Below are 115,343 nucleotides of genomic sequence, written 5' to 3' on the forward strand. Positions count from 1 at the left end.
TCCCATGGTGTGCCTGACACCCCGACGCCGGAACCCGGCACCCCGGAAACGTGCAGCCCCGATGCTTGTAGATCAACACCAGGCGCTGATCCGGACTCGCGCAACGGCGGGTCCGCCCAAAATGCAACGGCTGACCCGATACGTCGTCGAACACARCCAGACACCACCAGGCGTGCGACGCCATCCGGATCACATCACGCATCGGGACGCGTGCCCCGCCCGCGGTGACCGCGTGCCCGRCCACCGCCGCCATCTCGGCCACCGTCGMCCCGAGCACCACCGTCACCGGCAACCCGTTGTGCTGGCCCAACTCCCCGSAGGCCAGCGCGTTGCGGGCCACCGTGATCAGCGCATCGTGCTGGCGCTGTCCCAGCGTGCGACCGTCATTGTCGATGGCTACTTGGGATGGTGTGCCTTTCGTGCACGCAGCCTCATCCTCGGGRTTGCACATCCCCGGGCCGGCGAGTYTGCCGAATATCGGTTCCAGATACGCCCGCCCCTCCGGGGTGAGCGTGCCGTGGAAATCGCTCATCCCCTCCTCATCCTGGGGACCCAGCACAATCTTGCGCCGCTCCTCACGACGAGCCGCGACCTCGTCGTCATTGGGTTCTGGTCCGTCCGGATCGAGGACCTCCAGCAGATGCTTGGCCAAGCGGCGCAGGGTGGCCGGGTCATGCACCGCGGCCAGACCCGCCAGCCGTGCTTCGGCGTCGGCGCGGGTCGGCTCATCCACCCCGAACGGGATYTTGCCCATCGTGGCCGTGATGATCCGGACATGCTCACCGGTGATCTCACCCCGGGCTTGGGCGGCCGAGGTCACCGGATACACCGGCTGCAGAGCTTCACCGGTCAGGCCGCGCCGCGGCGCGAGCACCTCACCCTCGCTCAACCGCCGACCCGCCTCACCCTCCGACAGCCGCAACCGGATGCCCAATGCGTCGCGCCACGTACGCGCCCCCARATCAGCCGGGCCGGCTTGGGCTTTCACCGCGGCCATCACCCGATGCTGCACCGCCGGGATCTGSCGRTACACCCGCTCCAACGCGGTCTGCACATCCAACAACACAGCCACCGAGGCGTCCTCGAACCCGGCGGTAGACAACGTGTCCATCACCGCGACCAGATCGACAACACCCTCCATGCTCCGAACACTAGTACGAACCACCGACAACAACCCGAGTTATCCACAGTCCCGACACGACATCCACCCATCGCTCTGGATGCGTGCACCAGAAGTTGTGCGCGACACCGTCAACCTCGCGAAAGTGCCCGCCCGGAACAAGGGCCGCGAGTTGCCGCAGCGGCCAGTCGGGACGGATATCCAGGGCGGCCGCCAGGAATGTCATCGGTACGTCCGTGTCGGCCAATTGCCGGAACAGGGCCGGTTCGTGGATCCACTCTGCGAAGGACGAATTGAGCGCTTCGTGCACCGCAGGTTCCCATTCGATGTCGAATTCGTCTTCGGTGTGACGGGCCGCGGAGTAGATCGCCGACCACGTACGGTCCTTGTGCAATCCGTGGCCGGCAATACCGACCACGGCCCGAACCCGGCCGGGATGGTCCAGTGCGTAGCGGATCGCCAAATCCGATCCGAAGGAATGGCCTAATACGATCCAGGATTCCACGCCCACCGCCGCCCTGATCGTTTCGAGGTCGGCGACGGCCTGCGCGAGATCATGAGGTCCGCCCTCCGAGCGGCCCACGCCGCGCGGTTCGGGAAACCAGGCACGCACGCCACGAGGCGCCAACGCGTCCGCCGCCAGATAGTTCACACAACCGGGCCCACCGGACAACACGACGACGTCGGGCCCCTCTCCCGTCACGCCGACATGCAGGAGAACGCCTTTCGACCGGACGCCGATCGCCCGCACAAGTCAGCCCAGCCGATCGACGATGTCCTTGGCTTCCTTCAAAGTCAGACCGGTCTCTTCCCGCAGTACCTTGATGGCTTGGATCTTCTTGCCCTGGAACGCAAGATCGCGCACCGTCGCGCTGGCCCAGGTTTCATTGGCGGTGCCTACCGGCCGCGGCGGGACGGCGTGGCCCACCACCCGTTCCAGTGCCGCCACCCGGCGTTCGAGTTCCTCGACCCGCCGCTGGAGATCGCCTTCGCTTCCGCCACCGAACAAACCCATGGGTCAAGTGTGCACCGGAGGCCGTCGATGCGCCCACGGCCTGGCCGCCTCGATCTGCCCGCCCAGCGACAACAGCGTCGCCTCATCGTGTGGGCGGCCGATCAACTGGATCGACGTAGGCACCCCGTCGGCGTCGAGCCCCCACGGCACCACAGCGGCGGGTTGTCCGGTGACGTTGCACATCGCCTGGAACGGCACCCGGGAAGCCACCCGCGCCAGCGTCGAGATCGCACCGCGGCGCTGATAATGCGCCGATCCGGGACGGACCGGTGGCCGCACCGGGGGTGATGACCACGTCGACATCGTCGAAGATCGACAGAATCCGCGCGGCGATGGCCGGCTCGGCGGCCCGGATCGCCACCATCCGGCGCTCGGAGAACAAGCCACCGATACGCGCGAAAGCCTTTGTCCGGGAATCCAGCCGGTCGGGGTGGGGCAACGTCCGGACGTCCTCGTAGACACCACGGAAATAGCGCGGCAGCGCGTGCCCGTAACCCACAGAAGCCGGGTAGTCCGGATCACGATCGATGACGTCGTGGCCCAATTCTCGAAGCAGCACAACGGCTTCGGCCACCGCCGCACGCTGCGCAGCCCCGACTCGCGCGGTCACGCCGGGCGGCACCTTGACGCTCACCGCGATCCGCAACCGGCCCGGCCTGCGCGCCGCCGCGGCCACGAAATCTGAACCCGGCGCGGTGACGTCGAGAAATAATGCCGCGTCCTCCACGGTGCGGGCGATGGGACCGTTGACCACCAGCCCGCACCAGGAGTTCTCGTGCGGTGCCGTCGGAACCCGGTCCCGTTGGGGTTTGATCCCGAACAGCCCGCACCACGTGGACGGCACCCGGATCGAACCCATCCCGTCGGACCCCAGCGCGAGGGAAGCCAGGCCCGCGGCCATCGCCGCGCCACTGCCCCCGCTGCTGCCGCCGGGGGCGAAGTCGGGATTCCACGGATTGCGCGTCGCCCCGTAGGTGAGCGTCTCGGTGAAAGACCAGATCATCATCTCGGGCACCGACGTCTTCCCGAGGATGATCGCGCCTGCGGCCCGCAGCCGCCGTACGACTTCGGCATCGGCGGTGCGCGCCGGGCCGTGCGCACTGCTGCCGTAGGTGGTCACCTCTCCCGCGACGTCGGTGTCATCCTTGATCGCCATCGGCACACCGAGCAGCGGCAGCCGCTCCCCCGCATCCAGCCGGGCCTGCGCCGTAGCCGCCTCCGCCCGCGCAGAATCGGCGAGAACGACGCGGTACGAACGGATTTCCGGATCGATCCGGGCGATCCGGTCCAGGAACAGCTCCAGCAGTGCGGGCGCGGTGAGGGTTCCGGCGGCCAGCATCCGGGCATGTTCGGCCGCGCCGGCGAACGCGATGTCGCTCATTGCCGCAACGGTAGCGCTCACACATCGTGCGCAGGGGCGTACTACCGTGACCAGATGCCTTGCGTGTTCTGCTCCATCGTCGCCGATGACGCCCCCGCCATCCGGATCCATGAGGACGACGACTACCTCGCGTTCCTCGACATCCGGCCGTTCACCCGCGGCCACACCCTGGTGATCCCGAAACGGCACACCGTGGATCTGACCGACACTCCACCCGACACCGTGGCCGGTCTGGCTGCCCTCGGGCAACGCATCGCGAAGGCTGCGCGGGTGTCAGGCCTGCACGCCGACGGCAACAACATCGCCATCAACGACGGCAAGGCCGCCTTCCAGAGCGTCTTCCACATCCACCTGCATGTGCTGCCCCGGCACACCGGCGACAAATTGTCGTTCGCGAAAGGCCTACTGGTGCGCCGCGATCCGGATCGGGAGGAGTCCGCACGCCTGCTACGTGCGGGGTTGGCGCGCCTGGACGAAACCGCGCAGGATTGACCCATGAAACATCTGTCCCCGATCGAGCAGGCCGGTCTGCGCGTACTGCACCTGCACGACCTGCTGTATCAGAAGACCAACGGCCTGATCGGCCACCGGGTCCCCGGCTTACCGAACAGTCTGTTGCTGCACACCGTCGGCGCGAAAACCGGGCAGGCGCGCATCAACACCCTCAGTTATGCGCGCGACGGTAAGGACTACCTGGTGGTCGCGTCCATGGGCGGCGCACCCCGCTCGCCGGGCTGGTACCACAATCTCAAGGCCAAGCCTGCCGTCGAAATCAACGTGGGCACAAAGCGACTCGCGGTCACCGCGCGTCCCATCCTGCCCGACGATCCGGACTACGCGCGGCTGTGGCAGCTGGTGAACAAGAACAACGCCAATCGCTATGAGGCGTACCAGAAGAAGACCAGCCGGTCCATCCCGATCGTCGCGCTGACGCCCTAGAGGAGCTCTTTCGCCAGCAGCTCCAGCGTCGTCTCCCTGGCCGGCGCTGCGGCGGCGTAGCTGCCCCGGTATGCCGAGCCGACCGGGCTGACCATCACCTCATCCACATCGAATTCGGCTGCCAGGGACCGGATTTGATCAGCGGCCTCGGCCGGGTCCCCGACCACCGTGCGGGCCCGGCCCGAGTCGATGATCAGCTGCTCCTGCGCCGACACGGTCGCGGCGAGAGCATCTTCCACCAGGTCCAGCGGCCCCAGCGGACGGCCGGTGCGCAGCCGCCCCATCATCTGCAGGTTCGGCAGCAGTAGATCCTCGGCCTCGGCGCGGGTCGCGGCCACCGACGCGTTGACGGTCAGGAAGGTCAGCGGCGCGGATAGTTCTGCACTTGGCCGGAATTCGGCACGATAGGTGGCCAGCGCCTCGGCGGTGCCCTGCCCGCTGAAGTGGTTGGCGAACACGTACGGCAGCCCCTTGGCGGCGGCCAGGTGCGCCGAATACATCGACGAGCCCAGCAGCCACAGCTTCGGCTCACTGGCCGCATTCGGCGTCGCCTTCAGCACATAGTCCTGCTGTTGCAGCAGGCCGCCGCGGGATAATTCGACCCGCACGCCACGCGCGCCCATCAGTGCCGCGACGTCGTCGAGATACTGGGGGAACCGCTCGATATCGGTATCGTCACGCCCGGCGGCGCCGCGCAGCGCCACCGATGTCACCGGATCCGACCCGGGTGCCCGGCCGATCCCCAGATCGATCCGGCCCGGCGCGGCCGCCTCCAGCAGCGCGAACTGCTCGGCCACCGCCAGTGGCGCATGGTTGGGCAGCATCACCCCACCCGAGCCCAACCGGATGGTCGACGTCTGGGCCGCCAGATAGGCGATCAGCACCGGCGGGCTGGTGGCCGCCACCGCGGCCATGTTGTGGTGCTCTGCCAGCCAAAACCGGCTGTAACCCAGCCTGTCGGCGGTCTTGGCCAGGGCCGCCGTGGCTGCCAGCGCATCAGCGGTGGACTGGTCGGACCGAACCGGGACAAGGTCGAGCACAGAAAGACGCACGTTGGCGTCAACGCCGCGAGATACCGGAACGTTCCCGAGCGGTCTGGAAAACGTCGTCCAGCATCGCCGGGGTGAGCCTGCCGGTGAACATGTTCTGCTGGCTGGGGTGGTAGCACCCCAGCAACACCCGGCCCGTGGACAGCGTCGCCATCGCGCCGTGGCCGAAGACGGGTTTGGGCGCTCCGGCCAGCTCGTCGGCGAGCAAACCCTGCGCGACCTGCCAGGCGAACCCGCCCAGCGCCACCACCACCCGCACCGACGGCGCCACCAGGCGCCATTCGGCGAGCAGCCACGGCGCACATGCCAGCCGCTCGGCGGGAGTGGGTTTGTTCTCCGGCGGGGCGCACCGCACCGGCGCCACGATCCGCACCCGATTCGCCCGCATCCCGTCGGCCGCGTCGACGCTGAGATCGGAACTGACCAGCCCGGCCCGGTGCATCGCCGCGAACAATTGATCGCCGGAGCGGTCCCCGGTGAACACCCGTCCGGTGCGGTTTGCCCCGTGCGCGGCCGGTGCCAGGCCGACCACCAGCACGCGGGGGCGCGCCGAACCCCAGCCGGCGACCGGCCTGCCCCAGTACGGCTCGTCGGCGTAGGCGCGTCGTTTGGTGACGGCGACCTCTTCCCGCCAGGTGACCAGCCGCGGGCACGCCGCGCACACCGTGCAGGCGGCATCCAGCCGCGCCACCGTCTCCGCGCCGGCGGCCAACGCCGCGACGGCCGCAGGATCGCCGGCCACCGGGGTGGTGGATTTCGCCCGATCCCCGGGCCAGCCCGTGCCGGGCGGTACCGGGGAGGCGAACAACCGGCCGGTGCGCGGATGCGGAAGCCTGCGGGACATGTAGCCATCTTGTCCGAAATTCGATGGCCGGGTACCACGGAGCGCTGTTAGATTCTGCGGCGAGACCCCATGAACACACGCCGTCGCGGCCCCGCGCTGCTCATCCTTTTCGCTGCCCTCATGGCGGGTTCTGGCAACGGCATCTCGATGATCGCCTTCCCGTGGCTTGTGTTGCAGCGCAATGGATCTGCATCGGACGCCTCGATCGTGGCGATGGCCGGGACGCTGCCGCTGCTGGCCTCAACGGTGATCGCCGGGACCGCCGTGGACTACATCGGCCGCCGCCGGGTGTCCATGATCGCCGACGGACTGTCCGCGCTGTCCGTGATCGGGGTGCCGGTCGTCGCGCTCGCCTTCGGCGTGGAATCCATCGACGTCGCGGTGCTGGCAGGCTTGGCAGCCCTGGGCGCCGCATTCGATCCGGCCGGCATGACGGCGCGGGAGTCGATGCTGCCCGAGGCCGCCCAGCGGGCGGGTTGGACGCTGGATCACGCCAACAGCGTGTACGAGGCGGTGTTCAACCTCGCTTACATCGTCGGGCCCGGCATCGGCGGCCTGTTGATCACCACTCTCGGCGGCATCAACACGATGTGGGTCACCGCGGGCACCTTCGGCTTCTCCATCGTGGCGATCGGGCTGCTGCGGCTGGAAGGTGCGGGCAGGCCCGACCGCGATGCCCTGCCCGAACGGGTGTGGGCCGGCGTCGTCGAAGGCTTGTCGTTCGTGTGGAACACGAAAGTGCTGCGCACGCTGGCGATCATCGATCTGACGGCCACGGGGCTCTACATGCCGATGGAGAGCGTGCTGTTCCCGAAGTACTTCACCGATCGCAACGAGCCGGCACAGCTGGGCTGGGTGCTGATGGCGCTGTCGGTGGGCGGCCTGGTCGGTGCGCTCGGGTACGCGGTGCTGTCGAAATATCTGAAGCGGCGCACCACCATGCTGATCGCCGTGATCACCCTCGGGGTGGCCATGACGGTCGTCGCGTTCCTGCCGCCGCTGCCGGTGATCCTGGTGCTGTGCGGCATCGTCGGTTTCGTCTACGGGCCCATCGCGCCGATCTACAACTACGTCATGCAGACCCGGGCACCGCAACACCTGCGCGGCCGCGTGGTCGGGGTGATGGGTTCGCTGGCCTACGCGGCGGGTCCACTGGGACTGCTGATCGCCGGGCCGCTGGCCGATTCCGCGGGTTTGCACGCCACGTTTCTCGCGTTGTCCCTGCCGATGCTGGCGATCGGCGTGGTCGCCGTCGCGCTCCCGTCGCTGCGTGAGCTCGACCGCCCGGCGGGCCCCCACACCGAGTAATCGGGCTGACCAAAAAACCAATATTGCTAGGAATTTCCTGTGCGATCCTCTTAGTCTGCCTATGTGCGTCTGACGTGGCCGTTAACTGGTCGCTCCGAGGAGATCCGGGCGGTCCGTGCTGGGGTGTCGGCCCCCGACTCAGCCGGGATCGTGGTGTGCGGCCCCGCAGGCATCGGCAAGAGCCGCATCGTGCGCGACGCGCTGCAGGGTGCCGAGTACCGCTGGATCATCGGCACCACGTCGGCCCGCGACATTCCGTTGGGCGCCTTCACCGCCTGGACGACATCGGCCGACGACGACCGACTCAAGCTGGTGCGCAGCGTGATCGAGGCGGTGACCGCCTCGCCCGGCGGGCGCCCCGTCATCGTCGCGGTCGACGACGCGCATCTGCTCGACGACCTGTCGGTGTTCGTGCTGCACCAGATCGCCCAGCGCGGCGCCGCCAAGCTGGTGCTCACCGTGCGCGACGGGCGCGACGGGTCCGGAATCCCCGACAGCGTGCGGGAGATCTGGAAGGACCATCCCTTCGATCGCCTCGACGTGCAGCCGCTGGCACCACAGGAATCGGCGGACCTGTTGGCCGCCACCCTGAATGGGCCCGTTGATCCCGAAGCGGCGACTCGGCTGTGGAAGCTGACCCGCGGCAACGCGCTGTACCTGCGCAACATCGTGGAGCAGGAACTCGCCGACGGTCGGTTGGGGGAGCACAACGGGTGCTGGCAGTGGGGCGGTAAACCCGTGCTGCCCAACAGCCTCGTCGAACTCATCGACGCCCGGTTCGGCGACCTGCCGCCCGCGGTCGGCAACGTCATCGATGCACTTGCCGTCGGCGAACCCATCGAACTGGCTGTGCTGCAGCGGATCACCGACCGGGAGTCGGTCGAGGACGCCAACGTCCGCGGACTGATCACCCTGGACCACAGCGATGCCGGCGTGCAGGTTCGGGTGTCGCACCCGCTGTACGGCGAGATGCGCCGGATGCGGTCACCGTCGACGACGCTGCGCCGGCTGCGCGGCCTGGTGGCGACCGAACTGGCGGCCGGGCCCGACGGTGACGATATGGCGGTGGTGGTGCGCCGCGCCAGCCTCAGCCTGGATTCCGACCTGCCCCCCGATGTCGACCTGCTGGTGCATGCGGCGCGGGGTGCGATCTGGCTGGCCGATCTGGCGCTGGCCGATCGGTTGTCCCGGGCCGCCATCGCCGGTGGAGCCGGCCCGGACGCGCACTTCCTGCACACCCACGCGCTCTCCTGGTCCTTCCAGGGCGGTGAGGCCGAAACCGCCCTCGCCGCACTGACCGAACTGGACTGGGATGACGGCAACCGCGCCCGGTTCGCGTACCTGCGGGCCACCAATCTGCTGTTCGCGCTGTCGCGCCCGGAGGACGCCAAGGCGCACATCGACAGCGTGTCGGTCGGGCCAGAGGGCCGCGGTTGGATCGACGCGTTCCTGACGATCTACTGGTACGCCACCGACCAGCCCGAGGCCGCGCTGGAAGCCGCCAAAGCGGTCTCGCTGGCCGACCTGCCCGGCGTGGTGGGCGCCGAAACCGCCTTCGCGCTGACCGTCATCACCGCGGACGCCGGGCGCACCTCCGAGGCGCTCAAGACCGCGGAGACCGGGTACGCCGCCGCGGTCCGCGCCCACGACGCGCCGCCGATGCGGTTCAACATCGCCGACGCGGAACTCAGTGCCCTTCTTCTGGCCGGCCGGCTCGCCGATGTTCAGCCGCTGTCCGACCGTGTCCGCGGACAGTCCGCGGAACTACCCGGTGCCGCCCACGCACTCGGCGCGGCCATCGCCGGCCGTGCGGCGCTGGGCACCGGACGCTTGCGTGAGGCCTGCAGCCTGCTCGAGCGAGCCGCCGCGGCCTTCGCCGCCAACCACTCCACCGGGTGGGGCTACCGGTACAACGTCGTGCGCGCCACGGCACTCGCGATGCACGGCCGGGGTGAACAGGCTGCGAAGATCCTGGACGACATCGACGCCCAGCAACGGCCGTTCCGGTCGCTGGACTACGAACGCAGCATCGCCCGGGCCTGGGTGGCCGCGGGCCAGGGTGTGGCGAGCGAGGCCGCCGGGATCCTGGCGGAGGCAGCCCGAACCGCCGCGGGCAAGGGCCAGTTCGCCGCCGAGGTGATGTGTCTGCAGCTGGCCACCCAGTTCGGCGAGCCCGCCCATGCGGACCGGCTGGCCGAGCTGGCCGCCGTGACCGAAGGTCCGCGCGCCGGCCTGGCCGCCCGCCTCGCCGCCGCCCTGCGTGACGACGATGCCACCGGATTGAGTGCGGTCTCAGACGATTTCGAGGCGATGGGTGATCTTGCGGCGGCCATGGACGCCGCCGCCCACGCCGCGATCGCGCACCGCAACCACGATCGGCGTGGTTCGGCGCTGAGCTGTTCGGTGCGCGCCGAGGCGCTGGGCGAGCAGAGCGGGGTGATCACACCGGCGCTGTTGGACGCCGCCGACCCGTTCCCCTTGACCGAACGCGAATGCGAGATCGTGGCCCTGGTCGCCTTGCCGCTGCCCACCAAGTCGATCGCCGAACGGCTGCACCTGTCCGCGCGCACCGTCGAAGGCCACGTGTACCGGGCCATGGCCAAAACCGGCACCGCCACCCGCGAGGAGCTGGCCGAACTGTGGCGCAAGAGGCGCAGGCCCCCACCGACCTAGACTGGCCCGGTGAGCCTGGACAGCCTGATCGCTGCACTGCCTGAGGGCACCGTGGTCACCGACCCCGACATCGTCGCCTCCTACCGCCAGGACCGTGCCGCCGATCCCGACGCCGGGACCGCGTTGGCCGTGGTCCGGCCGACCCGCACCGAAGAAGTTCAGGCCACGCTCCGCTGGGCCAGCGGGCACGGGATCGCGGTGGTGCCCCGCGGCGCCGGAACCGGACTTTCCGGCGGTGCGACCGCGCTCGACGGGGCCATCGTGTTGTCCACCGAGCGGATGCGCGACATCACCGTCGACACCGCCACCCGGACCGCCGTCGCCCAGCCCGGTCTGCTCAACGCGGAGGTGAAGAAGGCGGTCGCAGCCCACGGGCTGTGGTACCCACCGGATCCGTCGTCGTTCGAGATCTGCAGCATCGGCGGCAACATCGCCACCAATGCCGGCGGGTTGTGCTGTGTGAAGTACGGCGTCACCACCGATTACGTGCTCGGCCTGCAGGTGGTGCTGGCCGACGGCACCGCGGTGCGTCTCGGCGGCCCGCGGCTCAAGGACGTCGCGGGGCTGAGCCTCACCAAACTGTTCGTGGGTAGCGAGGGCACCCTCGGCGTCATCACCGAGGTGACGCTGAAACTCCTTCCCGCCCAGCACAGCCCGTGCACGGTGGTGGCGTCTTTCGACTCGGTAGAGGCGGCGGCGCGAGCGGTGGTGACCATCACGGGCAAGATCCGCCCGTCGATGCTGGAGTTCATGGACTCCGTCGCCATCAATGCCGTCGAGGACAAACTGAAGATGGGACTGGACCGCAACGCCGCGGCGATGATGGTGGCCGCCTCCGACGAGAAGGGTCCGGCGGGCCACGGCGATGCCGAGTTCATGGCCCGCGTCTTCACCGAAAACGGTGCCACCGAAGTCTTTTCGACCTCCGACCCCGACGAGGGCGAGGCGTTCGTGGCGGCCCGCCGGTTCGCGATCCCCGCGGTTGAAGCCAAGGGCTCGCTTCTCCTGGAGGACGTCGGTGTCCCGCTGCCCGCACTGGCCGACCTGGTCGCCGGCATCGAGAAGATCGCGGCACAGCGCGACGTGTTGATCTCGGTGATCGCGCACGCCGGCGACGGCAACACCCACCCCCTGATCGTGTTCGACCCCGCCGACGCCGACATGGCGCAGCGCGCCGCGCTCGCGTTCGGCGAAATCATGGATCTGGCTGTCACCTTGGGCGGCACCATCACCGGCGAGCACGGCGTCGGCCGGCTCAAACGGCCCTGGCTGGCAGGGCAGATCGGACCAGAGGCAATGGAACTCAATCGGCGGATCAAGGACGCACTGGACCCGGCAGGCATCCTCAACCCGGGCGCGGGGATCTAGCCATGCCCTTCGACGGAGTGGTCACCACCGACATCCGGGACTCCACCCCGGACTGGACGCCGTACCGCGGGGCGCAGGCACCCGAAGGTGCGCCGAACGTGCTGTACCTGTTGTGGGACGACACCGGGATCGCCACCTGGGACTGCTATGGCGGCCTGGTGGAGATGCCCAACATCGGCAGAATCGCCGACCGCGGGCTCCGGCTCACCCAATTCCACACCACCGCACTGTGTTCCCCCACCCGCGCCGCGCTACTGACCGGACGCAACCCGACCAGCGTCGGGGTGGCCTCGGTGCTCAACCTCGCCGAAGGATTCCCCGGGCACCACGGCCGGATCCCGGCCGAATCGGCACTGCTCTCGGAGGTGCTCTCCGAGCGTGGATGGTCGACCTACGCTGTCGGCAAATGGCACCTGGCGCCGATCGAAGACTGCCAGGCCGCCGGCTCGCGCAAGTACTGGCCGCTGCGGCGCGGATTCGACCGCTTCTACGGCTTTCTCGACGGCATGACCGATCAGTGGTATCCCACGCTGGTCCGGGACAATGATCCGATCGACCCGCCGGCCAGCCCCGAGCAGGGCTATCACCTGTCGAAAGACCTGGCCGACAACGCCATCGACTTCCTGCGCGACCATCGCGCGGCCGCACCGGACAAGCCCTGGTTCATGTACCTGTGCCCCGGCGCGGGGCACTCCCCGCATCAGGTCGCAGGCGAGTGGGCGGATCGTTACTCCGGCAGATTTGATATGGGCTACGAGCGCTACCGCGAGATCGCCCTGGCCAACCAGAAGGCACTGGGCCTGCTCCCGCCGGAAACCGAACTGTCCCCGATGAATCCGTACGCCGATGCCATCAGCCCGGACGGTATTGCGTGGCCGGCCGATGAGAACGTCCGGCCGTGGGACACCTTGTCCGACGACGACAAGCGGGTGTCCGCGCGGATGGCTGAGGTGTTCGCCGGATTCCTGTCCTACACCGACGCGCAGATCGGCCGGATCCTGGATCACCTGGAGGACACCGGCCAGCTCGACAACACCATCGTCGTCATCATGTCCGACAACGGCGCCAGCGGCGAAGGCGGCCCGAACGGCACCCTGGACGAATCGGTTCCGATGATGGGTGGATCCAACACCACGCAGGACGGCCTGCGGATGTTCGGTGAACTCGGCGGTCCCGCCACGGCGATGAACTACTCAAACGGCTGGGCCATGGCGTTCAACACGCCATACAAACTGTTCAAGCGGTACGCCTCGCACGAGGGCGGGATCGCCGACCCGTGCATCGTGTCCTGGCCTGCCGGGTTGTCCGCACGCGGCGCCGTCCGCGGGCATTACACCCACGTGAGCGACGTGACCCCGACGGTGTACGACCTGCTCGGCATCGGCGACATCACCACCGTCAACGGGATCGTGCAGACACCACTGGAAGGAACGAGCTTCGCTGCGGCGCTTCATGATTCGGCCGGTGCGACGAACAAGCACACGCAGTTCTACTCGATGCTGGGCACCCGGGGCATCTGGCACGACGGCTGGTTCGCCAACACCGTGCACCCCCCGACCGCCACCGGCCCGCGCGGCTGGGGAGCCTTCGACCGGGACCGCTGGGAACTGTTCCACATCGAGTCCGACCGCAGCCAGATCCACGACCTGGCCGCCGAGCGCCCCGACAAGCTTGCCGAACTACAGGCGCTGTGGCATGAACAGGCCCTGGAATTCACGGCTTACCCGCTGGCCGACTTGAGCGTGCAGGAGATCGTGCAGCGCGCCACATCCAGGGTCGGCGAGCCCGTCTCACGCGCGGTGTTCCACCCCGGGGCACCTGCCGGGCACACGGCCTTCCGCGGGCTGGTGCGGGGCCGGTCGTTCAGCTTGCGCACGACGGTGTCGATCGAGCATCCCGACGCCGAGGGGCTGCTGTTCTCGCAGGGCAGCCGCACCGGTGGGCAGGCCCTGTTCGTGGCCGACGGCCGCCTGCGCTACGTGTGCACCACCGCCGGGCAGGAGCAGGGCGTCACCTCCGATGAGACGATCACGTTGGGATCCCACGCTTTCGAGGTGCGCTACACGCGCACCGGCGGCGTCGAGGGCACCCTGGACATGGTCGGGGCAGTCGCACTGCTGGTGGATGGGCGCGTGGTGGGCACCGCGGAGCAGGTGCGGATGACGGGGCTGGACATCATGCAGACCGTCTCGGCCGGCCGCGGCGTCACCTACTCCGTCTCGCCCGCCTACACGTCACCGTTCCATTTCACCGGTGGCGTGCTCGGCGAGATCATCCTCGATTTCACCGGAGAATCCGGATCGGCCGATCAAGCCGTAGTCGACACGGCGTTCCGGCGGGACTGAGCGCCGGTGACCTCACACGCCCTCATCTCGGGCGCCGGCATCGCCGGACCCGCGCTGGCCCACCAACTCAATGCCCGTGGCTGGCGGACCACCGTGCTGGAACGGTATCCGCAACGCCGCGACGAGGGGCAGAACGTCGACATCCGCGGTGCCGCCCGCGAGGTCATCCGCCGCTTCGGCATCGACGAGGCCGTGCGGGCCGCCCACACCACCGAGATCGGCACCCGCTTCGTCCGCGCCGACGGTTCGGTGGCCGCGTCGTTCCCGGTCGGCCCGGGAGGTGAATCGAGTGGTCCCACAGCGGAACTGGAGATCCTTCGGGGCGAGCTTTCCCGCATACTGATCGAACGCACCCATCAGCGGACGGACTACCGGTTCGGCACCCAACTCGCCGATATCGTCGATCACGGCGATCACGTCACCGCTGAACTGCAGGACGGCGAGACAGTGGATGCCGACATCGTGGTCATCGCCGAGGGACTGCACTCGCGTTCCCGGCGGTTCGTCACCGACACCCAGGTCCAGCCGCTGGGAATGTACGTCTGCTACGCCACGCTGACCCGCCGGGATGACGACGACCGGTGGTGGAAGTGGCAGCACGTCAGCAGGTCTCGCAGTGTGCACCTGCGCCCCGACAATCTGGGCACCGTACGCGCGATGCTGACCTTCGTCTCCGACGTGCGTGGCATCGACGATCTCGATCCTGCCGACCAGATCGCGCTTCTGCGAAGCACTTTCGCCGATGCCGGCGGCGCAGCACCGCGCATCCTCGATGAGCTCGAGGCGGGTGCGCCGATGTACTTCTCGGCCGTCGGCCAGGCGCACACCCCGACGTGGAGCAAGGGCCGCATCACGTTGCTGGGCGATGCGGCGTTCTGCAATGCCACCTTCGGCGGTGCGGGTACCAGCCTGGCCATCATCGGCGGCTACATCCTGGCCGGTGAACTCGCCGGCACCGACGACCACCGGGCAGCCCTGGCTGCCTATCAGCGCCTGATGCAGCCGTTCGTGGGGACCGCACCTACCGTGCGCGCCCGCGGTCTGCGGATGATGAACCCGCAGACCGACAACGGGATTCGGGTGATCCACGCGGGCGCGCGGATCGCCGCGGGCCCGATCGGCACCGCCATCGGCAAGGTGGTGGGGCGGAATTTTGCCGGCGACCGGTTACCGCTGCCGGACTACCCGGCGGCGTAACCTACGGCGCGTACCCCAGCGCGGCCTTGACCTCGAGATACTCGTCGAAACCGGAATCGCCCCACTCGCGTCCGTTGCCGCTGCGCTTGTAACCGCCGAACGGCGCGGAGATGTCGAAGGCGTGGTTGATGGCAACCGAACCGGCGCGGATCCGGCGCGCCACGGCGCGAGCCTGGTCGATGTCGGCGGCCGAAACATAGCCCGCCAAACCGTAATCCGTGTCGTTGGCGATCTCGACCGCCTGGTCCACATCGTCGTAACCGAGGATGCACAGCACCGGGCCGAAGATCTCCTCACGGGCGATCACCATGTCGTTGGTGACGTCGGCGAAGACCGTGGGTTTGACGAAGTAGCCCGCGTCGAGCCCCTCGGGCCGCCCGGTGCCGCCGACGACGAGCGTCGCGCCGCCGTCGATACCGTTCTGGATCAAGCCCTGGATCTTGTCGTACTGCGCCTTGGACGCGACCGGGCCGATGGCCTTTTTGTTCTCCAGGTCTCCGACTGCGACACCGGACCCGACCTGCTCGGCGACGGCGATGGCCTCGTCCATCCGGGAGTTCGGAACGAGCATGCGCGACGGCGCATTACAGCTCTGACCGCTGTTCACCATCATCACCGAGACACCCGCGGCCACACTCTTGGCGAAGTCCGCGTCGTCGAGCACGATGTTGGGGCTCTTGCCGCCGAGTTCCTGGCTGACGCGTTTCACCGTCGGTGCGGCGTTGCGGGCGATCTCGATACCCGCGCGGGTGGATCCAGTGAAGGACACCATGTCGATGTCGGGGTGGCCGGAGATGGCCGCGCCGACGCCCTGACCGTCGCCGAACACCATATTGAACACGCCTGTGGGAACTCCCGCGGCGGCAATGATTTCCGCGAAGATCTGCGCCGAGTACGGCGCGACCTCCGACGGTTTGAGCACCATGGTGCAGCCGGTCGCCAGTGCCGGGTACACCTTGACGGCGATCTGGTTCAGCGGCCAGTTCCACGGGGTGATCAGCCCACATACCCCGACCGGCTCCTTGATCAGCAGGGTGGAGCCGCGCTGCTCGTCGAACTCGAACTTGGTGAGCACGTCGATGGCGGTGGCGAGGTGGCCCAGGCCCAGGTTCACCTGCGGGCCGGCGGCCAGTCCGGGCGGGGCGCCCATCTCTTCAGTGACCGCGTCGGCAAGGTCGCCCGCGCGGTTCTGGTATTCGGCGAGGATGGCGCCGAGCACGGCGAGGCGGTCCTCCTTGGTGCTCTGCGACCACGACGCGAACGCCCGGCGGGCTGCCCCCACCGCGAGGTCGACGTCGTCGGCCGATCCGTTGGAGATCCGGCCCGACACTTCTTCGGTCCGCGGGTTGTCGACGTCGAGGGTGCCGGGACGGACCGGGTCGACCCACTGACCGTCGATGTAGAACTTGAGGTATTCGCGCATGGGCACAAGCCTTCCTTAGTCAGCGTCGGTTCGGCGTGGTTTCACGGCAGCCGGTAGGCATACGACTTCTCTTGCCGCGCCTTCATTTTCTCGATGCACTGGTGGTGTTTGCGAGCGTGGTAGGCCAGCGGGAAGTAGGTGAGCCTGTCGGGCAGGATCCGATAGGCCGTCCGGATCACCGTGTAGATCCGGACGAGCTGGCGCTGTTCGCTCTCGCTCCAGCTGACACCGAGTTTCGCCCGCAGCCGCGGATCGAGCAGCCCGACCACGGACAGGTAGTTGAACCGCAGGGCCGGCCGCAGCGCCCGGCGGACCAGCGGCCGCAGCGGGGCGGGCACGGTCGGCAGGTCGACATTGCCGGTGCGCATCTCCTCGATCAGCTGGATGGCCTGGGGCGTGCCTTCCAGCTCGAGTACCTTCGCTTCGAAATAGTCGGCGAATTCGGCGTGGGTCTGCGGGTAGCCGCGCATGGGCACGTGCAGCAGCCGGGCCAACCGGATGTTGTCGCGCAGCAGCTCCTGCTTCTCGGTGTCGGTGAACTCCCGCCCGATCAGCAGCGGGCCGGACTGGGCGTTGACGATGTAGGCGGTCGCGATGACCCATTGGTACGCGTCGGTGTGCAGCGCGCTGATCTGTTTGCCGGTGCGCTCGCTGCGCATCGTGATGGGCTGGTGCAGCGCGCGCACCCGGTTGCCCTCGGCGACGGCCTCGGCTCCGCCGTAGGTCCACCGCAGCACCGAATCCACCGAGCGGATCGCACGGCCTGCGGGATCGCCGTTGAAGGCCGCCGAATAGCGGCCGGTGACCTCGGCGATGACGGGATGCATCGCCTGCATCATGAACGCCGCCCCGTCGAGGATCAGGAAGGTCCAGCGGCCGACATGCTCACCGGTCAACGAGTCGATGGGCACCAGCTCGGGTTGAGCCGGTTCGGAATGGACCGGGGCGTCGTCCACGACATTGTGGGTAGTCATGCGGCGACGATAATGTGACCGCGAAGTCGCATTCAAGTCGCATTAGGAGTACTTCGAGTGGCAGAAAGAACCAGCTCAGCAGGTAGAAAGTCGCCCAAGCAGCAGAGGTCTCGCGAAATGGTCGCAAAAATCGTGGATGCAACCGCGGCACTGCTGCACTCCGTGGGCCCCGAGCAGGTGTCGACGAACGCGATCGCGGACCGCGCCGATGTGAGCAAGGGTTCGATCTATCAGTACTTCGCCAACAAGGACGAGATCATCGCGGCCGCCATCGAACAGATCGCCGCCAAGCAGGCGCCGGCCATCGAGAACATGCTGCGCACCGTCACCCTGGAACAACCCGAAGCCGCGATGGACGCCTCGATCGACATGCTGATCGACTTCACCATCGCCAATCGGCGGCTGATCCGCTATATCGCCCAGCGACCGGATCACGGCCGCGCCCTCGATGACGCCTCGGGCCTGTCGGCCACCCTGTTGGCGATGTCGACCCTGCACATGAGCGCTTTTCGCGATCAGTACCGTCGCGAACTCTCCCCGCGAGCCCTGGCCTGGCTGTTCTACAACATGGCGGTGGCCACCACGACCCGCTACATCGAGGCCGACGATCCGATCCCGCTCGAGGAACTGCGCAGCGGACTGAAGTTCGCGTCCGCGGGTCTACTCGTCGGCCCGGCTAGCTGATCGGGACCAACGGACTGAGCACGTCGTGCACGAACTGCACGATGTTGGTCTGCGGTGATCCGTCCGGAAAGCTCACCGTCGCAAGCAGATTGCCTCCCGCGTCGGCGAAGTTGCCGTCGGCGCGGTCCTGATGGGTGGACGACGTCACCAGGATGATGCCGGACGTGCCGGCCTGCTTGGCCAACGGCACCGAGAACTGCGCGTTCTGAACGGTGCTGTTGGCGCGGTCCTCCTTGATGATCCGGTCGGCAGGCAAGCCGAGCGACTTCAGAAAGAAGCTCATCGTCCCGGCTTCGGTCTTTCCATTCTGCGGGTTGCCGCCGGTGACAATCACCGGTGACTGCGGGAACATCTGGGCCACCGCCAGACCGGCGAGGACGCGGCGCCGCAGGATCGGGCGCATGTCGCCCTGCGGGGTGAGGCCGTAGCCGAGGATCACGATGGCCGGTTTGGAGAAATCCTTCCCGCCCGGCACCGGTGCCGCCTGGGCCGCGGGTGCCATCCCGCCGCACAGCGCGGCCAGCACCAGCAGCACCGCCACGATCCGGCTACGCATCACCGCAGTCCCCCCTCGACACTATTTGACGTTAGCGCCACTAAGGGGTTGGTCGCGGTGGGGACGGCTCTCGTTACAGGCATTTGACCGTGCACCGCCCCGAACCGTTATAGTCGGCAGCGTGAACATCCGCGTGCGTCGCTATTGGCGCTTTATCCAGGCTCCGGGTGGAGCCACGGATAGAGCGCGCTGACGCCAGCGCCCGCAACACCACCCGGAGCCCAGCAGTGACCGATCGGTCGCTGCTTTTGTCATTTCAGGGCACCGGTTGCGGCGGATCGCCCTGAGCACACCGCACAGGAGACCCGCAGGCCATGAGCATTCTCGACGAAGGCATCGACACCACCTCCGACCGGCGCGTCACGCGCTTCAGGCCGGTGCCCAGCCCGCTGGAGATCCGGTCCGAACTACCCCTCTCGCCTCGCTCTGCCACGTCCGTGGCGCGGCATCGTGACGAGATCGCGGATATCCTCGCGGGTCGCGATGACCGGCTGCTGCTCATCGTCGGGCCGTGCTCGATCCATGACCCCGTCGCCGCACTCGACTACGCACGCAGGCTCGCCCCGCTGGCCGACACCTATTCCGACCGGCTGAAGATCGTCATGCGGGTGTACTTCGAGAAGCCGCGGACCACCGTGGGCTGGAAGGGCCTGATCAACGATCCGGGGATGGACGGCAGCTTCGACGTTGCACGCGGATTACGCACCGCGCGTTCGCTTCTCATCGAGATCACCCGGATGGGACTGGCCATCGGCTGCGAATTCCTGGAACCGACCAGTCCGCAGTACATCGCCGATGTCGTGTCCTGGGGTGCGATCGGCGCCCGCACCACCGAGTCCCAGATCCACCGTCAGCTGGCCTCCGGGCTGTCGATGCCCATCGGTTTCAAGAACGGCACCGACGGCAACATCCAGGTCGCGGTCGATGGGGTCAACGCCGCAGCGGCACAGCATGTCTTCTTCGGCATCGACGATCTGGGCCGTGGTGCGCTCGTGGAGACCGCAGGTAATTCCGACTGCCACGTCATTCTCCGGGGCGGATCCAGCGGCCCCAATCACGACGCCGAAACGGTCGCTTCGGCCACGGCTCAGCTCGCCGCGTCCGGTCTGCCGGCGCGCGTCATGATCGACTGCTCGCATGCGAACTCGGGCAAGGACCACGTGCGCCAGGCCCAGGTCGCCCACGAGATCGCCGACCGGATCGCGGCCGGGGAACGCGGGATCAGCGGACTGATGCTGGAGAGCTTCCTGGTCGGCGGGGCGCAATCCCTCGGCGGGGAGCTGGTCTACGGCCAGTCGGTGACCGACAAGTGCATGGACTTCGACACCACCGCCGATGTGTTGGCGCACCTGCACCGGGCCATGCGGTAGGGCACTTCCACCGATCGGGGGACACCGGGTTCCGCCGGGTGCTCCCCCGATCGTTCGATGGGCTCCATTCACGCGCGTCGATAGTTTTTCCTCAACACGTTCAAGCACCCCCGAGCAGAGGAAAAACAATGACCGAAACCATCAATCGCAGCAGCCGATTTCGCACGACCGCGTCGCGACTGACGATGTGCGCCCTGAGCGCTGCCGCGGTGCTGGCGCTGGCCGGCACCCCGATGGCCAACGCCGCCCAGCAGCCGTTCGGCCCGCCCTGCGGCGACGTCGACAGCAGCGACTACCTGTGGCAGAAGGTGAAAGATCCCAAGCACGACAAGGATCAGGTCGATGTCGTCATTCCGAACAACGACCGCACTCGCGGCTACGTGGTGCACGACGGCGATGCCGAGCATAAGTCGAAGACCGACTTCTTGTTGATCCCGACCCTCCGGATCTCGGGAATCGAGTGCCACAACTTGTTGACCGATCCGCCGAACTACATCAAGGCCGCCGCCGATGAGGCGGAGAAACTGATGCCTGGCAAGAACTGGGCGCTGGGCATCAATTCGGCATACTCCCGCGGCCAGAACCAACTGCACATCCACATCACCCAGCTCGACGATGCCGCGCAGTTCAACCTCAGCACCGAGGCCGGCGCCCACAACATCACCACCGACGAAACCCAATGGCGGGATTCGAAGATCTTCGTGAAGAACATCCAGTTCCGCGCATGGAACGCCAAGTCACTAGACCACAACTTCTTCGCCCACCTCAGCGACAACGTCGTGATCCCGCTGCAGAAGCAGGGCGTGCAGACCGGAATGCCGTACCAGACACTCGTCGTGACGAAGAACCACATGCCCGACGGCGGTTACATCATCCTCAACAGCGACACCGAGTCCGGACTGAAGAACGGCACCGGCAACATCGAGGTGCTCCTCAACAAGAAGTAGTCGAGCACGAGCCGCCCGGATTGGCCAAGACCAGTCCGGGCGGCTCGGCCGTTTGCGCTCAGACGCAATACGACTCTCGGTTCAGCATGCAGTTCACCGGCGGGGAATAGGTGCCGCTCAGCACGCCCCGCAGACCTCCCGTGGCCGAGCCACCCGGCGGGATGATGCGGTTCCAATTCGCGGGCGTCAGAATGTAATGCGTGCCGTATCGAGTGAAGGCGCTGCTCCACGTGTGCGAGATGGACTCTCCTACCGGCAGGTCGAATTCCAGCTTCCAGTCGGTCATGGGCGCTGCGGTGAGATTGGTGATGGTGAAGCGCGCGATGAAGCCGGTCTGCCACGTCGAGGTCACTGACAAGGAGGCAACACCGGCGGCCGCGTGCGCCGTCGGGGCGACGGGAAGGCTCAGCGCTGCGGCGAGCACTGCCGCCGCAACGACGTGAAGCGCTGCGCCCCAGCGCTTCACACGAGATTCCGAGCCGGCCACGGTTGTCCACCCTAGGGTTTCGGCGGTGGAATCGACGCTCTCGACTCGGCCCGCTGCCGCACCTTTGCCCAACCGCAACCTCGGCGAGACGTTCGGGGAGGTCTGGGCACGGAGGCCGAGCAGCATCGCGCACCTCGCCAAGAAAGGAAGTCTGACGGACTTGCCAGGTCAAGGCGCAGGCTCCAGCGAAAATCGCAGAACTACAGCAAAATTTGCGGTCTTGAGTTCTACCGGCCTCATCTGCGGTGCTCCGACTGGAGACACATCAAGCAGGTCTACGTCGACGAACTTGCTGCCGAGATTCAGGTTGAGTTCGCCGCCCAACCTGAGAAACTGCGTTCCTGGGCCGCAAAACTTGACGCTCTCGTCCATTCGAATCGGCAAGGTCTGCCCCTCGCTGATCGTGAGCGGTCCCGATGGAAACGGAAAGATGTCGTTCGTCGATACTTGGAGGCCTGTTTGCTTCTCGAAAGTTGCCCCGAATATGCGGCCGTGCAGCGACGCACTCCCGCCGAATCCGTTCGACTCGCACACTATGCTCACGAGCTTTACCGCTACGCAGCGTATCGGCGGCGGAGGCGTGTGGGCCGCCACGCACACATCTAGTTGCTTCACCAGAAACGCTTTTCGCCCCTTGAGCTGGCCGATTGCTTCCTTGATCTTCGGTATCAGGTCGTGCGGAGCATCTGTCAAACTCTCCTCGGCTTCCCGTATTTCACCTGAAATACGCCCAACTGCATCCCGTTCTGCCTGGCACGGCTCGGACATTTGCAATCTCCAATCAGAAGTCATACGCACTGGAGTTTTAGGTTGGCAGTCCGGCACAGCGCGGACATAGGTAGTCAAATACCTGATATTCGATTCGGATCGGACGTGGCATTACGCCGAGTGATGTCAATTCAAGGTGGAAGTCCGCGCGGGCGTCCTAGCGACACCGTCGCCCGATCTACTGGCGACTGCGTCCAGTAAGCCCCAAATGTCGGTGGCTCCAGGCAGAATATGCGCCCGTGTCCGTATGCATTGAGTTCCGCAACGACGATGGCGGATACCTGGCCTGGCTCGCTAACCACGCCGATGGATACGTCATCAACATCGCGAGCAGCCACAGCGTGGCCGAGGCGCGGGTGCATCGCGCGCGTTGCCACACAATCGGTGGTCGGAATCCTCGTGGTGGCGTATGGACCGGGCCGTACGTGAAGTTGTGCGGCGACGGCCTCGACGATTTGCAGAACTGGGCGATCGACAATGTGGGACAACCCATTTCGCCGTGCGGCAGATGCCGCCCGAGTACTGAAGACCCACACTCTAGACAGCTGCGGCAGAACGCGACCGCCACTGTCACTGCGTCTTCGAACTCGTCCACGAAAGTCATAGACGCGTCACCGACCGAAGGACGTTGCGCAATCCGTGTGCCATCCACGAATAGTCCTGCGGTCGAGGCCTGGGCGGATGATTACATTCGCTTCGAACGTCGCCCAGCCTGGCAGGAACAATTGCGCAGCGAAATCCGTGAAGGTTGCAACAGTCTTGAGCCAACGCCTCAACAGATTCTGCATGCCACGTTCTTCGGCGACAAACTCGCCAACGCCGATGTAGAGAATTTGGTGCTCTACAACATCGGCACGTCGTTTCGGAGCCCAGGGCGCAACGGGATTCGCTTCGAGCACGGCGCAGCGGTGCCGGTAGGCCCGGACGGTGCTGGGTATGCGTTCGGCTACCGATACGAACTATCAGCCAGATCGGCGCCCTTCGCTCACTGGCAACTCGGCCGAACACTGGCAGCGTTCGACTGGACTGACTTCCAACTGACCTCAGATTCGAAGCTGGCACAAATCTGGCTGGCTCTCGCGCGGGCGCGAGACCGTGTCGAGACGGTCGAACTAGGCTCGGTGGTCAACGCCCCATCCGCTGTGCGGGTCAAGGTCAGACCGCCCCAAGAGCGACAAACCGCGTGGGGAGATCTGGTGAAGCCAATCTTCGACGGGGTGATCAGCGCGTTTCAGGCTCATACTGACGTATCGATTCTACCGACAGTCACTGAACGCTTGGCGCGGGTTCTTCCCGCAGAGCCTGCCGAGATCGAGCGACATCTGCTTGAGCAGCGCTGGGCGGCGTTGGGTGCCGTATCGCGACTCGTCTCGCCGTACCGCGAGGGCGTGAAGTGGGACCCCGCCGACCATTGGTGCGTTGCCGGTGAACTGCTCGCTTCGGATCCGGACGGTCCGCGGTGGAGCATTAGGGGCGAGATAGTCGAGGTTGCTCGCTGACAGTTGCCACTTCACAGTCGTTGTATCGCTGAAGCTTTGGAGCGACGGGACGGTGCTAACGGGCTGCCTAGTCTCGTCGTGGCGCCCCGTAGCTCGCTTCCCACTTCGCTGTCCGATTGGACAGCCATCTAGGATTAAGACAAATCTTCTCCCCGATGGTTTCCATCAATGGAAGACGCCGCCCGACAGGTAGATCACACTCCCGTTGAGGGTTGACTCGGCGACGTAGCGACGAACTCCCGAGTAGCTCACGTAGGAGACCCAGTAGAAGCCGTTCCCGATCACCCAACTGTCGTAGTTGAACGTTTGGCCCGGGCTGTACTGCGCAACAACGGGCCCATTCGTGCTGGGATCGTTTCGAACGTTCACCTGAACGACGACTGTGGCCGTGCCACTCTTCGTTCCGCTCGTGGCACCCGTCCCGCCGCCCCCAGGGGAACTCGTCACCTTCTCGACGATCTGGCGGCCATCAACCCACGTCGACCAGCCGAGATATTTGATGTTCGACTTGCTGAACCAGGACAAGACCTGGCCGATGTTGGTGTAAACCGCGCGGGCACCGGGCTGTGTCTCAGAGTCACGCACCTCGATGTAACCGCCGCCATGATTGAACGCCCACGCCACGTGGCCCTGGCCCGCATTGGCTCCACTCCCGATCGAGAAGAAGATCGGGGCCCACACCCCGATCGGCGGATCGCCAGCCGTGATGTTCCCGTTGGCACTCTCGCGATTGAAGGACAACTGGGCCGTCGCGCTGCGGGACGGCGCGTTCACCGTGTCATCGACGAACTTCAGGCACCAACCCCGTTGCGCCGAGACTGCGAAGTTGGGTGTCGTGACCTGTCGGTAAGTGGTGACAACGGGATTGGTAGTAGTGAGGCCCAACACGCTCACCGTGACCGCAATACTGGCGCTTCCTCCGTGGTCATCAATGACCGCAACCGTGAAGCTGTCCTGCTTATCGGCGGCACTGCCGACTGCGGCTTGGCGCCGCGCAGCCTCGGTGGGGGTGTACGTGAAGCTGCCTCCGGCAGTCACACTGATGCTGCCCTTGGATGTTGACGACGGACCGCTGTAGGTAAGGACGTCGTTCTCGGCGTCTGACGCGTTGAAACTGCCTCTGACGATTCCCGAACTGTCCGGCGCACCGACGATTGGAATCTGGGCCACTGGCGCCGCGTTGGTGGGCAAGATCGAGACGGTTACGGTCTTGATCAGCGTCGCGCCTTTGCCGTCAGTGATGGTCACGTTGAAGCTGTCCCCGGTGACTGCTCCGTTGGTGAGGCTGGCAGCATGTCGGGCCGCAGATGTGGGTGTATATGTGAACGCGCCAGTCGTGGCGTTGATGTTCACAGTGCCCCTGCCTGTGCTGGCAGGCCCATTGTAGGTCAGCTTGTCACCATCCAGGTCGGTCGCGGAGACCGTACCGTTGACAACTCCGGTGCTGGAATTCGGTTGACCAATTGTGACTTTCGCGTTAGTCGGCGGGGTGTTCGGTGATACTGCCACCGTCACCGCGATCGGTGTCACGCCGCCGTGCCCGTCGTTGGTGATCACGGTGAAGTTGAACTGCTTGTCCGCGGCCGTGGCGTCCGCGGCCGCTGCTTTCGCGCGAGCAGCGGCTGTCGGGGTGAAAGTGAAGGTGCCGTTGGCGTTGACGATCACGCTGCCCTGGCCAGTGGCCGAGGATCCGCTGTAGGTGAGTACGTCCTTGTCCGCATCGCCGACGGAGATGGTTCCCGTGACGGTTCCCGTCAAGTTGTCAGTCTGTGCGACTTTGGTTTTCACTCCGCCAGGCGCTGCGTTCTTGGCCGGGATGTTCACGGTGATGGAAACGGGGGTGGCGGCGCCGTACTTGTCTACAACGTTTACGACGAACGTGTCGCGCTTGGCCGCCGGACTTGCGTTGTCAGCGCTGGCGTCGTGGCGCGCAGCCGCTGTCGGAGTGTAGGTGAACGTGCCGTCTCGGGATACTGTCACCTTGCCTTTGGTGGTTGTCGTCGATCCGGTGTAGGTGAGTGCATCACCCTCGTTGTCGCTGGCGGTCACAACACCCTTGATTGTGCCCGTGGTGGAGTTAAGGGAACCGATCGTCGAGACGACGTTGACCGGGGCTGTATCCGACGGCGCAATGGTGACGGTGACAGGCACGGTTTTTTGCGACCCGTGGCCGTCATCGATAGTCACGGTGAATTTGTCGGCATCTGTCTTGGCCGTGCTCCGTGCAGTGGCACGCGCCTGTGGGGAGGGTGTGTAGCTGAAGGAACCATCAGGCCGGACGGAGACCACACCGTTGGCAGGCCCAGCGCTGACTGTAAAGGCGGGCGTGTCAGCGTCCTTATCGGCGACGGTGATGCGACCGGTCACCACGCCGCTGACCGGGTTGACCGCGGTAACTGTCGATTTCGCCGACGGAGCGGTATTGGCCGGCGTGATCGTCACGGTCAACGGCACCGACGCGAGGCCGCCGTGGCCGTCGCTGACGACGATGTTGAACGTATCGGTCTGCGCTGCGAACGGGGCGTTAATCGCCGAGGCGGCGTGGCGAGCGGCGGCGGTGGGGGTGTAAGTGAAGGCGCCTTTGGCGGTGACTGTCACCGTCCCCCGCGCGGTGGTGATGGGAGAGGCGTACGAGAGCTTGTCTCCGTCGGGGTCACTGGCGGTGACCTTGCCGGTGACTTTGCCCGTCTTCGTGCTCGGCGCGCTTTGTTTGGTCAGCGACGCCGTCGGCCCAGTGTTTGCAGTAATCGCTTCCGATGCTGCTGTCGTGCTTGCCAATGCAGCGCCTGCCTGCTGGCCGAGATCTCGTCGGGCCGCTGCGGCCAACACCCACACCGCCGGCGACGGGACAGGGGCGTCACCACTCGGGGTTGAGGTAGGCACGTCCGCTGTAGCCAGGACACGCGCGCTCAGTTTCCCGGCGGTCGAGGGTGTTGGATGCGGAGCGACGAAGTGGCTACCTGCACCTGACTGCCCGTTCGCAACAGCGGTGGAGGTTTCGACTTTCGCGACTTCCACACGACCAACCCGGCCTGCCCGTTCCGAGCGTTGTGTTGTTTTACCTGCTCTCGACGTCCCTATCGAAGTTGCCGTATCTGTTGCGCTGTTCAAGCTTTTCGGCAGCACCGCGGACGGTTCGGTACTGCGGGAATGCTTCAGCGGCACCGATCGTGAAGTGGTCACGGGCCGGTTGGTGACCGGTGTCGAATCCGGTTCGGTGCTCGACGAACCACCGGCCGAGCCGGGAGCTGAGTTCACGGCTGCGCTTTTACTGGAGGCAGACGAACCACCACCGGAGGCCTCAGAGTGCTTGTTTGCGCCCGAGCGTGCACGAGGACCTCCCTCCGTCGCGCCGCCGCCGTAGTTGGTGCTCGATGCTTCTGACGGCGAGTCGTCTGCATGAGCTACGCCGGGTGTACTCGCCATAGCCAAACCCAGCCCGAGCGTGACCGCGCCGGCGCCCAACCATCGGTACGGTTCCCGCTGCCTACGACCTTTCCGAGATGCGGGATCGACGTGCGATGACGATCGGTCGGCGCGCTGATCTGACCGGTGCTTGCCCAATTTGGTGCCCCTACCTAGGACTTCTACGTGAGAGAGCTGTGAATCGCTGAAAGTGTTATAGCAAGCTATTGACGACTGCGTCAGTAGTCCGGGGCGATGGTCGCCCGGTTCATACGAACGGCGCACACGACAGATGCAAGAACCTGCGCTTCACCACTTCGGTGGTGACAGGGGCCGCACGGATGGCCGCAGCCACATACCTCAGTCGCCGTGGCATTGCGCGCCGACTCGCCGCTCCCCCAACGCTTGTCTCCACATTGCGTCTGAATCAGCGGACCAGCGCAAGGATGACCAATACCCGTGCATTGAGTCGCGACTGGCGAACGACGCCAAATCGCCAGACTCGATGTCGCACCCACAAGATGACAACCCACGTGGGATTACGACAAATCTACTGAGACCCCGTACCCCCATTGACACCTACACCCATCTGTCGTAGACATAAGACATGTCACTCGATGTGTCTCACGAGCCCCGATTCGAACTCGCCGGAGCCGACACCTGGACCGACCCGTTTCCGATGTACTCCGCGCTGCGCGATCACGACCCGGTACACCACGTCGTCCCGGACAATCGCGAGCACGACTACTACGTGCTGTCCCGGCATGGCGACATCTTCACCGCAGCCCGCGACCACGGGACGTTCTCCTCGGCCCAGGGACTGACCGTCAACTACGGCGAGCTGGAAATGATTGGCCTGCAGGACAATCCGCCGATGGTCATGCAGGACCCGCCGGTGCACACCGAGTTTCGCAAGCTGGTGTCCCGCGGCTTCACCCCACGGCAGGTCGAGGCCGTGGAACCCAAGGTCCGCCAGTTCGTCGTCGAGCGCATCGAGGGGTTGCGTTCGAACGGCGGCGGCGACATCGTCGCTGAACTGTTCAAACCGTTGCCGTCGATGGTGGTCGCGCACTACCTCGGTGTGCCGGAAGAGGATCGCGACCAGTTCGACGGCTGGACCGAGGCCATCGTCGCTGCCAACACCGCCGAAGGCGGCCTCGGTGGCGCGCTGGAAACACTCGGTGACGCACTCGGTTCGATGATGGCGTACTTCACCACGCTCATCGAACGGCGCCGCGCCGAACCTGAGGACGACACGGTCTCGCACCTGGTGGCCGCCGGGATCGGCGCCGACGGGGATATCGCCGGCGTGCTGTCGATCCTCGCGTTCACCTTCACCATGGTGACCGGCGGTAACGACACCACCACCGGAATGCTCGGCGGCTCAGTGCAATTGCTGCACGGCCATCCCGATCAACGACGGCTGCTGGTCCAGCAACCCGACCTGATCCCCGATGCCGTCGACGAGTTCCTGCGACTGACGTCCCCCGTCCAGATGCTCGGACGAACCGTCACCCGCGACGTCACGATCGAGGGAATCACCATCCCCGAGGGCCGCCGGGTGATGTTCCTCTACGGCTCCGGCAACCGTGACGAACGCCAGTACGGGCCAAACGCCGCCGAGCTGGACGTCACCCGCCGGCCCCGCAACATCCTGACCTTCAGCCACGGTGCGCACCACTGCCTGGGCGCCGCCGCGGCACGGATGCAGTCCCGGGTCGCGTTGGAGGAATTGCTCACCCGGATACCGGAATTCAGCGTCGCCGAGGATGACATCGTGTGGGCCGGCGGCAGTTATGTCCGACGCCCACTGTCGGTTCCGTTCACAGTAGGCTGAGAACATGCCCGATTGGCTCGCCGAACGACGCACCGAGGTGGCGGCCGAACGAATCCTGGATGCCGCCGACGAACTGTTCACCCGCCACGACGCGGCGTCGGTGGGGATGAACGACATCGCCACGGCCGCAGGGTGTTCCCGCGCGACGCTGTACCGCTACTTCGAGAACCGCGAGGTGCTCTACACGGCGTATGTCCACCGCGAGACCCACCGGGTGTTCGGCGAGATCTCCGAACAGCTTGCCGGCGTGACCGATCCGGATGAACGGCTGATCTCGGGCATGCTCATAGCCGTGCAGCGGGTCCGGGAAACGCCCGCCCTGGCATCGTGGTTCGCCAACACCGACCGCGCCATCGGCGGCGACATGGCCCAGCAATCGGACGTCATCGCCGCCCTGGCTCAGGGCTTTCTCGCCACCCTCGGGGATACCTCAGACGTCGAGGCGAGAGCGCGCTGGGTCATCCGGATCCTGGTGTCGCTCATGCTGTTTCCCGGCCGCGACGCCGCCGACGAGCGCGCCATGCTGGAATCCTTCGTCGTACCCGTGGTGGGAGTCAGGCAGCCCAGTAGGCGCGCGCCTTGAGCGAGCGCTTCGGGATCTTGTAGTCCTCGCGCAGCACCTTGGCCACCGCGCGGGTGGTGCGGTTGTCGCAGGCGACCCAACCGAAGTGTTCGGAGCCGTCGAACGCCGCCGCGGCCACCGCTTCGACGAGGGCCTCCCCTGCATTTTTGCGGTCCACCCAGATGACGCCGGGGCGCGCCACCGGCAGCTCGCGGTCGTCCTCGTACGCCGCTTCCAGGAACACCTGGGCGGGGGCGTCGCCGATGGCCTCCAGCAGGGAGTTGATCGCCGGCAGCGAGGCGGTGTCACCGACGATCACGTAGCCCTCCGGCGCCGGCGCGGGCAGCACGAAATCGCTTCCCAGGACCGTCACCTCCAGGACATCGCCCGGCGCGGCGTCCGTCGCCCACCGGGTGGCCAGCCCGTCGTGCAGGGCGAAGTCGATGTCGACGGTGCCTGCCGCGGGGTCCGGATTGACCAGGGTGTAGCCGCGCTGGTGGGACTTCGCGCCGTCGGGAAACCAGCCGCGGATCCACATGGTCGGGTGGATCGGCCGGTCGGCGAGCAGATCCGCAGCGGTGAAGTGCAGGCGGAGGAAGTGCGGCGTGATCTCGGTGCGGCCGGTGACCGTGAGTTGGTAATCGCCACCGCGCCACAGCTTGACGAGCGCTCCGGAAAGACCGCGAGACGGCTTCTGCTCGGACAATGCATCCCCCTCGATCGCTGCCAGTGCTTAGGTAAGGGTACCCTATCTACGCACTCGGGTGGCGCGGTGCAACAGCCACGCCAGCGGGATCGTCGCGGCCATCGTCCCGAAGAACAGCCCCCACATGGGACCGGTGTAGACCGGGTAGCCCAGCACCTCCACCATCACCAGTTCCATCACGACGAGGTGGATGAGGAAGATCTCGTAGGAGATCTCGCCGAGAAACACCATCGGCCGGCTGCCCAGCAGACGCGAATACCAACCGCGATTGCCCAGTGCCAGCGGCGCGACGATCAACGTGGCGATGACGGCGTAGAACGCGGTCTTGATGAGGGCTTCGGACACCTGGGCCGGTGAGGTGGTGGGTGCGCCGGCGATGGGCGTGGCGGCGATGACGTAGCTGACCACGGCCAGCGGGATGCACACCATGGCATAGGCCCGCACCTCGATGGCCTGCAACACGGCCAGCAGCATGCCGCCGAGGAACCAGACCAGGTAAGTGGGCAGCCAGAGTGGGGCGGCGTCGGGCAGCCCATGTGTGGTGTGCACCAGCACCAGCCACGCCGGGCTGATGGTGGCCAGCCCGGCCAACCCGGCGATCAGCAGACCCGGCCGCCAGCGCCGCCGGCACAGCACCACCAGCAGCAGCCAGGCGAGCGCCGGCAGCGCGACGTAGAAAGCGGCCTCGACCGCCAGGCTCCACATCTGGGTCAGCCCCTGGTGCAGATAGGAGAACAGATAGTTGTCGGTGTATATCTGCGTCAGCGTCAGGTTGCGGAGCAGGCCGGTCCAGCTGTGTCCGGGATTCGGGCCGGCCGCCCGGAAGTGATAGACGGCGTAGGCGGCCAGCACCGTGACCACATAGGCGGGCATGATGCGCCGCACCCGATGCCAGGCGTACCGGCGCACCGACGGCGCCGTCGCGCCGGCTGCAGCCCTGTCGACCCACGGCTTGAACAGCAGGTAACCCGACAGCACGAAGAAGATCGGCACGCCGATCTCGGCGCGCGACAACAACAAACCGACATAGCCGTGGTTGTACTTACCCGTGGTGTAGGCCGCGTGGGTGAGCACCACCAGCAGCGCCGCGACGGCGCGGACCCCGGTGAGCGACGAGACCCGGTGGGCGGCGGTGACCGATTCCAGACCGCCCTGCTCGCGAACCCCCGGTTTCAGCGTCACGAATCCTTGCGGTGGGATTTCTGCGGGCGGTCAGGCTGCAGGTTGATCAGCACGCCTTGAATGCGGGTGTTCTCCAAGGCCTTGAACACCTTGCCGGGCAGCTTGGCCGGCAGCTCCACCAGCGAGTGGTCCACCCGGATGGAGATGTGGCCGAAGTCGCTGCGGTGCAGGCCGCCTTCGTTGGCGATGGCACCCACGATGGCACCCGGAGCGACCTTGTGCCGCTTGCCGACCGAGATCCGGTACGTCGCCAGATCGGTGCGGGTGCTGGGCTTCTTGCGCCCCGGCCCGTCCTCACGCGGTCCCCGGTCTTCACGCTCGCGGCGCTTCTCCGGCGGCGGCTCGGTCATCAGGAAGGCCTCGCCGTCGCGCGACTCGAGCGCCAGCGCGGCGGCGATATCAGCGATCGGCACGTCGTGGTCGCGCTCGTAGTCCTCGATGAGCCTGCGGAACAACTCGATACCCGGCGCATTGAGCGCGTCGCTGATCGAATCGTTGAACTTCGCGACCCGCTGGGCGTTCACGTCATCGACGCTGGGCAGCTCGATCTCGATGAGCTTCTGCCGGCTGATCCGCTCGATCGACTTGAGTAAATGCCGCTCGCGCGGAGAGACGAACAGCAGCGCCGTGCCCGAACGGCCCGCCCGGCCGGTGCGCCCGATGCGGTGCACATAGGACTCGGGGTCATGCGGGATGTCGTAGTTGAGCACGTAGGTGATGCGGTCCACGTCCAGACCACGCGCGGCCACATCGGTGGCGACCAGGATGTCGATGCCCTTGGCGCCGCCGGCTTTGAGGTTGGTGATGGTCCGCTCGCGCTGCGCCTGGGCGATGTCACCGTTGATGGCCGCAGCCGAGAACCCGCGGGCGCGCAGTTTCTCGGCGACCTCTTCGGTGGCCTGCTTGGTGCGGACGAAGATGATCATCGCGTCGAACTCTTCGACTTCGAGGACCCTGGTCAGCGCGTCCATCTTGCGACGGCCGTCGACCTGGATGAACCGCTGCGTGATGTTCTCCGCGGTCGCGGTTTTCGTCTTGACCGCCACCTCGACGGCATCCTGCAGGTACCGGCTGGTGATCTTGCGGATGGCCGGCGGCATGGTCGCCGAGAACAACGCGACCTGCTTGTACTCCGGGGTATCGGACAGGATGCGCTCGACATCCTCGGCGAAGCCCATCTGCAGCATCTCGTCGGCCTCGTCGAGCACCAGGTAGTCCAGGTGCGAGAGGTTCAGATGGCCCTTCTCCAGATGGTCGATGACACGCCCGGGCGTGCCGACGACGATCTGTGCACCACGCCTGAGACCGGCCAGCTGCGGGCCGTAGGACGAGCCGCCGTAGATCGGCAGCACGTTGACACCGGGCAGATGCGCGCCATAGCGACCGAACGCCTCGGCCACCTGCAGGGCCAGCTCGCGCGTCGGCGCCAACACAAGTGCCTGCGTGTTGCGGCTGGAGGGGTCGATCTTGGACAGGATCGGGATCGCGAAGGCCGCGGTTTTCCCGGTTCCGGTCTGGGCCAGACCGACCACGTCGTTGCCGGCCAGCATGGGCGGAATGGTCGCCGCCTGAATCGCCGAGGGCGACTCGTAGCCGACTTCGGTGACGGCCTGCAGCACCGCCGGGTGAATTTGCAGGTCAGCGAAGGTCGTTTCGGCGCCGGTTGCGCCGTCGTCAGGGGAAGTCATGTCACGAGCAGTCTAGAGTGTGCGCGCCGCCCTGCCTGGCATAGTCCAAACCCCGTCGCTTCGCTCGCCCCCACGTGCGGGATCACAGGTACGGTTCGGTGTTGTGCGGAGGGTGGCGCTCGGAGCGATGCTGGCGGTAATGATCACTTCGGGGCCCGTTCTGGCGGGCTGCGGATCGAGCGATTCGACGGTGTCCAAGACACCGGATGCCAGCACCGGGCAGGCCCCGGTTCCGTCGGTCGCGGCGCCCGCGCCCATCGTCACGCCGACGACGGCCGCACCTGCCCCCGATCCGTGCGAGGTGAACCTCACCGCGCCCGAGATCGCGAAGGCCGTCTCCACCCTGCCCCGCGACCCGCGCAGCAACCAGGCATGGAGCCCGGAACCGTTGGCGGGCAACTACAACGAGTGCGCACCGCTGTCGGTGGTGATCATCAAGGCCAACACCAACGCATCCAACGCCAACACCCGCGCGGTGATGTTCCACCTCGGCAAGTTCATCCCGACCGGGGTGCCCGACACGTACGGATTCAACGGGATCGACGAGACCTCTAGTACCGGTGACACCGTCGCGCTGAAGTTCAGCAACGGCACACCCGGGCTGGACAGCGTGGTGCGGTTCCGGTGGAACGGCAACGGCGTCGAGCTGATCGGCAACACCGGGCACTGAGCCGTTGGGGACCTGAGCACTGGGCCGTGGGGCTTGTCACACGACTGCCTTAGCCTGGACGCGTGTTCGTCGCCGAGGATCGTGTGATCTACAGCGCTTCCGACCTCGCAGCGGCTGCCCGGTGTGAGTACGCGCTGCTGCGGTCGTTCGACGCGCAGCTGGGCCGGGGCCCGAAGGTGTCGGCCGCCGACGAACTCCTGGCCCGCACCGCCGCGCTCGGCCACGACCATGAGCAGCGTCACCTCGAGGAACTGCGCGCCGAGGACACCGTCACCGTGATCGGCCGGCCCCCGTACACCGTCGCGGGCCTCACCGCCGCCGCCGAGCAGACCATGGCCGCGGTGACGCGGCGCGCGCCCGCCATCTACCAGGCGGCGATGTTCGACGGCCGCTTCGCCGGGTTCGCCGACTTCCTCCATTTCGAGTCTGGTCCGGCTGGGCAGCGGTACCGGCTGCGGGATACCAAACTGTCCCGGTCGGTGAAGGTTGAGGCGCTGCTGCAGCTGGCCGCCTACGCCGACACCTTGACCACCGCCGGCGTCCCGGTGGCCGCTGAGGTGGAGCTGGTGCTCGGCGACGGCGCCGTCTCCCGGTACCGGGTCGACGAACTGCTGCCGGTGTACCTCCCGCGCCGGGCCGCGTTGCAGCGGTTGCTCGACGAGCACCTGGCCGGCGACGCACCGGTGTCCTGGACGAACCCCGGGGTGCGGGCCTGCTTCCGCTGCCCGGAGTGCAGCGCCCAGGTCAAAGAGACCGATGACCTTCTGCTGGTTGCCGGGATGCGCACCAGCCAGCGCGCCCGGATGCTCGACGCCGGCATCAACACCGTGCACCAACTGGCCGCGCACGACGGCGCCGTGCCCGAATTGTCCAAGCGCACGGTCACCGCGCTCACCGCGCAGGCGCGGCTGCAGGTGGCCGAGCGGATCGACGGTAAGCCGCCGTTCGAGGTCGTCGACGCGCAGCCGCTGATGGTGCTGCCCGACGCCGACAAGGGCGATCTGTTCTTCGATTTCGAGGGCGATCCGCTGTGGACGGTCAACGGCCGCGACTGGGGCCTGGAATACCTGTGGGGCGTCCTGACCGTCGCGGACGAGTTCACTCCCTTCTGGGCGCACGACCGCGCGGCCGAGCGCCAGGCGCTGGTCGACTTTCTCACGATGGTGCGAAAGCGGTTGAAGCGCTACCCGAAGATGCACATCTACCACTACGCGGCGTATGAGAAGAGCACGCTGTTGCGGCTGGCCGGCCGGTACGGCGTCGGCGAGGACGAAGTCGACGACCTGCTGCGCAACGGCATCCTGGTCGACATCTACCCGTTGGTGCGCAAGAGTATTCGAGTCGGCACCGAGAGCTACAGCATCAAGTATCTGGAGCCGCTGTACATGGGCGGCGAACTGCGCGACGGTGAGGTCACCAACGCCGCCGACTCCATCACCCAGTACGCCAGGTTCTGTGCACTGCGCGACGACGGGCACGCCGACGAAGCGGCCAACGTGCTCAAGGAGATCGAGGACTACAACCGCTACGACTGCCGCTCGACGCGCCGACTGCGGGACTGGCTGGTGGCCAGGGCCATCGAATCGGAGGTCCCACCGCGAGGCCCACAACCGGTGCGCGACAAGGACGCAGGCGCGCCCGTCGAGGTGTCCGACGACCTGGACCGCACGCTCATGAAGTTCGCCGGCGACGGCATCGAGGAGCGCACCGCCGAGCAGACCGCCGTCGCGATGGTGGCCGCCGCGCGCGGCTTCCACAAACGCGAGGACAAGCCGTTCTGGTGGGCGCACTTCGACCGCGTCAACAATCCCGTCGACGAATGGTCGGACAACAGCGACGTTTTCGTCGCCGAACGGGCCGAGGTCGTCAACGACTGGCACCAGCCACCGAAGGCGCGCAAGCCCCAGCGCCACGTCCGGTTGACCGGCGAGCTGGCCAACGGTGATCTGGGCGGTGACATGTACGCGCTCTACGACCCACCCGCACCCGCGGGTCTGGCCGACGATCCGGACCGCCGTGCGTTCGGATCGGTGACGGTGCTCGACTGCGATGACCCCGAGGTGCCGACGCAGGTGGTGATCTGTGAGCGAGAACCCAAGGGCGGCGAGACCTTTGACCAGCTGCCCTTCGCGCTGACACCCGGTCCGCCGATCACCACCAAACCACTGCAGGAGTCCATCGCCGACACCGCGGCGACGGTCGCCGCGGGGCTGCCCGAGCTGCCCCCCGACGCCGTCACCGACATCCTGCTGCGCCGCGCCCCACGCCTTCTCGGCGGCGGACCGCTCCCCCGCACCGGCGACATCGCCGCCGACATGACCGCCGCGTTGCTGAAGCTGGACTGTTCCTATCTCGCGGTGCACGGGCCCCCAGGGACCGGCAAGACCTTCACCTCGGCGAAGGTCATCGAGCGGTTGGTCAACGGGCACGGTTGGCGCATCGGCGTGGTGGCCCAGTCACATGCCGTGGTGGAGAACCTGTTCCGCGACGTGATCGCCGCCGGTGTCGACGGCGCGCGGGTCGGCAAGAAGGTCAACACCGTTAACGGTGGCTGGACCGCGCTGACCAACCCCGGGTTCGCCGGGTTCATCGCCGACAACGACGGCTGCGTGGTGGGCGGTACAGGCTGGGACTTCGCCAATGCCAACAAGATTCCGCGGCTGGCACTCGATCTGCTGGTGGTCGAGGAAGCCGGCCAGTACAGCCTGGCGAACACCATCGCGGTCGCGCCGTCCGCGCGCAACCTGATACTGCTGGGCGATCCGCAGCAACTGCCGCAGGTCAGTCAGGGCACCCACCCCGAACCGGTCGACGGATCCGCGCTCGGCTGGCTCGTCGACGGGCATCACACACTGCCCGAAGAGCGCGGTTATTTCCTGGACTGCTCGTACCGGATGCATCCCGCGGTGTGCGGACCCGTCTCACGACTGTCCTACGACGGGCGGCTCAAAGCGCGCGAAGATGTCAGTGGCGCACGCCATCTCGCGGGAGTGACACCCGGCGTGCGGGTGCTGACCGTCGACCACGACGGCAACTCGACCGACAGCCCCGAGGAAGCCCAGGCGATCGTCACCGAGATCTCCACGCTGCTGGGCACCGCGTGGACCGACGAGCACGGCACCGTCGCACTGGCCCAGCAGCACGTACTGGTGGTCACGCCCTACAACGCCCAGGTGGTGACGCTGCGTCGTGCGCTGGATGCCGCGGGCCTCGGCGAGGTCGAGGTGGGCACCGTCGACAAGTTCCAGGGGCGGCAGGCGCCGGTGGTTTTCGTCTCCATGGCGACCTCATCTGCCGAGGAGGCGCCGCGCGGAGTGTCGTTCCTGTTCAACAGGAATCGGCTCAACGTGGCGGTCAGCCGAGCGAAGTATGTTGCCTTCGTGGTGCGGTCGGCACATCTGACCGACTATCTGCCCGCGACTCCTGACCGGCTGATCGAGCTGGGCGCGTTCCTGGCAGTCACCTCGTAAGTTGTCGTACCCCGGTCAGTCGTCGCGGGAATGCCTGCCGCGGCTGGGTCGGGAGTGCCTGCCACCGGAGTCGGAATCGCCCTGGTCTTCGGCGGGCTCGGACTGCAGTGGCAACGGCTGAAACCAACTCTGCTGATCGGTGTGAAAGCCGTTGTGGGCATGGCCGATCGGCTCGACTGGATGGTCGTCGAACAATCCGTCGAGGGCACTGCGCCACGCCGGTTCGGGCTCCGGATCTACGTGAAAGCCGTTGTGCAGGTGGACGATCGGCTCGGCCGGGCGGTTGTCGAGCGGACCGTCGAGGGCACTGTGCCACACCGGCTCAGGCTCGGGCTCCGGTTCTACGTGTTGCCACGTCTCGACAGGTCCGGCATGCCAGGTGTCGGCGGGTGCGGGCAACGGATGTTCGACGTGGGCGTAGAGCGGCTCGGTCAGCGACTCATCCGGCACGGGGCCCTCGATGACCGCAGGCAGCAGGTCGGTCGGGTAGTCGGTGACAGGAACCTGCGGCGCCGACCAGTCCACCGTGTACTCGACGTAGTCGTCCTCGTCGTGCCAGTGCTCGTCCACGGAATGCTGCGGCGCCACCGGCCCCGGCAGCCGAGGTGCGGGCAGCCCCGTGACCAGCCGCGGGGACCCGACGTTGCCGCGCAGGAACAGCGCGGCCACCACACCGAACAGTGCGACGAACGCCGGTAGCAACAACGACTGGGACAGCGCCGCCGAGAACGGTTCCCGCAGGAACTCCGGCAGCGCGGTGGCCTGCCCCTCGGTGCCGGCGGGCGCGCCGCCGCCGGGCAACTCGGCGCCGATCCGCGAGGTCATGAACGCCGCCATGCCCGCACTGCCGAGCACCGAGCCGACCTGGCGGGTGGTGTTGTAGACACCCGACCCCGCGCCGGCCAGGTGCGGCGGCAGGTTGCGCGTCGCGGTGGCCGCCAGCGGAGACCAGATGAAGGCCATCCCGGCACCCATCACCGTCAGCGGCACCAGCAGTCGCCAGATGGCGGTGGTCGGCGTCAACTCGATCGACAGCCAGGTCAGCCCGACAGCCATGGCCGCGAAGCCGAATCCGATGATCGGCGCGGGATGAGCCCGGTCGACGACGCGCCCGACGAACGGCGCCAGCACGCCGGTGGCGATTGCCATCGGGGCGGTCAGCAGCGCCGACCGCGTGTAGGACAACCCGCACACCGCGGGGGCGTAGAACATGACGGGCAGGATCATCGCGGTGACGGTGAAACCGATGACCGCGATACCGACGTTCGACAGGGTGAAATCGCGGTCCCGGAAGATCGTCAACGGGATCAGCGGTTCGCGCGGGTTCACAGCCTGCCAGTAGACAAACGCCACCATGAAGCCCACGCCCGCGACGATCGTGGCCCAGATCCACGGCGCCCAGTCGTGCGACTGGCCCTCCTGCAGCCCGAAGACGACCAGGAACATCGCGATACCGGACAGTGCGACGCCGAGCAGGTCGAAGCTGTGCTTCTCGGTGGGCAGCACCGGCACCAGCCACACCGCCAGCGCCAGGCCGATCACCCCGATCGGCACGTTGACGAAGAAGATCCACTGCCAGCCCAGCCCGTCGACCAGGACACCGCCGGCAAGCGGACCGACCAGGGTGGCCACCCCCGCGGTGGCGCCCCACACGCTCATCGCCACACCGCGCCGTTCCGGCGGGAAGATCCGGGTGATGGTCGACAAAGTCTGCGGCGTCAGCAGCGCCGCCCCGATGCCTTGCACCACGCGAGCGGCAATCAGCATCTCGATGGACCCGGACAGGCCGCACCACAGCGACGCGAGGGTGAACACCGTCAGCCCGAGCAGGTAGAGGTTCTTCGGACCGAACCGGTCACCGAGCCGACCTGCCACCAGCAGCGGCACGGCGTAGGCGAGCAGGTAGGCGCTGGTCACCCAGATGACGCCGTCGTAGTCGGTGTTCAGCGCCTCCATGAGGCGTTTGTTGGCGACGGCGACGATCGTCGAGTCGACCAGGATCATGAAGAACCCGACCAGCAGCGCCCACAGCGCATGCCAGGGGTTGGCCTGGCTAGCCGCAGGCACGCGTCGATCAGTCAGGTTTTCGGGCATCTACTCGGGTATCGGAGAGGCGGCGCGACCGACGCGCCGTATGCCCGACAACTTACGCCGCGTCGGGGATGCGCTCGCCGTCCGCCACGTCGTCCGCCACGGCCGTGCCGCCGCCGACCGCGAGCAGTGCGAACAGCGCGATGGTCGAACCGACGACCATCACCAGAGCCAGCGCGAACTCGTTGTTCCCGAGCACGCCGACCAGGGGCGCCACCAAGGCACCCAAACCGAATTGCGCCGCGCCCAGTAAGGCGGCGGCCGTTCCCGCTGCGTCGGAATGACGGGACAGCGCCACAGCCGGCGCGTTCGGGATGACCAGACCCATGGCCCCGAGGATCACCCAGACCGGCACGAGGAAGCCCCACAACCCGCCGACGTGGAAGCCCGCCAGGGCGACGAACACCGCCGCGGCCAGCGCGGACACTCCCAGTGCGGACACGGTGATGGTTTGGGGCGAGAACCGCTTGAGCAGCAGCACGTTGGCCTGGGTGGCACCGATCAGGGCGATGGCCCCGGCCGCGAACACCAGCGCGAAGGTCTGCTGGTCCAGCCCGTAGCGCCCCTGCAGCACGAACGGCGCGGCGGCGATGTACGCGAACAGCCCGGACATCCCCAGCGCCGCGACCAGGACCAGGATGACGAACCGCGCGTCGCGCAGCAGCTCTCCGTAGGTGGCGACGATGCTGCGGAAGTGCAACGGCCGCCGATGCGAGACGGGCAACGTCTCGGGCAACGCCATCGCCGCCAGCAGCAGCAGCCCACCGGCGAGCACCACCAGCGCGGCGAACACCCAGTGCCACGACGCCTTCAACAGCACCGCGGCGCCCAGCGACGGCGCGACAACCGGGGCCACGCCGAGGACGAGCATGAGCCGCGACATCACGGTGGCGGCCAGGGTGCCGGTGTAGAGGTCGCCGACCACCGCGACCGCGACGACGGCCGCCGCGGCGGCACCGAAGCCCTGCAGACCGCGGCCGAGCCCCAGCACCAGGATGTTCGGTGCAAACAGGCACACCAGTGACGCGATCATGTGCAGGGCGATCCCGACCATCAGCGGCCGGCGCCGGCCCAGTGAATCCGACAGCGACCCGATGATCAGCTGCCCGACGGCCAGTCCGGCCAGCGTGCCGGTCAGCGTCAGCTGCACCACCGATGAGGACACCGACAGATCGTCGGCAATGCGGGGCAGCGCCGGCAGATACATGTCGATGGTCAGGGGGCCGAGCGCGATCAGGAGGCCCAGCACCATGATGATCCGGAGGCGGCTCGGGGTCGGGGTCGCTTCCACGCTGAGGGATGTTGCCACGGTCAGAGGCAGCACCGCACATCGGTTTTTTCTTCCGCGCAGGGCGAACAGTGACTGCCGTCACGTTCGGGCACCGGGGGTCCGCCACCCGTCGTTGAAGGGTGGTTAGCCTTGTTGTACAAGCAGGGCACGGGATCTTCTCAGGAGATGCAGCGATGAACGCTCGGTCCAACAGCACCAGCCGGCTTCCGGCCACCCGTGACGGCGACGACGAGGATCCCAGCGCGGCCGCCAAGGTCCTGTCCCAACTGCTGGAGCGCAGCACTCGGGTGCAAGCACCCGCGGTCACCGCGTATGTCCGCCGGTTGCGCGACAAGAGGCCCGACGCCACCCCGGCCGAGATCATCGCCAGCCTGGAGAAGCACTACCTGGCCGCCGTGATGGCCAGCGGCGCAGCGGTCGGATCGGCCGCCGCGTTCCCCGGTATCGGCACACTGGCCGCGATGTCCGCCGTCGCTGGCGAGACCGTGGTGTTCCTGGAAGCCACCGCCGTGTTCGTACTGGCCGTGGCCGAGGTGCACGGGATTCCCGCCGAGCACCGTGAGCGGCGCCGCACCCTGGTGCTCGCGGTGCTGGTCGGCGACGACAGCAAGCACGCGGTGGCCGACCTGCTCGGCACCAGGCGCACCAGCGGCGCCTGGCTGTCCGACGGGGCCGCGACGCTGCCCCTGCCCGCGGTCTCGCAGTTGAACAACAGGCTGCTGCGCTTCTTCGTGAAGAAGTACACCCTCAAGCGCGGCGCGATCGCGTTCGGCAAGCTGCTTCCGGTCGGCATCGGCGCCGTCGTCGGCGGGGTGGGCAACCGGCTGATGGGCAAGAAGATCGTCGGAAATGCCCGCAGGGCGTTCGGCAATCCGCCGCCCCGATGGCCGGCGACGTTGCTCGTGCTGCGCCCGTGACACCGGACATACCGGCCGCCTTGTCACTGACATGACGGACGGTATGTCAGCACGAGCCACCGGCCTGGTACGTCAGGCCGATGTGCCTGGTCGCGCCGCAACCGAAAGGGATAGCCTTTATGCGGCCGAGCGCGGATATCCGCACACACGTGGTGGGCTCATCACACACGCCCGCTGTGACAGATGGAATCGAGGCGAAGAACTGCCGTGACCAGTTCCCCATCCCCCTTCGGACAGAACGAGTGGCTGGTCGAGGAGATGTATCGCAAATTCCGCGAAGACCCCTCCTCGGTGGACCCCAGTTGGCATGAGTTCCTCGTCGACTACTCGCCCGAACCGGTGACCGATTCGGCCACCACCAACGGTGCCGCCAAGGCCGCGCCCGCCGCCGCTCCGGCCCCGGCTCCGGCTGCTGAGGCCGCACCCGCGAAGGCCGAGGCACCCGCGAAAGCCGCGCCCGCACCGGCCAAGGCGGAAGCCCCCGCCAAGCCGGCCTCTCCCCCCGCCCCCAAGCCCGCGGACGACGCCGAGGTGTCGGTGCTGCGTGGCGCCGCCGCGGCGGTGGTCAAGAACATGAACTTCTCGCTGGAGGTTCCGACCGCCACCAGCGTGCGTGCCATCCCGGCCAAGCTGATGATCGACAACCGCATCGTCATCAACAACCACCTCAAGCGCACCCGCGGCGGCAAGATCAGCTTCACCCACCTGCTGGGGTACGCGATCGTCCAGGCGGTCAAGAAGTTCCCGAACATGAACCGGCACTTCGCCGAGGTGGACGGCAAGCCCACCGCGGTCACGCCGGCGCACACCAACCTGGGTCTGGCCATCGACCTGCAGGGCAAGGACGGCGCCCGCCAGCTCGTGGTGGCGGCCATCAAGCGTTGCGACACGATGGAATTCGGCCAGTTCATCGCCGCCTACGAGGACATCGTGCGGCGCGCCCGCGACGGCAAGCTGACCGCCGAGGACTTCGCCGGGGTGACCATCTCGCTGACCAACCCCGGCACCATCGGCACCGTGCACTCGGTGCCGCGGCTGATGCGCGGCCAGGGTGCCATCGTCGGCGCCGGTGCCATGGAGTACCCGGCCGAATTCCAGGGCGCCAGCCCCGAGCGGATCGCCGACCTCGGCATCGGCAAGCTGATCACGCTGACGTCGACGTACGACCACCGCATCATTCAGGGCGCGGAGTCCGGCGACTTCCTGCGGACCATCCATCAGCTGCTGCTCGACGACGACTTCTTCGACGAGATCTTCCGCGAGCTGGGCATCCCGTACGAGCCGGTGCGCTGGCGCATCGACAACCCGGATTCGATCAGCCACAAGAACGCCCGCATCATCGAGCTGATCGCCGCCTACCGCAACCGCGGCCACCTGATGGCCGACATCGATCCGCTGCGCCTGGACAAGACCCGGTTCCGCAGCCATCCCGACCTCGACGTGCTGACCCACGGGCTGACCCTGTGGGACCTGGACCGCGAGTTCAAGGTCGACGGTTTCGCCGGGGCCGAATACAAGAAGCTGCGTGACGTGCTGTCGGTGCTGCGCGACGCCTACTGCCGCCACGTCGGTGTCGAGTACACCCACATCCTGGAGCCCGAGCAGCAGAAGTGGCTGCAGGAGCGCATCGAGGTCAAGCACGAGAAGCCGACCGTCGCCGAGCAGAAGTACATCCTGTCCAAGCTCAACGCGGCCGAAGCTTTCGAGACCTTCCTGCAGACCAAATATGTTGGGCAGAAGCGTTTCTCGCTGGAGGGCGCGGAGACCGTCATCCCGATGATGGACGCCGCCATCGACGTGGCCGCCGAGCACGGCCTCGACGAGGTCGTCATCGGCATGCCGCACCGCGGCCGGCTCAACGTGCTGGCCAACATCGTCGGCAAGCCCTACGGGCAGATCTTCAGCGAGTTCGAGGGCAACCTGAACCCGAGCCAGGCCCACGGCTCCGGTGACGTGAAATACCACCTCGGTGCCAGCGGCACCTACCTGCAGATGTTCGGGGACAACGACATCGAGGTCTCCCTGGTCGCCAACCCCAGCCACCTCGAGGCCGTCGACCCGGTGCTCGAAGGCCTGGTCCGCGCCAAGCAGGACCTGCTGGACAAGGGCAACGGGCCCGGCGGTTTCACCGTCGTGCCGATGATGATGCACGGCGACGCCGCCTTCGCAGGACAGGGCGTGGTGGCCGAGACGCTGAACCTCGCGCTGCTGCGCGGGTACCGCACCGGCGGCACCATCCACATCATCGTCAACAACCAGATCGGCTTCACCACCTCACCGGTGGACTCGCGATCCAGCGAGTACTGCACCGACGTCGCGAAGATGGTGGGCGCTCCGATCTTCCACGTCAACGGCGACGACCCGGAAGCCTGCGTGTGGGTGGCCCAGCTGGCCATGGAATTCCGTCAGGCGTTCAAGAAGGACGTCATCATCGACATGCTGTGCTACCGCCGCCGCGGGCACAACGAGGGCGACGATCCGTCGATGACGCAGCCCGAGATGTACGACGTGATCGACCACAAGCGCGGCGTCCGCAAGACCTACACCGAGGCGCTGATCGGTCGTGGCGACATCTCGATCAAAGAGGCCGAGGACGCGCTGCGCGACTACCAGGGCCAGCTGGAGCGGGTCTTCAACGAGGTGCGCGAGCTGGAGAAGCACACCATCGAGCCGAGCGAGTCGGTCGAATCCGATCAGCTCACCCCGAAGGGGCTGACCACCGCGGTCGACAAGTCCCTGCTGGCGCGCATCGGTGACGCGCATCTTTCGGCACCCGAGGGCTTCAGCGTGCACCCGCGCGTGCAGCCGGTGCTCGACAAGCGCCGGGAGATGGCCTACGAGGGCAAGGTCGACTGGGCGTTCGGCGAGCTGCTGGCACTGGGAACCCTTGTCGCAGAGGGCAAGACGGTGCGGCTCACCGGCCAAGATGTCCAGCGTGGCACGTTCACGCAGCGGCACGCGGTGATCGTGGATCGCAAGACGGGCACCGAGTTCACCCCGCTGGATCTGCTGACGGCGGACGTCGACGGCAACCCGACCGGCGGCAAGTTCCTGGTGTACAACTCGGCGCTGTCCGAATTCGCCGCCGTCGGTTTCGAATACGGCTACTCGGTGGGCGACCCGGACGCAATCGTGTTGTGGGAAGCGCAGTTCGGTGACTTCGTCAACGGTGCGCAGTCCATCATCGACGAGTTCATCTCCTCGGGTGAAGCCAAGTGGGGCCAGCTCTCCGACGTCGTGCTGCTGCTGCCGCACGGCCATGAGGGCCAGGGTCCCGACCACACGTCGGGCCGCATCGAGCGGTTCCTGCAGGTGTGCGCCGAGGGTTCGATGACGGTCGCCATGCCGTCCACCCCGGCCAACTACTTCCACCTGCTGCGCCGGCACGCGCTGGACGGGATCCACCGGCCACTCATCGTCTTCACCCCGAAGTCGATGCTGCGCAACAAGGCCGCCGTCAGCGACGTCAAGGACTTCACCGAGATCAAGTTCCGCTCGGTGCTGGAGGAGCCCACCTACGAGGAGGGCGTCGGCGACCGGACGAAGGTCAAGCGGGTGCTGCTGACCAGCGGCAAGGTCTACTACGAGCTGGTCGCGCGCAAGGCCAAGGAGCAGCGCGACGATGTCGCGATCGTGCGGGTGGAGCAGCTCTACCCGCTGCCCAAACGCCGGCTGAATGCCACGCTGGATCAGTACCCGAATGTGGACCAGTACTTCTGGGTCCAGGAGGAGCCGGCGAACCAGGGTGCGTGGCCGACGTTCGGGCTGTCCCTGCCGGAGTTGTTGCCGGAGAAGCTGACCGGGATCAAGCGGATCTCGCGGCGGGCCATGAGCGCGCCGTCGTCGGGCAGCTCCAAGGTGCACGCCGTCGAGCAGCAGGAGATCATCGACCAGTCGTTCGCCCCGTAAGACCGCACGACGCAGAAATGCGCGAGATCCTTTCGGATCTCGCGCATTTCTGTTTGGTCTAGAAGCCGGGCAGGCCGAACGGCAGGGGCGAGTCACCATTGGCCAGCGCGGTCACCGCGCCCGGGCAGAACGCCTGGATCGCGATACCGGTGAACATGGTGGCCGGGCCCAGGGACTGACCCAGGGTGTCGGCGACGTGTGCGGCGGCGTCGGCGGCCTGCTGGCCGGGCTCGGCCAGCATAGGGCAGACCTGCTGGCCCACCTCGGTCGCCGTGCCGGGGTCGATGTTCCCCAGACCGGCCGAACCGAGATCCGACACGAAGGAATCGATGTCGGGAGCGGGGTCGGCTTGGGCGGGAGCGGCCAGGGACAGCGCGAACGCTGCCGCGAGGGGTGCCGTCAGAGCGGCGATCCGGATTCGGGTCATGGTCTGAGTATCGCTGCTCAACCTGTGCGCGTTACCCGATACCTGCGGTACCGGCGGCGGCAGCTAAGCTCGACGCGAGTCGAACCGCATACGCGAGGAGTGTTCATGGAGGGCTTTGCCGGAAAGGTCGCCGTCGTCACCGGTGCCGGGTCGGGGATCGGTCAGGCACTGGCCATCGAGCTGGGACGGTCCGGCGCCAAGCTGGCCATCAGCGATGTCGACCTGGAGGGCCTGGCGGTCACCGAGGAGCGCCTCAAGGCCATCGGCGCCCCGGTGAAGGCCGATCGGCTCGACGTCACCGAGCGGGAGGCGTTCGAGCTGTACGCCTCGTCGGTGAAGGAGCACTTCGGCAAGGTCAACCAGATCTACAACAACGCCGGTATCGCGTTCACCGGTGACGTCGAGGCCAGCTCGTACAAAGACATCGAGCGCGTCATGGACGTCGACTTCTGGGGCGTGGTGAATGGGACCAAGGCGTTCCTGCCGCACCTGATCGAATCCGGCGACGGCCATGTGATCAACGTCTCCAGCCTGTTCGGCATCTTCTCGGTGCCCGGCCAGGCCGCCTACAACTCGGCGAAGTTCGCGGTGCGCGGCTTCACCGAGGCGCTGCGCCAGGAGATGGTCCTGGCCAAGCGCCCCGTGAAGGTCACCGCGGTGCACCCCGGCGGCATCAAGACCGCCATCGCCCGCAATGCCGGCGCCGTGGAAGGGCTGGATGCCGAGAATCTGGCCAAGGTGTTCGACAAGAAGCTGGCGAAGACCACGCCCGAGAAAGCCGCCCGGATCATCCTGGAAGCGGTCCGCAAGAACCACGCACGCGTCCTCGTCGGCGCCGACGCCAAGGTGCTGGACGTGATCGTCCGTCTCACCGGGTCGGGCTACCAGAAGCTCTTCGCCGGCGTCGTCGGGAAGATGCTGCCCCGCTAACGGCCCAGCGGGTGGACGTCGAGATATGCGGCGGCCACCGCGCCCGGGTCCTGCCCGGCAGCGACCTCGGCGCGCATCTGCGCCAGTGCGTCGGTGTCGAGCACCCCGGCCAGTTCGTTGATGGACCGCACCTGCGGCTCGCTCAGGGTGTTGCGCCGGTACACCGGCACCACGTTCTCCGCGCGGACCAGCGCGGTGCGGTCCGACAGCACGGTCACCTGCGCGGGGATGTCCGGCGCGGCGGCCGACGTCCAGGCCACGTCGATCTTGCCGGCCTGCAGCGCCGCGAAAAGTGCTGGGTCATCGGCGAATTCACGCGCCTTCGGGAGCACGCAACCGGCCAGCGCGTTGGGCGCCGGGCGCGCGGTCACCTGACCGATTCGCAGGGTGGCGCACCGCTTGAGCAGCGCCAGCGTGTCGGTGGAACCCCAGTCGTGGGCGGTGCGATCGGTCACCGCGGGCAGCGGTTTGTCCGAGGTGGTGTCCGCGTAGTCGCCGGCCGTCAGCCCCTCCGGCAGCGCGGCCACCATCGAGCGGTAGACCTGGGCCGCCGACCGCGCCGGGGCGTCGGGCTCGAACCGGGTGAGCAGCACGCCCGTCAGGCCGGGGACGACGTCGACGTCACCGGAGTCCAGGTCCCCCACCGGATCAGGGGCCACCTCGACGTGCGCGGCACTCCCGTAGAAGCGCAGTGCCGCGGCGTACAGATGCGCCAGCAGTGCCGACTCGGCGTCCTGCTGGGCACCGACGGCCACCGACGGCGGTGGCGGGGGCGCCGAACATCCGGCGACGACCCCCACCGCCACCAGCACAGTGGCCAGCCGGCGCATCAGACGCGCGATGCCTCACCCACGGCCGCGGCGACGGCCGGGCCGACCCGCGGGTCCAGCGCGCTGGGCACGATGTGGTCGACCGCGAGATCGTCGCCGACGACCGAGAAGATGGCATGCGCCGCAGCCACTTTCATCTCCTCGGTGATGCGGCGGGCGCCAGCGTCCAGCGCACCCCGGAACACACCCGGGAAGGCCAGCACGTTGTTGATCTGGTTGGGGAAGTCGCTGCGGCCGGTCGCCACGACGGCCGCGTATTTGCGCGCCGCGTCCGGGTGGATCTCGGGGTCCGGGTTGGACAGCGCGAACACGATGCCGCCGGGCGCCATCGTCGCGATGAGCTCCTCGGGCACCAGGCCCGCCGACACACCGAGGAAGACGTCGGCGCCGTTGAGGGCCTCGGCCACCCCACCGGCGAGCCCGCGCGGGTTGGTCCGCCCGGCCAGTTCGGCCTTGAAGGAGTTGAGGTCCGTGCGCTTGGTCTGCACGATGCCCTTGCTGTCCAGCACGACGATGTCCTTGATGCCGCTGTTGAGCAGGATGTTCGTGCAGGCGACACCGGCGGCACCGGCGCCGGAGACGACGACCTTGAGGTCGTGGATGTCGCGGTCGAGGACCTTGACCGCCCCGAGCAGCGCCGCGAGCACCACGATGGCGGTGCCGTGCTGGTCGTCGTGCATGACGGGGCAGTCCAACGCCTCGATGACCCGGCGCTCGATCTCGAAGCAGCGCGGGGCGGAGATGTCCTCCAGGTTGACCGCGCCGAAGGTGGGGCGCAGCCGGATCAGCGTCTCGACGATCTCGTCGGGGTCCTTGGTGTCCAGCACGATCGGGATGGAGTCCAGCCCACCGAACGTCTTGAACAGCGCGCTCTTGCCCTCCATGACGGGCAGCGACGCGGCAGGTCCGATGTCACCGAGGCCCAGCACCGCACTGCCGTCGCTGACGACGGCGACGAGGCGGTTGGCCCAGGTGTACTTCTTGGCCAGGGTCGCGTCGGCGGCGATCGCACGACTGACTTGCGCCACGCCCGGGGTGTAGGCGATGGACAGGGCGCGCTGGGTGTCCAGCGGCTCGTTCAACGCGACCGAGAGTTTCCCGCCCTCATGGGCGGCGAAGATCTCGGCATCCGAGACAACTACTTGCGGGGTACGCACCAATTCGGCCACGGCGACCACGGTAACTCACGCCCGGAACTCACAGGGACCGGTTCCCCCCTCGTGAGAAGACCGAAAAGTGCGCTTTACGTCGGACGATAGGCTACCCGCGGGTAGGTTCCCAGCGAGTAGCCAGGTTCTGATGACGTTCTTTCGACCCCTGCGCCGCGTAGCATTCCAGAGGTTCCAACCAGGACCACGCGCTCTGACCCGGAGGTTTGCGATGCCCTCATTCCGCGCATTGCCGCCGTCGCTGCTCCGTCCGGGGACGCGCAAGTCGGTCGTCGTTCCCGACGCCCGCAGCATCCACGTACCGGTCGCGCGCGCCATGGTCGACTGCGGTGTCTACATCGACGGTGTCCGACTGCCGGGCAAGTACACCCACGCGGCCGCGCTGACGAAGGTCCGCGAGACCGAAGCCCTGGGCAACGGCCAGGCCGCCTTCGTCTGGATCGGCCTGCACGAGCCCGACGAACATCAGATGCAGGCCGTGGCCGATGTGTTCGGCCTGCACGAACTGGCCGTCGAGGACGCCGTGCACGCGCACCAGCGGCCCAAGCTGGAGCGTTACGACGACACCTTGTTCCTGGTGCTGAAAACCGTGAAGTACGTCGAGCACGAGTCCGTGGCCAACGCCCGCGAGATCGTCGAGACCGGCGAGATCATGATCTTCGTGGGGCCCGACTTCGTGGTGACGGTGCGCCACGGTGACCACGGCGGCCTGGCCGGTGTGCGCCGGCAGATGGACACCTCCCCCGCCAACTGCGCGCTGGGGCCGTACGCGGTGATGCACGCCATCGCCGACCACGTCGTGGACTCCTACCTCGGTGTCACCGATCTGGTCGAGACCGACATCGACGCGATGGAGGAGAACGTCTTCTCCGCCTCCAGCACCACCGACATCGAGCACATCTACCTGTTGAAGCGGGAGATCGTCGAGATGCGCCGGGCCGTCGCCCCGTTGACGCTGGCCCTGCAGCGGCTCGGCAGCGACCACAACGACCTGATCTCCAAAGAGGTCCGCCGGTACATGCGCGACGTCCTGGACCACAACATCCTGGCCGCCGACCGCATCGCCAGCTACGACGAGGTGCTCAGCTCACTGGTGCAGGCCGCGCTCGGCAAGGTGGGCATGCAGCAGAACACCGACATGCGCAAGATCTCGGCCTGGGTGGCCATCGCCGCCGTCCCCACCGCGATGGCCGGCATCTACGGGATGAACTTCGACAACATGCCCGAACTGCACTGGACGTTCGGCTATCCGATGGTGCTGTTCGTGATGGCGACGGTGTGCCTGCTGCTGCACCGCACCTTCCGCCGCAACAACTGGCTCTAACTTTTCCCCGGTGACGACGCCCGGCGGCCCGCGTCGAGCACGTCGACCCCGTCTGCCAGCCAGGCTTCGCGCATCGCCTCGGCGCCCTTGAGCCGCACCCACGCGGCCTCGGTAGGGGTGATCGGGGTGGCGGTGAAGAACCGCACCGGCGCCTTCGGCTCCGGCAATTCCAGATCACTGATTGCGCTGTGCCCCAACAGGAATGCGGTGAACGGTGCGTTCTCGAACAGCGGAGCGCTCAGGTCCACCAACGCGTCGGGCTCCAGGATCAGCCCCTCGACGGCGGGCGCCGCGGCCAGCACGGCAACGGATTTCGCCAGCCCCGGCGGCGTGGGCGAACGCAGCGACACCACCACCTCGGCCCGGGGGCCGACCTCGGTGTCGGCCAGGAAATCCGTCGGATCGGCCATGGCCTGCTTGGAGCAGCCCAGCGAGACATAGTGATTCACCCGGTCGGCATCGGGGCCGAACCGCAGCACATCGATGCGGTCCGCGCCGAGGAACGTGATGCTCGCCTCGCCGGGTTCGCCGAGCACGCCGGCACCGGAGAAGTACGCACCCAGGTGGGCACGCACGTCGTCGAGGATCACGTGATCGACAGGTTGGCGCCGGTGGCGGCGTCGAAGATCACCAACTTGGAGACGTCCAACGCCAGTTCCGCCTGCTGCCCCGCGGTGACCGCGGATGCGGCGGAAACCCTTGCCACGAATTCGTTTTCACCGACCCCGGAGTCCGCGGCCAGCTGCGCCAACTGTGCAGCCTGGGCGCCCGCGCCGTCGGTACGGAAATGCAGGTACTTCTCCGCCCCCAGCGACTCGACCAGGTCGACGGTGACCTCGAACACGTGGGCGCGGATGCGGGCGTAGGAATCGATCTGCGCGGCGTCGTCGAAGTGTTCGGGACGGACCCCGACGATGAGGTCGTCGACCTTCTTCTCGGCGATCGCGGTATGCATTTCGGCGGGCAGATGCACCTCACCGAACGGCAACCGCAGCCCCACATCGGTGAGCGTGGCCGGGAAGAAGTTCATCGCAGGGGAACCGATGAAGCCGGCCACGAACAGGTTCACCGGGCGGTTGTAGAGCTCTTCGGGTGTGCCGACCTGCTGCACGACGCCGGCCAGCATCACCACCACCCGGTCGCCGAGCGTCATCGCCTCGGTCTGGTCGTGGGTGACGTAGACGGTGGTGGTGCCCAGTCTGCTCTGCAGGCGGGCGATCTCGGTACGCATCTGCACCCGCAGCTTGGCGTCCAGGTTGCTCAGCGGCTCGTCCATCAGGAAGGCCTTGGGGCTGCGCACGATCGCGCGGCCCATCGCCACCCGCTGCCGCTGACCGCCGGACAGTTGCCCCGGGCGGCGATCCAGAAGTGCGGTCAGGTCAAGGATTTTCGCGGTCTCCTCGACCTTGGCCGCGATCTCCGCCTTCGGCAGCTTGGCCAGGGTCAGCGGGAACGCGATGTTCTGCCGCACGGTCATATGCGGGTAGAGCGCATAGGACTGGAACACCATGGCGATGTCGCGGTCCTTGGGCTGCTTGTCGTTGACGCGCTCGCCCCCGATGCGCAGTTCACCGGAGCTGATGTCCTCCAGGCCCGCGATCATGTTGAGCGTGGTCGACTTCCCGCACCCCGACGGTCCCACCAGGATCAGGAACTCGCCGTCGTTGATGGTGAGGGACAGATCCTGCACTGCCACAGCACCGTTGGCGTAACTCTTGGTGACGTTGTCCAAAACGATCTCGGCCATGAGCTACCCCTTCACCGCACCGGAGGTCAATCCGGCCACGATCCGTCGCTGGAAAATCAGAACAAAGATGATGATGGGCACAGTGATGACCATCGCCCCGGCGGCGATGGATCCCGTGGGCTCCTCGAATTGCGAACTGCCGGTGAAGTTCGCGATCGCCACCGGCGCGGTGATCGCCCGCTGGGTGGCGGTCAGCGACAGCGCCAGCAGCAGGTCGTTCCAGGCGAAGATGAATACCAGGATGGCGGCGGTGACGATGCCCGGTGCAGCCAGTGGGGCGATGACCTTGCGGAATGCCTCACCCGGGGTGGCGCCGTCCATCTTCGCGGCCTTCTCCAGATCCCACGGGATCTCCTTGAAGAACGCGCTCATGGTGTAGATCGCCAGCGGCAGCGCGAAGGTGATGTAAGGAATGATCAGGCCGGGCCACGTGTCGAACAACCCGATCCGGCGTTCGATGTTGAAGATCGGTGTCACCAGCGAGATCTGGGGGAACATGGCGATCAGCAGTGCCACCCCGACCAGCACCCGCTTACCCGGGAAGGCCAGCCGGGCGATGGCGTAGGCGGCCATGCCGCCGATCGTCACCGCGATGACCGTGGTGATCAGGCCGATGCCGAGCGAGTTGATCAGCGCCGAGCTGAAGATGTCGCCGGTGAAGATGCCCTTGTAGTTGTCGAAGGTGATGTCGGACGGAATGAAGTTGCCGTCCTTGACCGTTGACGTCGGCTTCAACGACAGCGACAGGATCCACAGCACCGGTATCAGTGCGTAGAGCACCACCAGGATGTTGACGACGGTCCAGCCGGCGGCCCGGCCGGGAGCGACCCGCTCGCTCATCTGGCTGCCTCCTCATCGGCGCCCGGCGCCGCCGCACCGAAGATCTTGATGTAGATGAACGCGATGACCGCCACCGACAGGAAGATCAGCACGCTGATCGCCGAACCGAGACCCAGGTTGAAGGCCTTGAACAGGTTGTCGTAACCCAGGATCGACACCGACCCGGTGTCATTCGCTCCGCCCGTCAGCACGTAGATGTTGTCGAAGATGCGGAACGCGTCCAGCGTGCGGAACAGCAGCGCCACCAGGATGGCCGGTTTGATCAGCGGGATGATCACCTTCGTCAGCCGCTTCCAGCCGCCGGCGCCATCCACCTGCGCGGCGTTGAGCAGGTCCTGGGGCACCAGGGCCAGGCCGGCCAGCAGCAGCAGCGCCATGAACGGCGTCGTCTTCCACACCTCGGCCAGCACCACCACGGCCAGGGACGGGATCTGCTCTGTGAGCGGCGCGGACCCGGTGGGCAGCAGGTTGGCCAGGTAGCCGGTGCCCGGCGTCCATGCGTAATACCAGCTGTAGGACGCCGCGACGGTCACGATGCCGTAGGGCACCAGGATCGCGGTGCGCACGATGCCCTTACCGAAGATGGTCCGGTGCATCACCAGCGCGAGCGCCATGCCGAGCACGAATTCGATGGCCACCGAGACCACCGTGATGACCAGCGTGACGACGAAGGCCGTCCACCAGTACCGGTCGGTGAGGATGGTGACGTAGTTGTCGATGCCCACGAACTTCGTGTCGTCGGGGGCGGCGAGGTTGTAGCGCTGCAGGCTCAGCCACACCGCATACGCGATCGGGTAGGCCGTCACCGCCAGCATCAGCACGACGGCGGGACTGATCAGCCAGTAGGCGAGCCGGCGCTGCGAGGCGCGGTCGTCGATCTGGGTGCTCAAGGAATCAGCCCCTTACCGTCGATGGCCTGCTGCACCTGATGGGTCAGCTCGTCGGCGGTGCGCTCCGGATCGATGGCATTGATCGGCGCCAGCGTCGCGGAGATCCGCGTCGACACCGACTGGTACACCGGCGTGGCCGGCCGCACCGCGGCATTCGTGAGCTGCTGGCGGATGATCTCCCACTGCGGGTACTTCTTCTGGAAATCCGGATCGTCGTACAGCGAGGTGCGCACTGCGGGCAGGCCGCCCTCGACCGAGGTGTAGCGCTGGTTCTCCACGCTGCGCAGGCAGCGGATGGCCTCGAACGCCTCGGCCTTGTGCTGGGTGTTGCGCCCGACCGCGAGATTCAGGCCACCGAGGGTCACCCGGGCCTGCTCGCCCGGGGTCACCGCGGGGTACGGCGCGAAACCGAACACCTTCTTGCTGGCGTCGTAGGCGATGTCGAACTGCTGGTCCGACGGCGAGAAGGTGCCGACATCGTTGATGGCACCCTTCATCGCCGGGTCGTCCCCCAGCGGCAGGAAGCTCACCCCGCCCTTGGTGGCGTTCTCCAGCATGGAGGGCAGCACGAACGGCCAGTTGACTTCCAGTGCCGCTTTGCCCTGTTCGAGCGCGAGACGTGCGGTGCCCTCGTCGGTCTGGGTGATCGACGGGTCCGCACCGGGCGCGGTGGCAACCGATTTGATGATGGACAACGCCTTGATGGTGGCGGCGCGGTGCTCCGGGGTGTCGGTGAGCGTGACGGTCTTGCCGTCATCGGAGAGCACCTGCCCGCCCGCACTCTGCAGCAACGTGTTGAACCACACCACCAAGCCCTCGTACTGCTTGGCCTGCACCGCGATCCAGCTCGGGCCGCCCTCGTTGTGCAGGCGGGTGGCCTCGGCCACCATGCCGTCCCAGGTGGCCGGCGGCTCGCTCATCAAATCTGCGCGGTACCAAAGCAATTGGGTGTTCGTCGTGATCGGCGCGGCGTAAAGCTGGTCCTGCCAACGCGATGTGGCCAGCGGGCCAGGCAGCGTGTTGCTCTCCGCATCAACCACGGCCTGGCCGGCAGGATCCTCCGACAGCGGCAACACCCAACCGGCTTCGGCGAATTCGGCGGTCCACACCACGTCGAGCGCCATCACGTCGAGCGATTTGTCATTTCCGGTGAGCCGGCGCGCCAACTGCAGTCGCTGGTCGTCTGCGCCTTTGGGCAAGGACACCTGCTTGATGGTGAAGCGCCCACCGAGCTGTTCGTTGCACCGTTTGGAGACGGCCGTGAACGTAGCCATCTCGCTTGCCGGTGTGTAGTAGCTGATGACGATTCCGTCGTCCTTGGCTCCACACGCCGAGACCACCGATCCCGCCGTGAGCGCGGCCAACACCGCAGCGCAGAGCCGTCGTGTCCGCACCAGCCGGCCTCCGTCCGTCGGGGAACCTCCCGCGGGCAAACCGTAGAGCTATTGCGACGTCATATGCAACCGTATCCGCGGCGCGTTGCCCACTCAGATCGTCAAGCGCGCCAGCAGATCCCGGCCCTGCTCGGCACCCGCGGGCTCACACAGCACGTCGTAACGGCCCGCCACCAACTGCATGGTCGAGCTGAAATCCCTTGTGCCGCGGGCCATTGCGTACGGAACCGCCGACGTGATGAGACCGAAGAACACGCCCGCGATCAGGCCGGTGACCAGCGCACCCCACGGGCTGGGACTGAAGAACCCGAGGATCAAGCCGATGAACAGGCCCAGCCAGGCGCCGGAGAGCACCCCGCCGCCGATCACCTTGGGCCACGTCAGCCTGCCCGTCACGCGCTCGACCTGCATGAGGTCCACGCCGACGATGGTGACCTGCTGCACCGGAAACTCTTGATCGGACAGGTAATCCACCGCGCGCTGGGCTTCGGCGTAGGTGGGATAGGACCCGATGGGCCAACCCTTGGGCGGGGTGGGCAGCGGCGCGGGGCCCCGGCCGCCGGGGGTGGCACCCGGTGTCTGGCCGGGCTGTAGAGGACTGCTCATCGTGAGTTCTCCTTCATGCGCGAAAAGGTGCCGCCCACCAACCTATCGGTATTCGCGGGTGCGCACCGATGCGCGGTGGGTCTGGACGCGCATGAAACACCGGCACCGCGAGGACCAGCACATACGCTACGTTGTGGGGCATGACAGAACCGGGCCAGGACACGGGCGCGACATCATCGTCGGGGTCGTCTGAGGCATCATCGGATTCGGGTTCCGCAGCCGAACCGCAGTCGGGCGCCTACGAGGCACCGCCCATCGAGCAGACACCCGACGCCGGACAGCCACCATCGGCACCGGACTACCCGGGTTACGGGCCGCCGCAGGGGTACGACGCGCCGCCCAGTTATCAACCGCCGAGCTATCAGCCGCCCGGTTACGACCAGCAGAGCTATGGACAGCCCAGCTACCCGCCGCCGGGTTATGACGTGCCGCCCACCTATCAGCCGGGCGGTTACCCGCCCCCGCCGCCGCCGAACTTCGGCGCGCCCTACCCCGATCCCTCCGGTTATGGCGCTCCCGGGTACGGGACTGCGCCATACGGGACCCCGCCGCCACCGCCGTACGGCGCCGCGCCGGGTTACCCGCCCGCCGGGTACGGCGGCGCACCGTATGGCGCACCGGCCGCCGGAACCAATCCGCTGGCCATCGGCTCGCTCGTCGCCTCGGCGATCGGTGTGCTGTGCGGCATCGGCTCGATCATCGGGATCGTGCTCGGCATCGTGGCGCTCAACCAGATCAAGCAGACCCGCCAGGGCGGGCACGGACTGGCCATCGCCGGCATCGCGGTAGGCGCGGTGTCGCTGGTGCTCAGCATGGTTCTCGCCGCCACCGTGTTGTGAGCGCGCCGGCATGACCCAACCCCCGCCGCCCGGGCCGTACCCACCGCCGGATCCGTTCGCGCCGGTGGACTACCCGACCGACCCCGGGCTGCCGCCGGCGGTCTACCCGGGTCCCTACCCGGCGCCGGGCTATCCGCCGTACGCATATCCCGGGTACGACCCGTACCGGCAGAAGCCACTCGGCACCAACGGCAAGGCAATCGCGGCCCTGGTCGTCGCGCTCGGCGGGCTGGTGTTCTGCGGGTTCCCGTCGGTGGTCGGGCTGGTCCTGGGCGTGATCGCGATGCGGGAGACCCGGCGCACCGGCCAGGACGGCTGGGGCCTGGCGCTGGCCGGCACCATCATCGGCGGCCTGGCCACCGCCGGCCTGGTGCTCTACATACTGCTGTGGGTCGGGATCATCGCCAGCGGCTTCTCCCTCGTCTAGCGGGGCTGGAACGGCTCGACCGTCCGCGCCATCCCCGCCGCCCGCCCCTTGCCCGCGATCACCAGCGCCATCTTGCGGCTGGCCTCGTCGATCATCTCGTCGCCGAGCATCACCGCGCCGCGCGCGCCGCCGGCCCGCGAGGTGTGCCATTCATAGGCCTCCAGGATCAACTCGGCGTGGTCGTAGTCGTCCTGGCGGGGGCTGAAAACCTCATTGCCGGCCGCGATCTGATCCGGGTGCAGCACCCACTTGCCGTCGTAGCCGAGTGCGGCGACGCGGCCCGCGATCCGGCGGAACGCGTCGGTGTCGCGCACCTTCAGATACGGGCCGTCCACGGCGTTGATGCCGTGCGTGCGGGCGGCGACCAGGATGGTCATCAACACGTGGTGGTAGGCGTCGCCGACGTCGTAGCCCTCGGGCTGTTCCCCGACCACCAGGGTGCGCATGTTGAGGCTGGCCATCATGTCGGCAGGCCCGAGCACCAGTGCCTGCACCCGCGGCGCCGCGGCGATCTCGTTCACATGCGTCAGCCCGGCCGCATTCTCGATCTGCGCTTCGATGCCGATGCGCCCCACCGGAAGTCCGTGGGTGAGTTCCAGTTGGGTCAGCAGCAGGTCCAGTGCCCGCACGTGCGCGGCGTCGGTCACCTTGGGCAGCACCACGATGTCGAGGCTTGCGCCCGCGGCGGCAACGACCTCGATGATGTCGGCGTGCGTCCAGGGCGTGGTCCAGTCGTTGACCCGAACCCCACGCAACTGTCCGGCCCAGCCGGGCTCGGCGAGCGCGGCGGCGACGCGGGTGCGGGCGGCGGCCTTGGCGTCGGCGGCCACCGCATCCTCGAGGTCGAGGAACACCTGGTCGGCGGGCAGAGACTTGGCCTTCTGAATCATCTTGTCGCTGCTACCCGGAACCGAAAGGCAGGTTCGGCGGGGGCGATACAGGTTGTCCACACTGTCAGTCTCTACGCTTGCCCTCATGGTTGCGGTCAACCGGGTCTATGCGGCCCGACTTGCGGGGATGGTGGTGCTCGGCCCGGACGGCGAGTCCATCGGCCGCGTCCGCGACGTGGTGGTGAGCATCAGCGTCGTCCGTCAGCAACCCCGAGTTCTCGGACTCGTCGTCGAATTGCTCACACGCAGAAGGATTTTCGTACCAATCCTGCGAGTCACTGCCATCGAACCGAATGCGGTGACCCTCAGCACCGGAAACGTGTCGCTGCGCCGGTTCGCCCAACGCCCCGGCGAGGTGCTGGTGTTGGGCCAGGTGCTCGACACCCGGGTCCGGGTGGATGATCCCGAGCTCGAGATGCTCAGCGGCACCGACGTCGTCGTGGTCGATCTCGGTGTCGAGCAGGTGCGCTCGCGGGACTGGCTGGTGACCAAGGTCGCGGTGCGCAACCACCGCAGGCTCGGCCGCCGCACCTCCATGCACATCGTCGACTGGCAGAACGTGACGGGCCTGACCCCGTCGGCGCTGAACCTGCCCGGCCAAGGCGTGGCGCAGCTGCTGGCCCAGTTCGAGGGCAAGCGTCCCATCGAGGTCGCCGACGCCATCCGCGACCTACCCGCCAAGCGTCGCTTCGAGGTGGTCAGCGCCCTCGGCGACGAGCGGCTGGCCGACATCCTGCAGGAGCTGCCCGAAAGCGAGCAGGCCGAACTTCTGGAGCAGCTCGACACCGAACGAGCCGCCGACGTGCTCGAGGAGATGGACCCCGACGACGCGGCCGACCTGCTGGCCGAGCTCGACGCGACCCGCGCCGAACTCCTGCTGGCGCGGATGGACCCGGAGGATTCCGAGCCGGTGCGCCGGCTGCTCAAGCACTCCCCCGACACCGCGGGCGGCCTGATGACCTCCGATCCGGTGGTGCTGGCACCGGACACCACCGTGGCCGAGGCGCTGGCCCGGATCCGTGACCCCGACCGGACCCCCGCGCTCGCCTCGCTGGCGTTCGTCGTCCGCCCGCCGACAGCCACCCCGACGGGCCGTTATCTGGGCTGCGTGCACCTGCAGCGCCTGTTGCGGGAACCGCCGGCATCACTGGTCAGCGGCATCGTCGACAAGAACCTGCCCAGCCTGACCCCGGAGTCGTCGCTGGCCGCGGTGACGCGGTACTTCGCTGCCTACAACCTGGTGTGCGGACCCGTGGTTGACGCACAGAATCACCTGCTGGGCGCGGTGTCGGTGGACGACGTGCTCGACCATCTGCTGCCGCACGACTGGCGGGTGAGCGCCGAGGAACCGGAACTGGGGGCGGCCACATGAGCGACCGCATCGACACCCCGCGGCTGTCCCGCCGGCGACTGACCCCGCAGTTCGACGTGGAGGCCGCCGGCCGTTTCGGCGAATCGTTCGCCAGGTTCCTCGGGACCGGCCGCTACCTGGCGATCCAGACCGTCTTCGTCATCGTGTGGATCCTGCTGAACCTGTTCGCGGTGGGATTGCAGTGGGATCCGTACCCGTTCATCCTGCTCAACCTGGCCTTCTCGACGCAGGCCGCCTACGCCGCACCCCTGATCCTGCTGGCCCAGAATCGGCAGGAGAACCGGGACCGGGTGGCCCTGGAAGAGGACCGTCGTCGCGCCGAACAGACAAAGGCCGACACCGAGTTCCTGGCCCGCGAGTTGGCCGCGCTGCGCCTGGCGGTCGGCGAGGTCGCCACCCGCGACTACCTGCGCCACGAGTTGGAGGACCTGCGCGACATGCTCATCGAACTGGTGCCGCCGAAGAACAAGAAGAAGAGCAAACACGCCCCGGCTCCGGTCGAGGCCGAGAGCACCGAGCCCGACGAGACCGTTTCGGACAGCTTTAGCTGACCATTGCCCCACCACAGCGATCACCCAATGGGTATGGTGACTTGGTTCACAACCAGTCGGGCACCGCACAACTAGGACGGTTGAGTGTTCAAAGGGGGAGGCGCCGCCCTTGAGGCAGCGCGGCGCCGAGCAGGCCGAGCGGTCAGCAAGCCCGTCTTCGGTATCGCGGTGCTCACGCCTATCGTCCTGGCCATGAGCGTGGGGGCCTCGGCCCCGTCGATCAAACCTGTGCGTGACACCACCGTCACCCCGCTGGCGGCCGTCGGCCCCGTCGTGCCCGACGATTCGGGTACCTCCATCGTCGCCGCCTTCAAGACGCCCCGCCCATTCCGCATCGGCGGCGGCGCCCTGTCCGCTCCCCCGCCCGCCGTGGTGGTCAATTCGCCTGGCAGCCTTCGCATTCCGTCGATCACGCTGAACGCGTACCGCAATGCCGAACGCATGATGGCGGCGGCCGTACCGGGCTGCGGGATGAGCTGGAACATTCTGGCCGGTATCGGCCGGATCGAGTCGATGCATGCCAACGGCGGCTCCACCGACGTCAACGGCACCGCGGTGCGGCCGATCTACGGCCCCGCGCTGGACGGCACCCTGCCCGGCAACGAGGTCATCGTCCAGAGCCGCAGCAACGACCGCGTCAACTACGCGCGGGCCATGGGACCGATGCAGTTCCTGCCCGGCACGTGGTCGCGCTACGCCGCCGACGGCAACGGCGACGGCAAGGCCGACGTGCAGAACGTGTTCGACGCGACCCTCGCCGCCGCCCGCTACCTGTGCAGCGGTGGTTTGAACCTGCGTGACCCGAACCAGGTCATGACGGCGATCCTGCGCTACAACAACTCCGTCGCCTACGCCCAGAACGTGCTCGGCTGGGCGCGCGCGTACGCGACCGGCGTGGTGCCGGTGAACCTCCCTGCCATCACCGGACCGGTGCCACCACTGGGCGACGCCCACCTGGACACCAACCCCGAGGGCATCGGGCCCGGTCTGCCGCTGAACGCCATCAGCCTGCCGTCGGGCGACCCGCTGGCGCTGACCCCGATCTTCGATGTGGGCCGCACCGACGTCGCCAGCCAGTTGCCGACCGCACCCGGACCCGGGCAGGGCGTGGCACCGCAACAGAACTGCGCGGTGTTCTGCATCGGCCAGAACGTGCCGTCACCCGAACCCGCCGCGCCATCCGCGCCATTCAATCCGTTCGCTCCCCCGCCGGTGTTCAACCCGTTCGCGCCGCCGCCGGCCGCTCCGGTTCCGGACGCGCCGCCCGCGCCGTTCACCGCGCCGCTGCCCGCGGCAGTGGTCCCGATCGCCCCGCCGCCGCCGTTCAACCCGTTCGCCCCGCCGCCGGCACCCGCCGCGCCGGTGGTGCCCCTGGGCCCCGCGCCCGGCCCCGCGAACTGACCCGGTCCGGGGGCCGCAGGTAGGCGGCCTAGACTCGGCTGTGATGTCTGCGACGAATAACGACCTGGCAGCGGCGGTTCGGACCGCCCTGGGCAAAGTGGTCGACCCCGAACTGCGCCGTCCGATCACCGAGGTCGGGATGGTCAAGAACGTCACCATCGACGACGCCTCCGGTGTGCACGTCGAGGTGTACCTGACCACCTCGGCCTGCCCGAAGAAGACCGAGATCATCGATCGCGTGACCGCGGCGGTGACCGACGTGCCGGGCACCGGTGCCGTCAAGGTCACCCTCGACGTGATGAACGACGAGCAGCGCGCCGAACTGCGCACGCTGCTGCGCGGCGACTCCCGGGAACCCGTCATCCCGTTCTCCCAGCCCAATTCGCTGACCAGGGTCTACGCGGTCGCGTCCGGCAAGGGCGGGGTCGGCAAGTCCAGCGTGACGGTCAACCTGGCCGCCGCCCTGGCCGCCCGCGGACTGTCGGTGGGCCTGCTGGACGCCGATATCTACGGCCATTCGGTGCCCCGCATGATGGGCGTCGTCGACCGGCCCACCCAGGTCGACTCGATGATCCTGCCGCCGATCGCCCACGAGGTGAAGGTCATCTCGATCGCCATGTTCACCCAGGGCAACACCCCGGTGGTGTGGCGCGGACCGATGCTGCACCGCGCGCTGCAGCAGTTCCTGGCCGACGTCTACTGGGGCGACCTGGACGTGCTGCTACTCGACCTGCCGCCGGGCACCGGCGATATCGCGATCTCGGTGTCGCAGCTGATCCCGGGTGCCGAGATCCTGGTGGTCACCACCCCGCAGTCGGCGGCCGCCGAGGTGGCCGAGCGGGCCGGCGCCATCGCCCTGCAGACCCGGCAGCGGATCGTGGGCGTCGTCGAGAACATGGCGGGCCTGACGCTGCCCGACGGCACCACCATGGCGATCTTCGGTGAGGGCGGCGGGCGCCAGGTGTCGGAGTCGCTGACCCGTTCGGTGGGCGCGGATGTGCCGCTGCTGGGCCAGGTTCCGCTGGACCCGGCGCTGGTGACCGCCGGCGACACCGGGGTGCCGTTGGTTCTGTCGCACCCGGATTCGACGGCCGCCAAGGAATTGCTCAAGATCGCCGACGCGCTGGGCGCACGCAAGCGCGGGCTCGCCGGGATGTCGCTGGGGCTCGATCCCGCCGGCCGGTAGTTCTAGGTGGCGTCAGTTCTAGGTGGCGTCGCTGTCGAACTTGGTGACGCCCGGTTCGGCCGGGGGCTGCTCGACGGGTTTCGGGGCGTCCGGTGAGACCGGTTTGACGGGCTTGTCGAAGTTGCCCGTCAGGAACGAGTCGTCGCCGTCGAGCAGGTGTTTGGTGAGCGCCGCGCGCGGCGTCATCCCGCGCAGCTTCTGCAGTTCCGACAGGGGCGCGCGCAGGTCGTCGAACTCCGGACCCAGGTCCTCCCGCAGCTGACTGGTCGCCCCGGTGAGGTATTCGCGGGCCTGCTTGACGGTGCCCGCCGTCCACCGGATGGCGCCGGGCAACCGCTCGGGACCCAGGATCACCAATCCGGCGATCACCAGGATCAGCATCTCGCCCCAGCCGACGTTCGCAAACATCGGTTAGGTGGGGTTGTCGCCGGTGGGCGTGACCATGAGCGTCACATGCCGACCGTCACGGACCACCTCGATGGGCGCTTCCTGCCCGATCTTGAGCTGGCGGGTCGCGACGACGAACTCGTCGGCGTCGGCGACCGAGCGGCCACCGACCTTGACCACCACGTCGTTCTCCAGGATGCCGGCCTTCTCGGCGGGCCCGCCGGCCTTGACGTTGGCGATCTGCGCGCCCTTGGCCACATCGTTGCTCACCGACCGGGCGCTCAGGCCCAGGGTCGGATGCGAGATCTTGCCGCTCTCGATCAGGGCGGCGACGGTGGCCTTGACCTCGTTGACCGGGATGGCGAAGCCGAGGCCGCTGGCGCTGTCGGACAGCGACTTGCCTGCCGTGTTGATGCCGATGACCTCGGAGTCCATGTTGATCAGGGGACCACCGGAGTTGCCGTGGTTGATCGAGGCATCGGTCTGCACGCCGTCGATGACGGTGTCGGTGTCCGAGCCCTCCCCGGACAGCGGGACCGGGCGGTGCAGCGCGCTGATGATGCCCTGGGTGACCGTGCTGCGCAGGCCCAACGGTGCGCCCGCGGCGATCACTTCTTCGCCGACGGTCAGCTTGTCCGAGTCGCCCATCCGCGCGACCACGAGATTGTCGACGTTGTCGACCTTGAGCACGGCCAGGTCGGTCTTCGGGTCGCGCCCGACGAGGTTGGCGGGCACCTCTTTGCCGTCGTTGAAGACGACGGAGATCTTGAACTTGCTCGGGTTGGTCGCCGCTTCGGAGATGACGTGGTTGTTGGTGACGATGTAGCCGCGGCCGTCGACGACCACGCCGGACCCCTGGGAGCCCTCCTGATCACTGACCGCTTCGATGGTGACCACCGAATCAGCCACGGCGGCAGCCACTTTCGCGAACCGTCCGGGTGGGCTCTGCTGGTTGTCATTGGTTTCCAGCGTCACCTTGGAGGTGGTGAACGCCTCGACGACCTCGGCGGTCTTGCGACCCACCCAGCCGCCGGCGAAACCGATGACCAGCGCCACGATCGCGAGGATGGCCAGGGCGACGAACGACACCCGTCCGCCGAACAGCACATCGCGCACGCCGAGCTTGCCCTGCGGCGCCGTCACGACGACGGGCCCGCTGTGGGTCACCGCCGGCGCACCGAGCGCGGCACCGGCTGCGGGATCGCGCCATGGATCGGGCGCGCCGTCATCCGCACCGTCGCGTTCGGCGTCCAGCGCTCCGGCGTCGGCGGGATGCCGCTGCAACGAGTCGCCGCCGGCGTTCGGCCGCCCGAACGCCTCGGCCAGCACCTTGTCGGGCGCCTGGTCGTGCGGGGTGTACTCACCCTGGTCCCGGTACTTGTCGGTGGCCAGGAAGGAGCCGTCGAAGCCGGAGGGCCGGCCGAAGGCGCGCTGCGCGGCCGGGTCGACCGGGGGACGCGAGACCGGGCGCGGTGCCAGCCTGGGCCGGTCGCCGGAGGGGTCCTGATTGGTCACGCGTGCATCACTTTCCACTCCAGCGCGCCGGCGGCGCGCGTAGCTGTTTGTCGCTGCATTAAATCTACCGGCGCTTGCGGCGGGTCCGGGCTGACTCTTCAGCTAACTGCCGAGACGCCTCCTCGGCTGCCGCGTCCGCCGGATTCTCCTCCGGGATCTGGGACAACAAGCCCAGTAGTGCACTCGGAATGGAGATTTGGCAGGAGTCCCGCAACGCACTGCGCGCCTGACGCTGGGCGTCGACCTCGGCGGCACACTGGGGACACAACGAGAGGTGGTGGCCCGCACGCAGATGCGCCGTCATCCGCAGTTCACCGTCGACGAAAGCGGCGATGGCCTCGCTGGAGAGGTGCTCGGTGGACCCGAAGCGGCGTGGACCGACCGGCTCATTGCTCTGCGAGGCGAACTGGGTGGGCAGCCAGGAGAACGCACGTCGGAAGACGTCCCCGGGGTCGCCCATCACCCAGCTCCTCTCTGGCCACCGCGTCACACGCGCACACTGTTCTTTTGAATGTAGCGCGGGAAGCTGTACCCCACACCCGCGACGCTCAGGCGGAGGTCGGCAGCGTGTCGGAGTGCTTGGCCAGATAGTCGCGTAACGCCTGGCGTCCGCGGTGGATGCGGCTGCGCACCGTGCCCAGCTTGACGCCCAGCGTGGCGCCGATCTCCTCGTAGGACAAGCCTTCGATGTCGCACAGGACGACGGCGGCGCGGAACTCCGGCGGCAGCGAATCCAGGGCGGCCTGCAGATCCGGTCCCAGTCGCGAGTCGTGGAAGATCTGCTCGGGGTTCGGGTCCTCGGCGGGCACCCGGTCGTAGTCCTCGGGCAGCGCCTCCATGCGGATGCGAGCGCGTCGGCGGACCATGTCCAGGAACAGGTTCGTGGTGATGCGGTGCAGCCAGCCCTCGAAGGTGCCGGCCTGGTAGTTGTGCACCGACCGGAACACCCGGATGAAGGTTTCCTGGGTCAGGTCCTCGGCGTCCTGCTGGTTGCCCGACAGGCGGTAGGCCAGTCGGTAGACCCGATCGGCATGCTGGCGCACGAGCTCGTCCCACGAAGGCATGGCGGCCTTGTCGCCGGTGGCGTCGAACACCGCCGTCCCGGACAGCTCGTCAGAAGGCTCCACCCAGTCCTCCGCGTACTGCTCGAGGTGCGGCATCGAGACCGGGGTCGCCAGGCGCGTGGTGGTGTTCGTCGGATCCTCCGTATCGGTGGAACAGTCGGCAATTTTCGTCGACTGCTCGGTGCCATTGGGAACGCGACCGTAGATGTCGCTATTCCCCGAGTGCCAGCTTCCGCCGATGTTCATCCCAGTACCGTCGCTGACCGGTGTGAGGCAGGCATAGGAGAAAACTGATTAATTCCTGAGAAAGCTTGTTACCCGGTAGACGACCAGGCAAAACCTCGCGGAATTCGATGTGATCCTGAACTCCGGGGCGGGCGTGTCGCCGCACGGCCGGGTCGGGGTTCGCTCTACGCTGCGGGCATGGCCAGCACCGACGACGCTCACCGTGCCCAGGCGATCGTCTCGCACGCCGAAGGGTCGATCACCGAGGACAACGTCACCGCGGCCGCACGGGAACGTGCCGTGGACTGCGGCGCCGGTGCGGTCACCCCCGCCGTCGGCGCCCTGCTGAGCGTGCTGGCCCGGCTGACCGGCGCGAAGGCCGTCGTCGAGGTCGGGACAGGCGCCGGCGTGAGCGGGTTGTGGCTGCTCGCCGGCATGCGTGAGGACGGCGTGCTCACCAGCATCGACATCGAGCCCGAACACCAGCGCCTGGCCAAGCAGGCCTTCTCCGAAGCGGGCGTGGGGCCGTCGCGCACCCGGTTGATCGGCGGTCGCGCCCAAGAGGTGTTGACCCGGCTGGCCGATGAGTCCTACGACCTGGTGTTCATCGATGCCGCGCCGGCGGACCAGCCGGTGTATGTGGCCGAGGCGTTGCGGCTGCTGCGTCCGGGTGGAGCGGTCATCGTGCACCGTGCCGCGTTGGGCGGGCGCGCCGGCGACGCCACGGCCAACGACCCCGAGGTGAGTGCGGTACGCGAAGCCGCCCGGCTGATCGCCGAGGACGAGCGGTTCACGCCCGTGCTGGTGCCGCTGGGCGACGGGCTGCTCGCCGCCGCGCGCGACTGACGGCTTTCCACGAATTCAGCCCGCCAGGAAGGTTCCCGGCGGGCTGAATTCAGAAGTCTGGCGGATTACTTGAAAACGTCCTTGACCTTTTCGACCGCATCCTTGACGCCGGCCTTCGCCTGGTCGACCTTGCCCTCATTCTCGGTGCTCTGATCGTTGGTCGCGCGGCCCACCGTCTCCTTGGCCTTGCCGCCCAGATCCTCGATCTTGTTGCTGGCCTTGTCTGCGATGCCCATGATTCCTCCGGTTCGATCGTGAGATCTGCGTAGTCGACTCGACGCTGAGCCTTCCCAGGAGTACCTCCCGACGGCGCATCCCAAACTCACCCTTGACGGAGCACTAAACAAGCGTTTAGCGTACTGAACATGCGTTCAGTCGATGATCTGACCGCCGCCGCACGAATCCGCGACGCCGCGATCGAACAGTTCGGCCAGCACGGCTTCGGCACCAGCGTGCGGGCCATCGCCACTGCCGCGGGCGTGAGCCCCGGTCTGGTGATCCACCACTTCGGTTCCAAAGACAAGCTGCGCCAGGCCTGTGACGACTTCATCGCCGAATCCATCCTGGAAGCCAAGACGGAGTCCATCCAGAGCACCGATCCGGCCAGTTGGTTCGCCCAGATGGCCGAGATCGAGGCCTACGCACCCGCGATGGCCTACCTGGTGCGGTCCATGCAGACAGGCGGCGAACTGTCGAACAAGTTGTGGCGCAGGATGCTCGACAACGTCGAGCAGTACATGGAGGAGGGCGTTCGGGCCGGCACCGTCAAGCCGAGCCGAAACCCCAAGGCGCGCGCCAGATTCCTGGCCATGGCCGGCGGCGGAGCCTTCCTGATGTACGTGCAGCTGCACGAGAATCCGACCGACGTCAAGGCCGTGCTGCACGACTACGCCCAGGAGATGGTGCTGCCGGCCCTGGAGGTCTACACCCAGGGGTTGCTCGCCGACTCCACCATGTACGACGCGTTCGTCGCGCAAGACGAACAAGGACTGCCGATCGTCACCTCATCGGAAGGAAAACCATCATGACGCAGAACGCCATCGAAATCCGCGGCCTGGTCAAAAGTTTCGGCTCTGCCCGCGCCCTGGACGGACTCGAACTCACCGTCGCCGCCGGCGAGGTGCACGGGTTCCTCGGCCCGAACGGCGCCGGCAAATCCACCACCATCCGCACGCTGCTCGGGCTGGTCCGCGCCGATGCCGGCACGGTGCGCCTGCTCGGCGGCGACCCGTGGGCCGACGCCGTCGCCCTACACCGCGACATCGCCTACGTGCCAGGCGATGTCACGCTGTGGCCGTCGCTGACCGGCGGCGAGACCATCGACCTACTGGCCCGGATGCGCGGCGACATCGACGCCGGGCGGCGCGCCGAACTGATCGAACGCTTCGCACTGGACCCCACGAAGAAGGCCCGCACCTACTCGAAGGGCAACCGGCAGAAGGTCTCGCTGATCTCCGCCTTCGCATCGCATGCCCGGCTGCTGCTGCTCGACGAACCGAGTAGTGGGTTGGACCCATTGATGGAGAACATCTTTCAGCAGTGCGTGCGGGAGGCCAACGACCGCGGCACGACGGTCCTGCTGTCCAGCCACATCCTCGCCGAAACCGAGGCGCTGTGCGACCGGCTGACCATCATCCGCGCCGGCCGCACCGTCGAGACCGGCACACTGGACTCGATGCGGCACCTGTCGCGCACCTCGATCACCGCCGAGATGATCGGCAATCCGGGCGATCTCAGCCTCATCCCCGGCGTCGAGGACATCAGCCTCGACGGCGCCACCCTGCGCGCGCAGGTCGACAGCGAGAGCCTCGGCCGGGTGATCAAGGTGCTCGGCGACGCCGGGGTGCGCAGCCTGGTCAGCCAGCCGCCCACGCTGGAGGACTTGTTCCTGCAGCACTACGACGTGGTGCACTCATGACCACGACACTGGACCGTCGGCCCGTCCGGTCGTCGAACTTCACCGGAACTGTTGGGCTGCTACGCCTTTACCTGCGCCGCGACCGGATCGTGCTACCGCTGTGGGTGCTGCTGCTGTCGGTCCCGGTGGCCACGGTCTACGTCGGCAGCACCGAGGCCGTCTACCCCACCGCCGCCGACCGCGCCTCGTTCGCGGCCACCATCATGGCCAGCCCCGCGCAACGCGCCCTCTATGGCAACATCTACAACGAGTCCATCGGTGCGGTGGGTGTGTGGAAGGCCGGGATGTTCCACCTGCTGATCGCGGTGGCCGTCATCCTGACCGTCATCCGGCACACCCGCGGCGACGAGGAAACCGGGCGCACCGAACTGCTCGACTCCACGGCCATCGGCCGGTACGCCGCCCTCACCGCGGCACTGGTCCTCACCGGTTCGGCCGCCGTGCTCACCGGTGTCCTGACCACCGCCGGCCTGCTGACCCTCGACATCCCGCCGGCCGGGTCGATCGCCTTCGGCATGGCATTGGCCGCCTCGGGGATGGTGTTCACCACTGTCGCGGCGGTGACCGCGCAGTTGTCCTCGAGCGCCCGGTTCGCCCGTGGCGCAGCCTTTTCCGTACTCGGCGCGGCATTCACGCTGCGCGCCGTGGGTGATGCGTCCGGCACCGAGGGCGGCCCGTTGAGTTGGCTCTCCCCGCTGGGCTGGTCGCTTCAGGTCCGCCCGTTCGCCGGTGACCGGTGGTGGATATTGCTGCTGCACGTGGCGGTCATCGTCGTACTGACCGCGCTGGCCTACCGACTGCTGGCACGCCGCGATGTCGGTGCCGGCCTGTTCGCCGAACGTCCGGGACCGCCCGCAGCCGGGGCAGGCCTGAGCGGTCCGATGGGCTTGGCGCTGCGTCTGGACCGCGGCGCGCTGCTGCTGTGGACCGTCGGACTGTGTCTCTACGGCCTGCTGATCGGCAGTGTGGTGCACGGTATCGCCGACGAGGTGGGCAACAGCGAAGTGGCCCGCGATGTCGTCGTACGACTCGGCGGCAGCACCGCCATGGAGGAGGCGTTCGTGGCGGTGGCGTTCAGCATGCTCGCGATGATCACCTCAGCGTTCGCCATCTCGCTGACGCTGCGCTTGCACCAGGAGGAATCCGGCCAACACGCCGAAGCGGTGCTGGCCGGCGCCGTGAGCCGAACCCGTTGGCTTGCCAGCCATCTCGTGCCGGCCGTCGTCGGGTCGGCCGGCGCCCTGCTGATCGCCGGTGTGGTGGCCGGGGTGACCTACGGTGCCGCCGCCGGCGATGTGGGTGGCAAGCTCGGGGTCGTGCTGGCCGCCGCGGCGGTGCAGCTACCCGCGGTGTGGCTTCTCGTGGCCGTGACCGTCGCATTGTTCGGTCTGGCACCGCGTTTCGCGCCGCTGGCGTGGGGGGTGCTGATCGGATTCATCGCGCTGTTCCTGTTGGGCTCGCTGTCGGGGTTCCCGCAGTTGCTGCTGGATCTGGAACCGTTCGCCCACATTCCGCGGCCCGGCGCGTTCACCGCGACACCGCTGGCATGGCTGTTGGTGATCGACGCGGCGCTGATCGCGCTGGGGCTCATCGCCTTCCGTCGCCGGGACGTCCGATGAAACTCATGGCACAGGCGGTCGTCTCCGCATTCTTCGGGCTGGTGTTCTTCGGTGTGCTGTTGTTCCTGCCCGCGGGCACGCTGAACTATTGGCAGGCGTGGGTTTTCATCGCTGTGTTCATGGCCACCACCCTGGTGCCCAACGTCTACCTCGCGGTGAAGAACCCGGCCACCCTGGCCCGCCGGATGAAGGGCGGGCCGACCGCCGAGACGCGGCCGCTGCAGAAGATCATCATCACGGCGACGTTCGCCTCCGTCGTGGTGCTGACCGTGGTGAGCGCACTGGATCACCGCTTCGGGTGGTCCCATGTGCCCACGGCGATGATCATCGTGGGCAACGTCATGGTGGTGGTCGGGTTGGTGCTGGCTCAGGCGGTGGTGCTGCAGAACAACTTCGCCGGCGCCAGCATCCGCGTCGAGGACGAGCAACCGCTGGTCTCCACGGGCCTCTACGGAGTGGTGCGTCATCCCATGTACGCGGGGGCACTGATCATGATGTTCGGCACCCCGTTGGCGCTGGACTCGTACTGGGGTCTGCTCGTCACCGCGCTGGCCGTGCCGATCCTGGTGCTGCGCATCCTGGACGAGGAGTCGTTGTTGCGCACCGAACTGGCCGGCTACGCCGACTACATCCGCGCGGTGCCCTACCGCGTGGTGCCCTACGTCTGGTGAGCGCCGCGCCGACTTAGGATCAGGGGATGCCCAGCCCACACGCGATGCCCTGTCCCGGTGCCGGCAAGGCCTGGACGGTGGACAGAGACGGGAAGCCGGTGTGCCCGCGCTGCCGCCGCGCGCTGAGCACCGTCGCGGGCAAGGGCCGCACCGTGCGCGATACCCCGAAAGTCCCGCCACACGATCGGCCGCGTAGCGACAACCACAAGCAGTGACGCACCGCATACTGACCATGTGGAGTTGCTGACCGGATTCGGGCTGGCCACCGCCGCGGGGCTGAACGCCTACATCCCCCTGCTGGCGCTGGGGCTGCTGTCCCGGTTCACCGACCTGGTGAGCCTGCCGTCGGGCTGGGCCTGGCTGGAGAACGGCTGGGTGCTCGCCATCGTCGCGGTGCTGCTGGTCGTCGAGGTGATCGCCGACAAGGTGCCCGCCCTGGACTCCGTCAACGACACCATCCAGACCTTCGTCCGGCCCACCGCGGGCGGCATCGTGTTCGGCTCGGGCACCGCAGCGCAGACGGCAGCGGTGACAGACCCGGGCGCCTTCGCCAGTTCGGGCCAGTGGGTGGCGGTGGCGATCGGGGTGGTCACCGCATTGGTGGTGTCCCTGACCAAATCGGCGGTGCGCCCCGTCGCGAACATCGGCACCGCCGGGATGGCCGCGCCGGTGCTCAGTACCGCCGAGGATGTCGTCAGCGTCGGGTTGGTGTTCAGCGCCATCTTGGTGCCCGCACTGGTCCTGGTGGCACTGGTGGTGCTGGTCGTGGTGATCTTCCAGGTATGGCGGTGGCAACGCCGGCGCAGGGCCGCCAAGGCCATCGACGTCTAGATCCAGACGCCCTTACCGACGGCGACGACTCCACCGGAGCTGATCGAGAACCGTTCGCGGTCCTTGTCCAGGTCCACCCCGACCATCTCGCCGGGCCCGACGACGACGTTCTTGTCCAGGATCGCCTTGCGCACCACAGCGCCGCGGCCGATCCGCACACCGGGCATCAGCACGCTGCCCTCGACGATGGCACCGTCGTCGATGGCGACGTTGGAGGACAGCACCGAATTGCGCACGGAGGCCGCGGAAATGATGCTGCCCGCGCCGACGACGGATTCCTGGGCGGATCCGCCGTTGACGAACTTGGCCGGCGCCAGGTTCTCCGAGCCGCCGCGGATGGGCCAGCGCTTGTTGTAGAGGTTGAAGATCGGGTGCACCGACACGAGGTCCATGTGGGCGTCGTAGAACGCGTCGAGCGTGCCGACGTCCCGCCAGTAGCCGTGGTCGCGTTCGGTGGCGCCGGGCACTTCGTTGTCGTTGAAGTCGTAGACCGCGGCCATGCCGTCGGACACCAGGCGCGGGATGATGTCGCCGCCCATGTCGTGGTCGGAGTGGTCGTCCTCGGCGTCGGCGCGGATGGCGTCGATGAGCACCTTGGTGGTGAAGATGTAGTTGCCCATCGAGACGAACGTCTGCTCCGGGTCGTCGGGGGTGCCCGGCGGGTCGGCCGGCTTCTCCACCCAGCCTCGGATCCGGCCGGATTCGTCGGCGTCGATACAGCCGAAGGCCGACGCCTCGGCGCGGGGAACCCGGATGCCGGCGACGGTGGCGCCCGCACCGCTTTCGATGTGGAACCGCAGCATCTGCTCGGGGTCCATCCGATAGATGTGGTCGGCACCGAACACGACGACGTAGTCGGGGTCCTCGTCGTAGATGAGATTCAGCGACTGCAGGATCGCGTCACCGGAGCCGGTGTACCAGCGCGGGCCCAGCCGCTGCTGGGCGGGCACGGGGGTGATGTATTCACCGGCCAGACCCGACAACCGCCAGTTCTGCGAGATGTGTCGGTCGAGTGAATGCGATTTGTATTGCGTGAGAACGCAAATCCGCAGGAAGCGTGCATTGACCAGGTTGGAGAGCACGAAATCGATGAGCCGGTAGGAACCGCCGAAGGGCACCGCGGGTTTGGCACGGTCGGCTGTCAACGGATAGAGCCGTTTCCCTTCTCCGCCGGCCAGGACGATGCCCAGCACGTGTGGCGCTTCCCTCATGCCTGCCAACCTATCGGCGATACCGCAGCAGAGCCAGTCAATCGCCCCTATTGGCGCATGTCGGTCAAGACATTTCGCTCACGCGCACAAAAGGTTGACCGCAACGGTGCGCCGCGCACCGCCGCCCACTACCGTGCACACCATGCGGGTGGCGATGATGACGCGGGAGTATCCACCTGAGGTGTACGGCGGTGCCGGCGTACACGTCACCGAACTCGTCACCCAACTCAGAGCGCTGTGCGAGGTCGACGTGCACTGCATGGGTGCGCCGCGCGACACCGCCATCGTCGCGCAACCCGACCCGGCGCTCGCGACGGCCAACGCCGCGCTGTCCACGCTGTCGGCCGACCTGGTGATGGTCAACAATGCCGCGGACGCCACCGTCGTGCATTCGCACACCTGGTATACCGGGATGGCCGGGCACCTGGCGGCACAGTTGTACGGCATCCCGCACGTGCTGACGGCGCACTCACTGGAACCGCTGCGACCGTGGAAGGCCGAGCAACTCGGCGGTGGCTACCGGGTTTCGTCCTGGGTGGAGAAGACGGCGGTCGAGGCCGCCGACGCGGTGATCGCGGTCAGCTCCGGAATGCGCAACGACGTGCTGGCCACCTATCCGGCGCTCGATCCCGACAAGGTGCATGTGGTGCGCAACGGCATCGACACCACGGTCTGGTACCCGGCGCCGCCGGTCGCCGACGACTCGGTGCTGGCCGAGCTGGGCGTCGACCTGGCCAAGCCGATCGTCGCGTTCGTCGGGCGCATCACCCGGCAGAAGGGCGTCGCACACTTGGTCGCAGCGGCCCACAAGTTCGACCTGAACGTGCAGCTGGTGCTGTGCGCAGGAGCGCCGGACACCCCCGAGATCGCCGCGGAGATCGGTGCCGCCGTTGCGGAACTGGCGCGCAGCCGGACCGGCGTGTTCTGGGTGCGCGAGATGCTGCCCATCGGCAAGATCCGCGAAATTCTGTCCGCGGCATCAGTTTTCGTATGCCCCTCGGTGTACGAACCGCTGGGCATCGTCAACCTCGAGGCGATGGCGTGCGGGACGGCGGTGGTGGCGTCCGATGTCGGCGGTATCCCCGAGGTGGTCGCCGACCACAAAACGGGCCTGCTGGTGCATTACGACGCGAAGGACACCGCGTTCTTCGAGCAGCGACTCGCCGATGCCGTCAACTCACTGGTGGCCGAGCCAGAGCGTGCGCGCAGCTACGGCGTGGCCGGGCGCGAGCGCTGTATCGAGGAGTTCTCGTGGGCGCACATCGCCGAGCAGACCCTGGAGATCTACCGCAAGGTACAGCGCTGAACCCTGAGGGTCAGCGCTGTTGCCTGGGTGGGGTCTAGCTGGTAACGCCTTTGAGTTCGTCGCCCAGTGCGGCGGCCTCATCCGGGGTGAGCTCGACGACCAGTCGACCCCCACCCTCCAGTGGTACTCGCATCACGATGCCGCGCCCCTCTTTGGTCGCTTCCAGTGGACCGTCACCGGTCCGGGGCTTCATCGCCGCCATCGTGTGCTCCCTCCGCGTGAGCCGGCCCGCATGGGCGAACCCGTTCATGGCCGGCGTCGCCGGCTCGAGATTGGTACTGAACTAGCCCTATTGTTCCCTATCCAAGCGCTTAGGTGTGCAAAGACCCGGCGATGGCACCGGACCGTGATCGGTTCAGGTGGCTGTCGGCACCCAACACGAGGCGATGTGGTCGTCCACCATGCCGGTCGCCTGCATCAGTGCGTAGGCCGTCGTCGGCCCGACAAATCGGAACCCGCGGCGCTTGAGTTCCTTGGCCATTGCCGTGGACTCGGGCGTGACGGCCGGTACCGAGGCCATGTCGGCGGGACGCGTGCGCAACTCCGGCGCAAACGACCACAACAGTTCGGTCAACTCGACATCGAGGTCGGCGACGGCCCGCGCGTTGGCGATGGTGGCCTCGATCTTGGCGCGGTTGCGCACGATGCCCTCGTCGGTCAGCAGGCGCTCCACGTCGCGTTCCGTGAAGCGGGCCACCTTCGCCACGTCGAACTTCTTGAACGCCCGACGGAAGTTGTCGCGCTTACGCAGGATGACCAACCAGGACAGCCCACTTTGGAAGGCCTCCAAGCTGACCCGCTCGAAGAGCGCGGCCGAATCACGTACCGGCTGCCCCCATTCGGTGTCGTGATACGCGCGGTAGAGGACGGAATCCGGCTTGGAATCCGTTGGCGCCCAGCCACACCGGATCAGGCTGTCCTCGGTCGGGAGTGCGCTCACGCTTCTTCGGCGCGGGCATGCGCCGCCTCATGCTCTGCGGGTTCCGGATCCTCGGCAATGCCGTACGCCGCGCGCACGGCCGCCAACTCACCGCGAACCAGATCCAGCTCGGCGCCCAACCGGTCGAGCACCCAGTCGACCTCACTGGTCTTGTAGCCGCGGAAGGTCTGTGTCAGCTTCACCGAGTCGACGTCGGCACCGGTCACTCCGGAAGCCGGCAGCACCGTCGCGGTGGTGCCGCGCGGAAGCGGCGGAAGTGACTCCCCGCGACCGAACAACACACTGCCCACGGCAAACAGGACGACGCCGACCAGAACGAGCACGACCAGGTAGAGCAGGATCAGGGTCACGCTTCGATTTTGCCCTACCCCACCGACAGGGTCAGGGGCGCAGCGTGTTCATCGGCGGCCGGTCCGCCAGGCTGACCGACGAGGTGCGGGCGGTGTAGTCGTCGCCGTCGGCGAAGAACTGGGTCAACCCGACCCCGGAGTCCGGGATGCCGCAGCGCGACAACAGGGTGGCGATCACCTGCCGGCTCATGGCGGCCAGCTCGGTCAGCGGACGGTTGCGATGGGTGCGCACCCCGAGGTTGACCTGTGCGATCGCATCCAGACCCAGCTTGTCGTAGGTGTCGATCAGCAGGCCGATCTCCACCCCGTACCCGGGCGCGAACGGCACCGAGGTGAGCAGTTCGCGGGTGCCGGCGTACTCGCCACCCAACGGTTGCAGCAGGCACGTCAGCTCCGGGCGCAGCGCGGCCAGCAGCGGCCGGGCGACCAGCTCGGTGACGCGGCCGCCGCCGTTGGCGTCCTCGGCCCCGCTGACCTTCAGGGGGCGCCGGTAGAAACCCTTGACCAGGTGCACCCCGTCGGCGGTGAGCAGCGGGCCCAGCAGTTTGGGCACGAACATCGGGTCGGGATCTATCAGGTCCGAGTCGACGAACGCGATGATGTCGCCGGTGGCGGCAGCCAGCGAGCGCCACAGCACCTCACCCTTGCCGGGGTTCGGTTCGAGCTCCGGGAGCGCGGTCTCGCGGCTGATCACGCGGGCGCCGGCCGCGACGGCCCGGATCTCGGTGTCATCGGTGGACCCGGAGTCCAGCACGATCAGCTCGTCGACCAGCCCGCCCAGCAGCGGTGCGATGGTTTCCACCACCGAGCCGACGGTGTCCTCCTCGTTCAGTGCCGGAAGCACCACCGATATCGTGCGGCCGGCTTTGGCGGCTTCCAGTTCAGCGATCGTCCACATGGGTCGACTCCAGCTGTGATCGGTGAGCCACTGATGGCCGGTGATTCCGGTGGCCAGGTCAGGTGTGAGTGTCATGCGAGTCCCCTCACGGTCCGCGTCGGTGGACGCTCCCCTTGGATCGACGCGACCATTTCCAGTACGCGCCGAGTGGGTCCCACCTCATGTACCCGGAACATTGCCGCACCGTCGGCGGCCGCCAGGGCGGTCGCCGCCAGTGTGCCTTCCAAGCGTTCGGTGAGGCCCACACCCAGAGTCTCCCCGACAAAATCCTTGTTACTGAGGGCCATCAGGACCGGCCATCCCGTATTTACAAGATCTTTTACATGGCGCAACAAACTAAGGCCGTGGTAAGTGTTTTTCCCGAAATCGTGAGTCGGATCGATCAAGATCGCGTCTTTGCCGACGCCGACCGCCACCGCGTGTTCGGCGGCCGCGGTGACCTCGGCGATCACGGCGTCCACGACTCCGTGTTCGGTGATCCCGTAGTTCACTCGGAACGGGCGGGTTCGCGGGACGGCGCCGCCGGTGTGTGAGCACACCAGGCCCGCCCCGAATTCCGCGGCCACCTCCGGCAGGCCCGGGTCGGCCCCGGCCCAGGTGTCGTTGATCAGGTCGGCACCGGCCGCACAGGCCTGCTTGGCCACGCCGGCCCGCCAGGTGTCGACACTGATCAGCTGATCCGGATACGCGTCGCGCAGCCATTCGATGAACGGGACGACGCGGGCGATCTCCTCGTCGGCGTCGACGGTGCTGCCGGGGCCCGCTTTCACCCCGCCCACGTCGATGACGTCGGCGCCGTCGGCGATGACGCGGTGCGCCGCGTCTTTGGCGGCCTGGTCGTCGAAGGTGGCGCCGCGGTCATAGAAGGAGTCCGGGGTGCGGTTGACGATGGCCATGATCATGGCCCGGTCGGCGGCGACCGGTCGGCCCAGGAACAATTTCTCGTCGCCCCGCTCGCCCCGCCACGTCGACTGCACGTGCTCCAGGCTAGCGTCGCGCGATTTCGGCGCGCTTACCCGCGGTCAGCGCGGGTAAGCGAGGGGACGTAGCCTTCGTCGCGACCGGCCAGCACGAAGATCGGGTCCTCGATGTCGGATCCGTAGCCTTGCTTGCGCAGCTCGACCTTCTGACTCTTGAACGTCGAGGTGTGGGCGAGTTCTTTGACCACGCGCACGAACAGCGGCACGGCGTAGCCGGGCAGGCTCGCGTAGGCGGCCTTGGCCAGGGCGGCGCCGTCGAACTCGATGCCCTCTTTCATCTGCACGGCCACCATGCCGGCGCGACCGCCGCAGCCGGGCACCTCGACGCCGAAGACCGTCGCCTCCTCGATCTGCTTGTCGGCGGAGATCGCGGCTTCCACCTGCGTGGTGGCGACATTCTCGCCCTTCCAGCGGAAGGTGTCGCCGAGCCGGTCGGCGAACGCGGCGTGGCCGAAGCCCTGCGAGCGCATCAGGTCGCCGGTGTTGAACCAGACGTCGCCGTCTTTGAAGGCATTGCGCACCAGCTTCTTCTCGCTGGCCGATTTGTCGGTGTAGCCGTCGAAGGGCTGGAAGCTGGACACCTTGCTCAGCAGCAGTCCGGGCTGGCCGCGCTTGACCTTGCGCAGCTTGCCATTGGAGCCGCGGGCCGGTTCGCCGGTGTCCAGGTCGTACTCGACGAACGCGACGGGGCTGGGGCAGATGCCGGTCGTCTTGTCCAGGTTGAAGACGTTGAGGAAGGCGGTGTTGCCCTCGCTGGCGGCATAGAACTCGCAGACCCGCGGGATGTTGAAGCGCTTGGTGAACTCGTCCCAGATGGCGGGACGTAGCCCGTTGCCCCCGATGACGCGGATCTTGTGCTGACGATCGGTCGGCTTGGGGGGCTGGTTGAGCAGATAGCCGCAGATCTCGCCGATGTAGACGAACGACGTGGCCTCGTAGCGGATGACGTCGTCCCAGAACCTCGATGCCGAGAACGACTTGCCCAAGGCGAGCGCGGCGCCGGCGTTGATCGCCGATCCGGTGGCCACCGTCAGCGCGTTGTTGTGGTAGAGCGGCAGGCAGCAGTACAGGGTGTCGCTGCTGTTCAGGCGCAGTCCGAGGCCGCCGAACCCGGCCAGGGCACGCAGCCAGCGGTAGTGGGTCATGACGCTGGCCTTGGGCAGGCCCGTGGTGCCCGAGGTGAAGATGTAGAACGCCTTGTCCTTGGCCAGCACGGCGGACGTGATCGCCGGGTTGGTGGTCGGCGCGGTCAGCGACAGCTGGCGCAGATCGTCGAGGGTCAGCAGTCCGTCGGGCTCGGCACCGCTCTCACCGATCGGCTCGATCAGGTCGTTCTCTGCGATGACGGCTTTCGCCTTGAGCAGGCCGAAGCTGTGCGCCAGCACGTCGCCGCGCTGGTGGTAATTGAGCATGCCGGCGACGGCACCGCACTTGACGGTGGCCAGCATCAGCAGCACGGCATCGGGCGAGTTGCGCAGCATGATGCCGACGACGTCGCCGTGTCCCACACCCTTGGCGGCCAGCACCGCGGCGTACCGGTTGACGGTCTCGTTGGCCTGCCGATAGGTCAGCCGCTGGTCCTCGAACTTGAGGAACACCTTGTCCGCGTGCTGCGCGGCCCGGTCTTGGAAGACCTTGCCGATCGAGGTCTTCGCCGTCGGCCGCGCACCGAACCCGGTGACCAGCCCACGCACGATGGCGGGCGCGTCGGCCAGAACCCCTGGCAGTTGGGTGGCGATGTCAAGAAGTCCGACGCTGGCGCGGGATGTGTCGTCACTCATAAGCGTCAACCCTAGTGAGGGATCTCACCGGGGGCACATGCGGCCATCGCCTCGTCGACGTTGTTAACCACCACCAAGCGATCCAGGGCGGTGTCGCCGACATAGCCGGTGTCGACGAGCGTGCGCAACCAGGTGAGCAGGCCGTCGTAATGCCCGAACGGGTCCAGCATGACGATGGGCTTGTCGTGCATGCCGAGGTAGCCAGCGGTCCAGGCCTCGAAGAATTCTTCGAGTGTGCCGATGCCGCCGGGCAGGGCGATGAACGCGTCGGCGCGGTCTTCCATGACTTGTTTGCGCTCCCGCATGGTGTCGGTGACGATCAGCTCGTCGGCCTCGACGTCGGCGAGTTCACGGTGCACCAGCGCTTTGGGGATGACGCCGATGGTGCGGCCGCTGTGCTGGCGTGCGCCGTCGGCGACAGCGCCCATTGCCGAGACATTGCCGCCGCCGGAGACGAGCGTCCAGCCGCGGTCGGCGATGGCATGGCCCACGTCGGTGGCGAGCTTGAGCAGTTCAGGGTGCTTAGGGCCGGAGGCGCAGTACACGCACACCGCCCAGGAAGGGGTTTCGGCCACGGTGGAAAACGTAACCGACGGCCGCAGGCCCGCCATACACTGCGGCGGTGGCTGAGTCGTTGTCGTCGCTGTTGGCGCGGGCCCAGGATCTGGCGTGGCAGGGCCGCGGACGCGATGCCGACGAGGTGCTCGCCGCGGTGGACCCCGCCACCCTGGATGAAGCCGACCTGATGGCGTGGGCATTGCCGCGCGCGGCGAACCAATTCTGGATGCTCGACGAACCCGAGCGGGCGACGGCGTTCCTGCGGGCGCTGCGCGGCCGGGTCTCCTCCGACGCCACGGTGGACGCCTTATTGGGCACGTTCGCGATGAACGCCGGCGACCTGCAGCGGGCGCGGGAGTTGTCGGATTCGGTGCTGACTTCAGCCGAGGCCACTGATCAGGCGGTCGGCTGGGCGGCGTCGGCGGCGGCGCTGGCACATGCCCGGATGGGCGAGTTCGAGCCGGTCGATTCGTTGGCGTCGCGTGCCGTGGCGGCCGGGCACCCGGGATTGTTGCGCTACACCTCCGGTTACGGGCAGGTGCTGGCGGCGGTGTTCGGCGGCGATCTGGAGCAGGCCGAGGCGGTGGCCCGGGAGCTGACGGTCGATGACGGGCCCGGGCATTCGATCGGGCATCTGTTGATCGCCGAGGTGCTGACATTCCGCGGCGATTTGGACGACGCGGTCGGTCTGTTGCGTTCGGCCGCAGACAGTTTGGCACCCACCGGCTATTCGTGGACGCCGCTGGCGTGGATGTTGTTGGCCCAGACGCTCGGCCAGCAGGGGTCGACGGTGGCCGCGGCAAAGGCCTTGGGGCGAGCCGAATCCCGGCACGGTTTGAAGTCGATGCTGTTCGCACCGGAGCTTGCGCTGGCGCGGGCATGGACCTGCTGGGCGCGTAAGGATTCCATCGGGGCGGTCGGAGCGGCCCGGGAGGCCTTCCGCGCGGCCGAGCGCGGTGGGCAGTCGGCCGTGGCGTTGCGTGCGGTACACGACGGGGTGCGACTGGGCGATGTCCGGGCTGCGGCCTGTCTTGACGGTCTGCCGGTGCAGGGTGTCTTCGCGCGCGTGACGGCCTCGCATGCGCGCGCATTGGCCGCGCGCGACGCGCTCGGACTGGCGGCGGTGTCCGAAGAGTGGTCGGGCCTCGGATTCGGCGCGGCAGCGGCCGACGCCGCGCGCCAGGTCGAGGAATTGCTGCCCGATAGCGGTGAAGCGCACCAATAGGATTGGCTTCGAATCGAATGGGGGCCGATGACTACCGATCCGCTCGACGTACAGACCGAGGGGTTGCGGGCCTTCTCGCGCACGCATTCCGATGTCGCGACCGGGCTGTCGGGCCTCGTCGGTGAGGACGGGGCCGCCGTGGACACCACTCACGGCCCCATCGCCTCATCGGTCAGCTCCGCACTTTCAGGCGTGCTGAGCAGCCGACGGGACTCCCTCGGGGCGACGTCGACGATCGCCAGCACCATCTCGGACCTGTTGCGGAAGGCCGCCGACGCCTATGCCCGCGGTGACGAGCAGGACGCGCAGCGGTTCACCGCCGGGGCGGAGGCGTTGGAGGGCAAGGACTCCCCCGGTCGGGGCGCGTCTGGTTCGGCGGGTGGTGACATGGCCGGCCAGATGGGCCAGATTCTTGGCCAGGTCGGTCAGCAGGTCGGCCAGATGGCGCAGTCGATCGCCCAGCCGTTGCAGGGCCTAACCCAAGGCTTGCAGCAGATTCCGCAGCAGATCATGCAGGGTGTGCAGCAGGCCTCCCAAGCCCGCGTAGGCGAGCTTCCTGATGCCGCGGACGAGAAGAAGGACCGTCACTCCGACGCGAAGCCGAGGGAAGATCGCGAGAAGAAACGGGACGAGCCCTCCGAGGACGGAGCCGAGGCCGGCTCGGTGGCGCCGTCCGAGCGGGCGCCGGTGGAAGCGCCCGCGCCGAAGCAGCGTCCTGCGGCTACCCGTCCGCAGGCGGATTGAGCCGTTCCAATGCTGTTCTGGCAGAGCAGATGAGCTTGATCGCGTGCCGCTCACCTTCTAGGTCTCGCCCGACGCGCGATCGCAGCAAACAGATGAGGACGCGGTGGAGCCACCGTTGAGCTGCAAAGACGCTGGAATGTTGTGCAGTGAAGCCTCTCCGGGGTTGGGTACTGTCTTAGCTGAGGTATGCGGAGGGGAATATCGATGCTGGTTGAGGCCGTAGCGGGGGCTCCGGTGACGTCCGACGAAGTGGACGGTCATGGCGCCTGAGAATTTGAAGGTCGACACGGATGCGCTGAAGCAGGCCGGCGCGAACTTCCTCGCTGCATCAGATGCGATTCCCGAGGCGCCTGCGGCCTACACACCCGCGGGAACTGACCCGTTGTCGGCGCGGATTGCGGAGCTGGCTCCTCAATTCCTCGCGCCGATCGCATCTGGGCTACCCGCGCTCAAGGCGGCGACTTCACAGTTCGCCAAGAACATTTCCGCCGTGGCCGACCGGTATGCGGCAACCGATGCCCAGTTGCACAGCAAGCTGTCCGCTCAGGTCGGTGGCGGTGGCGCAGGCGGGGGCGGTACCGCGTCCGGCGTGGCTGGCGCTGTGGGCGGGTCGAGGGCCGGTGCGGCTGGTGCGGCTGGTGCCGCGTCTCAAGGCGCCGGCCAGCTCGGGCAGATAATGCAAATGCCCATGCAGATGGCGAGCCAAGCCGCTCAGATCCCGCAACAGGTGATGGGCATGGCTGGCCAGTTGCCGCAGACGGCGATGCAAGGGGTGCAGCAGATCGCCGAGCAGATCAGCCAGGTGGCGGGGAAAGCCGGTGGCGCCGAGAAGCCTGAAGACAAGCCAGAGGAAGAGAAGGACCGCGAGGGTAAGCACCGCCGCGAAGATTCTCCCGACGCGGCCGAGCCGGTGGCCAGTGCTGCGCCGGGAACCACGCCGTCCGAACGAGCGCCAGAAGATCCCCACCGTCATGCTTCGCCGCGGCCATCATCGGAGAGTGTGTTGTGACGCAGCCTCCCAACGGTCCCAGCTCTAGCGGTTGGCCACCCGGCTACCCCGGCGGACAGCCTGGCCCACAATGGAATCCACAGCAGGGGTGGCCGCAGACTCCCTCACCCGCGCCCAAGCGCGGCATTGCGAAATGGATCATCGGCGCGGTGGCGCTGATCGCCGTCATCGCAGTGACGGCTGTCGTCGCGGTGTCGTGCACGAAAAGTAGTGGCGGATCCGAAAAGCCAACCGCCGCAACCACTACGAGTGGAGCACCCACGTCGGATTTTGCGAGCGCGAACGATACGGGGCCGGTGTCGGTGATTACCGAGGATCCGTCGTGTGCACCGTGGATGCCGATTCTTAATACGCTCGCCGCCGTCGAATCGAATGGGTGGAAAGAACGCGATCCGACTTTGCCTGCTTCTGTATGGGGACCAGATGTCCGCACTCAGCACATGGCGGTCGCCGATGCCATGCGTAGCGCGGCCGAGCAAACAACTCCTCTAGCCAAGCTGACTACTCACCGCGTAATGCGCGAGCTCTATGAGCAGTTCATCGCCTACGCGGGCGCGTATGCAGACCGAGTGCCGATTTATACCCCGCCAGACAATCAATTGGCACTCACCGCAGTCGGCGCTGCCGAGGTTCTTAGCCATGTCTGCCAATCGATTACATACGGATCGGCAGCAGCTCGGGCACCGCTGATTCAGCCTGCAGAACCTCCGACAGCAGTTTCTCCGCCCAGCAATCTGGACAATCCGGTGCGATTCCTGCAATCCCCAAACGCGGTATGCCCGGACCTCAAGCGGGCGGTCGACGCGTTCAACGCCACACCCGAAGTGGCCGCATGGAAGGGAACTGACGCGAACATTCCAGCCAGCGACTGGACACCAGAACTCCAAGCAACCGCGACGGCTCTCAAGCCCGTAATGCTGAGCTGGGCTGACGAGTTGGACAAGATCGGACGCAAGAGTTCAAACAGCACGCTAGAGGACTTCACGACGCTCGCCTCCCAATACCAGCGCGCATACGTGCAAAGCCTTCCGACGTTTGCTCGGCCTGACGAAAATCTCTACGACACATCGCGACTGACGGCGCCGATGATAGTTAGTGCCTGCGCCGCCGCTGGCGCTTAGACATGGGAATCAATAGGCCCACCGGTCCGTACACGGGTCGCCTCCTCGACCCTAACGGCTGGCCAACTACCAGTGAGGACGACCTCTACAACAGTGGAACGGAATGCACTCGCACACTTCAAGAACTGACCATCGGAGCCGCCGAGCCGTGGGTCCGCGAGTATGGGGAAACCTTCAATGGAGAAGTCTGGACGGGCAGCGGAGCGAGCGCAGCGGACGCCAGATCAAAATGGTGTTCTGATCAGTTCGTCAAACAGCAAGATCATCTCGTTTCTGCCGCCACTTGGTACAACCACGTCGCAGGGATGGTTGTCTTGGCGAAGAGCACAATTACCAACAACGTCCACGAGGCACAGCGCTTAATCCACGAAATTGAGACCTCACAAGATTCTAGTGCCGACGCAGACAAGCGAAAGGCTGCAATCGACAACGTCATCAATGTGTTTCACACCTTGAACGAAGTAACCGTCGCGAGTACAGCTGCCCAAGCTCCAGCACCCGGCAAATGGCAGCCTCCAACCGATGCCCTCCAGCAGCTTTTGGGGCAAAAGCTACCACCGAAATCGCCTGTACCAGCTCCGCCGTCCTTCTTGACCTCGAATGCGCCTCAACCACCTCACGGGCTGCCTACGCCACGTGGAAATGCCGACGCCCCATTGGGAAACGTCGGCGCACCGAACCCTGCTCCAGCACCGACCGAACCCGCAACGTCTCCTCAGCTCCAAGAATCGCCGCGGGGCGACTTAAGTTCCGACCCAGGCAATTCGAAAGGCAGCCCACCTTCACCTCCTCCCGCCGCCCAACAAGAGCCTCCCGCACATTTACGAGGGGATGCTGCACCTTCGCCTGGCAACTCACTCTCGCAGTCTGCCCCGCCACGCGCGACGGGGGGCATTCCTTCTGGACCTGCCAATGGCCCATCTCCTGCGGCCGGCCCCGGCCCAGTCAGCCAACCCGGCCCCAATCTGGCGGGCGGCGGCACCCCCGGCGGTCCCAGCGGCACACCGGCCTCGCCCATGTCCGGGCCCGGCACCACGGGCAGCCCTGGCGGACCCACCTCCCCGCAGACCGGCCAAGGCGCCCAAGGCCCACAAACCCCGCAGGGCACACAAGCTGCCAAACCTGAAACCGCAGCCGGCGCAGCAGGTCCCAAGCCGACAGGGATGCAGGCACCAGTCCAGCCGCCGTCTGCTCCGCTGAGCAACGCGACACCCGCGACACCATTCACCGCGCCGGCCGCACCGATCGACCAGTCCGCCGCGAGCGCTCCGAGCGCCCCGTCGGCACCGCATCCCGCGGCAGCAACCGGCGGTGGGATCGCACCGTCGCCCGCTCCCCCGCCATCGGCCACACCGGCACCGCCACCGATGCCACTCGGCGCACCAGCCACGCCTCCCCCGGCCGCGCCCGTGGTGCCGGCCGCGGGGCCTCCCGTCCTGCCTGCGGCCACGAACAACGCCCAGCCCGGAGCCGCTGCCGCCGCACCGATTCCGGTGTCCACAGCACGCGCTGAGCGTGACCTGATGGCGTCGTCGGCAGCGGCCGGCGCATTGAAGCGCAAGATGGGCGGCAACGATCCGCTGAGCGTGGCGCGCCGTATCGCCGCGGCACTGAACGCGCCGGATATGTCGCGACTCAACGACATCGGCTTCTTCTGGCTGGTCGGGCTCACCGCTGACGACACGATCGTCGTCGCCAACAGCTACGGCATCGCCTACATCCCCGATGGCGTGAACCTGCCCGAGCAAGTGAAGATGGTCAGCGCCGACGCGTCCATCCCGCCTACCGAGCGGGGCCAATGGGCCACCTATCCCGTTGCGGCCCTGACCGCATGGGCACAAGCACACGAGAAAACGCTACGTGCGGTCATCGGCACCACGACCCACCTCGAAGGCATCGACCCAGGCGCACACAAAGTGCTCCTCGAAGACGACGACATCCCGCCGAGCGGAAAGATGACCGGCCGCACCCGGCTTGAGATCAGCTTCCCCGACGCCGCGACCAAACTCGCCGGCGTCAAAGACCCCGACCTCATCGCCCAACTCCCACCCGCACAAGCGGACAACGCGCCCCCTGCCAACGAGACCTTCACGCTGTGGTTCGACGTGATGAAGCCGCTGATGAGCATCGCCACCGGGCGCGAAGTCGCCCACCTCAACGCTTTTGTGCTGTACGCCGCGCACGCCGCCGACCTCGCGCTCTACCGCGCCCACAACGCCGTCGAGACAGCCGACCAACGCGCCGCGATCGCCGACTGGCTCTACTGGCTACACCAGTACGACCTGCTCATCGAAGCCAACGCGGACGTCACGGCGAAGGCGTAAGCACACCCCGATCCAGGACCAGCCTCCGCTGCACCCCGATGTTGTCGAGGAACCGCTCGTCATGACTGACAACGACGAAAGCACCCCGATACGCGTTGAGCGCGGACTCCAACTGTCCGATGCTGACCAGGTCGAGGTTGTTCGTCGGTTCGTCCAGCAGTAGCAACTGCGGCGCCGGTTCGGCGAACAGCACGCACGCCAGCGTCGCCCGCAACCGTTCACCGCCGGACAGCGCACTGACCAGAAGGTCCACCATGTCACCGCGAAACAGGAACTGCGCCAACAGATGCCGCCTTCGAGTCACCGACAGGCCTGGGGCAAAGGACATCAACGATTCCCACACCGTCGACTCCGGGTCCAGCAGATCCAGTCGCTGCGACAGGTAGGCCACCGGAACCTGCGCACCCGCGACCACGAGCTGAAGCAGAGTGGACTTGCCGGATCCATTCGGCCCGGTCAGCGCAATCCGTTCGGGACCGCGGACATCCAGATCCACGTCGTCGAAAGCGATCGACCGTAACCCGGACGCGGAGAACAGCACCCGCCCCGCCGGCACTTCGGTAAGCGGCAGGTCCAGGGCCAGCACCTCGTCATCCCGCAGCGCCCGCTCAGCCTCATCGAGGCGCGTCCGCGCATCGCCGACGCGGCGAGAGTGCACGTCATCAGACCGGGCTGCCGACTCTTGCGCATCGCGTTTGAGTTTTCCCGCAATGATTTTCGGCAGGCCGGCGTCCTTGACGTTGCGCGCCGCGTTCGACGCCCGCCGGTCGGCCCGCTCGCGCGCCTCCTGCATCTGACGCTTCTCCCGCTTGAGCTGTTGCTCGGCATTGCGGACATTACCTTCGGCCACGCGTTGCGCCGCCTGCACCGCCTCCTCATACGCGGTGAACCCGCCGCCGAACATCGACACCTCACCGGCGCGCAACTCCGCGATGGCATCCATCCGGTCCAACAGTTCGCGGTCATGGCTGACCACCACCAGCGTGCCACCGAAACCGTCCAACGCAGAGTAGAGCCGTAGCCGCGCAGCGGAATCCAGATTGTTTGTTGGTTCGTCGAGCAGCAGCACGTCCGGACGCTTCAACAACTGAGCAGTGAGCCCCAGCGACACCACCTGCCCACCCGAGAGCGTCCGCAGCGGACGATCCAACTCGATGTCGCCCAACTGTGCACGCAGTCGCTCCTCGATATCCCACTCGTCACCGATCGCGGCGAACACGGCCTCACTCGCGTCTCCGGCCGCCAGCGCATCCAGCGCCGCCAGAATCGCAGTCACACCAAGAACATCGGCCACTGTGTGGTCGGCGAGGAACGGCAGCTCCTGCGGCAGATAGCCGACGACGCCGTCGACCGACACGCTGCCCGATACAGGCGACAAGACACCCGCGATCAGCCGGAGCAGCGTGCTCTTACCGGCACCGTTGGGGGCGACCAGACCCGTGCGGCCCGCCCCGACTGTGAAGGACAGGTCGGTGAACACCGGAGTGTCGTCAGGCCAGGCGAACGAAAGATGAGAACAGACGATAGACATGCGGGAACTCCAAAGATGACGGCAGACAGGGCAACCTGGGTGTCATCGGTTCACAGCACGAAATTCACAGTACCGGTTCGGTCAAGCGGTTAAATATGCCCGCAGCGTGTCGGTGGTGGCAGTGATGGCCGTGACATCGACGTGCTCGTCGACCTTGTGCGCCAGATTCGGGTCGCCCGGCCCGTAGTTGACCGCCGCGATCCCCAGTGCCGCGAACCGCGACACGTCGGTCCAGCCGTATTTGGCCCGGACCTGTCCCCCGGCGGCCGCCACCAGCGACGCCGCCGCGGGGTTGGCCAAGCCCGGCAACGCCCCGGCGGCCGCGTCGGTGACCTCCAATGTCACGTCCAGCCCGTCGAATACCTCACGCACGTGGTCGACGGCTTGCTCCACCGAGCGATCCGGCGCGAACCGGAAATTGACCGTGGCCGACGCCGCATCGGGAATCACGTTGCCCGCGACGCCACCGTCGATGCGCACCGCCGACAAACCCTCCCGATACACGCAGCCGTCGATGTCCACGTTGCGCGGCTGATAGCCCGACAACCGGTCGAGCACCGCGCCGAGCTTGTGAATAGCGTTGTCCCCCAACCAGGATCGAGCCGAATGCGCACGGGTTCCCTTGGCGCTGACAACGGCACGGATGGTGCCCTGGCAGCCGGCTTCGATGAATCCGCCGGAGGGCTCACCAAGAATCGCGACATCGGCGGTCAGCCAGTCGGGCAGCTCGCGTTCGATGCGGCCCAACCCGTTGGCGCTGGATTCGATCTCCTCGCAGTCGTACATGACGAGGGTGATGTCGTGGCTGGGCTCTGCGAGCGTCGCTGCCAAATGTAAGAACACCGCGTCGCCGGACTTCATGTCCGAGGTTCCGCAGCCGTACATCAGGCCGTCGACGACGCGGCTGGGCACGTTGTCGGCGGCGGGCACGGTATCGGTGTGACCGGCCAACAGCACCCGTGACGACCGACCCAGATGGGTGCGCGCCAGCACGGCGTCACCGTTCCTGACCACTTCGAACCACGGTGCCTGGGCGCGCAGCGCGGCCTCGATCTCGTCGGCGATGCGCTGTTCATGGCGCGACTCGCTGGGAATGTCCACCAGGGCGGCGGTCAGTGCGATCGGATCGGCGCGCAGGTCTAGCCCCATGACTCTGGAGGTTAGTCCAGTAACGTAGGCCGACGTGACTGCCGCATCTGGCGTCGGCCTGGCCACGATTGCCGCCGACGGAACCGTCCTGGACACCTGGTTTCCCGCTCCCGAGCTGACGGCCGACGGGCCGTCCGGCACAACCCGCCTGTCGGTGGCCGAGCTACCCGACACCTTCGCCGCCCTGACCGGCCCCGATGCCGATCGTGACGTCGAGGTGGTCGCGGTGCGCACCACCATCGCCGACCTGGACGACAAGCCGGCCGACACCTATGACGCCTACCTGCGGCTGCACCTGCTGTCGCATCGGCTCACCAAGCCGCACCAGGCCAACCTGGACGGCATCTTCGGTCTGTTGACCAACGTGGTGTGGACCAACTTCGGTCCCGCTGCCGTCGAGGGATTCGAACTGGTCCGCGCCAAGCTGCGCGGCCGCGGCGCCGTCACCGTCTACGGCGTGGACAAATTCCCGCGGATGGTCGACTACGTGCTGCCCAAGGGTGTCCGCGTCGCCGACGCCGACCGGGTCCGGCTCGGCGCACACCTGGCCGAAGGCACCACCGTCATGCACGAGGGTTTCGTGAACTTCAACGCCGGCACGCTCGGCACCTCCATGGTCGAGGGCCGCATTTCCGCGGGCGTCGTCGTGGGTGACGGCTCCGACGTCGGTGGTGGCGCGTCGATCATGGGCACGCTCTCCGGTGGCGGTAAGGAAGTCATCTCGGTGGGCAAGCGCTGCCTGCTGGGCGCGAACGCAGGCGTGGGCATCTCGCTGGGCGATGACTGCGTCGTCGAGGCTGGCTTGTACGTCACCGGCGGCACCAAGGTGACCGCCTCGGACGGCCAGACCGTCAAGGCCAAGGAGCTTTCCGGCGCCAACAACCTACTGTTCCGGCGGAACTCACTGTCCGGTGCGGTGGAAGTCGTCAAGCGCGACGGCACCGGCATCACCCTCAACGAGGCTTTGCACGCCAACTAGTGATGCGTCGGTTTCTGCGCCAGGATCGTTGACTGCGCGACATCGCGACCCAGGCGTAGAAATCGACGCTCAACAAGCACTGACCCGCAACAGCGCCACCCCATGCAGGGGAACCGCCGCCTCGACGGGCCCGGTCGTCGTGGAGTCGTTGTGCTGCCACAGGTCGCGCACGACGTGGCACGTTCCGTCCGGCAGGCCGATCGCACTCAGTGAGGTGCTCAGGCGCACAGTGTCGTCGGCCTGGTTGAACAACCCGACCGCCACCGATCCGTCGGCCATCGGCTTGACCAACACCCGCGGATCACCCGAAAGTGGATGAGCTTGCTTCACCAGCGGATCCTGGTCGACGGCGATCACCTCGCGGTTGGTGAGCACCGCGCGAGTCTGGTCGGACATGTCACGAATATCGTTGCCCGCCAACAGCGGCGCCGCCAGCAACGCCCACAGCGAGATATGTGTCTGCTGTTCCTCGGCGGTCAGGTCGGGGCGGGGCGAGCCCATCGACATGGTCGGATGCCCCACCACGAACTGGTGCCACCCGAGTCCGATCACCATCATGTCGGGATCGTTGATGTGTGACGGGCCACTGTGTGACGCTGCCGCCCCGGCTTCGGTGAACGCCTGGCTCACCCCGGCCAGTCCCTCGGCCCACAGTGCGGAATCACCCCATGCCGGCACCAGATCGACTGCGTTGCGGGTGATATCGGACGTGTGGGACCAGTCGTACTCCATGCCCGCACCTGGATCCCCCGAGCTGTTCGGGTTGATGCTGTAGATGATGTGTCGGCCAGTGGCGCGCAACGCGTCGCGCATCGCGGTGAAGTACTTGACCTGATCGTCGTGGCCGGCGGCCATCCGGCACCAGTCGTATTTCAGGTAGTCGACACCCCAGTCGGCGAACGTCTGAGCGTCGGCTTGCTCGTGGCCCGCGCCGCCGATCCGCGGATCCTGGCCGCAGCCCTGGTTGAACGGGCTGTGGTAGATGCCGAGCAGCATCCCCCGGTCGTGGGCATACCGTGCCAGTGCCGCGATCCCGTGCGGGAATCGGTCCGGGTCGGCCTGCAGATGGCCATCGCTGTCGCGGGTGGGAGCCGCCCAGCCGGCATCGAGGTTGACGTAGCGGTAGCCGGCGTCGCGCATCCCGGAGGACACCATCGCATCGACGATCTGGTGCACGCTCTGCTCGGTCAGTTCGATACCGGAGTTCCACGAGTTCCAGCCCATCGGCGGGGTCAGCGCCTGCGGCGGTGGGGCCGACGCGCATCCGGCGAGCAGCAGGACACACGCCGCCAGCCAAGCCAGTGCACGCATCCGGCCATGGTGGCAGCACAGGCTGGGAGCCACGTGTGGACGGTCCACCCATCGACCGATAGAAATCGGGCGCCGGAATTGTCAGAATGACCGGCAGCCGGCAGAAAAGGGGTGCAGTGGTGATCGTCCTCACGGATACCGTACAGACCTGGGGCCATTCGGCCACCGTTCACTATTCGCACGCCGCACGGTCCGTCGTGGCGCAATCGGCGCTCGCGCTGCACATGGAATTCAACTCGAACATCGGCCCGAACCCGATCTTCCGGAGCTACGGCCTCATCCGGACCGCACTGGCCAATGGCACCACGATCACGGTGAACGGACCATCTCTGGTCACGACAGGTCTGACGGAATTGCATGTCGAACTCATCACCGACAACGGCGCCTCCGTGGCGGTGATCAATCAGTTCGACACGACGGGCGCATTCACCGGCGCGCCGGAAGTAGCCATCAGCGTGCGTCGGGTTTCGTTTCACCGGCCAGTGAACGGCACAACCGCCTACGCGCACACCACGAAAGTCTTTGCCGGTGGCCGCGACATCAGCGAGCAGGAAGCCATCGACACCGCAACGGCGAACCTGCGTAGCCTCAGTCTCGATCCGGCCACTCTGACCATGAAGGTGACGACCGACGCCGAAAGCGCTTCCCGTTTACAGCGATTGGATGTCGAAACCAACGAGCTGGTCGACGAGCCGGCCGAAGGGCGACTCAGCTAGCAGGTTCGGCCGCCAAGATGCAGAACTCGTTACCTTCCGGGTCGGCGAGCACCACCCAACTCTGGTCGCCCTGACCGATGTCGACATGTCGGGCACCGAGCCCGAGGACGCGCTGAACCTCGGCGTCCTGGTCCTCCGGCGTGAAATCGAGGTGCAGCCGGTTCTTCAGCGACTTGTCTTCCGGCACACCCAGGAACAGCCAGTCCGGGCCGGCACCGGGCGGCGCCTTCAGTACGACATCGCCATCGTCGTCGACATGGTGACTCCAGCCCAACACCGTCGACCACCAAATCCCCTGGGCCATCGGGCTGCGGGCGTCGATGCACAGAGCAGAGAATCTCAGTCCCACGTCATCAGCTCCTTCTTCAGGACTTTACCCATGGCGTTGCGTGGCAGCGCGTCAACCAGCCGCACCTCGCGCGGCCTCTTGTGCACCGAAAGTTGCTGTGCGACAAAGTCGACAACCTGTTCCGGCGCAACGGTTCCGACCACGAATGCGACGATGCGCTGACCCAGATCGTCATCGGGCACACCGACCACCGCCACTTCGTCCACTCCGGGATACCCGAGCAGCACCGTTTCAATCTCGCCGGCGCCCACCCGGAAGCCACCCGTCTTGATCAGGTCGACCGATTCGCGTCCGACGATGCGGTGCATCCCACCGTCGTCGATGACGGCGACGTCGCCGGTGCGGTACCAGCCATCCGCGTCGAACGCCTCGGCGGTCGCCTCGGGGCGATTGAGGTAGCCGCTGAACACGGTGGGGCTCTTGATCTGCAGACGACCGATGGTTTCGCCGTCGTGCGGCACCGGTGCTCCGTCGTCGTCGACGAGGCGGGTCTGCACGCCGGGCAGCGGCAAACCCACCCAGCCGGGGCGGCGTTCCCCGTCGACCACCGTGCTGATGGTGATCAGGGATTCGGTGCTGCCGTACCGTTCGATGGGCGCGTGCCCCGTGAGCCGGACCAAGGCGTCGAACACCGGTACCGGAAGCGGCGCGCTCCCCGACACCAGCAGGCGGGCGGATGCCAAGGCCCGGGCGGATGCCTCGTCGGCGACCACCCGTGACCAGACGGTGGGCACCCCGAAGTACAGCGATCCGGCCGCTTCGGCGTACGCCTCGGGAGTCGGTTTTCCGGTGTGCACGAACCGATTTCCGATACGCAACGAACCGAGCAGGCCGAGCACCAGGCCGTGCACATGGAACAACGGCAACCCGTGCACCAGCGTGTCCGCGGACGTCCACTGCCAGGCGGCGGCAAGGGCATCGATATCGGCGGCGACGGCGCGACGGCTGACCACAACCCCCTTGGGCAGGCCGGTGGTGCCGGAGGTGTAGATGATCATCGCCGGTGAGTCGGGTGACGGTTCGGCGTAGCGGTGCCAGGACCGGGCATGCATCCGTACCGGAATATGCGGCAGCCCTTCGGTTTCGGCGGGCAGTTCACCCAGCCAGGCCTGCGCGCCGGAATCGTTGAGGATGTGCGCCCGTTCGGCGGCACCGACATCGGCGGGCACCGGCACGAATGGCACGCCGGCGATCAGGCAGCCGGTGATGGCCAGCACCGTGCTGGCTGACGGGGTCGCCAGAATCGCGACGCGGCGCGCGACCGACACCCGTTCGGCGGCCGAGGTGCCCGCCCCCACCAGGTCACTGCGGCTCAAGGTCATACCGTCGATGCGCACGGCGTCGGCGAGATCATGTCCGGCGGCCACGGCTGCGGGGTCCAACGAAGTCAACAACACGCTGGTGACGCTACTCTGGGCGGGTGGACCCGATCGAAAGACTGGCCAGTCGTGAGGTGTACCGCAACAACTGGATGGTGGTCCGGGAGGACGATATCCGCCGCCCCGACGGCTCACTCGGGATCTACGGGGTCGTCGTCAAACCGTCGTATGCGCTGGTGATAGCGCAGGACGGCGACCGGTACCGCATGGTGGAGCAGTATCGCTACCCAATCGGCCTGCGGCGCTGGGAATTTGTCCAGGGCACCGCGCCGGACAGCATCGGCGGCGACGAACCCGAGCCCACCGTCCTGGCCGAGCAGGAACTGCGCGAGGAGACCGGGCTGCGCGCCGAGGCGTGGCAGATCCTGGGCCGCCTCGATGTCGCCCCGGGGATGAGCAGCCAGCGGGGCTGGGCCTTTCTGGCCACCGGCATCACCGAAGGCGAGCACGAACGCGAACACGAAGAGCAGGACATGCACAGCGAGTGGTTCACCGGTGCGCGGATCGACCAGATGATCCGCGACGGCACCATCACCGACGCGCAGACCCTGGCGGCGTGGATGCTGCTTCGTCTGCACCGGGAGAACGGGTAGCCGAAGGCGCCGACGGTTTACGGTGCCTGGCTTATCGGGTGGCCCGTCCGACGGCCAGAGGGTAGACGATGGTAGGCATCCCGCTCCACACCGCGTCCTTGGCTTCGACGGCAAATCCGCCGGCGCGCATCAACTCCAGCGTCGGGCGGTTGCAGACGCATCCACCGGCGAAGGCACACCAGAACCTCGCGAAGATGTTCTGGTACCACGCCAGTGGCGCCCAGCTTGCCCGGATGTGTTCGATGAACAAGAGCTGACCTCCTGGCCGTAGCACCCGTGCGATTTCGCGAAGGGCCCGTTCGGGTTCCGCCACGGTGCACAGCACCAGCGTCGCCACGACGGTGTCGACGGATGCGTTGGCGAACGGTAGGCGCTCGGCAGCAGCGCCGGAGATCACCGCCTCGCGACCACGCCGGTCGAGACGCCGGACGAGCTTGCGGCGCATCCCGGGATCGGGTTCGGTGAACACCAACTCGTCGAGGCCGTCGGGATAGTGCGCGATGTTCAGCCCGGTTCCGGCGCCGATCTCGACGACGCGGCCGTGCGCCTGGGCCAGCAGCTTGCGGCGGCGTCGCCGCATGCCGACGATTTCGCCGGTCCAGAGGAACGGGTCGTACAGGACGGCCATGATGCGCAGCCACAACGAATGTGACGGGCGCGAGTCAACCTGGGTGAGCTCGGTCATGCCGCGAAACTACGAGCAGACGGCAGGGGTCCGCATCGCTCGATCCGGCCATCTTCGGGCAGTGGCCCGAACCGGCCAGCTACAGCAGACCGAGCCGGGACGCCTCGGCGACTGCCGCGGTGCGCGACGGGCTGCCGAGCTTGCGGCGGATGTTCGCGACGTGGCGGTGCACGGTGTGGGCGCTGAGCCGCAACTGTTCGGCGATCYCGCGATCGCTCAGACCGCGGGACACGCAGCGCAGGACCTCGCGCTCGCGATCGGAGAGCAGGACCGACGCGTCCGGTACAGCCTCGGGCTGCTGCGGCGCCAGTGCGTTTCGACAGGCGCGGACCACCGCATCGATGTCGCCATGCCATGGAAAGTGCGAACTGCCTTGCAGCGGAACGAATGCCGCGCCGGGGATCGCGGCCGCAACTTCACGCCCGCACTCATACGGCACGGCACGGTCATCGCGGCGATGCACGACCGTCGTCGGGACCCGGACCAGCGGAAGGCGGGCGCGCACGTCCAGGCTGTAGACCAGGCGCAGCAAGGCCGCGGCGGTGTCCGCGGTGGCCGACTCGCGCTGCACCTGGGCGAAACGTTCATGCTCTGCCGCGTCGGCGCCGCCGAGAAAGATATCGCTGAGCACGCGCGACCCCAGGCCCCAGTGCGCGCCGACCGCGGTGACGATGGCGTCGGCGACACCGGGCGGGGTCAGCGCACCGCCATCGGGGTAGGAGCCGTAGAGCACCAGGCGATCCACACGTTCGGGATATGCCGCGGAGAACGCGATGGCGGTGCAGCTGCCCGAGGAGCCACCGACCAGTGACACGCGGTCGAGCTGGAGTTCGTCGAGCAGCGCCCGCAGCACCGCGACCTCGCCGTCGAGGGTCAGATCGGCGTCATCCACGGTCCGATCGGACATGCCCGCGCCGAGCCGGTCATAGCGGATCAGCGTGGCGTCCGCGGCGACGCCGTCCCAGAATCGCCGCACACCGGGGTTCTGCCAGTCGAGTTCGAGGTGGCTGACCCACCACGCGGGGGCGACCAGGGGCGGCCCCTCGCCGCGCAGCTCGTACGCCACACGCCGCGAGCCCAGCGGCAGGAAGCGGATCGCAGACATCGTGCTGAGCGTACGACGGCTACCGGGAACCCGCGTGCCGCTTGGCTTTGGCCATGAAGCGGATGACCAGCGCGCCGAGCACGATGATCAGGAACGGCCCGTAGTACTCGGTATACGTCACGCCGCGGCGCCAGTAGGCGAGGAAGAACGCGAACCAGATCACGTAACTTCCGGTCACGTGCAGCCGGTGCCAAGTCTCGTAGCGCATCCGGCCGGCCACGCGGTCGAATGACGTGACGGTCATCGCGATGATGAAGCCGTACGCGATGAAGTCGACGACGTACACGCCGTGCGGAGTGTGTTCGACGCCGGTATCGAATCGCGGCTTGTTGAGCAGGATCGTGGCGACGATGAAAAAGGCATGAACCACATGGGATCCGGCGAAGGCGACGCCGAGGTAGCGCCTGTTACGGCGGATCCATCGGGTGGTGGTCGTGGGCCACAGCTGATAGAGCGACGACGCGGTGAACGCCAGCAGGAACAGGATCGCCGAGGTGCGCGCGGTGATGCGGATCCCGAGGTTGGCACCGTTCGCGCCGCCGACTGCCACGGCCGCGATGGTGGAGATGATGGCGACGGCGGCGATGAGGATTCCTGTCAGCTTCCAACCGGAGAGGGCGGTGGACACCTGCCGGGGCGCAGTGGTGGTCATGGCTCCATTCGAGCAGCGGAAGATCATCTCGTCCAACGAACGTTTCTCATCACTTTCATCTCTTACTTAGATGATCCGGATACTGCCGCGTCACGATGCGATCACTAATTGACGCTGCCTGCTGTGGGGTCGCCGAGTTGTCGGTACCCGCCCCTAGCGTGGGGTTCGTCGGAGCTTGAGAGAAATTGGAAGAGAGATGTTTGTCCGTCGCGTCTGCGTCGCGGTACCGCTCGCCCTCGTCGCCTGTCTGGGTTTCACGCCGCCGGCGGCTGCCGCCGGTCAACCGCTCAATGGCCGTTACCAGGTGATGAGCTACGCCTCGCAGAAGAACGGCACCAGCATCGCGGCACGCCAGGCCGAACCGGACTTCGGTGCGGTCTATACCTTTTCGACGGCGTGCGGGAGTAGCTGCGTGGCCACGGTCATCGACGGGCCCGCCCCGTCGAATCCGACCATCCCGCAACCCCAGCGGTATACCTGGGACGGCGCCAAGTGGTCGTTCAGCTACGACTGGCAGTGGGAATGTTTCCGCGGTGAGGAGTATCCGCGGGTGTACAGCCCGGCAACCTCCTGGGTCACCTACGCGCCACAACCCGACGGTTCCTTGCGCGGCAGCTGGTACACCGACATCCTCAGCGACGCCTGCCGCGGCAATGTACTGATGCCGGTGGCCGCGTTCCCGGCTCCCTAACGCCGAAGCAGGCCCTCGGCCAGCGGAGTCGGTGAGCCGAACCGGTGGGCGGTCACCGCGACCGACTGCTCCCGCAGGAACGTCAGCAGCTCAACCCGCCCGGCCTCGACAACAGGCTGGGCGTACAGCGCGATGTCCACCCTGCCGTCGCTGACATGGGCGAACCCCTCCCGACTACCACCGAGCAGGCGAACCCGGGCAGGAGCGTTGTCGCGCAAGACTTCTTGCCAGGCCACCGCATCGTGCACCAGGCACGTCACGTCTGAGGAGTGAAGCGCCTCGACGATCGCGGGGTCCAGTGGCTCCGGGCTGGAGACCGTCACCTCCGCGCCGGCCAGTATGCCTGCCCCGGCTATCCGCAACAGGGACGCGGTGTCGGCACGTTCCGCGCGCACGGTGACAGGCACCGGTAGATACCGGAACATGTTCTTCTCCGCCATCAAGCCGGACACGTCCCGAGCGATCCCGAACTCCTGCGCCCAGGCCAGCGCATCCGACGCGAAAGATCGATCCAGGAAGGCAATCTCCTCGCCGGCCAGATCGAAATGCTGTGCAGCATCGAGTAATCGGCGGACCTCGGCGGCAATCGGGCCGCCTGCGGTCGCGGGTGAGGACCGCCAGTCACTGAGCCCGACCAGGTAGTTCGGACCGCCCGCCTTGCCACCGGCCCCGACCGCCGATTTCTTCCACCCGCCGAACGGTTGGCGCCGCACGATCGCCCCGACCGTCGACCGGTTCACGTAAGCGTTGCCGGCCTCGACACGGTCGACCCAGCGTTCGATTTCGGCGCGGTCCAGGCTGTGCAGTCCTGCCGTCAGCCCGTAGTCGACCTGGTTCTGCATCTCGATTGCCTCGTCCAGGTCGTCGGCCGCCATGAGCCCAAGCACCGGGCCGAAGTACTCGGTGAGGTGGAACTCCGAGCCGCGCCGGACGCCGGCCCTAACCCCGGGAGACCACAACCGGCCGGTGTCGTCCAGCGGGCGGGGCGCCACCAGCCACTGCTCCCCCGGCGCCAACTGCGTCAGTGCGCGCAAGAGCTTTCCGGCCGCGGGCTCGACGATCGGACCCATTTGCACGGTCGGGTCCGTCGGGTAGCCGACCTTCAACGAGGTGACGGCGTCCACGAGCTGGTCACGGAACCGCGCGGACCGGGCGACGGAACCGACCAGGATGCCCACCGAGGCGGCCGAACACTTCTGGCCGGCGTGCCCGAAAGCCGAGGACACCAAGTCCTTCACCGCCAGGTCGATGTCGGCGTGCGGGGTGATGACGATGGCGTTCTTCCCGCTGGTCTCCGCCAGTAGCGGCAGGTCGGGCCGGAAGCTGCGGAACAGCGCGGCGGTCTCGAACGCGCCGGTGAGGATCAGTCGGCCGACACGTTCATCGGAGACGAGCTGGGTACCGAGGTCACGCTCGTCGACGTGCACCAGTTGCAGGACATCGCGCGGCACGCCGGCATCCCAGAGTGCCTGCACCATCACCGATCCGCACCGGCGAGCCTGGGTCGCGGGCTTGATGATGACCGGGTTGCCCGCGGCCAGCGCCGCCACGACTGACCCGGCCGGAATGGCGACCGGAAAATTCCACGGCGGGGTGACCACCGTCAGACCGGCCGGGACGGCGACGGCGCCGTCGACGGTGTCGAGGTTCTCGGCCAGCGTCGCGTAGTAGTTCGCGAAGTCGATGGCCTCGGAAACCTCGGGGTCACCCTGGTCGAGGGTCTTTCCGCATTCGGCGGCCATCACCTCGAGCAGAACGGCGCGGGCGGACGCCAGTGTTCCGGCGGCACGCCTGAGGACGGCGGCACGCTCGGCGCCGGAGAGCGCCGACCACGTGGCGCCCGCCGCGACGCCGCAGGCGATCACGGCATCCAGTGATGCTGAGTTGTGGACGGTGTGTTCGGTGACCAGTGCGCGGCCGGCCTCCGACTCCGCCACGCTGTCGGTGATTGCATTGCCCCACCGGCGATTCCCGGGCAGCGACGGATCGGTGTCGGCCACATTGGCGAACGACCCGGCAGGGCACACCGCATCTGCTGGGTCGTCGGACCGTCGGTCCTGCCGGCGGTTCGGCGGGGACACAGTGTCGTCGAGGTCCACCACCGACGCGAGGAACCGGTCCCGTTCCCGCTCGAACAACGCACTGTCGCTGTGTAATTCGAAGACGGCGGACATGAAGTTCTGCTGACTTGCGCCCTCTTCCAGGCGCCGGACGAGGTAAGCGATCGCCACGTCGAAGTCCTTCGGGTGCACCACCGGCACATACAGCAGCAGGCCGCCCACCGTGCGCCGGACCACCTCGGCCTGCGCCTCTGCCATGCCCAGGAGCATCTCGAACTCGACGCGGTCCCGGACGCCGCGATGCCCTGCGAGCGTCCATGCGTAGGCGATGTCGAACAGATTGTGACCGGCGACGCCGAGTCGCACATTCGCCGTATGCTCCGGCCGCAGGGCGTAGTTCAGCACCCGCTTGTAATTGGTGTCGGTGTCCTGCTTGGTCGGCCATGTGGCCAACGGCCAGTCGTGCAGGGATGCCTCCACCTGTTCCATCGGAAGGTTGGCGCCCTTGACCAGACGGACTTTGATCCCGGCACCGCCGCGTTCACGACGAGTCCGGGCCCAATCCTGAAGGCGCATCATCGCATTCAGCGCGTCCGGCAGATAAGCCTGCAGCACTATCCCGGCTTCGAGGCCGAGCAGTTCGGGCCGGTCGAGCAGCCGGGTGAACACCGCGATGGTCAAGTCCAGGTCGCGGTACTCCTCCATGTCGAGGTTGATGAACTTCTTGGCCGGCGAGGACGCCGCAAAACTGAACAGCGGCAACAGATTCTGCTCGATGTCGTCGACCGCCTCGTCGAACGCCCATGGCGAATGCGGCGGGACCGTTGCCGACACCTTGATCGACACGTAGTCGACGTCGGGGCGGGCGAGAAGCTGCTCGGTACCCGCGAGCCGCCGCGCCGCTTCGCGCCGCCCCATGACAGCCTCGCCGAGCAGGTTGATGTTCAACCCGACGCCGCGGGCACGGATGCGGGCAATCGCACGGCCCAGCCGCGCGTCGCTCGCGTCGACAAGCAGGTGCCCGACCATCTTGCGCAGCGCTCGCTGCGCAATCGGAATGACGATGCCCGGCGCGACCACCGACACCAGCGCGCCCAGTTTCACCAGTAGGCGCAGGTGCCACGGCAGGAAGCCGGGGGCGTTTCGCGCGAGATCCCGCAGGTTCGCCGCCGCGACCACGTTGTCCTCGGGCCGGATCACGCCATCGACGAATCCGACGGTGAAATCCAACCCTCGCGGGTCGCGCAACACGTCGGCCAGCCGTCGCGCTGCGGGTGCGACCGGTTGGGCCGCGGCCTCGTCCAGCCAGGTCCGGACCAGGGCCACCACATCCGTCAGGAGATTCTTCTCGCTGCTCACCTGCGTCATCTACCCATGATGGGCGCTGCCGACGATTAAAATAAAGTGATGATTTCCGATGTGAAACTTTAAGTAAATATGAAACATCAACGGCCGGATCTCCTGGACACCCGTCGACTGCGCCTGCTCTACGAACTGAGCCTGCGTGGGACGTTGTCCGACGTCGCCGAGCCCCTGCACCAGAGCCCGTCGTCGGTATCGCAGGCGCTCAACCAGCTGGAGCGCGAAGTCGGTGTGCCCCTCCTGGAGAAGGTCGGCAGGCGCCTGCGACTCACCCCTGCCGCCGAGGTGCTCGTCGAGCACACCGCCGCCATCCTGGCGCGGCTCGAGCTGGCCGCCTCCGATGTCGCCGTCCAGAGCGATCAGGTCTCGGGCACCGTCCGCCTGGCCGTCTTCCAATCCGCCGCGTCCGCCTTCATGCCGCAGATGCTGACCGAGCTGGCGAACCGCCATCCCCGCCTGCGGGTCACGATGTCGCAACGCGAACCCGAACAGGCCCTCTACGAGACGTGGATGCGCGAGTTCGATCTGGTGATCGCCGAGGAGTATCCGGGGCATGCCGCCCGCGCGTATCCGGACCTGCACCGTGAGCCGCTGACCACCGATCTGCTTCGGCTGGCGGTGCCGCCGACCGGCGATCCGTGGCGGCAGATCACATCGGTCAGGGATACCGCCGGCCTTCCGTGGACGATGGAACCGGTCGGCACCGCGTCCCGGCATTGGGCCGAACAACTGTGTCGGCAAGCCGGATTCGAACCCGACGTCAGGTTCGAGACCGATGACCTCGAAGCCCAGATAGCGCTCATCGAGAACGGGAACGCGGTGGCGATCCTGCCGGATCTCATGCGCGTGCGTCGCCGGCCGGATGTGCGGATCGTGGACGTGGATTCACGACGTCGTTCGGTGTTCACCGCGACCAGAGCCGCGATCAGCAACACCCCGGCAATCGTGGCCTGCCGCACGGCATTGGCCTCTGTGGTGCCCGAGCACCTCGACGTGAGCTGAGGGTCCATCGTTCGGTGGACCCTGGGATCCATCGGCCGGACGTCGCGCCCGCTGCGGCCGCAGGCGCACGATCAGTCCATGAGCAACTCGACGCTGACCGCGGGACCTGCTGCGCACAACCCTTACCTGGAAGGTGGTTACGCCCCCGTCGACCGAGAGATCACCGCGATCGACCTCGACGTCACCGGCCGCATCCCCGACCATCTCGACGGCCGCTATCTGCGCAACGGCCCGAACGCGCTGGGCAGCGCCGACCCCGCGCACTATCACCTGTTCCTCGGGCCCGGCATGGTGCACGGGCTGCGGCTACGGGACGGCCGCGCACAGTGGTACCGCAACCGATGGGTGCGCTCAGCCGATGTGTCGCGCCGGCTCGGCGAGACCTGGCCCGGCGGCGCGCGCGGTGGATTCGACTTCGGCGCCAACACCAACGTCATCGGCCACGCCGGACGCACCTTGGCGTTGGCCGAAACCGGGGTACGGCCCTACGAACTGACCGACGAACTGGACACCGTCGGTGGTTCCGATTTCTGCGGCACCCTGTTCACCGGCTACACCGCCCACCCCAAACGTGACCCCGCGACCGGAGAACTGCACGCTGTCTCCTACAACCCGATGCGCGGAAACCTGGTGCAGTACACCGTGACCGGTGCCGACGACGGGGTGCGCCGCACGGTGGACATCCCGCTGCGCGCGCAGACCATGATGCATGACTTCTCACTCACCGAGAAGTACGTCATCCTCTACGATCTTCCCGTCGTGCTCGACCTCTCCACCGCCATCGGCAATCGGCCTGCGGCCGCCGCGGCCAGGTGGCTGAGCAGATTCGTCGCCCGTCATCGCGCCCCGGACTTCGTTCTGCGCGCCGCGATGCGCGGCACCGAGCGGGGCGGCGCCCCCAGCGTCGGCAGCTTTCCGTACCGGTGGGCGCCCGAGCGCCGCGCGCAGATCGGGGTGTTGCCGCGAGACGGCAAACCCGAGGACATCCGCTGGTTCGAGGTCTCCTCGTGCTACGTCTTCCATCCGCTCAACGCCTACGACGAAGCCGACGGCGCCGGGGATCGGATCGTGCTCGACGTCGTCCGCCACGAATCGGTGTTCGCCGCCGAAGCCGAATTCACCGATGCGCGGACGTTGGACCGGTGGACCGTCGATCTGGCCGGCGGTTTGGTGCGCGAGGAACGTCTCGACGACACCGCTCAGGAATTCCCGCGCGTCGACGAACGACTGGTGGGCCGGCGGCACCGCTACGGCTATGCCGTCGGCTATGCGCCAGGGACGCCGGGAATCACCACGCCGCAGACGATCCTGCGGCACGATCTGTGCGCCCGGACCACCCGAGCGGTGGATTTCGGTCCCGGTCGCGAACCCGGCGAGTTCGTCTTCGTCCCGTCGGGCCCCGATGCCGCCGAGGACGACGGCGTGGTGATGGGTTTCGTCTACGACCACGCCGCAGACCGCAGCGACCTGGTGCTGCTGGATGCGCAAACCCTCGACACCGTCGCCACGGTGCACGTCCCGGTGCGGGTGCCGCACGGATTTCACGGCAATTGGGTGGACAGCTGAGGGATAGCATCACGCCATGACCCGGCCCGACACCTCCCGCGGAAGCGAGTGGCATTGGTTGTGGGAGGCCTACGTCGTCGGCGTCCTCGGCGCGGCGATGATCGCGGTGACGCTGCTACAGAACCGCTTCGGCGGTCACGTCCTACCGGCGGTGGCGGCCCTCGCGGCGATCGCCGCCGGGGTCCTGCTGGTGGGTAGCCGACTCCTGCGTCGCGAGGCGAGCACGTGGCAGCTGGGCGCGTTCATCGCCGTCACAGTGGCCCTGTGGGTGCTCGCCCTACTGGCTTCCCCGGTGGCGGTGGTGGCCGTCCCGGTGCTGTACCCCCTGATCTTCGCCGGGCTACCCCTGCGGCCGGCACTGGTGGTGACCACGGCGGTCAGCCTGATTCCGTTGACCCTGACGCTGCTCGTGGACGCCCGCTCGGCGAATCTGACGCTGGCCGTGGCCATCACCCTCATCGGCGTGGTGACCGCGCCGATCATCGGTACCGTGATCGTCACCTCGATGACCCAGCGCAGGACGCTGGCGCTACTGGTGTCCGAACTGGCCGCCAGCCGGGCCGAGACCGACCGGCTGTCCCGGCAGGCCGGTGCGGCCGCCGAACGCGAACGGATGTCGCGGGAGATCCACGACACCCTGGCCCAGGGTTTCACCAGCATCGTCGCGCTGGCCCAGGCGGTGGAAGCCGAGCTGAGCACCGATCCTGTTGCCGCAGAACGGCATATCGCCTTGATCGAAACCACCGCGCGCGACAACCTAGCCGAGGCGCGCACGATCGTCGCCGACCTGACCCCAGCCGCACTCGGCGACGACACGCTGGCGGCCGCGATCCAGCGGCAATGCCAGCGCCTGGTGACCGAATCCGGCCTTCCGGTCCGCGTCGACATCGAGACCGACCTGCCCGCCCTGGGCACCGCGGGTGACGTCGTCCTGCTGCGCGCCACGCAGGAGGCGCTGTCGAACATCCGCAAACATGCGCACGCCACCGCCGCTGCGGTTACCCTGGGCCGCCACGGCGATGCCGTGCGGTTATCCCTGTCGGACAACGGAATCGGACTGCCCGACGGACACACCGAGGGTTTCGGACTGCGCGGGATGCGATCCCGGGTCACTCAGGTGGGCGGGCAGATGACAGTGTTCTCCGAGGCCGGCGTGCGCATCGAGATCGAGGTGCCCGCATGAGGACGATCACCGTGCTGTTGGTGGACGATCATCCCGTGGTCCGCGAGGGATTGCGCGGCATGATCGACGCCGAGGACGATCTCGACGTGGTCGGGGAGGCCGCTTCGGGAGCCGAGGCCGTGGTGCTGGCCGAATCCCTGTGTCCGGACGTCATTCTGATGGATCTGCGGATGCCAGGAGGCGACGGCGTCACCGCGACCGGACAGATACTCGCGGCGCAGCCGTCCACCCGGATCGTCGTCGTCACGACCTATGAGTCCGACGCCGACATCCTGCGTGCCGTGGAAGCGGGCGCGGCCGGCTACCTGTTGAAGGACTCCTCCCGCGGGCAGCTGGCCGCCGCGGTGCGTGACGCCGCCGCCGGCAAGACGGTGCTGGCGCCATCCGTCGCCGGCCGACTGATCGGCTTGATGCGGGAGCCGGCCCCCGCCGTCCTGACTGCCCGCGAGATCGAGGTGCTGACGTTGGTGGCCCGCGGCACGACGAACGCGGATATCGGACGGGCGCTGCATATCGGCGAGGCCACCGTGAAAACCCATCTGCTGCGGGCGTTCACCAAGCTCGGCGTGTCCGACCGCACCGCGGCCGTCACGACGGCGATGTCGCTGGGGCTACTGCCCTAACCGGGCCGCTGCCGCGTCTATGCGTTCATCCGTGGCGGTCAGTGCGATCCGGACATGCTGCGCGCCGGCGGGACCGTAGAACTCGCCGGGCGCGGTCAGGATGCCGAGTTCGGCCAGCCAGGCCACGGTGGCGCGGCACGGCTCCCCGCGGGTGGCCCATAGGTACAGGCCGGCCTCGGAGTGGTCGATGGTGAAACCCGCCTTGCGGACGGCGGCCGAGAGCACCTCGCGGCGACGGGCGTAGCGGTCGCGCTGGTCGGCCTCGTGCGCGTCGTCGTCCAACGCGGCGACCATGGCCGCCTGCACCGGGGTCGGGACGATCATCCCGGCATGCTTGCGGACCTCGAGCAGCTCGGCCACCAGCGCGGGATCACCGGCGACGAACCCGGCGCGGTAGCCCGCCAGCGAGGACGTCTTCGACAGTGAATGCACCGCCAGCAGACCGGTGTGGTCGCCGTCGGACACCGACGGATGCAGCACCGACAGCGGTTCGGCATCCCAGGCCAGGCCGAGGTAGCACTCGTCGGAGACGACGATCGCGCCGCGTTCGCGCGCCCAGGTGACCACCTTGCGCAGATGATCCACCCCGAGCACCCGTCCGGTGGGGTTGCTCGGCGAGTTCAGGTACACCAGAGCGGGCTTCAGCGGTCCCAGCTGCGTCAGCGAATCTGCCGCCAGCACCTGCGCGCCGGCCAGGCGGGCACCGACATCGTAGGTGGGATAGGCCAGCTCGGGGATGACCACCGTGTCGGCGGGACCGAGCCCGAGCAGCGTCGGCAGCCAGGCGATCAGCTCTTTGGTGCCGATCACGGGCAGCACGGCGGACTCGTCGAGGCCGGTGATGCCGTATCGGCGCAGCAGCGCCTCGCGTGCGGAGGCGCGCAGCGCCGCGGTGCCGGCGGTGGCCGGGTATCCGGGTGACGCGCTGGCCGCGGCGAGCGCGTCACGGATCACCGGTGCGACGTCGTCGACGGGGGTGCCGACCGAGAGGTCGACGATGCCGTCAGGGTGCGCGCGAGCGGTCGCCGCGACATCAGCGAGGGTGTCCCAGGGGAAAACCGGCAGCGCAGCGGACTTGGGCGAACGGACCAAGCTCACTCGCCCTTGGGCTCGAGGTCCTTGATGGCTTGCGGGTCGTTGTCGGTCTGGCCGACCTTCGACGCGCCGCCGGGCGAGCCCAGTTCGGAGAAGAAGTCCGCGTTGCTCTGCGTGTAGCTACTCCACTGATCCGGGACGTCGTCCTCGTAGTAGATCGCCTCGACCGGGCAGACCGGCTCGCAGGCGCCACAGTCGACGCACTCATCCGGGTGGATGTACAGCATGCGTGCGCCCTCGTAGATGCAGTCGACAGGGCATTCTTCGATGCATGCCTTGTCTTTGATATCAACGCAGGGTTCGGCAATGGTGTACGTCACTGATGTCTCTCCTGTCGTCCAGTGGGCTGCTGGTCGGGTTTTTGTCTGTTGGGACTCTTCGAGTCTGCGGCAAGTATGCGATGCCGCCACCTGCTCGCGCCTCTAAGTGTGTCCTAACTTGCCGCCGCTTCGCGGTGGTTACTGATACTAGCCGTTGCAGATACACACGACTAGACACCGCGAGGCCGGAGTGTCACGTCAGTGCAACTTGTTGCATAGGACCAGCGGTACCGCATACGCTGCGGACATGGCCCTGCAGCACGCGATCCTGGTGGCACTGGGCGAACAGGCCGGTTCCGGCTACGAGTTGGCCCGCCGCTTCGACCGCTCCATCGGCTATTTCTGGGCGGCCTCCCATCAGCAGATCTACCGCACGCTGCGGGACATGGAGGCCCAACGCTGGGTGTCCGTGCAGGTGGTCGAGCAGCACAGCAGGCCCGACAAGAAGGTCTATTCGGTGTCGCCCGGCGGTCGTGCGGAACTCAAGCGCTGGATCGCCGAACCGCTGGCGGGGCGGGGCGGCACGGTGGCCGACCACCGGACCCGCGACCTGGCGGTCAAGATCCGCGCTGCGGCGTTCGGCGATATCGAGGCCGTCCGCTCACAGGCCGCCGAACTACGGGCCGAACGCGCCACGCTGCTCGACACCTACCGCGGCTACCAGAAACGTCAGTTCCCCGACCCCGCCGTCCTCACCGGGACAGCCCTGCACCAATACCTGGTGTTGCGCGGCGGGATGCGCGCCGAAGAGGGCGCGATCGAATGGCTGTCTGAAGTTCTAGAGGCCCTGTGAGTTCTGGAGGTTCTGTGAACTACCCAAACCTGTTGTCGCCGTTGGATCTCGGCTTCACCACCCTGCGCAACCGGGTGGTGATGGGGTCGATGCACACCGGCCTGGAGGATCGGGCCCGAGACACCGATAAGCTCGCCGCGTACTTCGCCGAGCGCGCCCGCGGCGGCGTCGGGCTGATCATCACCGGCGGCTACGCACCCAACCGCACCGGATGGCTGTTGCCCTTCGCCGCGGAAATGCTTTCGACCGCCGACGCGCGCAGGCACCGCACCATCACCCGGGCCGTGCACGACGAGGGCGGCAAGATCGCGCTGCAGCTGCTGCACGCGGGACGCTATGCCTACCATCCACTTTCGGTCAGCGCGTCGTCGATCAAGGCTCCCATCAATCCGTTCCGCCCCCGCGCGCTGCGCGATGTGGCCGGCACGGTCTCCGATTTCGTGCGGGCGGCACTGCTCGCCCGCGACGCCGGGTACGACGGCGTCGAGATCATGGGCAGCGAAGGGTATCTGCTCAATCAGTTCCTCGCCCCGCGCACCAACAAGCGAAAGGATGCCTGGGGTGGCACCCCGGAGAAGCGGCGGCGCTTCCCCGTCGAGATCGTGCGGCGGGTGCGTGAGGCGGTCGGGCCCGACTTCATCATCGTGTACCGGATCTCGCTTGCCGACTTCGTCGAGGACGGCCAGACCTGGGACGAAATCATCGCGCTGGCAACCGAAATCGAGGCGGCCGGGGCGACGATCCTGAACACCGGCATCGGCTGGCATGAGGCACGGGTACCGACCATCGTCACGTCCGTGCCCAGCGGCGCCTTCGTGGGGACCAGCAGTGCGCTCGCCGAGCATGTGCAGATTCCGGTGGTGGCGTCCAACCGGATCAACATGCCGCAGGCAGCCGAACAGATCCTCGCCGACACGCACGTGCAACTGATCTCCATGGCCCGTCCCCTACTGTCCGATCCGGATTGGGTACGCAAGGCCGCCGAGGACTCCGCCGACCAGATCAACACCTGCATCGCCTGCAATCAGGCGTGCCTGGACCACGCATTCGTGCACAAGACGGTGTCCTGTCTGTTGAATCCGCGAGCGGGGCACGAGACCGTTCTGGTTCTCGGCCCGACGCGGCAGGCCCGGTCGGTGGCGGTGGTGGGCGCGGGCCCCGCCGGACTGTCCGCGGCGGTGAGTGCCGCCCAGCGCGGTCACCGAGTGACGCTATTCGAGGCTTCGTCGTCGATCGGTGGCCAATTCGATTTGGCGCGAAGGGTTCCCGGCAAGGAAGAATTCAACGAGACGTTGCGCTACTACACCCGGATGCTCGAGGTCCACGACGTATCGGTGCGGCTCGAGACCCGGGCGGACGTCGATTCACTGGCCGACTTCGACGAGGTAGTGCTGGCCACCGGCGTGACTCCCCGGCTACCCGACATCCCGGGCATCGATCACCCGATGGTGCTGTCCTACGCCGACGCGCTCCGCGGGGCGCCCGTCGGGTCGTCGGTGGCCGTGATCGGCGCGGGCGGAATCGGTTTCGACGTCAGCGAATTCCTGGTCACCGAACAATCGCCGACGCTGAACGTCAAGGAATGGAAGGCCGAGTGGGGTGCCCTGGATCCACAGGACGCTCCGTCGGTGCGCGGTTCCCTGACGGCGCCGATCGTGTTGCCCGCCGCCCGCGAGGTGTTCCTGCTGCAACGTACCGCCGGCGCCCAGGGCCGGGGTCTGGGTAAGACGTCGGGATGGGTGCACCGCGCCGCCCTGAAAGCCAAAGGGGTGCAGCAACTCTCTGGGGTCAACTACGAGCGCATCGATGACGCGGGGCTGCACATCAGCTTCGGGAAGAACCATTCCGGCGCTCGCGTCCTGGCCGTCGACAACGTCGTCGTGTGCGCCGGCCAGGAGTCGGTCCGCGACCTGGAGGATCAGTTGCGTGCCCGTGGCCTGACACCGCACGTCATCGGCGGCGCGGCCGTCGCCGCCGAGTTGGACGCCAAGCGGGCGATCCGGCAGGGCACCGAGCTCGCCGCGCGGCTGTAGCCCTTCCCCCCCTGCGCCAGCGTGCGCGTTTGCACGCCGACGCGCCGCCGTCGATGGCATTTCGTGCACGTTCGACGGCGGCGGCCGAGACGGATCAGGCCTGGCGCAGCGCCTCGATCTCCAGCGTGATCGTCACCTTGTCCCCCACGACCGCTCCACCGGTCTCCAGAGGCGCATCGAAGCTGATGCCGAAGTCCTTGCGGTTCAACACGACCGATGCTTCGAAGCCAGCCACCGCGCCGTGCCCCATGCCCGGGTTCACGCCGTTGAACTCCAGCTTCAGCGAAACCGGCTTGGTGACACCCTTGAGGGTGAAGTCCCCGTCGAGCACGTAGTCGTTGCCATCGGCACGCACCGCCGTCGAGGCGAAGGAAGCCGTCGGGAACTGCTCGGTGTCGAAGAAGTCGGCGGCCTTGAGGTGCGCATCGCGCTGCTCGTTGCGGGTGTTGACGGAGTTGACGTCGATGGTCGCGGTCACCGACGGGGTGCCGTCCTCGGCGACGACGATCGCGCCGGTGAAGTTGTCGAAGGTGCCGCGAACCTTGCTCACCACCAGGTGACGCACGGAGAAGTTGACCGAGGAATGCACAGGGTCCAGGGCCCAGGTGCCGGCGGTCAGGTCGGTGGCTACAGCTGCGGTCATGAGGTCTCCTACATTTTCGGTGCCGGCCGTCCCGGCACCCTCACCTCATGCAAACGGACCATGGTCCGTATTCATTCCGCTATGCGGAAATTAACCCCCGCCCCACACTGCCCGCGCCCCCGAATCGCCGACCCTGATCACCGCGACGATCGCCGCCACGCCGACCACCAGGGCGATCACCGCCACCACCGCGGCCACCCCGCGGCCGTGGCTGGACCGCCAGTGCAGCAGCGCCAACAGCACCGCCACCACCAACAGGGCGACGGCGATATACGGCATCCAGTCGCCGCGTTCGGCATGCTCCTGCAGCACCGCTGTGGGCTTCGGGAACGACGCGATCAGCGATTCCCCCGCCTCGACGGTCAACGGCGTCAACGCAGCTGTCACGGCGGCCAGTGCCAGCACCAGCCACACCAGACGTTCGCGCGCGGCCGGCCACACGGCGCAGAGGATCTCCAAGAGCGCCACGAGTGGCACCAGCACGACGATGGCGTGCACGAAAAGCGGGTGAGCCGGTAGCCCTGCAATCGTGTCCATGCGCAGAGGGTCGCACGTCACGCCGCGTGAACGTGCGCGAAATGCCACGGATTGCGGCGTGTCTCTGTGCAAACACGCGCGCTCGCGGGGAAGAGTTAGGCAGCCATCGGGGTGTAGGTGGTGGTGCGCTGCCGCGCCGGGCGGCCGATCCCCTCGGCGATGGCGGCCAGTTCCTCGACGGACTTCGACGAGCCGTTCTCCGAGCCGGCCATCCGCGAGATGGTTTCCTCCATCAAGGTGCCGCCCAGATCATTGGCGCCACCCTGCAGCATCACCTGGGTGCGCTCGACACCTAGCTTCACCCACGACGTCTGGATGTGAGAGATCCTGCCGTGCAGCATGATCCGGGCCAGCGCATGCACCGCCCGATTGTCCCGGTGCGTCGGGCCCGGGCGCGCGCCACCGGCCAGATACAGCGGGCTGGACTGGTGCACGAACGGCAACGGCACGAACTCGGTGAAACCACCGGTGCGGTCCTGGATGCCGCGCAGTACGTTGAGGTGCCCTACCCAGTGCTTCGGGGTGTCGACGTGCCCGTACATCATGGTCGAGCTCGACCGCAGCCCCACCTCATGCGCGGTGGTCACCACGTCGATCCATTCCGAGGTGGGCAACTTGCCCTTGGTCAGCACCCAGCGCACCTCGTCGTCGAGGATCTCCGCGGCCGTGCCGGGGATGGACCCGAGCCCGGCCTCACGCAACGAGGTCAGCCACTCCCGGACCGACAGGCCGCTGCGGGTCACGCCGTTGGCGATCTCCATGGGAGAGAACGCATGTACATGCATCGACGGCACCCGAGCCTTCACCGCACGCACCAGATCCGCGTAACCGGTGACCGGCAACTCCGGGTCGATCCCACCCTGCATGCACACCTCGGTGGCGCCGACGACGTGCGCCTGCCAGGCCCGTTCAGCGACCTCGTCGGTGGACAGCGAGAACGCGTCGGCGTCACCCTTGCGCTGGGCGAACGCGCAGAACCGGCAGCCGGTGTAGCAGATGTTGGTGAAGTTGATATTGCGGTTCACGACGTAGGTGACATCGTCGCCGACGGCATCGCGGCGCAACGAGTCCGCAAGGGCGGCAACCGCATCCATGGCGGAACCGTCCGCGGTGGCCAACGCCAGATACTCGTCGTCGCTGCAGCCGCCCGGGTTGCGTTCGGCCGACCGCAACGCCGCCAGCACATCGGTGTCGATGCGTTCCGGGGCGCGGGCGGCCAACTCGGACACCTTCGCCCGGATGGACTCCCAGTCACCGAAGGCGCTGCCCAGGTCGCTGCGGGTCTCGGTCAGCCGGCCCTCGGTGTCGATCGCCGCATGAAGATCGATGCGGCCCAACGACTCCGATGCCTCGTCGGGTTCCTGCCAGGGCCGACCCTCCGGATTCACATCCAGCGCCCAGCCGGTGTCCGGATCGGCCAGTGCGTCGACATGACCGCGCACCCGCGGATCGATCCACGCCGCACCCGCCTGCACGTAGTTGGGCTGCGCGGTAAGACGTTGCACCAGTTCATAACCCGCGTCGGCGGTCACCTGGGCCAGTTCGTCCAGCGCAGGCCACGGACGCTCCGGGTTGACGTGGTCGGGGGTCAGCGGCGACACGCCACCCCAGTCGTCCACACCGGCGCCGACGAGTGCCAGGCACTCCTCGCGGGAAACCAGATTCGGCGGGGCCTGGATACGCATCTTGGGCCCCAGCACCAGCCGCGTCACCGCGACGGTGGCCAGGAAATCGTCGATCCCGGTGTCGGGCACCGCGGCCATCGCGGTGTGATCCTTCGCGCGGAAGTTCTGCACGATGACTTCCTGAACGTGCCCGAATTCCTTGTGGGAGCGCCGGATCGCGTGCATGGTCTCGGCACGCTCGGTCAGCGTCTCACCGATACCAACCAGCAGGCCGGTGGTGAACGGGATCGACAACCGGCCCGCGTCATCAAGAGTGCGCAACCGCACCGTCGGATCCTTGTCGGGGCTGCCGTAGTGCGCCAGGCCCTTGGTCTCATACAGCCGGCGTGACGTCGTCTCCAACATCATGCCCATCGACGGCGCCACCGGCTTCAGGCGGGACAGTTCCGACCAGCTCATCACTCCCGGATTGAGATGCGGCAGAAGGCCGGTCTCCTCGAGCACCCGGATGGCCATCGCCCGCACGTAGTCCAGCGTGGAGTCATACCCACGTTCGTCCAGCCACTGCTTGGCCTCGTCCCAGCGCGCCTCCGGGCGGTCCCCGAGGGTGAAAAGCGCCTCCTTGCAACCCAATTCCGCACCGCGCCGGGCGACGTCGAGAATTTCGTCGGGCTCCATGAACATGCCCTTGCCCTCGGCACGCAGCCGGCCGGGCACGGTGACAAAGGTGCAGTAATGGCAGGTGTCCCGGCACAGATGGGTGATCGGGATGAACACCTTGCGCGAGTAGGTGACCGGTAACCCACCACCGGGGCCGCGGCGGCCTGCGGAATCCAGGCCGGCATCACGCACCCGCGCCGCACTGGCACACAGATCGGCGAGATCCTCACCCCGCGCGGTCATCGCGACGGCGGCTTCTTCGACATTGAGCGCCACCCCGTCGCGGGCGCGCCGCAACACGCGACGTAACGCGGACGTACTGGGCTTCGGCGGGATCACCGGACTGGGCAGATCGGAGCCGTGCTGCGGGTTCAGAGCCACTCCCCTGTAACCCGGGTGTCGACGCGAATCATCCGCGCGTCTCACTATCTGAAACCACTGCCCCTGCCATAGGGCCACATTAGCCTTCACCGCACGGGCCGATGCGCGCCACATCCTCAATCGGTTGCCGAATGCACCGCACGCGGCCCGATGTCCCGTAAGTTCACAGGTGAAGCGGCAATTCGGAGGTGCTGGTGCCATGACATTCTCTGTCCGTTCGTGCCTGACGACCGGTGTTGCCGCGGTGACGGCGGTGGCCATCACCGCCGCCCCCACCATCCCGACGCCTGTCGCACATTCGGCGACGGTGGCACAGGTACGCGTCGTCGAGCAGCCCGTCCGACTGACCGCAGCCGTCCAACCGGCGGTGGCTCCGTCGGCGGCGGCGCTGCCCAACCTGCTCACCGACTGGGTGCGCACTCTCGTCCCGAGTTCGGCGGCCGCGTTCCCGACGCCGCAGTTCCCGCCCAGGGTCGGCGGCAACTCCATCAGCAGCGGCATCAAGAACGTGTACAACGCCGTGGAGCCGTGGGTGCAATGGGGCTTTGAGGTCGCCGAGTACGCAGTGGGCTGGATCCCCGTGGTGGGCTGGCTGTCCCCGCAGATCATGATCTTCTACAACCTGGGCGAACGCATCGTCCGGAGCATCACCTTCAACATCGCCGACTGGATCGGCGGCAGCGTCTCCTTCCTCCAGGGCTTACGCAACGTCGCACGAGACACCATCAACTCGTTCATCTACTTCGCGAACGACGAACTGGCCTTCTTCCTGCCGCCGCTGCCACCGATCCCCCCGATCGGGGGTGCACTGGCCGCCGCCACGGCGGAGCCCACCGCGCTGAAGCTGGCGACCGCCACTGACACGTCCGACGCCGGCACCGAGCCGACGACCGCAGACACCGTCACCAAAGTCGGCACCGTGACCGAGGAAACCAAGACCCCGGCGGCCGAGCCGGTGAAGGTCACCGAGCCCGCAGTCACCGAAGAAACGCCGGTCACTGAGCCGGTGACGACGCCCGAGACCCCTGCCGCCGAACCGGAGACCACACCCGAGGTCACGCCGGACGTCAAGGATGTGGTCAAGGACGACGCACCCGAGACCGCACCGGACACCACCAAGCCCGACACCACCAAGCCCGACACCACCGACACCAAGCCGGACACCTCGAAGCCGGACACCCCGAAAGCCGACACCCCGAAAGCCGACACCCCGAAAGCCGACACCGACAAGCCCGCGCCGAAGAGGGCCGAGCCGAAAAAGAAGAAGCGCGACCACCGCGCGTCGACCCCGAAGGCCGACACCCACGCGGCAGCCGACGCCGGCTAGAGCCCCCGGGGGTGGCTGCGCAACACCAGCACGGCCGGCAGGGACCCGACGACGATCAGCAGGAGCAGCAGCAGCGCACCGGACGCCGTCGTGGCGAACACGATGTCGCTACCCGGCCCGCCGAGGGTCAGCGCGCCGATGGTCGCCAGCCAGCACCACAGGGGTAGCGCCCCGATCCGCGGCGACAGGGTCCACTGCAATGCCGCCCACACCAGGGCCGCATTGACGGCACCACTGATCAACGCGCTCAACGGGAACGGTGCACCACTGACACGCCAGGGCAGCAGGAAAGCCGCGAGCACCGCGGACAGCATTCCCCCGAGGCACAGCAATGAGAGCATGACGGGCGGCACCCAGGCCGGCCCGTCGGGTTCGTCGGGCGGCAGGTCGGGCCCCGTCAGGTCGGGATGCTGTCGAGCAGCGCGACCAGTGAGCCGACCACCCACTGGAAATTGTCGGCGCGGTCCTGCTGATGCTGCAGATTGGGATCCAAATCCGGGTCCATAGGGGCAGCGTACCGCCCCGAACACACCAGCCCGGCCGCTATCCCAGATTCAGCCCGGCCAGCAGATCCGTTTCCACGCCACGGTCGTCGCGCTCGCCCGCGGTCCCGGCGACCAGCACGTAATGCTCGGTGCCCCACAGCGGTAACGCCACCAGGTTCGACAGCGCCAGCGAACGCCCATCGGGAGCAACGGTCACCTGGGTGGCATGCGCCCGCAGGGCCGCGGCCTTGGCGGGCAGCTGCGCGGCCGCCTCGATGACGGCGTCGACCTTCTCATCGGGGTAACCGAACGTGATATCGGACGGCTTGATCCGGATCCAGTCGGCGGGCGGCTCACCGATGTCGGACAGCCCGTCGACGATGCCCGACTGCGCCATCACCGTCCAATAGAACTTCGGCACCGCCCACGGCTCACCCGGGTGCCCGTCTTCACCCGACGCGGCGACGGCAGCGGTGGTGACCTCGTG

104 protein-coding genes and 1 pseudogene (1 of these 105 running past the window's edge) are annotated in these 115,343 nt (G+C 67.3%); 49 read left to right on the forward strand and 56 right to left on the reverse strand.

Going from position 1 to position 115,343, the window contains the following annotated elements:
* From AC1DY7_RS23790 to AC1DY7_RS23805, 4 genes and pseudogenes are all read right to left on the reverse strand, one after another.
* On the reverse strand, positions 1 to 1,141 hold a 1,141-nt coding region (locus AC1DY7_RS23790; RefSeq protein ID WP_477496196.1), incomplete at its 3' end, for a 13E12 repeat family protein.
* A gap of 10 nt (positions 1,142 to 1,151) precedes the next feature.
* Entirely contained in the window at positions 1,152 to 1,823 is a 672-nt protein-coding gene (locus AC1DY7_RS23795; protein WP_477496197.1) for an alpha/beta fold hydrolase, read from the reverse strand.
* Positions 1,824 to 1,874: 51 nt separating this feature from the next.
* On the reverse strand, positions 1,875 to 2,135 hold the full coding sequence (locus AC1DY7_RS23800) for a ribosomal protein L7/L12 (protein ID WP_477496198.1): 261 nt from the start codon (positions 2,133 to 2,135) through the stop codon (positions 1,875 to 1,877).
* A gap of 3 nt (positions 2,136 to 2,138) precedes the next feature.
* A pseudogene (locus AC1DY7_RS23805) lies at positions 2,139 to 3,516 on the reverse strand (amidase).
* Between the two features lie 54 nt (positions 3,517 to 3,570).
* Between AC1DY7_RS23805 and AC1DY7_RS23810 the strand changes: the two are divergent.
* Positions 3,571 to 4,008 carry an HIT family protein gene (locus AC1DY7_RS23810; protein WP_477496199.1) on the forward strand — a complete coding sequence of 146 codons (438 nt, stop codon included), beginning with the start codon at positions 3,571 to 3,573 and terminating at the stop codon, positions 4,006 to 4,008.
* A 3-nt stretch (positions 4,009 to 4,011) separates the two neighbouring features.
* Positions 4,012 to 4,455 carry a nitroreductase family deazaflavin-dependent oxidoreductase gene (locus AC1DY7_RS23815; RefSeq protein WP_477496200.1) on the forward strand — a complete coding sequence of 148 codons (444 nt, stop codon included), beginning with the start codon at positions 4,012 to 4,014 and terminating at the stop codon, positions 4,453 to 4,455.
* Here the strand turns inward: AC1DY7_RS23815 and AC1DY7_RS23820 are convergent.
* Together AC1DY7_RS23820 and AC1DY7_RS23825 are read right to left on the reverse strand one after the other, a co-directional pair.
* The gene (locus AC1DY7_RS23820) at positions 4,452 to 5,507 is read right to left on the reverse strand and encodes an LLM class flavin-dependent oxidoreductase (protein WP_477496201.1); all 1,056 of its coding nucleotides are present in this window, start codon (positions 5,505 to 5,507) and stop codon (positions 4,452 to 4,454) included. The genes AC1DY7_RS23815 and AC1DY7_RS23820 overlap by 4 nt on opposite strands.
* 7 nt (positions 5,508 to 5,514) lie before the next feature.
* A complete protein-coding gene (locus AC1DY7_RS23825; RefSeq protein ID WP_477496202.1) occupies positions 5,515 to 6,348 on the reverse strand; it encodes a uracil-DNA glycosylase in 834 nt (277 codons plus the stop codon).
* Between the two features lie 69 nt (positions 6,349 to 6,417).
* Here AC1DY7_RS23825 and tap point away from each other — a divergent pair, with 69 nt between their 5' ends.
* From tap to AC1DY7_RS23850, 5 genes are all read left to right on the forward strand, one after another.
* Positions 6,418 to 7,656 carry a multidrug efflux MFS transporter Tap gene (gene tap / locus AC1DY7_RS23830; RefSeq protein WP_477496203.1) on the forward strand — a complete coding sequence of 413 codons (1,239 nt, stop codon included), beginning with the start codon at positions 6,418 to 6,420 and terminating at the stop codon, positions 7,654 to 7,656.
* A 63-nt stretch (positions 7,657 to 7,719) separates the two neighbouring features.
* Positions 7,720 to 10,329, forward strand: coding sequence for a LuxR C-terminal-related transcriptional regulator (locus AC1DY7_RS23835; RefSeq protein WP_477496204.1), 2,610 nt, complete (start codon positions 7,720 to 7,722; stop codon positions 10,327 to 10,329).
* A 9-nt stretch (positions 10,330 to 10,338) separates the two neighbouring features.
* Positions 10,339 to 11,697 (forward strand): FAD-binding oxidoreductase, encoded by a 1,359-nt coding sequence (locus AC1DY7_RS23840; RefSeq protein ID WP_477496205.1) that lies wholly within the window; start codon positions 10,339 to 10,341, stop codon positions 11,695 to 11,697.
* A 2-nt stretch (positions 11,698 to 11,699) separates the two neighbouring features.
* On the forward strand, positions 11,700 to 14,042 hold the full coding sequence (locus tag AC1DY7_RS23845; RefSeq protein WP_477496206.1) for an arylsulfatase: 2,343 nt from the start codon (positions 11,700 to 11,702) through the stop codon (positions 14,040 to 14,042).
* A 6-nt stretch (positions 14,043 to 14,048) separates the two neighbouring features.
* Positions 14,049 to 15,239, forward strand: coding sequence for an FAD-dependent monooxygenase (locus AC1DY7_RS23850; protein ID WP_477496207.1), 1,191 nt, complete (start codon positions 14,049 to 14,051; stop codon positions 15,237 to 15,239).
* Between the two features lies 1 nt (position 15,240).
* Here AC1DY7_RS23850 and AC1DY7_RS23855 read toward each other — a convergent pair whose 3' ends face one another.
* Positions 15,241 to 16,662, reverse strand: a complete 1,422-nt coding sequence (locus AC1DY7_RS23855) for an aldehyde dehydrogenase family protein (RefSeq protein WP_477496208.1) — start codon at positions 16,660 to 16,662, stop codon at positions 15,241 to 15,243.
* Between the two features lie 41 nt (positions 16,663 to 16,703).
* Positions 16,704 to 17,636, reverse strand: coding sequence for an oxygenase MpaB family protein (locus AC1DY7_RS23860; RefSeq protein ID WP_477496209.1), 933 nt, complete (start codon positions 17,634 to 17,636; stop codon positions 16,704 to 16,706).
* Positions 17,637 to 17,753: 117 nt separating this feature from the next.
* Here AC1DY7_RS23860 and AC1DY7_RS23865 point away from each other — a divergent pair, with 117 nt between their 5' ends.
* Positions 17,754 to 18,320, forward strand: a complete 567-nt coding sequence (locus tag AC1DY7_RS23865) for a TetR/AcrR family transcriptional regulator (protein WP_477496210.1) — start codon at positions 17,754 to 17,756, stop codon at positions 18,318 to 18,320.
* Here AC1DY7_RS23865 and AC1DY7_RS23870 read toward each other — a convergent pair.
* Entirely contained in the window at positions 18,313 to 18,876 is a 564-nt protein-coding gene (locus AC1DY7_RS23870; RefSeq protein WP_477496211.1) for a YdcF family protein, read from the reverse strand. The two genes, AC1DY7_RS23865 and AC1DY7_RS23870, sit on opposite strands and share 8 nt — an antisense overlap.
* A gap of 314 nt (positions 18,877 to 19,190) precedes the next feature.
* Here AC1DY7_RS23870 and AC1DY7_RS23875 point away from each other — a divergent pair, with 314 nt between their 5' ends.
* Both AC1DY7_RS23875 and AC1DY7_RS23880 read left to right on the forward strand, forming a co-directional pair.
* Complete coding sequence (locus AC1DY7_RS23875; RefSeq protein ID WP_477496212.1) at positions 19,191 to 20,246, forward strand: 3-deoxy-7-phosphoheptulonate synthase; 1,056 nt, start codon at positions 19,191 to 19,193, stop codon at positions 20,244 to 20,246.
* A gap of 128 nt (positions 20,247 to 20,374) precedes the next feature.
* On the forward strand, positions 20,375 to 21,193 hold the full coding sequence (locus AC1DY7_RS23880; protein ID WP_477496213.1) for a CDP-diacylglycerol diphosphatase: 819 nt from the start codon (positions 20,375 to 20,377) through the stop codon (positions 21,191 to 21,193).
* Between the two features lie 58 nt (positions 21,194 to 21,251).
* On the opposite strand, the gene AC1DY7_RS23885 is transcribed toward AC1DY7_RS23880, so the two are convergent.
* Together AC1DY7_RS23885 and AC1DY7_RS23890 are read right to left on the reverse strand one after the other, a co-directional pair.
* On the reverse strand, positions 21,252 to 21,680 hold the full coding sequence (locus tag AC1DY7_RS23885) for a cellulose-binding domain-containing protein (RefSeq protein ID WP_477496214.1): 429 nt from the start codon (positions 21,678 to 21,680) through the stop codon (positions 21,252 to 21,254).
* 168 nt (positions 21,681 to 21,848) lie between these two features.
* Complete coding sequence (locus AC1DY7_RS23890) at positions 21,849 to 22,448, reverse strand: hypothetical protein (protein WP_477496215.1); 600 nt, start codon at positions 22,446 to 22,448, stop codon at positions 21,849 to 21,851.
* A 239-nt stretch (positions 22,449 to 22,687) separates the two neighbouring features.
* Between AC1DY7_RS23890 and AC1DY7_RS23895 the strand changes: the two genes are divergently transcribed.
* A complete protein-coding gene (locus tag AC1DY7_RS23895; protein WP_477496216.1) occupies positions 22,688 to 23,947 on the forward strand; it encodes a hypothetical protein in 1,260 nt (419 codons plus the stop codon).
* 165 nt (positions 23,948 to 24,112) lie between these two features.
* Here the strand turns inward: AC1DY7_RS23895 and AC1DY7_RS23900 are convergent, their stop codons facing one another.
* Positions 24,113 to 26,773, reverse strand: a complete 2,661-nt coding sequence (locus tag AC1DY7_RS23900) for an Ig-like domain-containing protein (RefSeq protein WP_477496217.1) — start codon at positions 26,771 to 26,773, stop codon at positions 24,113 to 24,115.
* A gap of 1,186 nt (positions 26,774 to 27,959) precedes the next feature.
* Between AC1DY7_RS23900 and AC1DY7_RS23905 the strand changes: the two genes are divergently transcribed.
* Both AC1DY7_RS23905 and AC1DY7_RS23910 read left to right on the forward strand, forming a co-directional pair.
* Complete coding sequence (locus AC1DY7_RS23905; protein WP_477496218.1) at positions 27,960 to 29,189, forward strand: cytochrome P450; 1,230 nt, start codon at positions 27,960 to 27,962, stop codon at positions 29,187 to 29,189.
* A 4-nt stretch (positions 29,190 to 29,193) separates the two neighbouring features.
* The gene (locus tag AC1DY7_RS23910; RefSeq protein ID WP_477496219.1) at positions 29,194 to 29,772 is read left to right on the forward strand and encodes a TetR/AcrR family transcriptional regulator; all 579 of its coding nucleotides are present in this window, start codon (positions 29,194 to 29,196) and stop codon (positions 29,770 to 29,772) included.
* Here the strand turns inward: AC1DY7_RS23910 and AC1DY7_RS23915 are convergent.
* The 3 genes from AC1DY7_RS23915 to AC1DY7_RS23925 are packed head-to-tail and all read right to left on the reverse strand — an operon-like array spanning position 29,744 to position 33,327.
* On the reverse strand, positions 29,744 to 30,457 hold the full coding sequence (locus AC1DY7_RS23915) for a siderophore-interacting protein (protein WP_477496220.1): 714 nt from the start codon (positions 30,455 to 30,457) through the stop codon (positions 29,744 to 29,746). The two genes, AC1DY7_RS23910 and AC1DY7_RS23915, sit on opposite strands and share 29 nt — an antisense overlap.
* A gap of 42 nt (positions 30,458 to 30,499) precedes the next feature.
* Positions 30,500 to 31,639 carry an acyltransferase family protein gene (locus tag AC1DY7_RS23920; protein ID WP_477496221.1) on the reverse strand — a complete coding sequence of 380 codons (1,140 nt, stop codon included), beginning with the start codon at positions 31,637 to 31,639 and terminating at the stop codon, positions 30,500 to 30,502.
* On the reverse strand, positions 31,636 to 33,327 hold the full coding sequence (locus tag AC1DY7_RS23925; protein WP_477496222.1) for a DEAD/DEAH box helicase: 1,692 nt from the start codon (positions 33,325 to 33,327) through the stop codon (positions 31,636 to 31,638). Before AC1DY7_RS23925 ends, AC1DY7_RS23920 begins: the two co-directional genes overlap by 4 nt.
* A 31-nt stretch (positions 33,328 to 33,358) precedes the next feature.
* Here AC1DY7_RS23925 and AC1DY7_RS23930 point away from each other — a divergent pair, with 31 nt between their 5' ends.
* A complete protein-coding gene (locus tag AC1DY7_RS23930; RefSeq protein WP_477496400.1) occupies positions 33,359 to 33,997 on the forward strand; it encodes an LppP/LprE family lipoprotein in 639 nt (212 codons plus the stop codon).
* Between the two features lie 62 nt (positions 33,998 to 34,059).
* A complete protein-coding gene (locus AC1DY7_RS23935; protein WP_477496223.1) occupies positions 34,060 to 37,467 on the forward strand; it encodes a TM0106 family RecB-like putative nuclease in 3,408 nt (1,135 codons plus the stop codon).
* Positions 37,468 to 37,482: 15 nt separating this feature from the next.
* Here the strand turns inward: AC1DY7_RS23935 and AC1DY7_RS23940 are convergent, their stop codons facing one another.
* On the reverse strand, positions 37,483 to 39,561 hold the full coding sequence (locus tag AC1DY7_RS23940) for an MFS transporter (RefSeq protein ID WP_477496224.1): 2,079 nt from the start codon (positions 39,559 to 39,561) through the stop codon (positions 37,483 to 37,485).
* A gap of 52 nt (positions 39,562 to 39,613) precedes the next feature.
* Positions 39,614 to 40,867: a multidrug effflux MFS transporter gene (locus tag AC1DY7_RS23945; protein ID WP_477496225.1), complete on the reverse strand. Its 1,254-nt coding sequence runs from the start codon at positions 40,865 to 40,867 to the stop codon at positions 39,614 to 39,616.
* Positions 40,868 to 41,022: 155 nt separating this feature from the next.
* Between AC1DY7_RS23945 and AC1DY7_RS23950 the strand changes: the two genes are divergently transcribed.
* Together AC1DY7_RS23950 and AC1DY7_RS23955 are read left to right on the forward strand one after the other, a co-directional pair.
* A complete protein-coding gene (locus AC1DY7_RS23950; protein ID WP_477496226.1) occupies positions 41,023 to 41,766 on the forward strand; it encodes a hypothetical protein in 744 nt (247 codons plus the stop codon).
* 183 nt (positions 41,767 to 41,949) lie between these two features.
* Positions 41,950 to 45,675, forward strand: a complete 3,726-nt coding sequence (locus tag AC1DY7_RS23955; protein WP_477496227.1) for a multifunctional oxoglutarate decarboxylase/oxoglutarate dehydrogenase thiamine pyrophosphate-binding subunit/dihydrolipoyllysine-residue succinyltransferase subunit — start codon at positions 41,950 to 41,952, stop codon at positions 45,673 to 45,675.
* A gap of 58 nt (positions 45,676 to 45,733) precedes the next feature.
* Here the strand turns inward: AC1DY7_RS23955 and AC1DY7_RS23960 are convergent, their stop codons facing one another.
* Entirely contained in the window at positions 45,734 to 46,102 is a 369-nt protein-coding gene (locus tag AC1DY7_RS23960) for a DUF732 domain-containing protein (RefSeq protein ID WP_477496228.1), read from the reverse strand.
* A 105-nt stretch (positions 46,103 to 46,207) separates the two neighbouring features.
* On the opposite strand from AC1DY7_RS23960, the gene AC1DY7_RS23965 reads away from it, so the two are divergent.
* Positions 46,208 to 47,032: an SDR family NAD(P)-dependent oxidoreductase gene (locus AC1DY7_RS23965; protein ID WP_477496229.1), complete on the forward strand. Its 825-nt coding sequence runs from the start codon at positions 46,208 to 46,210 to the stop codon at positions 47,030 to 47,032.
* Here AC1DY7_RS23965 and AC1DY7_RS23970 read toward each other — a convergent pair.
* Both AC1DY7_RS23970 and AC1DY7_RS23975 read right to left on the reverse strand, forming a co-directional pair.
* Entirely contained in the window at positions 47,029 to 47,862 is an 834-nt protein-coding gene (locus AC1DY7_RS23970) for a glycine betaine ABC transporter substrate-binding protein (RefSeq protein WP_477496230.1), read from the reverse strand. The two genes, AC1DY7_RS23965 and AC1DY7_RS23970, sit on opposite strands and share 4 nt — an antisense overlap.
* A complete protein-coding gene (locus tag AC1DY7_RS23975) occupies positions 47,862 to 49,031 on the reverse strand; it encodes an NAD(P)-dependent malic enzyme (protein ID WP_477496231.1) in 1,170 nt (389 codons plus the stop codon). The genes AC1DY7_RS23970 and AC1DY7_RS23975 overlap by 1 nt, the downstream gene beginning before the upstream one ends.
* A gap of 211 nt (positions 49,032 to 49,242) precedes the next feature.
* On the opposite strand from AC1DY7_RS23975, the gene corA reads away from it, so the two are divergent.
* The gene (gene corA, locus AC1DY7_RS23980) at positions 49,243 to 50,355 is read left to right on the forward strand and encodes a magnesium/cobalt transporter CorA (protein ID WP_477496232.1); all 1,113 of its coding nucleotides are present in this window, start codon (positions 49,243 to 49,245) and stop codon (positions 50,353 to 50,355) included.
* Here corA and AC1DY7_RS23985 read toward each other — a convergent pair.
* The 6 genes from AC1DY7_RS23985 to AC1DY7_RS24010 all read right to left on the reverse strand — a co-directional run bounded on the left by AC1DY7_RS23985 (position 50,352) and on the right by AC1DY7_RS24010 (position 55,832).
* Entirely contained in the window at positions 50,352 to 50,945 is a 594-nt protein-coding gene (locus AC1DY7_RS23985) for a suppressor of fused domain protein (protein ID WP_477496233.1), read from the reverse strand. The two genes, corA and AC1DY7_RS23985, sit on opposite strands and share 4 nt — an antisense overlap.
* Complete coding sequence (locus AC1DY7_RS23990; protein ID WP_477496234.1) at positions 50,942 to 52,102, reverse strand: ABC transporter ATP-binding protein; 1,161 nt, start codon at positions 52,100 to 52,102, stop codon at positions 50,942 to 50,944. The genes AC1DY7_RS23985 and AC1DY7_RS23990 overlap by 4 nt, the downstream gene beginning before the upstream one ends.
* Before the next feature lie 3 nt (positions 52,103 to 52,105).
* Positions 52,106 to 52,942 (reverse strand): carbohydrate ABC transporter permease, encoded by an 837-nt coding sequence (locus AC1DY7_RS23995; RefSeq protein ID WP_477496235.1) that lies wholly within the window; start codon positions 52,940 to 52,942, stop codon positions 52,106 to 52,108.
* Positions 52,939 to 53,832 carry a carbohydrate ABC transporter permease gene (locus AC1DY7_RS24000; RefSeq protein WP_477496236.1) on the reverse strand — a complete coding sequence of 298 codons (894 nt, stop codon included), beginning with the start codon at positions 53,830 to 53,832 and terminating at the stop codon, positions 52,939 to 52,941. Before AC1DY7_RS24000 ends, AC1DY7_RS23995 begins: the two co-directional genes overlap by 4 nt.
* Positions 53,829 to 55,226 carry an ABC transporter substrate-binding protein gene (locus AC1DY7_RS24005; protein WP_477496237.1) on the reverse strand — a complete coding sequence of 466 codons (1,398 nt, stop codon included), beginning with the start codon at positions 55,224 to 55,226 and terminating at the stop codon, positions 53,829 to 53,831. Before AC1DY7_RS24005 ends, AC1DY7_RS24000 begins: the two co-directional genes overlap by 4 nt.
* Positions 55,227 to 55,319: 93 nt before the next feature.
* Entirely contained in the window at positions 55,320 to 55,832 is a 513-nt protein-coding gene (locus AC1DY7_RS24010; protein ID WP_477496238.1) for a YflT domain-containing protein, read from the reverse strand.
* Between the two features lie 140 nt (positions 55,833 to 55,972).
* On the opposite strand from AC1DY7_RS24010, the gene AC1DY7_RS24015 reads away from it, so the two are divergent.
* Entirely contained in the window at positions 55,973 to 56,671 is a 699-nt protein-coding gene (locus AC1DY7_RS24015) for a DUF4190 domain-containing protein (protein WP_477496239.1), read from the forward strand.
* 10 nt (positions 56,672 to 56,681) lie between these two features.
* Positions 56,682 to 57,098 (forward strand): DUF4190 domain-containing protein, encoded by a 417-nt coding sequence (locus AC1DY7_RS24020; protein ID WP_477496240.1) that lies wholly within the window; start codon positions 56,682 to 56,684, stop codon positions 57,096 to 57,098.
* Here the strand turns inward: AC1DY7_RS24020 and AC1DY7_RS24025 are convergent.
* The gene (locus AC1DY7_RS24025; protein ID WP_477496241.1) at positions 57,095 to 58,048 is read right to left on the reverse strand and encodes an HpcH/HpaI aldolase/citrate lyase family protein; all 954 of its coding nucleotides are present in this window, start codon (positions 58,046 to 58,048) and stop codon (positions 57,095 to 57,097) included. The genes AC1DY7_RS24020 and AC1DY7_RS24025 overlap by 4 nt on opposite strands.
* A gap of 25 nt (positions 58,049 to 58,073) precedes the next feature.
* On the opposite strand from AC1DY7_RS24025, the gene AC1DY7_RS24030 reads away from it, so the two are divergent.
* From AC1DY7_RS24030 to AC1DY7_RS24045, 4 genes are all read left to right on the forward strand, one after another.
* Positions 58,074 to 59,360 (forward strand): magnesium transporter MgtE N-terminal domain-containing protein, encoded by a 1,287-nt coding sequence (locus AC1DY7_RS24030; RefSeq protein ID WP_477496242.1) that lies wholly within the window; start codon positions 58,074 to 58,076, stop codon positions 59,358 to 59,360.
* A complete protein-coding gene (locus tag AC1DY7_RS24035; protein ID WP_477496243.1) occupies positions 59,357 to 59,911 on the forward strand; it encodes a DUF1003 domain-containing protein in 555 nt (184 codons plus the stop codon). Before AC1DY7_RS24030 ends, AC1DY7_RS24035 begins: the two co-directional genes overlap by 4 nt.
* A 192-nt stretch (positions 59,912 to 60,103) precedes the next feature.
* Positions 60,104 to 61,312, forward strand: a complete 1,209-nt coding sequence (locus AC1DY7_RS24040) for a lytic transglycosylase domain-containing protein (protein WP_477496244.1) — start codon at positions 60,104 to 60,106, stop codon at positions 61,310 to 61,312.
* Between the two features lie 43 nt (positions 61,313 to 61,355).
* A complete protein-coding gene (locus AC1DY7_RS24045; protein ID WP_477496245.1) occupies positions 61,356 to 62,498 on the forward strand; it encodes an Mrp/NBP35 family ATP-binding protein in 1,143 nt (380 codons plus the stop codon).
* 18 nt (positions 62,499 to 62,516) lie between these two features.
* On the opposite strand, the gene tatB is transcribed toward AC1DY7_RS24045, so the two are convergent.
* From tatB to sigE, 4 genes are all read right to left on the reverse strand, one after another.
* A complete protein-coding gene (gene tatB, locus AC1DY7_RS24050) occupies positions 62,517 to 62,906 on the reverse strand; it encodes a Sec-independent protein translocase protein TatB (RefSeq protein ID WP_477496246.1) in 390 nt (129 codons plus the stop codon).
* 3 nt (positions 62,907 to 62,909) lie between these two features.
* Complete coding sequence (gene htrA, locus AC1DY7_RS24055) at positions 62,910 to 64,400, reverse strand: serine protease HtrA (RefSeq protein WP_477496247.1); 1,491 nt, start codon at positions 64,398 to 64,400, stop codon at positions 62,910 to 62,912.
* 64 nt (positions 64,401 to 64,464) lie between these two features.
* Positions 64,465 to 64,860: an anti-sigma E factor RseA gene (gene rseA / locus AC1DY7_RS24060; RefSeq protein ID WP_477496248.1), complete on the reverse strand. Its 396-nt coding sequence runs from the start codon at positions 64,858 to 64,860 to the stop codon at positions 64,465 to 64,467.
* 88 nt (positions 64,861 to 64,948) lie between these two features.
* Entirely contained in the window at positions 64,949 to 65,560 is a 612-nt protein-coding gene (gene sigE / locus AC1DY7_RS24065; protein ID WP_477496401.1) for an RNA polymerase sigma factor SigE, read from the reverse strand.
* A 327-nt stretch (positions 65,561 to 65,887) separates the two neighbouring features.
* Here sigE and AC1DY7_RS24070 point away from each other — a divergent pair, with 327 nt between their 5' ends.
* Positions 65,888 to 66,535, forward strand: a complete 648-nt coding sequence (locus AC1DY7_RS24070) for an O-methyltransferase (RefSeq protein ID WP_477496249.1) — start codon at positions 65,888 to 65,890, stop codon at positions 66,533 to 66,535.
* 65 nt (positions 66,536 to 66,600) lie between these two features.
* Here AC1DY7_RS24070 and AC1DY7_RS24075 read toward each other — a convergent pair whose 3' ends face one another.
* Positions 66,601 to 66,771 carry a CsbD family protein gene (locus tag AC1DY7_RS24075; RefSeq protein ID WP_477496250.1) on the reverse strand — a complete coding sequence of 57 codons (171 nt, stop codon included), beginning with the start codon at positions 66,769 to 66,771 and terminating at the stop codon, positions 66,601 to 66,603.
* Positions 66,772 to 66,900: 129 nt separating this feature from the next.
* Here AC1DY7_RS24075 and AC1DY7_RS24080 point away from each other — a divergent pair, with 129 nt between their 5' ends.
* Genes AC1DY7_RS24080 through AC1DY7_RS24105 form a run of 6 tightly spaced genes read left to right on the forward strand, consistent with a single transcriptional unit; the run spans position 66,901 to position 71,574 of the window.
* The gene (locus tag AC1DY7_RS24080) at positions 66,901 to 67,563 is read left to right on the forward strand and encodes a TetR/AcrR family transcriptional regulator (RefSeq protein WP_477496251.1); all 663 of its coding nucleotides are present in this window, start codon (positions 66,901 to 66,903) and stop codon (positions 67,561 to 67,563) included.
* Positions 67,560 to 68,453 carry an ABC transporter ATP-binding protein gene (locus AC1DY7_RS24085; protein WP_477496252.1) on the forward strand — a complete coding sequence of 298 codons (894 nt, stop codon included), beginning with the start codon at positions 67,560 to 67,562 and terminating at the stop codon, positions 68,451 to 68,453. Before AC1DY7_RS24080 ends, AC1DY7_RS24085 begins: the two co-directional genes overlap by 4 nt.
* On the forward strand, positions 68,450 to 70,072 hold the full coding sequence (locus AC1DY7_RS24090) for an ABC transporter permease (RefSeq protein ID WP_477496253.1): 1,623 nt from the start codon (positions 68,450 to 68,452) through the stop codon (positions 70,070 to 70,072). Before AC1DY7_RS24085 ends, AC1DY7_RS24090 begins: the two co-directional genes overlap by 4 nt.
* On the forward strand, positions 70,069 to 70,743 hold the full coding sequence (locus AC1DY7_RS24095) for a methyltransferase family protein (protein ID WP_477496254.1): 675 nt from the start codon (positions 70,069 to 70,071) through the stop codon (positions 70,741 to 70,743). The genes AC1DY7_RS24090 and AC1DY7_RS24095 overlap by 4 nt, the downstream gene beginning before the upstream one ends.
* Before the next feature lie 26 nt (positions 70,744 to 70,769).
* Entirely contained in the window at positions 70,770 to 70,958 is a 189-nt protein-coding gene (locus tag AC1DY7_RS24100) for a hypothetical protein (protein ID WP_477496255.1), read from the forward strand.
* A 19-nt stretch (positions 70,959 to 70,977) separates the two neighbouring features.
* The gene (locus AC1DY7_RS24105; RefSeq protein WP_477496256.1) at positions 70,978 to 71,574 is read left to right on the forward strand and encodes a DUF4126 domain-containing protein; all 597 of its coding nucleotides are present in this window, start codon (positions 70,978 to 70,980) and stop codon (positions 71,572 to 71,574) included.
* Here AC1DY7_RS24105 and glgC read toward each other — a convergent pair.
* A complete protein-coding gene (gene glgC / locus AC1DY7_RS24110; RefSeq protein WP_477496257.1) occupies positions 71,571 to 72,785 on the reverse strand; it encodes a glucose-1-phosphate adenylyltransferase in 1,215 nt (404 codons plus the stop codon). The two genes, AC1DY7_RS24105 and glgC, sit on opposite strands and share 4 nt — an antisense overlap.
* Before the next feature lie 142 nt (positions 72,786 to 72,927).
* On the opposite strand from glgC, the gene glgA reads away from it, so the two are divergent.
* The gene (glgA, locus tag AC1DY7_RS24115) at positions 72,928 to 74,091 is read left to right on the forward strand and encodes a glycogen synthase (RefSeq protein WP_477496258.1); all 1,164 of its coding nucleotides are present in this window, start codon (positions 72,928 to 72,930) and stop codon (positions 74,089 to 74,091) included.
* A gap of 34 nt (positions 74,092 to 74,125) precedes the next feature.
* Here glgA and AC1DY7_RS24120 read toward each other — a convergent pair whose 3' ends face one another.
* The 7 genes from AC1DY7_RS24120 to AC1DY7_RS24150 form a co-directional block, all read right to left on the reverse strand.
* The gene (locus AC1DY7_RS24120) at positions 74,126 to 74,293 is read right to left on the reverse strand and encodes a DUF3117 domain-containing protein (RefSeq protein ID WP_003406247.1); all 168 of its coding nucleotides are present in this window, start codon (positions 74,291 to 74,293) and stop codon (positions 74,126 to 74,128) included.
* A 153-nt stretch (positions 74,294 to 74,446) separates the two neighbouring features.
* Complete coding sequence (locus AC1DY7_RS24125; protein ID WP_477496259.1) at positions 74,447 to 75,031, reverse strand: DNA-3-methyladenine glycosylase I; 585 nt, start codon at positions 75,029 to 75,031, stop codon at positions 74,447 to 74,449.
* Positions 75,028 to 75,381: a DivIVA domain-containing protein gene (locus AC1DY7_RS24130; protein ID WP_477496260.1), complete on the reverse strand. Its 354-nt coding sequence runs from the start codon at positions 75,379 to 75,381 to the stop codon at positions 75,028 to 75,030. Before AC1DY7_RS24130 ends, AC1DY7_RS24125 begins: the two co-directional genes overlap by 4 nt.
* Before the next feature lie 31 nt (positions 75,382 to 75,412).
* A complete protein-coding gene (locus AC1DY7_RS24135) occupies positions 75,413 to 76,354 on the reverse strand; it encodes a glucosyl-3-phosphoglycerate synthase (protein WP_477496261.1) in 942 nt (313 codons plus the stop codon).
* A complete protein-coding gene (gene folP, locus AC1DY7_RS24140; protein ID WP_477496402.1) occupies positions 76,351 to 77,181 on the reverse strand; it encodes a dihydropteroate synthase in 831 nt (276 codons plus the stop codon). The genes AC1DY7_RS24135 and folP overlap by 4 nt, the downstream gene beginning before the upstream one ends.
* Positions 77,182 to 77,291: 110 nt before the next feature.
* Positions 77,292 to 79,040, reverse strand: a complete 1,749-nt coding sequence (fadD6, locus tag AC1DY7_RS24145; RefSeq protein WP_477496262.1) for a long-chain-acyl-CoA synthetase FadD6 — start codon at positions 79,038 to 79,040, stop codon at positions 77,292 to 77,294.
* Between the two features lie 11 nt (positions 79,041 to 79,051).
* On the reverse strand, positions 79,052 to 79,615 hold the full coding sequence (locus AC1DY7_RS24150; RefSeq protein ID WP_477496263.1) for an LOG family protein: 564 nt from the start codon (positions 79,613 to 79,615) through the stop codon (positions 79,052 to 79,054).
* 47 nt (positions 79,616 to 79,662) lie between these two features.
* Here AC1DY7_RS24150 and AC1DY7_RS24155 point away from each other — a divergent pair, with 47 nt between their 5' ends.
* The 5 genes from AC1DY7_RS24155 (at position 79,663) to AC1DY7_RS24175 (ending at position 86,021) form a co-directional block, all read left to right on the forward strand.
* Positions 79,663 to 80,823: a hypothetical protein gene (locus AC1DY7_RS24155; protein WP_477496264.1), complete on the forward strand. Its 1,161-nt coding sequence runs from the start codon at positions 79,663 to 79,665 to the stop codon at positions 80,821 to 80,823.
* 27 nt (positions 80,824 to 80,850) lie between these two features.
* Complete coding sequence (locus AC1DY7_RS24160; RefSeq protein WP_477496265.1) at positions 80,851 to 81,567, forward strand: type VII secretion target; 717 nt, start codon at positions 80,851 to 80,853, stop codon at positions 81,565 to 81,567.
* A 259-nt stretch (positions 81,568 to 81,826) separates the two neighbouring features.
* Positions 81,827 to 82,576, forward strand: coding sequence for a hypothetical protein (locus tag AC1DY7_RS24165; RefSeq protein WP_477496266.1), 750 nt, complete (start codon positions 81,827 to 81,829; stop codon positions 82,574 to 82,576).
* Complete coding sequence (locus AC1DY7_RS24170) at positions 82,573 to 83,697, forward strand: Vmc-like lipoprotein signal peptide domain-containing protein (RefSeq protein ID WP_477496267.1); 1,125 nt, start codon at positions 82,573 to 82,575, stop codon at positions 83,695 to 83,697. Before AC1DY7_RS24165 ends, AC1DY7_RS24170 begins: the two co-directional genes overlap by 4 nt.
* Before the next feature lie 1,163 nt (positions 83,698 to 84,860).
* On the forward strand, positions 84,861 to 86,021 hold the full coding sequence (locus AC1DY7_RS24175; protein WP_477496268.1) for a secretion protein EccK: 1,161 nt from the start codon (positions 84,861 to 84,863) through the stop codon (positions 86,019 to 86,021).
* Here the strand turns inward: AC1DY7_RS24175 and AC1DY7_RS24180 are convergent.
* On the reverse strand, positions 86,005 to 87,552 hold the full coding sequence (locus AC1DY7_RS24180; RefSeq protein WP_477496269.1) for an ABC-F family ATP-binding cassette domain-containing protein: 1,548 nt from the start codon (positions 87,550 to 87,552) through the stop codon (positions 86,005 to 86,007). The genes AC1DY7_RS24175 and AC1DY7_RS24180 overlap by 17 nt on opposite strands.
* 81 nt (positions 87,553 to 87,633) lie before the next feature.
* Positions 87,634 to 88,701 carry a succinyl-diaminopimelate desuccinylase gene (gene dapE / locus AC1DY7_RS24185; protein WP_477496270.1) on the reverse strand — a complete coding sequence of 356 codons (1,068 nt, stop codon included), beginning with the start codon at positions 88,699 to 88,701 and terminating at the stop codon, positions 87,634 to 87,636.
* 34 nt (positions 88,702 to 88,735) lie between these two features.
* Here dapE and dapD point away from each other — a divergent pair, with 34 nt between their 5' ends.
* Positions 88,736 to 89,680, forward strand: a complete 945-nt coding sequence (gene dapD / locus AC1DY7_RS24190; RefSeq protein WP_477496271.1) for a 2,3,4,5-tetrahydropyridine-2,6-dicarboxylate N-succinyltransferase — start codon at positions 88,736 to 88,738, stop codon at positions 89,678 to 89,680.
* Positions 89,681 to 89,749: 69 nt separating this feature from the next.
* Here the strand turns inward: dapD and AC1DY7_RS24195 are convergent, their stop codons facing one another.
* Complete coding sequence (locus AC1DY7_RS24195; RefSeq protein ID WP_477496272.1) at positions 89,750 to 90,991, reverse strand: glycoside hydrolase family 27 protein; 1,242 nt, start codon at positions 90,989 to 90,991, stop codon at positions 89,750 to 89,752.
* A gap of 119 nt (positions 90,992 to 91,110) precedes the next feature.
* On the opposite strand from AC1DY7_RS24195, the gene AC1DY7_RS24200 reads away from it, so the two are divergent.
* Positions 91,111 to 91,707, forward strand: a complete 597-nt coding sequence (locus AC1DY7_RS24200; RefSeq protein WP_477496273.1) for a hypothetical protein — start codon at positions 91,111 to 91,113, stop codon at positions 91,705 to 91,707.
* Here the strand turns inward: AC1DY7_RS24200 and AC1DY7_RS24205 are convergent.
* Both AC1DY7_RS24205 and AC1DY7_RS24210 read right to left on the reverse strand, forming a co-directional pair.
* Positions 91,700 to 92,056 carry a VOC family protein gene (locus AC1DY7_RS24205; protein ID WP_477496274.1) on the reverse strand — a complete coding sequence of 119 codons (357 nt, stop codon included), beginning with the start codon at positions 92,054 to 92,056 and terminating at the stop codon, positions 91,700 to 91,702. The genes AC1DY7_RS24200 and AC1DY7_RS24205 overlap by 8 nt on opposite strands.
* Complete coding sequence (locus AC1DY7_RS24210; RefSeq protein ID WP_477496275.1) at positions 92,047 to 93,453, reverse strand: acyl-CoA synthetase; 1,407 nt, start codon at positions 93,451 to 93,453, stop codon at positions 92,047 to 92,049. Before AC1DY7_RS24210 ends, AC1DY7_RS24205 begins: the two co-directional genes overlap by 10 nt.
* A gap of 74 nt (positions 93,454 to 93,527) precedes the next feature.
* Here AC1DY7_RS24210 and AC1DY7_RS24215 point away from each other — a divergent pair, with 74 nt between their 5' ends.
* Positions 93,528 to 94,028 (forward strand): NUDIX domain-containing protein, encoded by a 501-nt coding sequence (locus AC1DY7_RS24215; RefSeq protein WP_477496403.1) that lies wholly within the window; start codon positions 93,528 to 93,530, stop codon positions 94,026 to 94,028.
* A 31-nt stretch (positions 94,029 to 94,059) separates the two neighbouring features.
* Here AC1DY7_RS24215 and AC1DY7_RS24220 read toward each other — a convergent pair whose 3' ends face one another.
* The 3 genes from AC1DY7_RS24220 to AC1DY7_RS24230 all read right to left on the reverse strand — a co-directional run bounded on the left by AC1DY7_RS24220 (position 94,060) and on the right by AC1DY7_RS24230 (position 96,470).
* The gene (locus AC1DY7_RS24220; RefSeq protein WP_477496276.1) at positions 94,060 to 94,713 is read right to left on the reverse strand and encodes a class I SAM-dependent methyltransferase; all 654 of its coding nucleotides are present in this window, start codon (positions 94,711 to 94,713) and stop codon (positions 94,060 to 94,062) included.
* A gap of 79 nt (positions 94,714 to 94,792) precedes the next feature.
* Entirely contained in the window at positions 94,793 to 95,818 is a 1,026-nt protein-coding gene (locus AC1DY7_RS24225; RefSeq protein ID WP_477496277.1) for an alpha/beta fold hydrolase, read from the reverse strand.
* Positions 95,819 to 95,837: 19 nt separating this feature from the next.
* Positions 95,838 to 96,470, reverse strand: a complete 633-nt coding sequence (locus tag AC1DY7_RS24230) for a hypothetical protein (protein WP_477496278.1) — start codon at positions 96,468 to 96,470, stop codon at positions 95,838 to 95,840.
* 196 nt (positions 96,471 to 96,666) lie between these two features.
* Between AC1DY7_RS24230 and AC1DY7_RS24235 the strand changes: the two genes are divergently transcribed.
* A complete protein-coding gene (locus tag AC1DY7_RS24235; protein WP_477496279.1) occupies positions 96,667 to 97,161 on the forward strand; it encodes an Rv2253 family sensor-like surface protein in 495 nt (164 codons plus the stop codon).
* Here the strand turns inward: AC1DY7_RS24235 and AC1DY7_RS24240 are convergent.
* Positions 97,158 to 100,589, reverse strand: coding sequence for a proline dehydrogenase family protein (locus AC1DY7_RS24240; RefSeq protein WP_477496280.1), 3,432 nt, complete (start codon positions 100,587 to 100,589; stop codon positions 97,158 to 97,160). The genes AC1DY7_RS24235 and AC1DY7_RS24240 overlap by 4 nt on opposite strands.
* A gap of 69 nt (positions 100,590 to 100,658) precedes the next feature.
* On the opposite strand from AC1DY7_RS24240, the gene AC1DY7_RS24245 reads away from it, so the two are divergent.
* From AC1DY7_RS24245 to AC1DY7_RS24260, 4 genes are all read left to right on the forward strand, one after another.
* Positions 100,659 to 101,585: a LysR family transcriptional regulator gene (locus tag AC1DY7_RS24245; protein WP_477496281.1), complete on the forward strand. Its 927-nt coding sequence runs from the start codon at positions 100,659 to 100,661 to the stop codon at positions 101,583 to 101,585.
* Positions 101,586 to 101,663: 78 nt separating this feature from the next.
* Positions 101,664 to 103,151, forward strand: coding sequence for a carotenoid oxygenase family protein (locus AC1DY7_RS24250; protein WP_477496282.1), 1,488 nt, complete (start codon positions 101,664 to 101,666; stop codon positions 103,149 to 103,151).
* Between the two features lie 16 nt (positions 103,152 to 103,167).
* Complete coding sequence (locus tag AC1DY7_RS24255) at positions 103,168 to 104,334, forward strand: sensor histidine kinase (RefSeq protein ID WP_477496283.1); 1,167 nt, start codon at positions 103,168 to 103,170, stop codon at positions 104,332 to 104,334.
* Complete coding sequence (locus tag AC1DY7_RS24260; protein WP_477496284.1) at positions 104,331 to 104,957, forward strand: response regulator; 627 nt, start codon at positions 104,331 to 104,333, stop codon at positions 104,955 to 104,957. Before AC1DY7_RS24255 ends, AC1DY7_RS24260 begins: the two co-directional genes overlap by 4 nt.
* Here AC1DY7_RS24260 and dapC read toward each other — a convergent pair.
* The gene (dapC, locus tag AC1DY7_RS24265; RefSeq protein WP_477496285.1) at positions 104,946 to 106,049 is read right to left on the reverse strand and encodes a succinyldiaminopimelate transaminase; all 1,104 of its coding nucleotides are present in this window, start codon (positions 106,047 to 106,049) and stop codon (positions 104,946 to 104,948) included. The genes AC1DY7_RS24260 and dapC overlap by 12 nt on opposite strands.
* Positions 106,050 to 106,051: 2 nt before the next feature.
* Positions 106,052 to 106,372 (reverse strand): ferredoxin, encoded by a 321-nt coding sequence (gene fdxA, locus AC1DY7_RS24270; RefSeq protein WP_477496286.1) that lies wholly within the window; start codon positions 106,370 to 106,372, stop codon positions 106,052 to 106,054.
* Between the two features lie 247 nt (positions 106,373 to 106,619).
* On the opposite strand from fdxA, the gene AC1DY7_RS24275 reads away from it, so the two are divergent.
* Together AC1DY7_RS24275 and AC1DY7_RS24280 are read left to right on the forward strand one after the other, a co-directional pair.
* On the forward strand, positions 106,620 to 107,165 hold the full coding sequence (locus AC1DY7_RS24275; RefSeq protein WP_477496287.1) for a PadR family transcriptional regulator: 546 nt from the start codon (positions 106,620 to 106,622) through the stop codon (positions 107,163 to 107,165).
* A gap of 14 nt (positions 107,166 to 107,179) precedes the next feature.
* A complete protein-coding gene (locus tag AC1DY7_RS24280) occupies positions 107,180 to 109,198 on the forward strand; it encodes an FAD-dependent oxidoreductase (RefSeq protein ID WP_477496288.1) in 2,019 nt (672 codons plus the stop codon).
* A gap of 94 nt (positions 109,199 to 109,292) precedes the next feature.
* On the opposite strand, the gene AC1DY7_RS24285 is transcribed toward AC1DY7_RS24280, so the two are convergent.
* From AC1DY7_RS24285 to AC1DY7_RS24295, 3 genes are all read right to left on the reverse strand, one after another.
* Positions 109,293 to 109,841 carry a YceI family protein gene (locus AC1DY7_RS24285; RefSeq protein WP_477496289.1) on the reverse strand — a complete coding sequence of 183 codons (549 nt, stop codon included), beginning with the start codon at positions 109,839 to 109,841 and terminating at the stop codon, positions 109,293 to 109,295.
* Between the two features lie 90 nt (positions 109,842 to 109,931).
* The gene (locus AC1DY7_RS24290) at positions 109,932 to 110,378 is read right to left on the reverse strand and encodes a DUF2231 domain-containing protein (RefSeq protein WP_477496290.1); all 447 of its coding nucleotides are present in this window, start codon (positions 110,376 to 110,378) and stop codon (positions 109,932 to 109,934) included.
* Between the two features lie 95 nt (positions 110,379 to 110,473).
* Positions 110,474 to 113,044: a bifunctional FO biosynthesis protein CofGH gene (locus AC1DY7_RS24295; RefSeq protein ID WP_477496291.1), complete on the reverse strand. Its 2,571-nt coding sequence runs from the start codon at positions 113,042 to 113,044 to the stop codon at positions 110,474 to 110,476.
* Positions 113,045 to 113,243: 199 nt separating this feature from the next.
* Here AC1DY7_RS24295 and AC1DY7_RS24300 point away from each other — a divergent pair, with 199 nt between their 5' ends.
* On the forward strand, positions 113,244 to 114,371 hold the full coding sequence (locus AC1DY7_RS24300; RefSeq protein WP_477496292.1) for a hypothetical protein: 1,128 nt from the start codon (positions 113,244 to 113,246) through the stop codon (positions 114,369 to 114,371).
* Here AC1DY7_RS24300 and AC1DY7_RS24305 read toward each other — a convergent pair.
* Both AC1DY7_RS24305 and mshB read right to left on the reverse strand, forming a co-directional pair.
* On the reverse strand, positions 114,368 to 114,712 hold the full coding sequence (locus tag AC1DY7_RS24305; RefSeq protein ID WP_477496293.1) for a hypothetical protein: 345 nt from the start codon (positions 114,710 to 114,712) through the stop codon (positions 114,368 to 114,370). The genes AC1DY7_RS24300 and AC1DY7_RS24305 overlap by 4 nt on opposite strands.
* A gap of 202 nt (positions 114,713 to 114,914) precedes the next feature.
* Positions 114,915 to 115,343, reverse strand: partial view of an N-acetyl-1-D-myo-inositol-2-amino-2-deoxy-alpha-D-glucopyranoside deacetylase gene (gene mshB / locus AC1DY7_RS24310; RefSeq protein ID WP_477496294.1) — the end only. Its footprint extends 447 nt past the window's final position; the window shows 429 of its 876 coding nt (coding positions 448–876); its start codon lies off the right edge, out of view; it ends in the stop codon at positions 114,915 to 114,917.

The organism is Mycobacterium sp. P2_H7 (genome assembly GCF_056403275.1).

Coding starts and splice junctions, on each gene's coding strand:
- AC1DY7_RS23960 (WP_477496228.1), bottom strand. CDS start 46,102: ATGACCCGAATCCGGATCGCCGCTCTGACGGCACCCCTCGCGGCAGCG.
- AC1DY7_RS24095 (WP_477496254.1), top strand. CDS start 70,069: ATGAAACTCATGGCACAGGCGGTCGTCTCCGCATTCTTCGGGCTGGTG.
- AC1DY7_RS23890 (WP_477496215.1), bottom strand. CDS start 22,448: ATGTCCGAGCCGTGCCAGGCAGAACGGGATGCAGTTGGGCGTATTTCA.
- AC1DY7_RS23950 (WP_477496226.1), top strand. CDS start 41,023: ATGAACGCTCGGTCCAACAGCACCAGCCGGCTTCCGGCCACCCGTGAC.
- AC1DY7_RS24120 (WP_003406247.1), bottom strand. CDS start 74,293: ATGGCGGCGATGAAGCCCCGGACCGGTGACGGTCCACTGGAAGCGACC.
- AC1DY7_RS24290 (WP_477496290.1), bottom strand. CDS start 110,378: ATGGACACGATTGCAGGGCTACCGGCTCACCCGCTTTTCGTGCACGCC.
- AC1DY7_RS23910 (WP_477496219.1), top strand. CDS start 29,194: ATGCCCGATTGGCTCGCCGAACGACGCACCGAGGTGGCGGCCGAACGA.
- AC1DY7_RS24085 (WP_477496252.1), top strand. CDS start 67,560: ATGACGCAGAACGCCATCGAAATCCGCGGCCTGGTCAAAAGTTTCGGC.
- AC1DY7_RS23965 (WP_477496229.1), top strand. CDS start 46,208: ATGGAGGGCTTTGCCGGAAAGGTCGCCGTCGTCACCGGTGCCGGGTCG.
- AC1DY7_RS24165 (WP_477496266.1), top strand. CDS start 81,827: ATGGCGCCTGAGAATTTGAAGGTCGACACGGATGCGCTGAAGCAGGCC.
- AC1DY7_RS23860 (WP_477496209.1), bottom strand. CDS start 17,636: ATGACTACCCACAATGTCGTGGACGACGCCCCGGTCCATTCCGAACCG.
- AC1DY7_RS24090 (WP_477496253.1), top strand. CDS start 68,450: ATGACCACGACACTGGACCGTCGGCCCGTCCGGTCGTCGAACTTCACC.
- AC1DY7_RS24135 (WP_477496261.1), bottom strand. CDS start 76,354: ATGACACTCACACCTGACCTGGCCACCGGAATCACCGGCCATCAGTGG.
- AC1DY7_RS24260 (WP_477496284.1), top strand. CDS start 104,331: ATGAGGACGATCACCGTGCTGTTGGTGGACGATCATCCCGTGGTCCGC.
- AC1DY7_RS24040 (WP_477496244.1), top strand. CDS start 60,104: ATGAGCGTGGGGGCCTCGGCCCCGTCGATCAAACCTGTGCGTGACACC.
- AC1DY7_RS23800 (WP_477496198.1), bottom strand. CDS start 2,135: ATGGGTTTGTTCGGTGGCGGAAGCGAAGGCGATCTCCAGCGGCGGGTC.
- AC1DY7_RS23825 (WP_477496202.1), bottom strand. CDS start 6,348: ATGTCCCGCAGGCTTCCGCATCCGCGCACCGGCCGGTTGTTCGCCTCC.
- AC1DY7_RS24235 (WP_477496279.1), top strand. CDS start 96,667: ATGTTTGTCCGTCGCGTCTGCGTCGCGGTACCGCTCGCCCTCGTCGCC.
- AC1DY7_RS24250 (WP_477496282.1), top strand. CDS start 101,664: ATGAGCAACTCGACGCTGACCGCGGGACCTGCTGCGCACAACCCTTAC.
- AC1DY7_RS24075 (WP_477496250.1), bottom strand. CDS start 66,771: ATGGGCATCGCAGACAAGGCCAGCAACAAGATCGAGGATCTGGGCGGC.
- AC1DY7_RS23810 (WP_477496199.1), top strand. CDS start 3,571: ATGCCTTGCGTGTTCTGCTCCATCGTCGCCGATGACGCCCCCGCCATC.
- rseA (WP_477496248.1), bottom strand. CDS start 64,860: ATGGGCGACCCCGGGGACGTCTTCCGACGTGCGTTCTCCTGGCTGCCC.
- AC1DY7_RS23990 (WP_477496234.1), bottom strand. CDS start 52,102: ATGGCCGAGATCGTTTTGGACAACGTCACCAAGAGTTACGCCAACGGT.
- AC1DY7_RS24030 (WP_477496242.1), top strand. CDS start 58,074: ATGGTTGCGGTCAACCGGGTCTATGCGGCCCGACTTGCGGGGATGGTG.
- glgC (WP_477496257.1), bottom strand. CDS start 72,785: ATGAGGGAAGCGCCACACGTGCTGGGCATCGTCCTGGCCGGCGGAGAA.
- AC1DY7_RS24195 (WP_477496272.1), bottom strand. CDS start 90,991: ATGCGTGCACTGGCTTGGCTGGCGGCGTGTGTCCTGCTGCTCGCCGGA.
- AC1DY7_RS23955 (WP_477496227.1), top strand. CDS start 41,950: ATGGAATCGAGGCGAAGAACTGCCGTGACCAGTTCCCCATCCCCCTTC.
- AC1DY7_RS23865 (WP_477496210.1), top strand. CDS start 17,754: ATGGTCGCAAAAATCGTGGATGCAACCGCGGCACTGCTGCACTCCGTG.
- AC1DY7_RS24215 (WP_477496403.1), top strand. CDS start 93,528: ATGGTGGTCCGGGAGGACGATATCCGCCGCCCCGACGGCTCACTCGGG.
- AC1DY7_RS24245 (WP_477496281.1), top strand. CDS start 100,659: ATGAAACATCAACGGCCGGATCTCCTGGACACCCGTCGACTGCGCCTG.
- AC1DY7_RS24255 (WP_477496283.1), top strand. CDS start 103,168: ATGACCCGGCCCGACACCTCCCGCGGAAGCGAGTGGCATTGGTTGTGG.
- AC1DY7_RS24300 (WP_477496292.1), top strand. CDS start 113,244: ATGACATTCTCTGTCCGTTCGTGCCTGACGACCGGTGTTGCCGCGGTG.
- sigE (WP_477496401.1), bottom strand. CDS start 65,560: ATGCCGCACCTCGAGCAGTACGCGGAGGACTGGGTGGAGCCTTCTGAC.
- AC1DY7_RS24015 (WP_477496239.1), top strand. CDS start 55,973: ATGACAGAACCGGGCCAGGACACGGGCGCGACATCATCGTCGGGGTCG.
- AC1DY7_RS24160 (WP_477496265.1), top strand. CDS start 80,851: ATGACTACCGATCCGCTCGACGTACAGACCGAGGGGTTGCGGGCCTTC.
- AC1DY7_RS24180 (WP_477496269.1), bottom strand. CDS start 87,552: ATGTCTATCGTCTGTTCTCATCTTTCGTTCGCCTGGCCTGACGACACT.
- tap (WP_477496203.1), top strand. CDS start 6,418: ATGAACACACGCCGTCGCGGCCCCGCGCTGCTCATCCTTTTCGCTGCC.
- AC1DY7_RS23970 (WP_477496230.1), bottom strand. CDS start 47,862: ATGCGCCGGCTGGCCACTGTGCTGGTGGCGGTGGGGGTCGTCGCCGGA.
- AC1DY7_RS23815 (WP_477496200.1), top strand. CDS start 4,012: ATGAAACATCTGTCCCCGATCGAGCAGGCCGGTCTGCGCGTACTGCAC.
- AC1DY7_RS24275 (WP_477496287.1), top strand. CDS start 106,620: ATGGCCCTGCAGCACGCGATCCTGGTGGCACTGGGCGAACAGGCCGGT.
- AC1DY7_RS24020 (WP_477496240.1), top strand. CDS start 56,682: ATGACCCAACCCCCGCCGCCCGGGCCGTACCCACCGCCGGATCCGTTC.
- AC1DY7_RS23905 (WP_477496218.1), top strand. CDS start 27,960: ATGTCACTCGATGTGTCTCACGAGCCCCGATTCGAACTCGCCGGAGCC.
- AC1DY7_RS23845 (WP_477496206.1), top strand. CDS start 11,700: ATGCCCTTCGACGGAGTGGTCACCACCGACATCCGGGACTCCACCCCG.
- AC1DY7_RS24285 (WP_477496289.1), bottom strand. CDS start 109,841: ATGACCGCAGCTGTAGCCACCGACCTGACCGCCGGCACCTGGGCCCTG.
- corA (WP_477496232.1), top strand. CDS start 49,243: ATGCCCTCATTCCGCGCATTGCCGCCGTCGCTGCTCCGTCCGGGGACG.
- AC1DY7_RS24220 (WP_477496276.1), bottom strand. CDS start 94,713: ATGACCGAGCTCACCCAGGTTGACTCGCGCCCGTCACATTCGTTGTGG.
- AC1DY7_RS24175 (WP_477496268.1), top strand. CDS start 84,861: ATGCAGGCACCAGTCCAGCCGCCGTCTGCTCCGCTGAGCAACGCGACA.
- AC1DY7_RS24035 (WP_477496243.1), top strand. CDS start 59,357: ATGAGCGACCGCATCGACACCCCGCGGCTGTCCCGCCGGCGACTGACC.
- folP (WP_477496402.1), bottom strand. CDS start 77,181: ATGATCATGGCCATCGTCAACCGCACCCCGGACTCCTTCTATGACCGC.
- tatB (WP_477496246.1), bottom strand. CDS start 62,906: ATGTTTGCGAACGTCGGCTGGGGCGAGATGCTGATCCTGGTGATCGCC.
- AC1DY7_RS23880 (WP_477496213.1), top strand. CDS start 20,375: ATGACCGAAACCATCAATCGCAGCAGCCGATTTCGCACGACCGCGTCG.
- AC1DY7_RS23870 (WP_477496211.1), bottom strand. CDS start 18,876: ATGCGTAGCCGGATCGTGGCGGTGCTGCTGGTGCTGGCCGCGCTGTGC.
- fadD6 (WP_477496262.1), bottom strand. CDS start 79,040: ATGAGTGACGACACATCCCGCGCCAGCGTCGGACTTCTTGACATCGCC.
- AC1DY7_RS24010 (WP_477496238.1), bottom strand. CDS start 55,832: ATGAGCAGTCCTCTACAGCCCGGCCAGACACCGGGTGCCACCCCCGGC.
- AC1DY7_RS23925 (WP_477496222.1), bottom strand. CDS start 33,327: ATGACTTCCCCTGACGACGGCGCAACCGGCGCCGAAACGACCTTCGCT.
- AC1DY7_RS24070 (WP_477496249.1), top strand. CDS start 65,888: ATGGCCAGCACCGACGACGCTCACCGTGCCCAGGCGATCGTCTCGCAC.
- AC1DY7_RS24100 (WP_477496255.1), top strand. CDS start 70,770: ATGCCCAGCCCACACGCGATGCCCTGTCCCGGTGCCGGCAAGGCCTGG.
- glgA (WP_477496258.1), top strand. CDS start 72,928: ATGCGGGTGGCGATGATGACGCGGGAGTATCCACCTGAGGTGTACGGC.
- AC1DY7_RS24240 (WP_477496280.1), bottom strand. CDS start 100,589: ATGACGCAGGTGAGCAGCGAGAAGAATCTCCTGACGGATGTGGTGGCC.
- AC1DY7_RS24045 (WP_477496245.1), top strand. CDS start 61,356: ATGTCTGCGACGAATAACGACCTGGCAGCGGCGGTTCGGACCGCCCTG.
- AC1DY7_RS24230 (WP_477496278.1), bottom strand. CDS start 96,470: ATGACCACCACTGCGCCCCGGCAGGTGTCCACCGCCCTCTCCGGTTGG.
- AC1DY7_RS24305 (WP_477496293.1), bottom strand. CDS start 114,712: ATGCTCTCATTGCTGTGCCTCGGGGGAATGCTGTCCGCGGTGCTCGCG.
- AC1DY7_RS23940 (WP_477496224.1), bottom strand. CDS start 39,561: ATGCCCGAAAACCTGACTGATCGACGCGTGCCTGCGGCTAGCCAGGCC.
- AC1DY7_RS23875 (WP_477496212.1), top strand. CDS start 19,191: ATGAGCATTCTCGACGAAGGCATCGACACCACCTCCGACCGGCGCGTC.
- AC1DY7_RS23995 (WP_477496235.1), bottom strand. CDS start 52,942: ATGAGCGAGCGGGTCGCTCCCGGCCGGGCCGCCGGCTGGACCGTCGTC.
- AC1DY7_RS23855 (WP_477496208.1), bottom strand. CDS start 16,662: ATGCGCGAATACCTCAAGTTCTACATCGACGGTCAGTGGGTCGACCCG.
- AC1DY7_RS24080 (WP_477496251.1), top strand. CDS start 66,901: ATGCGTTCAGTCGATGATCTGACCGCCGCCGCACGAATCCGCGACGCC.
- dapE (WP_477496270.1), bottom strand. CDS start 88,701: ATGGGGCTAGACCTGCGCGCCGATCCGATCGCACTGACCGCCGCCCTG.